This is a genomic window from Saccharothrix coeruleofusca, assembly GCF_017876325.1.
Classification (GTDB): domain Bacteria; phylum Actinomycetota; class Actinomycetes; order Mycobacteriales; family Pseudonocardiaceae; genus Actinosynnema; species Actinosynnema coeruleofuscum.
Genome location: NZ_JAGINV010000001.1, coordinates 4,432,501 through 4,545,151, shown reverse-complemented (window position 1 = coordinate 4,545,151; position 112,651 = coordinate 4,432,501). Strand labels below are relative to the sequence as shown.

The following is a 112,651-nucleotide window of genomic DNA, read 5'->3' as shown; positions in this document are numbered from 1 at the left end:
GGGCGCGCACGGCGTGATGCGCCAGGGCAGCGTCGTCCAGGTGGTCGTGGGCCCCGAGGCCGACACCATCGCCAGCGACATCGAGGACCTGCTGTGACGCTGAGCGTGGCCAGCCCGGTCAGCGGCCGCGTGGTGCCGCTGACCGAGGTGCCCGACCCGGTCTTCGCGCAGGCGATGGTCGGCCCCGGTGTGGCGGTGGAGCCCGACCGCACGGCGGCCGACGTGCTGTCCCCCGTGGACGGCACGGTCGTCACGCTGCACCCCCACGCGTTCGTGGTCGCCACGGCCGACGGCGCGGCCGTGCTGGTGCACCTGGGCATCGACACCGTCAAGCGCAAGGGCGAGGGCTTCACCCTGCACGTGGTGAAGGGCGAGGCGGTGCGGGCGGGCCAGCCGGTGGTGACCTGGGACCCGGCCGAGGTGGAGGCCGCCGGGTACGCGCCGATCTGCCCGGTGATCGCGCTGGACGCCTCCCCCGAGGCGCTCAGCGAGGCGGGCGCGGACTCGGTCGCGGCGGGCGAGGCCCTGTTCTCCTGGACCCGCTGAGCCCTCCGGGGCTGGTTTCTCCAAGACCCGCTGACCACTGGTTTCCCTCGACGGGGTGATCTTCCCCGCGTGGTCCCGGTTGAACGGACCGTTCAACCGGGACCACTGTTGTGCCGCTGCCGGTGATCGGACCACCGTGGACGCATGGTCATCGCACTCGCCCTCACCGGTTTCCTCGCGGGCGCGCTCGGCGCCCGCGTCCTGCGGCGGCTGCGCCGCGGCGCGGACGCGCACTGGCTGTGGTGCGCCCTGCCGACCGCGCTGCTGTGGTCGCTCGCCGGTGCCCTGGACCTGCCTCCCCGGTGGTTGCCGGTGCCCCTGGCGCTGGCCTGGGTGGGTGTGGCGCTGGCGGTGGTCGACCTGCGGCACCGCAGGCTGCCGGACGCGCTGACGCTGCCCGCCTACCCGGTGGCGGCGCTGCTGCTGGTCTGGTCCGGCGCCGACCTCGGCCGCGCGCTGGCCGGGTGCGCGCTGTTCGGGGGGTTCCACCTGCTCGTGCACCTGCTGCGGCCCTCGGCGCTGGGCGGCGGCGACGCCAAGCTGGCGGGCGTGCTCGGCGCGGTCCTCGGCGCGGTGTCCTGGACCGCCCTGCCGCTGGCCGCCCTGGGCGCGGCCGCGACCACCCTGGTCCTGGCCCGCTGCCGCCGCTCCCGCCACCCGCCCGCCGACCTCCCGCACGGCCCCGGCCTGCTCGCCTCCACCTGGCTCCTCACCGTCACCTGACACCCCCGAACCGAGCGTCCGGACACCGCGAACCGAGCGTCCGGACACCGCGAACCGAGCGTTCGAGCACTTGAGCGCCGTGAACCACCGCCCGAGCATCCGAGATCCGGGTGCCCGGACCGGTCCGCGGACCGCCCGCCGACCCCACCCGCGTCCACTGGGCGGGATCGCGGCCACCCCGACCGACCTGCGCGATCCGCACGTCGGCGCTGTGGAAGGATTCGCTGCGTGCTGCGCTGGATCACCGCTGGGGAGTCCCACGGCCCGGCCCTGGTCGCCGTGCTGGAAGGCATGGTCGCCGGGGTCGAGGTCACCACGTCGGACCTGACCGCCCAACTCGAACGACGCCGGTTGGGCTTCGGGCGGAGCCCCCGGATGGGCTTCGAGGCCGACGAGGTCGAGATCCTCGGCGGGGTGCGCCACGGGCTGACCCAGGGCGGTCCGATCGCCGTGCGCATCGGCAACACCGAGTGGCCCAAGTGGCAGAAGGTGATGTCGGCGGACCCGGTCGACCCGAGCGAGCTCAAGCCCACCGGCCGCAACGAGGCGTTGACCAGGCCCCGGCCGGGGCACGCCGACCTGCCCGGCATGCAGAAGTTCGGCTTCGACGAGGCCCGGCCGGTGCTGGAGCGCGCCAGCGCCCGCGAGACCGCGGCCCGCACGGCGCTGGGCACGGTGGCGCGGCGGTTCCTGCACCAGTTGCTGGGTGTCGAGGTGATCAGCCACGTCGTCTCCATCGGCAAGGCGGCCGTTCCGGCGGACGCGCCGCTGCCCGGTCCCGGCGACCTGGCCGCGATCGACGCCAGCCCGGTGCGCGCCTTCCACCCGGAGGGGACCGCGGCGATGGTGGCCGAGGTCGAGGCGGTCAAGGACGCGGGCGACACGGTCGGCGGCGTCATCGAGGTGATCGCCTACGGGCTGCCGCCGGGGCTCGGTTCGCACGTGCACTGGGACCGCAGGCTGGACGCGCGGCTGGCCGGGGCGCTGATGGGCGTCCAGGCGATGAAGGGCGTGGAGATCGGCGACGGCTTCACCACCGCGCAGCGGTGGGGCAGCCAGGCGCACGACGAGATCGACCGGGGCACCGGGCCCAAGGGCGTCACCCGGCGCTCCAACCGCGCGGGCGGGCTGGAGGGCGGCATCACCAACGGCGAGCCGCTGCGGGTGCGGGTCGCCATGAAGCCGATCTCGACCGTGCCGCGAGCGCTGTCCACGGTGGACGTCCGCACGGGCGAGCCCGCCGTGGCCATCCACCAGCGCTCCGACGTGTGCGCGGTGCCGCGCGCGGGGGTGGTGCTGGAGTCGGTGGTGGCGCTGGTGCTGGCCGAGGCGGCGCTGGAGAAGTTCGGCGGCGACTCGATCGCCGAGACCAAGCGCAACGCGGCCGCCTACCTGGAGGCGCTGGAAGCGCGCTGGGAGGGGCTGTGAGCCCGCGGTGGGTCGTGCTGGGCCCGCCCGGCGCGGGCAAGACGACCGTCGGCAGGTTGTTGGCCGAGCGGGTCGGCGTGGCGTTCCGGGACACCGACGACGACGTCGTGGCCGCGGCGGGCAAGCCGATCTCGGATATCTTCACCGACGACGGCGAGGCCGCCTTCCGGGCGATGGAGGAGGCGGCGGTCGCCGAGGCGCTGGAGTCGCACGACGGCGTGCTGGCGCTGGGCGGCGGTGCCGTGCTGTCGGCCACCACCCGGCGCAGGCTGGCCGGGCACACCGTGGTCTTCCTCGGCGTCGGCATGGCCGAGGGGGTGCGGCGCACCGGGCTGTCCAGCGCGCGCCCGCTGCTGGCCGGGGTGAACCCGAGGGCGACGTTCAAGGCGCTGCTGGACGCACGGCTGCCGCTGTACCGCGAGGTGGCGACCGTCGAGGTGGCCACCGACGACCTGACGCCCGAGCAGGTGGTCGACGCGGTGCTGGCCGCGACCGGCTGACCGCGGCGGGCTGACCGCGGGCTGACCGCGGCGGGCTGACCGCGGGCTGACCGCGGCGGGCTGGCCGGGTCCTCGACGCGCCCGTGTCCGGCGTGGTCGACCGTCCACACCGGTCGGGACGGCGCGTGACCCGCGCGCGTCCACCGCGCGTGGTCGAATGGGAAGTCGAGGAAGGGGAGTGGTGATGGGCGAGCCGGTGCGCATCCGCGTGGCCGCGGAGCGGCCGTACGAGGTGCTGGTGGGTCGCGGCCTGCTCGGCGACCTGGTGGAGGTCCTGCGGGGCACCGCCAAGGTGGCGATCGTGCACCAGCCCACGCTGGCCGAGACCGCCGAGGCGGTCCGCGAGGAGCTGGCCGCGGCGGGCTGCGACGCGCACCGCGTCGAGGTCCCCGACGCCGAGGACGGCAAGGACCTGCGGGTCGCGGGCTACTGCTGGGACGTGTTCGGCCGCATCGGCCTCGGCCGCACCGACGCCGTGGTGGGCCTGGGCGGGGGAGCGGTGACCGACCTGGCCGGTTTCGTCGCCTCCACCTGGATGCGCGGGGTGAAGCTGGTCAACGTGCCGACCACGCTGCTGGGCATGGTCGACGCCGCGATCGGCGGCAAGACCGGCATCAACACCGACGCGGGCAAGAACCTGGTCGGCACCTTCTACGAGCCCGCCGCGGTGCTGGTCGACCTGGCCACGCTGGAGACGCTGCCGCGCAACGAGCTGGTCGCGGGCATGGCCGAGGTGGTCAAGGGCGGTTTCATCGCCGACCCGGTGATCCTGGACCTGATCGAGGCCGACCCGGCCGCCGCGGTCGACCCCACCGGCGAGGTCATCGGCGAGCTGGTGCGCCGCAAGATCCAGGTCAAGGCGGACGTGGTGTCCAGCGACCTGCGCGAGTCGGACCTGCGGGAGATCCTCAACTACGGGCACACCCTGGGGCACGCCGTCGAGCGTCGCGAGCGCTACCGCTGGCGGCACGGCGCGGCGGTCAGCGTCGGCCTGGTCTTCGCCGCCGAACTGGCCCGCCTGGCGGGCAGGCTGGACGACGCGACCGCCGACCGGCACCGCGCCATCCTGACCTCCTTGGGCCTGCCGACCAGCTACGACGCCGACGCGCTCCCGCAGCTGCTGGAGGGGATGCGCTCGGACAAGAAGACCCGCTCGGGCGTGCTGCGCTTCGTGGTGCTCGACGGGCTGGCCAAGCCGGGCAGGCTGGAGGGGCCCGATCCGTCGCTGGTCGCCGCCGCCTACTCCGCCGTGGCCGCCGAGGCCAGGCCCGGCGGCAGCGTGCTGCTGTGAGGGTGCGCTTACCCGAGGGCACCGGATGACCCACGGGCAGCTGCACCACGTCGAGCTGTGGGTGCCCGACCTGCCGCGCGCCGAGGCCAGCATCGGCTGGCTGCTGGGGCGGCTGGGCTGGACCGAGTTCCAGCGCTGGCGCGACGGGGTGAGCTGGCGGCTGGGCGCCACCTACCTCGTGGTGGAGCACTCGCCCGCCCTCGACGCCCACCACCGGCGGCAGACCGGCCTCAACCACCTGGCCTTCCACGTCGGCGGCAGGCGGCGGGTGGACGAGCTGGTCGCCGCCGCGCCGCGGCACGGCTGGTCGCTGCTGTTCGCCGACCGGCACCCGCACGCGGGCGGGCCGGAGCACTACGCGGGCTACCTGGAGAACGCCGACGGTTTCGAAGTGGAACTCGTGGCGACACCGTCCGGTGGACCAAGTTCACCCGACCAGGAGTGGTGATCACTACACTGAACCGCGGACCGGGCGGCGAACGTACTCCGGTCGTGTGAGCACGTCACCTCGGAGGAGACCAGCCCGGCATGGCCACACCGAACCGGGGAGCGGCACGCCTGCTCGGCGGAGCGCTCGTCGCGGCCTCCCTCGCGGCGTGCGCGCCCAGCGCGGCCGATCCCAGGCCCGAACCCGCGCCGTCCAGCTCGGCGGAACAGCCCGCGAGCAGCACCAAGCGGGCCGCCGCCGCGCCCACCGAGCCGGTCGCCCTGGCCACCGACCGGCTCCGGCAGAGCCCCGGCGTGGTCGCGGCGGGCGACCAGGCGCCCTACAACTACGGCCCGACCCTGCTGGCCGAGGGCGGCGGGCTGCGCATGTGGTGGTGCAGCCAGCTCAGCCACGCCCAGCCGCCCGGTGACGACCTGCTGCACGCGCAGAGCCCTTCGCCGGACGGCCCGTTCGGCGCCCCGGACGGCAGCCCCGCCACGCCCGTGCTCAGCGGCAACCCCGGCAGCTTCGACGGCGTGCACACCTGCGACCCGTCCGTGCTGCACGTGGGCGACACGTACTACCTGTACTACACCGGTGCGGCGGGCGACCACGCGCACGGCAACGCCATCGGCGTCGCGACCAGCCCCGACGGCGTGTCGTGGACCCGCGCGGCGGGCGGCGCGCCGATCGTCAGCCCCTCCTACGACACGCCCAGGGACAACAACACCTACGGCGCGGGCCAGCCCGCCGCCCTGTACCTGGACGGCTGGTTCTACCTGATGTTCACCGACACCACCGGCAAGGCGGCCGGGTGGAACGGCGCGGGCCAGTTCGTGCTGCGCTCCAAGGACCCCACCTTCGCCTCGGGGGTGCAGTCGCTGGGCCTCAAGGGCTTCTTCCCGGTGGCGGACACCCGCGCCACGCGCACCCGCTCGGTGGTGGACGCCTTCAGCGCCGACTGGATGTGGATCGCCGCGCTGGACGCCTTCGCCATCGCCCACGAGACCGAGCACGGCACCTCCATCACGTTCTGGAACAGGGAGTTCAGCCGCAACCCGCACCCGCAGGTGCACATCCCCGGTCCGTGGCGGGAGGGCCCCGGCCTGGTCCGCACGGCCAGCGGGCACGCCCCGGTCTCGGCCGAGGACCCGTGCGGCCGGATCGCGCTGGACGTGGTCCGGGCGACCACGGACGGCGGCACGGGCGCGCCTTCGGACCTGGCCCACTTCGGCCTGGACCTGGTGGGCGCGCCGGGCTGTCGCACGGGCGCGTCGGCCAGGGTGCTCGACGGCTACGCGGTGCCCTCGCCGGAGAACACCGTCGACCTGGTCGTCGGCGGGGAGGTGGTGCGGGTGGAGCGCCGCTCGGTGGCCGACCGGCTGGCCGCCAAGGTGCTCGACCGCAGACCGGAGGGCGTGGACGAGCTGCCGGTGGCGGCCCGCGTGCCCGCCGGGGCGAAGGCGGTCCGCGCCCCGGACGGCCGGGTCGGCCTGCTGGCCGAGGACGAGGAGCTGTGGCTGGTCCCCCCGGAGGTGGTCGAGCTCAACTCCTCGGAGGTCACCCCGGTGTCCCAGAGCAAGTGGGACTCCTACGCCGATGGCGGCGACCTGCGCCGCTGACCCGCGCCGCTCACCAGCGCCGCTGACCTGCGCCGCTGACCTGGGCAACCGGCAGGCGTCACCGGTCGGCGCGCGGCTGCGGCAGGGCGCGGCCGAGAGCGGCGCCCAGGCCGCCGGTGCCCATCACCACCAGGGCGGTGAACGCCGCGCCGCCGGTCAGCGCCGGGCCGAGGGCCTCCACCCCGGTCTGGTCGACCAGCAGCGCCGCGCCGAGCACGCCCAGCACCCCGGCCAGCGGCCCCGCCACCAGGCCGGAGCGGAACCACACCAGTCCGGCCTCCGCCAGCCCGCGCCAGGCGTCCAGCCCGCCCCACAGCAGGCCGACGGCCACGACCAGGGCCAGCGCGATGTAGCGGACCGACGACGCCTCGGGGCTGTGCACGGCCACCGCCGCGGTGCCGGTCTGCACGCCGCCGTGCAACAACCCCGTCCAGCACCCTCGGACCAGCCACGTTCGCATGGCCCCAGCCTAAGTCGCTCCGGTCGCCCGCTCCGACCGTGAGTGACGCGGTCGGGTAGTGGTCAGCTGCCCCCACGGGGAGGTCGGGTGGTACTTGCTGACGCGCTTGGGTGGGGGCAGCGCGCGGACGGGCGTTCTAGGCTGCCCGTATGCCGTACTCCTCGCGCCGTGCCACGCTGCGTGCCACGCTCCGGGACCGGGAGCTGGACGCGCTGCTGGTGACCAACCTGCTCAACATCCGCTACCTGACCGGCTTCACCGGGTCCAACGCCGCGCTGCTGGTGCGCGCCGAGTCCGACGGGGCCTCGGTGTTCTGCACCGACGGCCGCTACCTCACCCAGGCCGCCGAGCAGGTACCGGACCTGGAGCGGGTGGTGGAGCGGCCGTGCGACGTGGCGATGGCGCAGCGGGCGGCCAAGGACGGGGCGCGCCGGATCGGCTTCGAGAGCGGCCACGTCACCGTGGACGCCCTGGACGCGCTGACCGAGGCCGCCGGGTCCGCCGAGCTGGTGCGCGCGCCCGGCCTGGTCGAGCAGCTGCGGCTGGTCAAGGACGAGGCCGAGGTCGACGCGCTGCGGATGGCGTGCGCGGCGGCGGACCGGGCGCTGGCGACGCTGGTCGAGCACGGCGGGCTGCGCGAGGGCCGCACCGAGCGGGAGATCGCCCGCGAGCTGGAGGCCCTGATGCTCGACCACGGCGCGAGCGGGCCCAGCTTCGAGACGATCGTGGCCACCGGGGCGAACTCGGCGGTGCCGCACCACCGGCCCACCGACGCGGTGGTGCGCGCGGGCGACTTCGTGAAGCTGGACTTCGGCGCGCTGGTCGACGGCTACCACTCGGACATGACCCGCACCCTGGTGGTGGGCAAGGCCGCGGACTGGCAGCGCGAGCTGTACGAGCTGGTGGCCGCCGCGCAGGCGGCGGGCCGGGCGGCGCTGGTGGTGGGCACGCCGGTGTCCGAGGTGGACGCCGCGGCCAGGTCGGTGATCGAGCGGGCGGGCTACGGCGAGCAGTTCCTGCACGGCCTCGGCCACGGCGTGGGCCTGCAGATCCACGAGGCTCCGGCGCTGTCCAAGGTCGGTGGCGGTACACTTCTGCCCGGTATGGCGGTCACCGTCGAGCCCGGCGTCTACCTGGCCGGGAAGGGTGGTGTTCGCATCGAGGACACGCTCGTGGTGCGCGCAGGCGCCCCGGAGCTCCTCACCCTGACCACGAAAGAGCTCGTGGTCGTCTGACGCAGGATGTCCGTCGGTCCCGCCGACGTCGCCCCCAACCACTCAACAGGAGAGTCCACCACCGTGGCCACCACCAACGACCTGAAGAACGGCCTGGTGCTGAACCTCGACGGCCAGCTCTGGACCGTCACCGCGTTCCAGCACGTCAAGCCGGGCAAGGGTGGCGCCTTCGTGCGCACCACGTTGAAGCACGTCCTGACCGGCAAGGTCGTGGACAAGACCTTCAACGCGGGTACCAAGGTCGACACGGCGACCGTGGACAAGCGCAGCATGACCTTCCTGTACAAGGACGGCGCCGACTTCATCTTCATGGACAGCGACACCTACGACCAGATCCCGGTGCCCGCGGAGACGGTCGGCGACGCCGCGAACTACATGCTGGAGAACCAGGAGGCCGTGGTCGCCACGCACGAGGGCGTCCCGCTGTACGTGGAGCTGCCGACCTCGGTCGAGCTGGTCATCCAGCACACCGACCCCGGCCTGCAGGGCGACCGCTCCACCGGCGGCACCAAGCCCGCCACCCTGGAGACCGGCGCGGAGATCCAGGTCCCGCTGTTCGTCACCACCGGCGAGAAGATCAAGGTCGACACCCGCGACGGCCGCTACCTCGGCCGCGTGAACGGCTGACATGGGCGCACGCAGCAAGGCCCGGAAACGCGCCGTGGACGTCCTGTACGAGGCGGACCTGCGGGGCGTGGACGCGGTGACCCTGCTCGCCGAGCGGGTGGGCTCCACCGACGTGCCGCCGGTCAACGACTACACCGTCGGGCTGGTCGAGGGCGTCACGGCGCACCGCGCCCGCATCGACGACCTGATCTCCGAGCACTCCGAGGGCTGGACCCTGCAGCGGATGCCCGCGGTGGACCGCGCGGTGCTGCGGGTCGGCCTGTACGAGCTGCTGTGGGCCGCCGACGTGCCCGACGCGGTGGCCATCGACGAGGCGGTGGAGCTGGCCAAGGGCCTGTCCACCGACGACTCGCCGAGGTTCGTCAACGGCGTGCTCGGCCGCATCGCGGTCATCGCCGACCAGCTCAGGGCCGTGCTGTAGGCCGATTCGCGGTACCGCTCCAGGGCCACTTCCCCTCGGGGAAGTGGCCCTGGTCGCGTCAGTCCTCCTTGGCGGGCCTGGCCTCGGGGGGCAGCACGCCCCAGTCGATGAGCTGCTCGGTCAGCTCGCCGGGGGTCATGTCGTAGATGATGGCCAGCGACCGCAGGTCCTCGGTGCGGATGGACAGCACCTTGCCGTTGTAGTCGCCGCGCTGGCTCTGGATGGTGGCCGCGTACCTGGCCAGCGGCCCCACCTTCTCGGCGGGCAGCTGTTGCAGCCGCTCCAGGTTGATCACGATCTTGGTGGCGGGCTCGGCGCCCGAGGGAACCCGGCCCTCGGGGAGCAGCTCGGCCACCGGGACGCCGTAGAAGTCGGCCAGCTCGGCGAGCTTCTGCACGGTCACGGCGCGGTCGCCGCGCTCGTACGAGCCGACCACCACGGCCTTCCAGCGGCCGCCGGACTTCTGCTCGACGCCGTGCAGTGAGAGGCCCTGCTGCTGGCGGATCGCGCGGAGCTTGGCCCCCAGCGCCTTGGCGTAGTCGCCCATGTGGCGGTTCTCCGTTCATTCGCCCCGTCGGCCGGTAGGGGACTGGCGCGGGGAGGCTTAGATCAATACGCAGAGTAATGATTGCTCTCCGTGGTCACCAGGTCAAGCTGATCTCGGTCCGACAGGTGGGCGAGACCACGCTCACCACCCGGAAGACTGACCGCCATCGCCTGATACCGTGCAGGTCAGCCCGGTCGCATCCGGGTGTCCGACGTCCTTTAAGGACCCGTCCAGCGAGGCGGGGAAGGAGGTCCAGCCGTGGCGCCACGTCAACGTGGCGCGACGGACCCGGCCGGTGAGCGCGAGCTCCTGTCGGCCGGCGACGTCGCGCGCACCGTCGCCCGAATGGCCCATCAGATCATCGAGAAGACCGCCCTTGATGCACCCAGCGCACCCGAAGTAGTCCTGATGGGGATTCCGAGTCGGGGTGCCCCGCTGGCCCGCAGGCTGGCCGCCCGGATCGCCGAGTTCAGCGGCGTCGAGGTGGCCGTCGGCACCCTGGACGTGACCCTCTACCGCGACGACCTGCGCCGCGGCCCGACCCGTCCGCTGGAGGCCACCTCGCTGCCCGAGGGCGGCGTGGACGACCGGCTGGTGGTGCTGGTCGACGACGTGCTGTTCTCCGGCCGCACGGTCCGGGCGGCGCTGGACGCCCTGCGCGACCACGGCCGCCCGCGCTCGGTGCAGCTGGCCGTGCTGGTCGACCGGGGCCACCGCGAGCTGCCCATCCGGGCCGACTACGTGGGCAAGAACGTGCCGACCGCGCGCTCGGAGGACGTGGCCGTGCTGCTGGAGGAGTTCGACGGGCGCGACGGGGTGGTGCTGCGGTGAGGCACCTGCTGTCCACCGAGGGCATCGACCCGGCTCAGGCGACCGCGATCCTGGACACCGCGGCCAACCTCAAGCGGGCGCTGCTGGGCCGGGAGGTCCGCAAGCTGCCGACGCTGCGGGGCCGGACCGTGATCACGATGTTCTACGAGAACTCCACCCGCACCCGCGTGTCGTTCGAGATCGCGGGCAAGTGGATGAGCGCGGACGTGGTGAACGTCTCAGCGGGCGGCTCCAGCGTCGGCAAGGGCGAGTCGCTGCGCGACACCGCGCTGACCCTGGCCGCGGCGGGCGCGGACTGCGTCATCGTGCGGCACCCGGCCTCGGGCGCGGCGCACCGGCTGGCGGGCTGGCTGCGCGAGGCGGGCACGTCGGTGGTCAACGCGGGCGACGGGATGCACGAGCACCCCACCCAGGCCCTGCTGGACGCGGCCACGCTGCGGGAGCGCCTCGGCGAGGACCTCACCGGCCGCCGGGTCGCGATCGTCGGCGACGTGCTGCACAGCCGCGTGGCCCGCTCCAACGTGCACCTGCTGACCGCGCTGGGCGCGGAGGTGACGCTGGTCGCCCCGCCGACCCTGCTGCCCGCGGGCGTGGCGGACTGGCCGGTGTCCGTCTCGCACGACCTGGACGCCGAGCTGCCCAGCCACGACGCCGTGATGCTGCTGCGGGTGCAGGCCGAGCGGATGCACGGTGGCTTCTTCCCGTCGTCCCGCGAGTACTCCATCGCCTACGGCCTCAACGAGCGGCGACTGGGCCTGCTGCCCGAGCACGCCGTGGTGCTGCACCCCGGCCCGATGCTGCGCGGCATGGAGATCGCCTCGGCGGTCGCCGACTCGCCGCGCGCCGCGATCACCGACCAGGTGCGCAACGGCGTGCACGTGCGCATGGCCGTGCTGTACCACCTGCTTGCCCACGAGGAGGAGAGTTCGTGAGCCCCTTGCTGATCAGGGGAGTCCGGCCCTACGGCGAGGGCGACCCGGTGGACGTGCTGGTCCGCGACGGCGTCATCGCCGCGATCGGCTCCCCCGAGGACGGCGGCGCGGAGGTGCTCGACGGCGGCGGCGCGGTGCTGCTGCCCGGTTTCGTCGACCTGCACACCCACCTGCGGGAACCGGGGCGCGAGGACACCGAGACCATCGCCACCGGCTCGGCCGCCGCGGCGCTGGGCGGCTACACGGCGGTCTTCGCGATGGCCAACACCGACCCGGTGGCAGACAACGCCGTGGTGGTCGAGCACGTGCGGCGGCGCGGCCAGGAGGTCGGCCTGGTCGACGTGCACCCGGTCGGCGCGGTGACCGTCGGCCTGGGCGGGAGCAAGCTCGCCGAGCTGGGCACCATGGCCAAGGCGGGCGTGCGGGTCTTCTCCGACGACGGCGTGTGCGTGCACGACCCGCTGCTCATGCGGCGCGCGCTGGAGTACAGCAAGGCCCTGGACGTGGTGATCGCCCAGCACGCCGAGGAGCCGAAGCTGACCGTCGGCGCGCAGGCGCACGAGGGGGAGCGGGCGTCCCGGCTGGGGCTGGCGGGCTGGCCCGCCGCCGCCGAGGAGTCGATCGTGGCGCGCGACTGCCTGCTGGCGCTGCACGCCGACGCGCGGCTGCACGTCTGCCACGTCTCCACCGCGGGCACCGCGGACGTGCTCAGGTGGGCCAAGGCGCGCGGCACGCGGGTCTCCGCCGAGGTCACCCCGCACCACCTGCTGCTGACCGACGAGCGGCTGGCCACCTACGACCCGGTGAACAAGGTCAACCCGCCGCTGCGCACCGAGGACGACGCCCTGGCGCTGCGCCGCGCGCTGGCCGAGGGCGTGATCGACTGCGTGGCCACCGACCACGCGCCGCACGCCGTGCAGGACAAGGACTGCGAGTGGTCGGCGGCCCGGCCGGGGATGCTGGGCCTGCAGACCGCGCTGTCGGTGGTGGTCGCGACCATGGTGGAGACCGGGCTGCTGGACTGGCGCGGGGTGGCCCGCGTGCTGTCCGAGCGGCCCGCCGAGATCGCGGGCCTGGCCGACCAGGGCCGCCCGATCGCGGTGGGCGAGCCCGCCAACCTGGTGCTGGTGGACCCGGACGCCCGGTGGACCGTGCGCGGCGCGGACTTCGCCAGCATCGCCGCGAACACGCCCTTCGAGGGCATGGAGCTGCCCGGCGCGGTGGTGGCGACGCTGCTGCGCGGGCGCGTGACCGCGCGGACGGGAAGGATTCCCGCATGACCCGCCTGCTGCTCACCCTCGCCGTGCTGGCGTTGTTCCTGCTCTGCCTGTACGGCATGTGGCGGGGCTGGCAGCGCCGCGCCCGCCGCCAGGCCGAGGCGCTGCCCGCGTTCCCGTCGCCACCCGCCGATCCCGGTGTGGCCACGATGGAGACCACGGGCGTATACGTCGGCACGACGATCGGCGACGACTGGCAGAACAGGGTGGCCGTCGGTGACATCGGCCACCGCGCCGAGGCGGTGCTGAGGCTGACCGAGCGCGGTGTGCTGGTGGACCGGACCGGGGCGAGCCCGCTGTGGATCCCCGCGGAGGACGTGCGCGGGGCGCGCACCGCGCGGGGGCTGGCGGGCAAGGTGATGGCCGCGGACGGCCTGCTGGTCGTCCGCTGGCAGCTCGGGGAGCAGGTGTTCGACACCGGCTTCCGGGGTGACGACAAGGACGTGTACGAGCAGTGGGTGAACGCGCTGAACGCGGGAGGACGGGCATGACGAACGCGGCACTGGTACTGGAGGACGGCCGCGTCTTCCGCGGCGAGGCTTACGGCGCGACCGGCGCCGCGCTGGGCGAGGTGGTGTTCTCCACCGGCATGACCGGCTACCAGGAGACCCTGACCGACCCCTCCTACCACCGCCAGATCGTGGTGCAGACCGCGCCGCAGATCGGCAACACCGGTTGGAACGACGAGGACGACGAGTCGGGCCGGATCTGGGTCGCCGGGTACGTGGTGCGCGACCCCGCGCGGGTGCCGTCGAACTGGCGCTCCCGGCGCGGCCTCGACGAGGAGCTGGTGCGCCAGGGCGTGGTGGGCATCTCCGGGCTGGACACCCGGATGCTGACCCGCCACCTGCGCGAGCGCGGCGCGATGCGCGCGGGCGTGTTCTCCGGCGACGAGCTGGGCACCGACGAGGAGATGCTGGCCCGCGTGCGGTCGGCGCCGGAGATGACCGGCGCGGACCTGGCGGGCGACGTGACCACCGCCGAGCCGTACGTGGTGCCCGCGATCGGCGAGCGCCGGTTCCGGGTGGCCGCGCTGGACCTGGGCATCAAGTCCAACACCCCGCGGATGATGGCCGCGCGCGGCATCGAGGTGCACGTGCTGCCGCTGTCGTCCTCGGTGGAGCAGGTGCTGGAGCTCGAACCGGACGGGGTGTTCCTGTCCAACGGGCCGGGCGACCCGGCCACCCAGGCGCACGCGGTCGAGCTGACCCGCGGCGTGCTGGACCGGCGGGTGCCGCTGTTCGGCATCTGCTTCGGCAACCAGATCCTGGGCCGGGCGCTGGGCCGGGAGACCTACAAGATGCGCTACGGCCACCGCGGCATCAACATCCCGGTGATCGACGTGGCCACCGGCAAGGTGGCGATCACCTCGCAGAACCACGGCTTCGCCCTGGAGGGCGAGCCGGGGGAGGAGTTCGTCTCCGACTTCGGCCGCGTGCAGCTGAGCCACTTCTGCCCCAACGACGGCACGGTGGAGGGCGTGCGGGCGCTGGACGTGCCCGCCTTCAGCGTGCAGTACCACCCGGAGGCGGCGGCCGGTCCGCACGACGCCGCGCCGCTGTTCGACGAGTTCGTGACGATGATGGACGAGGGTCGCTGATGCCGAAGAGGACTGATCTCAAGCACGTGCTGGTCATCGGCTCCGGCCCGATCGTCATCGGTCAGGCGTGCGAGTTCGACTACTCGGGCACCCAGGCGTGCCGGGTGCTGCGCGAGGAGGGCATCCGGGTCTCCCTGGTCAACTCCAACCCGGCCACGATCATGACCGACCCGGAGTTCGCCGACGCCACCTACGTCGAGCCGATCACCCCGGAGTTCGTGGAGAAGGTGATCGCCGCCGAGCGGCCCGACGCGGTGCTGGCCACCCTGGGCGGCCAGACCGCGCTGAACACCGCCATCGCGCTGCACGAGCGCGGGGTGCTGGAGAAGTACGACGTCGAGCTGATCGGCGCGGACGTCGACGCCATCCAGCGCGGCGAGGACCGGCAGATGTTCAAGGACATCGTGCGCAAGATCGGCGCGGAGGTGCCGCGCAGCGCGGTGTGCCGGTCGATGGCCGAGGTCCGCGAGACCGTGGCGGAGCTGGGCCTGCCGGTGGTGATCCGGCCCTCGTTCACCATGGGCGGGCTGGGCTCGGGCATGGCGCACACCGAGGAGGAGCTGGAGCGGCTGGCCGCCACCGGCCTGGCCGAGTCCCCGGTGACCGAGGTGCTGATCGAGGAGAGCGTGCTCGGCTGGAAGGAGTACGAGCTCGAACTCATGCGCGACCGCAACGACAACGTCGTGGTCGTGTGCTCGATCGAGAACATCGACCCGATGGGCGTGCACACCGGCGACTCGGTGACCGTGGCCCCGGCGATGACCCTGACCGACCGCGAGTACCAGCACATGCGCGACGTGGGCATCGCGGTCATCCGCGAGGTCGGCGTGGACACCGGCGGCTGCAACATCCAGTTCGCGATCAACCCGGACAACGGGCGCATGGTCGTGATCGAGATGAACCCGCGGGTGTCGCGCTCCTCGGCGCTGGCGTCGAAGGCGACCGGCTTCCCGATCGCCAAGATCGCCGCGAAGCTGGCCATCGGCTACACCCTGGACGAGATCCGCAACGACATCACCGGCGAGACCCCGGCCAGCTTCGAGCCGACGCTGGACTACGTCGTGGTCAAGGTGCCGCGGTTCGCCTTCGAGAAGTTCCCCGGCGCGGACCCGACGCTGACCACGACGATGAAGTCGGTGGGCGAGGCGATGGCCATCGGCCGCAGCTTCATCGAGGCGATGGGCAAGGCGCTGCGCTCGATGGAGACCAAGGCGGGCGGCTTCTGGACCCGTCCCGACCCCGACGTGACGCTGGAGTCCACGCTGGACGCGCTGGGCACCGGTCACGACGGCAGGCTGTACACGGTGGACCGCGCGCTGCGCCTGGGCGCGACGGTGGAGCAGGTGTCGCGGGCCTCCGGCATCGACCCGTGGTTCGTCGAGCAGCTGGCCTGGCTGGTGGAGCTGCGCGCCGAGCTGGAGTCCGCACCGGTGCTGGACGAGCGCCTGCTGCGCAAGGCCAAGCGGGCGGGCCTGTCCGACCGGCAGATCGCCGCGCTGCGGCCCGAACTGGCCGGTGAGGACGGCGTGCGGGCGCTGCGGCACCGGTTGGGCGTGCGGCCGGTGTTCAAGACCGTGGACACCTGCGCGGCCGAGTTCGCCGCCCGGACCCCCTACCACTACTCGGCCTACGAGCTGGACCCGAACGCGGAGTCCGAGGTCACCGAGCAGCGGGAGCGGCCCAAGGTGCTGATCCTGGGCTCGGGTCCGAACCGGATCGGCCAGGGCATCGAGTTCGACTACTCGTGCGTGCACGCGGCCATGGCGCTGCGCGCGGCCGGGTACGAGACGGTGATGGTCAACTGCAACCCGGAGACCGTCTCCACCGACTACGACACCTCCGACCGGCTCTACTTCGAGCCGCTGACCTTCGAGGACGTGCTGGAGGTCGTGCACTCCGAGCGGGCCTCCGGCGAGGTCGCGGGCGTGGTGGTGCAGCTGGGCGGGCAGACCCCGCTGGGCCTGGCGCAGCGGCTGGCCGACGCGGGCGTGCCCGTGGTGGGCACCCCGCCCGAGGCGATCAACCTGGCCGAGGACCGCGGCGCGTTCGGCGAGGTGCTCACCCGCGCCGGGCTGCCCGCGCCCCAGTACGGCACGGCCACCTCCTTCGACGCCGCCAAGGCCATCGCCGACCGGATCGGCTACCCGGTGCTGGTGCGCCCCTCCTACGTGCTGGGCGGGCGCGGCATGGAGATCGTCTACGACGAGGAGTCGCTGCGCGGCTACATCCAGCGCGCCACCGAGGTCAGCCCGGAGCACCCGGTGCTGGTCGACCGGTTCCTCGACGACGCCATCGAGATCGACGTGGACGCCCTGTTCGACGGCGAGGAGGTCTTCGTCGGCGGGGTGATGGAGCACATCGAGGAAGCGGGCGTGCACTCCGGCGACTCGGCCTGCGCGCTGCCGCCGATCACCCTGGGCGAGAGCGACATCGACAACGTCCGCCGCTCCACGCTGGCCATCGCCCGCGGCATCGGCGTGCGCGGCCTGCTCAACGTCCAGTACGCGCTCAAGGACGACGTGCTCTACGTGCTGGAGGCCAACCCGCGCGCCTCGCGCACCGTGCCGTTCGTGTCCAAGGCGACCGCGGTGCCGCTGGCCAAGGCCGCCGCGCGGATCATGCTCGGCGCGACCGTGGCCGACCTGCGCGCGGAGGGGATGCTGCCCGCCACCGGCGACGGCGCGAAGCTGCCCGCGCACGCCCCGGTGGCGGTCAAGGAGGCGGTGCTGCCCTTCCACCGCTTCCGCACCCCCGAGGGCAAGGGCGTGGACTCGCTGCTGGGCCCGGAGATGAAGTCCACCGGCGAGGTCATGGGCATCGACGTGTCCTTCGGCACCGCCTTCGCCAAGTCCCAGGCCGCCTCCTACGGCTCGCTGCCCACTTCGGGCAGGGTGTTCGTCTCGGTGGCCAACCGGGACAAGCGGGCGATGATCTTCCCCGTCAAGCGGCTGGCCGACCTCGGCTTCGAGGTGCTGGCCACCACCGGCACCGCCGAGGTGCTGCGCCGCAACGGCATCCCGTGCACCGTGGTGCGCAAGCACTTCGAGGGCGAGGGGAACATCGTCGACGCCATCCTGGCGGGCGACGTGGACATGATCATCAACACCCCGTACGGCAACAGCGGGCCGAGGGTGGACGGCTACGAGATCCGCACCGCGGCGGTGGCCAGGGACATCCCGTGCGTCACCACGATCCAGGGCGCGGCGGCGGCCGTGCACGGCATCGAGGCGGCCATCCGGGGCGACATCGGCGTGCGGCCGCTGCAGGCCCTCCAGGCCGCGCTGCGGGGTGACCGGTGAGGTTCGGCGAGCGGCTGGCCGCCGCGGTGGCCCGGCGCGGGCCGCTGTGCGTGGGCATCGACCCGCACCCCGGCCTGCTGGCGTCCTGGGGGCTGCCCCAGGACGCCTCCGGGCTGGAGCGGTTCGCGCTGACCTGCGTCGAGGCGTTCGGCGACGAGGTGGCGGTGGTCAAGCCCCAGTCGGCGTTCTTCGAGGCCCACGGGTCCAGGGGGGTGGCCGTGCTGGAGCGCGTGCTGGCCGGGCTGCGGGACGCGGGCGCGCTGGTGCTGCTGGACGCCAAGCGCGGCGACATCGGCTCCACCATGGCCGCCTACGCCGCCGCCTACCTGGCCGACGGCTCGCCGCTGGCGGCCGACGCGGTGACCCTGTCGCCCTACCTGGGCTTCGGCTCGCTGGCGCCCGCCCTGGAGGCCGCCGCGGCAGGCGGCCGGGGCGTGTTCGTGCTCGCCGCGACCTCCAACCCGGAGGGGGCGTCGGTGCAGCGCGCCGAGGGTGCGGACGGGCGCAGCGTGGCGCAGGCGGTGGTGGACGAGGCGGCCCGCGCCAACGCGGGCGCCCACCCGCAGGGCGATGTGGGCCTGGTGGTCGGCGCGACGCTGGCCGAGCTGGGCTTGGACCTGTCCGCGCTCAACGGCCCGGTGCTCGCGCCGGGCTTCGGCGCGCAGGGCGCCACGGTGGCCGACCTGCGCGCCCTGTTCGGTCCTGACCTGCGCGGAGTGCTCCCCACCTCGTCCCGCGACGTGCTCCGGCACGGCCCCGACACCGCCTCCCTGCGGTCCGCGGCGCGCCGGGTGCGCGACTCGCTGGCGCTGTGATCGCGGTCAAATCGCGACACGCTGCGCGTGGTCCGCTCACCTGCGCAAACGCTGCCTGGTACGGTCCTCCCCACCGACTGGTCCATGATCTGCCGAACGCATACCACACCGGTGGTGTGCACAGCGTTACCGGTGGCGGTGACGAACCGGTCGGTGGGTGTTGGTACTACTACCACCCGCCGCACCACCGAGACGCTGTGAAGATTTACCTGACTGGGTGACAACGGACCCGTGTTGTACTCAGGCAATTGCGCTCGGTACGGTCGCGGCACCGATCCAGAATTGAAATTCCCACACCACGGAGGAAATCGTGGCCCTTCCCCAGCTTACCGAGGAGCAGCGGGCCGCAGCGCTGGTGAAGGCTGCTGCCGCTCGTCGCGCTCGGGCTGAGCTCAAGGAGCGCCTCAAGCGTGGCGGCACGACTCTGACGGACGTGCTGAAGGCCGCCGAGAGCGACGAGGTCCTTGGCAAGATGAAGGTGTCCAACCTGCTCGAGGCGCTTCCCGGCGTCGGCAAGGTGCGTGCGCAGCAGATCATGGAGCGGCTGGAGATCGCTCCGAGCCGTCGGCTGCGCGGCCTGGGTGAGCGGCAGCGCAAGGCGCTGCTCACCGAGTTCAGCGCCGAGTGAGTGGTGGCACCGAGGCGGGGCCGGGCGCACGCGCCCGGTCCCGCCTCACCGTCCTGTCCGGTCCCTCCGGCGTCGGCAAGTCCAGCGTGCTGGCCGAGCTGCGCCGGATGGCACCGCGAGTGCACTTCAGCGTCTCGGTGACCACCCGGAAGCCGAGGCCGGGCGAGGTCGACGGGGTCCACTACCACTTCGTGGACGCGCCGACCTTCCACCGGATGGCCGCCGGCGGCGAGCTGCTGGAGCACGCCGAGTTCGCGGGCAACTGCTACGGCACCCCCAGGGCGCCGGTCGAGCGGGCGCTGGCCGCGGGCCTGCCGTCGCTGCTGGAGATCGAGTTGCAGGGGGCCCGCCAGGTCCGGGCCGCGATGCCCGAGGCCCAGCTGGTGATGCTGGCCCCGCCCTCCTGGGAGGACCTGGTGCGCAGGCTGACCGGCCGGGGCACCGAGGACCCGGAGGTGGTCGCCCGCAGGCTGGCCATCGCCAAGCAGGAGCTGGCCGCCGAGCCGGAGTTCGACGAGGTCGTGGTGAACGCCGACGTTCGGTCCGCCGCCACCCGATTGCTAGACTTGGTGGTCGGCCCGGTGCCCGGCGCGTGAGCAGCGCGCGCCGAGCGGCACGGGACGACCCCAGCCGACACACCAACCGCAGGAGCGTTGACGAGTGACCACGCACACCGAGCTGGGCCCGCTGGCGGGTTCCCCGGAGGGCATCACCAACCCGCCGATCGACGACCTCCTGGAGCAGGTCAGCTCGAAGTACGCGCTGGTGATCTACGCGGCCAAGCGGGCGCGCCAGATCAACGACTACTACGCCCAGCTGGGCGAGGGGCTGCTGGAGTACGTCGGCCCGCTGGTCGAGCCGGGCCCGCGCGAGAAGCCGCTGTCGATCGCGCTGCGGGAGATCCACGCGGGTCTGCTCGAGCACACCGAGGGCGAGTGACCGAGACCCCGGATGCCCCCGCGCGACCCCGCGTGATCCTCGGGGTGGGTGGGGGCATCGCCGCGTACAAGGCCTGTGAAGTGCTGCGCAGGCTCACCGAGTCGGGTCACGACGTGCGCGTGGTGCCGACGGCGGGCGCGCTGGAGTTCGTCGGCGCGGCCACGTTCGAGGCGCTGTCCGGGCAGCCGGTGCGCACCGGCGTGTTCGCCGACGTGCCCGAGGTGCCCCACGTCAAGCTCGGGCAGGGCGCGGACCTGGTGGTGGTGGCCCCGGCCACGGCGAACCTGCTGGCCAAGGCCGCCCACGGGCTGGCCGACGACCTGCTGACCAACACCCTGCTGACCGCGCGCTGCCCGGTACTGCTGGTGCCCGCGATGCACACCGAGATGTGGGAGCACCCGGCCACCCGTGACAACGTGGCGCTGCTGCGCTCCCGCGGCGTGGTCGTGGCCGAGCCCGCCAGCGGCAGGCTGACCGGCAAGGACACCGGCAAGGGCAGGCTGCCCGACCCGGCCGAGATCGTGGAGCTGTCCCGGTTGCTGCTGGAGCGCGCCGACGCGCTGCCGCGCGACCTGGAGGGCGTGCGCGTCGCGGTGTCGGCGGGCGGCACCCGCGAACCGCTGGACCCGGTGCGCTACCTGGGCAACCGCTCGTCGGGCAGGCAGGGCTTCGCGCTGGCGCGGGTGGCCGCCCAGCGCGGCGCGCGGGTGACGCTGGTCGCCGCGCACACCGCCGACCTGGGCACGCCCGCGGGCGTCGACCTGGTGCGCGTGGGCACCGCGGAGCAGTTGCGCGAGGCCATGCACGCGGCGGCCGCCGAGGCCGACGTGGTGGTGATGGCCGCCGCGGTGGCGGACTTCCGGCCGGTGGCACCGGCCGAGCACAAGATCAAGAAGAGCGACCGCGATCCCGACCCGGTCGCGCTGACCCGCAACCCCGACGTCCTGGCCGAGCTGGTCGCCGCGCGGCGCCCCGGCCAGGTGGTGGTGGGTTTCGCCGCGGAGACCGGCGACGCCGAGGCGGGCGTGCTGGAGCACGGGCGGGCCAAGCTCAAGCGCAAGGGCTGCGACTGGCTGGTGGTCAACGCCGTCGGCGACGGCCGCGCGTTCGAGGTGGAGGACAACGCGGGCTGGCTGCTGTCGGCCGGGGGTTCGGAAACGCCCATCCCGCACGGGTCGAAGGCCCACCTGGCGTCCGCATTGTGGGACGCAGTCGTCCGTACTAGTAATTTCTGAGGTGTCGCGCGCCGTAAGCTGGGTCTCCCAGCCCAGGTCGATGAGTCGAGGGAGTGCCGTGAGCCAGCACAGCAGCAGGCTGTTCACCAGTGAGTCGGTGACCGAGGGGCACCCGGACAAGATCTGCGACGCGATCAGCGACTCGATCCTGGACGCGCTGCTGGCCAAGGACCCCCGGTCGCGGGTGGCGGTGGAGACGCTGGTCACCACCGGCCAGGTGCACGTGGCGGGCGAGGTCACCACCGAGGCCTACGCCGACATCCCCTCGATCGTGCGGGACAAGATCCTGGAGATCGGCTACGACTCCTCGGCCAAGGGCTTCGACGGGCACTCGTGCGGCGTGAACGTGGCCATCGGCTCGCAGTCGCCGGACATCGCCCAGGGCGTGGACACCGCCTACGAGCAGCGGGTCGGCGACGCCGAGGACGAGATCGACAAGCAGGGCGCGGGCGACCAGGGTCTGATGTTCGGCTACGCGTGCACCGACACGCCCGAGCTGATGCCGCTGCCGATCGCGCTGGCGCACCGGCTGTCGCGGCGGCTGGCCGCGGTGCGCAAGGACGGCACCGTGCCCTACCTGCGCCCGGACGGCAAGACGCAGGTGACCATCGAGTACGCGGGCGACCAGCCGGTGCGGCTGGACACCGTGGTGGTGTCGACCCAGCACGCCGACGGCGTGGACCTGGAGCGGCTGCTCGGGGTGGACGTGCGCGAGCACGTGGTGGCCCCGGAGATCGCCGACCTGGGCCTGGACACCTCCGACGTGCGACTGCTGGTCAACCCGACCGGCCGGTTCGTCATCGGCGGCCCCATGGGCGACGCGGGCCTGACCGGCCGCAAGATCATCGTCGACACCTACGGCGGCATGGCGCGGCACGGCGGTGGCGCGTTCTCCGGCAAGGACCCGTCGAAGGTGGACCGCTCGGCGGCGTACGCCATGCGCTGGGTGGCCAAGAACGCCGTGGCGGCGGGCCTGGCCTCGCGCATCGAGGTCCAGGTGGCCTACGCCATCGGCAAGGCCGCGCCGGTGGGCCTGTTCGTGGAGACCTTCGGCACCGAGACGGTCGACCCGAGCAAGATCCAGCAGGCCATCACCGAGGTGTTCGACCTCCGGCCCGCCGCGATCATCCGCGATCTGGGCCTGCTGCGCCCGATCTACGCCCCGACCGCGGCCTACGGCCACTTCGGCCGCACCGACATCGCCCTGCCCTGGGAGAGCACCGACCGCGCCGACGCCCTCCGCGCCGCCGCGGGCGCCTAACCCCGCCACACGCCTCCACACGCCCGTCACCGGTGTCACCCGGTTGCGGGCGTGTTGGGCGTGTCGCCCCCGCGAGTCGAAGAGCGTTATTCATAGCTTCTGAGCTGGGCTGGTAGCGCAACAGCCCTGTCCGGGTAGGGTCGGTTTCCTTCCACAGAAACGATCCACCACGAGGCAGGGCTGTTGCGCTACCAGTCTACGACCGGGCTCGACCATGATCAGATCCGGGAGTTGGTCGCCCGTGTCCACCAGCTCGTCCACTCCCGCCAACCGCCGGTGGGGCGGCCGCCGTTGCTGGGCCTGTACCGGCAGGTGCAGTTGACCCTGGTGCTGCTGCGTCAGAACCTGTCCCAGACCGTGGCCGCGGACTGGTTCGGGGTCAGCCAGCCCACCGTCTCCCGCGTCTTCCGGCGCATCACACCCCTGATCGAGCAGGCGCTGTGCCTGCACACTCCACCCCTGCCCGCAGCGCTGACCGGGCGGGTGGTGCTGGTGGACGGCACGTTGATCCCGACCGGCAACCGGGCCGGGCACAAGCAGAACTACAACGGCAAGCGCCACAAGGCCGGTCTGGGCGTGCAGGTACTGGCCACCCTCGACGGCGTCCTGCTCGACGTGGCCGCCCCGGTGGCGGGACGCACCCACGACCGACTGGCTTTCACCGAAGCCGGCTACGACACCCTGCCGGCCGACACCCCGACCATCGGCGACCTGGGCTACCAGGGCACCCCGGCCATCCGACCCCGCCGCAAACGCCCCGGACACAAGACCCACACCCCCGAAGACGAGGTGTGGAACACCGGCATCAAACAGATCCGCTGGGCCGTCGAACAGGCCATATCCCACTTGAAGAACTGGAAGATCCTCGCCACCGGCTACCGGGCACGTCTGGCCGAACTACCCGACATCATCCGCATCGTCGCCACCCTGGAGTACTACCGCCTCGGCTGGCAACCCCTCTGAATAACGCTCGAACGCTCAGACACCCTGAATTCAACATTCGCGCACCCCAAGCCGCGCTTCTGCGCCCACGGACCGCGCTTCCGCGCCCTGACCGGCGCTTCCGCGCCCCTCGGGCAGTACTTACCGGCCCTCCCACACCCGCCGGGTAGTACTTGCCGACGCACCAGGGGCGCGCGCAGCGGGGTGCCCGCGAGCGTCGTCCTTGGCGACCTGCCGCGCGGCGAGTGCACCTTTGCTGGATAACTCAACCCGAACGACGAACTCAGGGGTCCTGAGCGTTCGACTCGCGGTACCTGGACGTTCGACTCGCGGGTGGTGCGAACGCGGGGGTGGGGGGTTGGGGGTGGGGGCGGGTGGGTACTCGAACGCACGTTCGAGTTGAAGGGAGACGCGCGTGAACCGCACACCGGAGAAGGACCCGGACGACTGGACCACCGGGGACGAGCCGATGACCGGACCGCAGGAGTCCTACCTGCACACCTTGGCGCAGGAGGCGGGCGAGCAGGTGCCCGAGGAGCTGACCAAGGGCGAGGCGTCCCGGCTGATCGACCAGTTGCAGCAGAAGACCGGCCGGGGGCAGTAGCGCTGTCGGGGGTCTCTGGTACACCTCAGCACGTGGCGGCCAAGACGACGACCAGGCGCGGGGAGCGGGTTCCCGCCGCGACGCTGCCCGTCGCGCGGGTGTGCGTGGACGTGCCGCTGCCGCACCTGGACCGGCCGTTCGACTACCAGGTCTCCACCGAGCAGGACGAGGCGGCGGTGCCCGGCTGCCGGGTGCGGGTGCGCTTCGCCGGGCAGCTGGTCGACGGGTACCTGCTGGAGCGGGTCGAGTCCAGCGACTACGGGCGCAAGCTGACCTTCCTGGACCGGGTGATCTCCCCGGAGCCGGTGCTCGCGCCGGAGGTCGCCGAGCTGGCCCGCGTGGTCGCCGACCGGTACGCCGGGGCGCTGGTGGACGTGCTGCGCATGGCCGTCCCACCGCGCCACGCGCGGGTCGAGGCGCAGCCGTCCCCCGAGCCCGCGCCGCCTCCGGCCGCCCCGGAGCGGACGGGCTGGACCCGCTACCCGTTCGGCGCGAACTTCCTGGACGCGCTCAAGGCCGGGCGGCCCGCGCGGGCGGTGTGGCAGGCGCTGCCCGCCGAGGACTGGCCCGCGCGGCTGGCCGAGGTCGTCGCGACGGTGGCCAGCACCGGCCGGGGCGCGCTGGTGGTCGTCCCCGACCACCGCGACGTGGCCCGGCTGCACGCCGCCTGCGCGGCGCTGGTCGGCCCGGACGCGGTGGTCGCGCTGTCGGCCGACCTGGGGCCCGCCGAGCGGTACCGGCGGTGGCTGGCCGTGCGGCGCGGGTCGGTGCGGGTGGTGCTGGGCACCCGTGGCGCGTCCTTCGCGCCGGTGCACGACCTGGGCCTGGTGGCGGTGTGGGACGACGGCGACGACCTGCACGCCGAGCCCCGGATGCCCTACCCCAACGTGCGTGACGTGCTGGTCCAGCGCGCCCACCTGAGCGGGGCGGCGCTGCTGGTCGGCGGGTTCGCCCGGACCGCCGAGGCGCAGCTGCTGGTGGACAGCGGGTGGGCGCACGAGATCGTGGCGGCGCGGGAGGTGCTGCGGGCGGCGGCTCCGCGCGTGGCGGCGGTGGGCGACAGCGACTGGCAGGAGGTCAAGGACCCGGCCGCGCGGTCGGCCCGGCTGCCGTCGATCGCCTTCGAGGCGGCGCGGGCGGCGCTGGCGGCGGATGCCCCGGTGCTGATCCAGGTGCCGCGCCGGGGCTACGTGCCCGCGCTGGCCTGCGGCGCGTGCCGGGCGCCCGCCCGGTGCCGCCGCTGCGCCGGGCCGCTGGCCCTGCCGGGTGGTTCGGACGACGGCGTGCCCCGGCCCGCCTACTGCCGCTGGTGCGGGGCCACCGAGGCGGCGTTCCGCTGCCCGGCGTGCGGTTCGCGGCGGCTGCGCGGCCAGGTCATCGGGGCCCGGCGCACCGCCGAGGAGCTGGGCCGGGCGTTCAGCGGGGTGCCGGTGCGCACCTCCGGTGCGGACGAGGTGCTGGCCTCGGTGCCCGGTGGGGCCGCGCTGGTGGTGTGCACACCGGGGGCGGAGCCGGTGGCCGAGGGCGGTTACGGCGCGGCGCTGCTGCTGGACGGGTGGGCGCTGCTCGGCCGGGCCGACCTGCGTGCCGCGGAGGAGGCGCTGCGCCGCTGGATGACCGCCGCCGCGCTGGTCCGGCCCGGTTCCGAGGGCGGGCGCGTGGTGGTCGTGGCCGAGTCCTCGCTGGCCCCGGTGCAGGCGCTGGTGCGGTGGGACCCGGTGTGGCACGCCAGGCAGGAGCTGGCCGCGCGCGGCGAGCTGGGGTTCCCGCCCGCGGTGCGGATGGCGACGGTGGACGGCTCGCCCGACGCGGTCGCCGGGCTGCTGGACGAGCTGCGGCTGCCGGAGTCGGGCGAGGTGCTGGGGCCGGTGCCGCTGGGCGAGGACCGCGAGCGGGCGCTGGTGCGGGTGCCCAGGGAGCGGGGCCGTGCGCTGGCGTCGGTGCTGGCGGAGGTGCTGGCCGTGCGCAGCGCGCGCAAGGAGCCCGATGTGGTGCGGGTCAAGCTCGACCCGCTCGAAGTCCTCTGACCGTTCGGTCAGGAGTGGTTCTCTTTCCGACCGGGGTGGGGTAGAAGGGGATGATGCTCCGGTCGACCGCGATCCTCGTCCTCGTCGCCGCCCTGCTCAGTCCCACCGGCACCGCCCACGCCTCCACCGCCGCGCCGCGCGTGCCCGAGGCGGTCGGGTTCGGCGGGGTGGTCTCCAGCATCGACCCCGACGCCTCCCAAATCGGGGTCGACGTGCTGCGGCGCGGCGGCAACGCCGTCGACGCGGCGGTGGCCGTGGCAGCGGCTCTGGGCGTCACCGACCCGTTCTCCGCGGGCGTGGGCGGTGGCGGCTTCTTCGTCCACTACGACGCCCGCACCCGCCGGGTGTCCACGCTGGACGGCAGGGAGACCGCGCCCGCCGGCGCCGACGAGGACCTGTTCGTGGAGGACGGGAAGGCCATCCCGTTCGCCGAGGCGGTGACCAGCGGGCTGTCCGTCGGCGTCCCCGGCACGCCGATGACGTGGCAGCGGGCGCTGCGCCAGTGGGGGACGCTGTCGCTGGACCAGGCGCTGCGGCCCGCCGAGCAGCTGGCCCGGCGGGGGTTCACCGTCGACGCGACCTTCCACCGGCAGGTCGGCGACAACGCCGCGCGGTTCGCCGACTTCACCTCCACCAGGCAGCTGTACCTGCCCGGTGGAGCGCCGCCAGCGGTCGGCAGCACCTTCCGCAACCCCGACCTGGCCGACACCTACCGCGAGCTGCGGGAGCGCGGCGTGTCCGCGCTCTACCGGGGGGACATCGGCCGCGACCTGGTGCGGACCGTGCGGCAGCCGCCGCTGGTCCCCGGCGCCACCCGCGTCGTCCGGCCGGGCGACCTGACCGCCGCCGACCTGGCCCGCTACGACGTGCCGCTGCGCGAGCCCACCCGGACCCGCTACCGCGACCTGGACGTCTACGGCATGGCCCCGCCGTCCTCCGGCGGCACCACGGTGGGCGAGGCGCTGAACATCCTGGAGACCACGCGGCTGTCCGCGGAGTCGCCCGAGCAGTACCTGCACCGCTTCCTGGAGGCCAGCAGGCTGTCCTTCGCCGACCGCAACCGGTGGGTCGGCGACCCGGCGTTCACCGACGTGCCTGCGCGGGAGCTGCTGTCCCAGCGCTTCGCCGACAGCCGCGCCTGCCTGATCTCGCCGACCAGGGCGATGACCGGCACCGTCGCGCCCGGCGACCCGCGCAGGCCCGCCGCGTGCGGCACCGCCGGGCAGCAGGCGCCGACGCCGTACGAGGGCACCGACACCACGCACCTCACCGTGGCCGACCGCTGGGGCAACGTGGTGGCGTACACGCTGACCATCGAGCAGGAGGGCGGCAGCGGGATCGTGGTGCCCGGTCGCGGGTTCCTGCTCAACAACGAGCTGACCGACTTCTCCTTCACCCCGGTCACCCCCGGCGTGCCCGACCCCAACCTGCCCGGCCCCGGCAAGCGCCCGCGCTCCTCGATGAGCCCGACGATCGTGCTCCGGCACGGCGAGCCGGTCCTCGCGCTCGGCTCGCCTGGCGGGGCCAGCATCATCACCACGGTGCTCCAGGTGCTGACCGAGCGCTTGGACCGGGGCCGCTCGCTGCTCGACGCGGTGGCCGCGCCGAGGGCGTCGCAGCGCAACGCCGCCACGACGCAGGCCGAGGCGGCGTTCCTGGCCACCCCGGAGGCGGCCCGGCTGGAGGCGCTGGGGCACCGGTTCACCTCCACCGCGGAGATCGGCGCGGCCACGGCCGTCGAGCGGCTGCCCGACGGCCGCTGGCGCGCGGTCGCCGAACCCACCCGCCGCGGCGGCGGTGCGGCCCGCGCCGTCATCCCCCGCTGACCCCGCGAGCCGACCCCGCGAGTTCAACGCTCGGGCACAAGGCCCGCTCACGACGGCCCGCTAAGGCATCAGCGGGCCGTCGTGCAGCACCGCGCCCGCCGCGTCCAAAGCCCGCACGTGCAGCTTGGTGACGTCGAGCTCGTAGCCGGGGCCACTGGTGCCCTCGGCGAAGTGCACCGCGAACGTGCCGTCCACCACCGACACAGCCCCCTGCTTGTCCCGGTAAGTGACCACCATCGACGCCACCCGGTCGTCGACCCGGCCGCCGACGTAGGCGTCGAGCGCGGACGGGCCGCCGTGGGCCGAGTCGAGCATGAGCACCACGCCCCTGGACGCGCCGCGCGTGGCGAGGTTGACCGTCTCGGGCATGCCGTTGGCCAACTGGCAGTAGAGCGTCTCGCCGATCCCGTCGCGCAGCACCAGCAACCCGGTGCCGGGGGCTGCGCTCGCCAGCGCCCCGGCCCGCCACGCCTCGGGGCGCTCGGCGCCCGGCAGGTTCTGCCGCATCGCGTGGTCCAGGCAGCGCGCGACCATCTTGTCCTGCTCGGTCGGGTCGGGTCGGGGGAACACCTCCCGCACGGTCGAGTCACCGGGGGTGGTGGCCGCGTCGATCCGCTCGGTCGTGCGGCGCAGGTCCTCGGAGGTGAAGGTCAGGTCGATGTGCTGCGGACCGGGGGCGAGCACGAACCGCCCCTGGTGCAGCAGGACCGAGACCCGCTCCCGCCACCACGTCACGGTGGCCTCCGCCTGGGCGGTGCCCTTCGGCGCCTGGCCGACGACCACCCCGGTGGGGGATCGCCACTGGACCGCCATGCCCTCCTGACCGGAGAGCGCGCCACTGGTCTTTGACTTGGCCACGGTGGTGTAGGTCAGCTCGCAGAAGCCCTCGTCGGCCCACACGAGCCGACGGCCGGGCATCGGCACGGTGAACCGCGCGTGGGTGAACTCGCACAGCCGCAAGTCCTCGGCTGAGGCCGGGACCGCCCGCAGGTCTGGCTCCAGCGGGCCGCGCGGCGCGCTGGAGGTGGTGCTCGGCGGCGCCAGCGCCGCGGTGTCGGCGCCCTGGGTGGACTGCGCGAGGATCGCCCCACCCGCCACCAGCACCGTCACCGCCACCGCGGCGGCCATCGGCGTGCGTGCGCCGCCGTGCCCGGCCATGATCTTCCTCCGCATCCGTTCCCGCACCGCAGGCGGCAACGGCTTGCGCGGGGGCAGCTGCTCGATCACTTCGTCTCCTCCAATTCGGCCCGCAGCCGAGCGCGTGCCCGTGAGATGCGGGAGCGGATGCTGGATTCGGCCACGCCCAGCACGGCGGCGGCCTCCGCGGTGGACAGCTCGCCCAGCAGGCACAGCTCCACCGCCTCACGCTCGGCCCTGGGCAGTCCGCGCACCACGGCCAGTACCCGCTTGAGCGCGCGGTCGTCGTCCACCGACGCCACCACCCGCTCGGCGTGGTCGGGTTCCAGTCCTTCGTCCGGAACCCGGTGCAGCGCCCGTCGGAACCGTCCCAACCTGCGGAACTCGGTGCGCGCCATGTTGCCCGCCACCGCGTACAGCCACGGCAGGGCGCTGTCGTGCACCAGCGCCACCTCGGCACGCCTGCGCCAGGCGGCCAGGAACACCGCCGAGGTCAGGTCCTCGGCCTGGGACCACGACGCGGTGAGCCGGTAGGCGTGGTTCCACACCGCCTCGGCGTGTCGGTCGAACAGTGCCGCGAAGGACGCCTTGTCCCCGCGCGCCCACAGCTGGGCGTCGGTGGCTGCCAACGGCGGCTCCCCCTGCCAGCTTGTCGTCGCAACGGTCATGCCGGTAGGTAGCCACAGCGCACCCCGGCGTTGCACGCCAGGGTGCCGCGCTCTCCTAGACTGGTCCCCTGCCCCAGTGCGAGGAGAGTGCGTGACCGTCCAACCCATCCGCTTCTTCGGCGACCCGGTGCTGCGGACCCCCGCCGTCGAGGTCACCGACTTCGACGCGGAGCTGCGCAAGCTGGTCAGGGACCTGTGGGACACCATGAGCGACGCCGGTGGGGCTGGGCTCGCGGCGCCGCAGGTGGGCGTCGGGCTGCGGGTGTTCACCTACCACTGCGACGGCTTCGCGGGCCACCTGGTCAACCCGACCTTCGACGTGGTCGGCGACGAGTTCCAGGACGGCCCCGAGGGCTGCCTGTCCATCCCCGGCCTGTCCTGGGACTGCCGCAGGCACCGCCAGGTGGTGGCCAGGGGCTGGAACATGCACGGCGAGCCGGTCGAGGTGGAGGGCACCGACCTGCTGGCCCGCTGCATCCAGCACGAGACCGACCACCTCGACGGCGTGCTGTTCGTCGACCGGCTGGACGAGGCCACCCGCAAGGCGGCGATGCGCGAGATCCGGCAGCAGTCCTGGTTCGACGGCGGCGTGCCCACCATCAAGCAGAGCCCCCACCCGCTGTTCGGAGGGGCCTGACCATGAGGCTGGTCTTCGCGGGCACGCCCGAGGTGGCGCTGCCCTCGCTGCGCGCGCTGCTGGACTCGCGCCACGAGGTGGTGGCCGTGGTCACCCGCCCGGACGCCCCGGCCGGGCGCGGGCGGCGGGTCGAGCGGTCCCCGGTGGCGGCGCTGGCCGACGAGCACGGCGTCGAGGTGCTGACCCCGGCCAAGGCGGGCGACCCGGAGTTCCTGGCGCGGCTGGCCGAGCTGGCCCCGGACCTGTGCCCGGTGGTCGCCTACGGCGCGCTGCTGCCCGAGTCCGCGCTGGCGATCCCCCGCCACGGCTGGGTCAACCTGCACTTCTCCGTGCTGCCCGCGTGGCGCGGCGCGGCCCCGGTGCAGGCGGCCGTGCGGCACGGCGACGACATCACCGGCGCGACCACGTTCCGCATCGTCAAGGAGCTGGACGCGGGCCCGGTGTTCGGCGTGGTGACCGAGCGGGTGCGCGAGCGCGACACCTCCGGCGAGCTGCTGGCGCGGCTGGCCGAGTCCGGTGCGAAGCTGCTGCTGTCCACCGTGGACGGCGTCGAGGACGGTTCGCTGCGGCCGGTGCCGCAGCCGGAGGAGGGCGTCAGCTACGCGCCCAAGGTGACCGTGGAGGACGCCCGGCTGGACTTCGCCACCCCGGCGGGCGCGCTGGACCGCGTGGCGCGGGCGGTGACCCCGGAGCCGGGGGCGTGGGCGCGGTTCCGCGGTGAGCGGCTCAAGCTGGGCCCGGTCACCCCGGTGGCGGGCGACCCGCTGCCGCCGGGGGAGATCCGGGTGGAGCGCAAGCGCGTGCTGGTCGGCACGGCGACCGACCCGGTGGCGCTGGGCGAGGTGCAGGCGCAGGGCAAGAAGCGGATGGCGGCCACCGACTGGGCGCGCGGCGTCCGGATCGAGCCGGGGGAGCGGATCTCATGAGCGCGCAGCGACCGTCCCGACCGTCACGGCCGCGCGGGCCGCACCCGCCGCGCAGGCGCGTCGGCCCGTCGCGCCCGCCGGTGGAGGACCCGGCGCGGCTGGCCGCGCTGGACACCCTGCGCGCGGTCCGCCAGCGCGACGCCTACGCCAACCTGGTGCTGCCGGGGCTGCTGCGGGAGCGCCGGATCACCGGCCGCGACGCCGCGCTGGCCACCGAGCTGGCCTACGGCACCTCCCGCGCCCAGGGGCTGCTGGACGCGGTGCTGGGCGCGTGCTCGGACCGGCCGCTGTCGGAGGTGGACGGCTCGGTGCTGGACGCCCTGCGGCTGGGCGCCTACCAGCTGCTGCGCACCCGCATCCCGCCGCACGCCGCGGTGGCCTCCACGGTCGACCTGGTGCGCGCCGAGCTGGGCTCGGGCGCGGCCGGGTTCGCCAACGCCGTGCTGCGCCGGGTCACCGAGCAGGACGAGGCGGGCTGGGTGGAGGAGCTGGCGCCGGACGAGGACGCCGACCCGATCGGCTACCTGGCCATGGCCAGCGCGCACCCGAGGTGGGTCGCGCAGGCCTTCGCCGAGGCGCTGGGCAGCCGGGGCGAGCCGCTGCGGGCGGCGCTGGCCGCCGACGACGCCCGGCCCGCCGTGCACCTGGCCGCGCGGCCGGGTGAGGTCAGCGCCGACGAGCTGGCCGCGATGACCGGCGGCGAGGTCGCGCCGTACTCGCCCTACGGGGTGCACCTGGAGCCGGGCGCGGGCGACCCCGGCGACCTGGAGCCGGTGCGCGAGCGGCTGGCGGCGGTGCAGGACGAGGGCAGCCAGCTGTGCGCGCTGGCGCTGACCCGCGCCCCGCTGGAGGGTCCCGACGAGCGGTGGCTGGACCTGTGCGCCGGGCCCGGCGGCAAGGCCGTGCTGCTGGGCGCGCTGGCGCACCTGTCCGGTGCGACCGTGGACGCGGTGGAGAAGGCCCCGCACCGCGCGGAGCTGGTCCGCAAGGCCGTGGGCGACCTGCCGGTCACCGTGCACGTGGGGGACGGCCGCGACCCGGACCTGCCCGAGGGCGGGTTCGACCGGGTTCTGGTGGACGCCCCGTGCACCGGCCTGGGCGCGCTGCGGCGCAGGCCCGAGGCGCGCTGGCGGCGGCAGCCCGCGGACGTGGCACCGCTGGCCCGGTTGCAGCGCGAGCTGCTGACCTCGGCGCTGCGGCTGGTGCGGCCCGGCGGCGTGGTGGCCTACGTGGTCTGCTCGCCGCACCTGGCCGAGACCGTCGGCGTGGTCGCGGACGTAGCCCGCCGCACCGGCGCGGAGCGGCTGGACACCAGGCAGTTCTTCCCCGGCGTGCCGAACCTGGGCCAAGGGCCGCAGGTGCAGCTGTGGCCGCACGAGCACGGCACGGACGCGATGTTCTGCGCGCTGCTGCGCAGGCCCGCGTGACCGCGGGCGGGCCGGTGCTGGGGCTGGTCGCCTCGGCCGCGGGCGGGGTGGAGTCGTGGTTGCGCGCCGGGCTGGCCGAGCCGCTGGCCCGGCGCGGCTGGCGGCTGGCGGTCACGCTCACCCCGACCGCCGCGCGGTGGCTGGAGGCGGCGGGCGAGCTGGCGCCGCTGGCCGCGCTGACCGACCTGCCGGTGCGGTGGACCTCGCGGCTGCCCGCCGAGCCCAAGCCGCACCCGGTGCCGGACGTGTTCGCCTTCGCGCCCGCCACGGTGAACTCCACCGCCAAGCTGGCCCTGGGCATCGCCGACAACCAGGCGCTGACCGCGCTGGGCGAGGCGCTGGGCCGCCGCGCGCCGCTGGTGGCGCTGGTCCAGGGCAACGAGGACCAGCGCGCGCACCCCGCGTTCGACGGCCACCTGGCGACCCTGCGCCGGTGCGGCGCGCGGGTGCTGCTGTCCGGCGGACCGGCGGCGGTGCTGGAGGAAGTGGACCGGGTCACCGACCAGCCCGCAGGGCATCGGTGAGCGGCGGAAAAGGGCCGGGGAACCGCGCGACCGGCGGCGACGTGAGGTGCGACTCCCCGGTCGGCCCGCGCGGTGGCGCGACCCTAGACTGACCAGTCGTGGCCCACCCGCCGATGATCGCCCCCAGCATCCTGTCCGCCGACTTCGCGCGGCTGGCCGACGAGGCCGCCGCGGTGGCGGGGGCGGACTGGCTGCACGTCGACGTCATGGACGCGCACTTCGTGCCGAACCTGACCCTCGGCCTGCCCGTGGTCAAGGCGCTGCGCAAGGCCACCGACCTGCCGCTGGACTGCCACCTGATGATCGAGGACCCGGACCGCTGGGCGATCGGCTACGCCGAGGCGGGCGTCCACAACGTCACCGTGCACGTCGAGGCCGCCGCCGATCCGGTGCGGCTGGCCAAGGACCTGCGCGCCGCCGGGGCCATGGCGGGCCTGTCGCTCAAGCCGGGCACCCCGCTGGAGCCGCACCTGGACGTGCTCAAGCACTACGACACGCTGCTGGTGATGTCGGTGGAGCCGGGCTTCGGCGGCCAGAAGTTCATGCCCGAGGTGCTGGACAAGGTGCGCACCGCGCGCAGGCTGGTCGACACCGGGCACCTCACCCTGGTCGTGGAGATCGACGGCGGCATCAACGCCGACACCATCGAGCAGGCCGCCGAGGCCGGGGTGGACTGCTTCGTCGCGGGCTCCGCCGTCTACGACGCGGCCGACCCCGCCGAGGCGATGGAGCGGCTGCGCGCGCAGGCGGCCCGCGCCCGGTGAACCTCGACGAGGCGATGGCGAGGGCCATCGCGGCCAGCGCGCGGGTCCGCGGCACCACCAGCCCCAACCCCCCGGTCGGCTGCGTCGTGCTGGACGCGGCGGGCGAGCTCGTCGGCGAGGGCGCGACCCGGCCGCCCGGCCAGGCGCACGCCGAGGTCGTGGCGCTGGCGCGAGCGGGGGAGCGGGCCCGCGGCGGCACCGCCGTGGTCACCCTCGAACCGTGCTCCCACCAGGGCCGCACCCCGCCCTGCACCGACGCGCTGCTGCGCGCGGGCGTCGCGCGCGTGGTGCACGCCGTGGCCGATCCGAACCCCAAGGCCGCAGGCGGCGCCCAGGTGCTGCGCGCGGCGGGCGTGGTGGTCGAGTCCGGTCTGCGCGCCGAGGAGGTCGCGCTGGGGCCGCTGCGCGCGTGGCTGCACTTCGCCCGCACCGGCCGCCCGCACGTGACCTGGAAGTACGCCGCCACCCTCGACGGCCGCACCGCCGCCGAGGACGGCACCAGCCGCTGGATCAGCTCGGCGGAGTCCCGCGCCGAGGTGCACGGCCTGCGCACCGCGATCGACGCCATCGTGGTCGGCACCGGCACCGTGCTGGCCGACAACCCGCGGCTGACCGCGCGCGGCGAGGGCGTCACCCGCCAGCCGCTGCGGGTGGTGGTCGGCGAGAGCGACCTGCCACCGGGCTCGCACGTGCTCGACGACGAGGCCGAGACCGTCCACGTGCGCACCCACGACCCCGACGAAGTGCTGGCCGAGCTGGCGCGGCGCGGAGCGGTGGACGTGCTGCTTGAGGGCGGGCCTACTCTGGCAGGGGCGTTCGTGCGCGCGGGCCGGGTGGACCGGGTGCTGGCGTACGTCGCGCCCAAGCTGCTCGGCGCGGGGCCCCCTGCGCTGCGGGACGCGGGCGTGTCGACCGTCACCGACGCCGTGGAGCTGGTGGTCGAGCAGGTGGGGATGTGCGGACCGGACGTGCGCGTCTCGGCCACGATCGCGGCCACCACGTCCGAGGGCTGACAGGAGGAACGTTGTTCACCGGGATCGTCGAGGAGCTGGGCGAGGTCGTCGCCGTGACCGACCTGCCGGACGCGGCCCGCGTCACCATCGCGGGCCCGCTGGTCACCAGCGACGCCAAGCACGGCGACTCCATCGCGGTGAACGGCGTGTGCCTCACCGTGGTGGAGGTCGCCGACGGCGCGTTCACCGCGGACGTGATGCGCGAGACGCTGGTCCGCAGCAGCCTGGCCAAGGTCGCCGAGGGCGACAAGGTCAACCTGGAGCGGGCCGCCGCGGTCGGCCAGCGGCTGGGCGGGCACATCGTGCAGGGCCACGTGGACGGCACCGGCACGGTGCTGGCGCGGGAGAAGGCCCAGCACTGGGAGCTGGTCCACATCGGACTGCCGCCGCAGCTGGCCCGCTACGTGGTGGAGAAGGGCTCGATCACCGTCGACGGCGTGTCGCTGACCGTGGTCTCGGTGGGCGTGGACGAGTTCACCGTCAGCCTCATCCCCACCACCCTGGAGCTGACCACGCTGGGTCGCCGCAAGCCCGGCGACCGGGTCAACCTGGAGGTGGACGTGCTGGCCAAGTACGTCGAGCGGCTGGCCACGCCGCACCTGCGCCGCGAGGAGGACCGGTGACCGACTTCACCGACGTCGAGCGGGCGATCGCCGACATCGCCAAGGGCAGGCCGGTCATCGTCGTGGACGACGAGGACCGCGAGAACGAGGGCGACCTGATCTTCGCCGCCGAGAAGGCCACGCCCGAGCTGCTGGCCTTCATGGTCCGCTACACCTCGGGCTACGTGTGCGTGTCGCTGACCGAGGCCGACTGCGACCGGCTGGACCTGCCGCCGATGTACCACACCAACCAGGACCAGCGGGGCACCGCCTACACCGTCACCGTGGACGCCCGCGAGGGCCTCGGCACCGGCATCTCCGCCGCCGACCGGGCCCGCACCATCCGGCTGCTGGCCGACCCGAACGCGGGCCCCAAGGACTTCACCCGGCCCGGCCACGTGGTGCCGCTGCGCGCCAAGGACGGCGGCGTGCTGCGCCGCCCCGGCCACACCGAGGCGGGCGTGGACCTGTCCCGGCTGGCCGGTCTGGCCCCGGCGGGCGTGCTCTGCGAGATCGTGTCGCAGAAGGACGAGGGCGACATGGCCCGCCGCGACGAGCTGGAGGTCTTCGCCCGCGAGCACGACCTGGCGCTGATCACCATCGCCGACCTGATCGCCTACCGCAGGCGGGTGGAGACCCAGGTCGAGCGGGTCGCCGAGGCGCGCATCCCGACCGCCCACGGCACGTTCCGCGCGGTCGGCTACGACAGCAAGATCGACGGCATCGAGCACGTGGCGCTGGTCTACGGCGAGATCGGCGACGGCGAGGACGTGCTGGTGCGCGTGCACTCCGAGTGCCTGACCGGCGACGTGTTCGGCTCGCTGCGCTGCGACTGCGGCCCGCAGCTGGACGCGGCGCTGGAGGCGGTGGCCGCGCAGGGCCGCGGCGTGGTGCTCTACATGCGCGGCCACGAGGGCCGCGGCATCGGCCTGATGCACAAGCTGCAGGCCTACCAGCTGCAGGACGCGGGCGCGGACACGGTGGACGCGAACCTGGGGCTGGGGCTGCCCGCCGACGCCCGCGACTACGGCACCGGTGCGCAGATCCTGTCCGAGCTGGGCATCAAGTCGATGCGACTGCTGACTAACAACCCGGCCAAGCGGGTCGGGCTGGAGGGCTACGGGCTGCGGGTGGTCGACCGGGTGCCGCTGCCCATCTCACCGAACCCGGAGAACCTGCGCTACCTGCGCACCAAGCGCGACCGGATGGGGCACGAGCTGCACCAGCTGGAGCAGTACGAGGCGCTGGGCCAGGGTGGCGCGATCGTCAGCACGGAGGGCGCGGAATGAGCGGCGAAGGCCGTCCCGACATCGATGTCCCGACCGCGGCGGGCCTGCGCCTGGCCGTGGTGGCGACCCGGTGGCACACCCGGATCACCGACAACCTGGTGGCCCGCGCGCTGGTGGCCGCCGAGAAGGCGGGCATCGCCGAGCCGACCGTGGCGCGCGTGGCGGGCGCGGTCGAGCTGCCCGTGGTGGCCCAGGAGCTGGCCCGCACGCACGACGCGGTGGTCGCGCTGGGCGTGGTCATCCGCGGCGGCACCCCGCACTTCGAGTACGTGTGCGACGCGGTGACGGCGGGCCTGACGCGGGTGGCGCTGGACGAGTCGACCCCGGTGGGCAACGGCGTGCTCACCTGCGACACCGAGGAGCAGGCGCTGGCGCGGGCCGGGTTCCCGGACTCGGTGGAGGACAAGGGCTTCGAGGCGTGCGCCGCCGCGCTGGACACGGCGCTGGTGCTGCGCGGACTCAGGGAGGGCCGGTGACCACCGCCGTGGCAGTCGAGTTCCGCCCCAAGAAGATCCGCCTGGTCGCCGCGGTCTGCGCGGTGTTCCTGGTGGTGGTGTTCACCATCGTCGGCCTGCTGCTGGGCGACACCCCCACGGGTGTCATCTTCCGCACCTCCGACCAGGTGGCGATGATCATCCTAGGGGTGCTGCTGGCCTGCGGCGTGCTGCTGCTGGCCCGGCCGAGGGTGCGCGCCGACGCCGAGGGCGTCGAGGTGCGCAACGTGATCACCTCGCACCGGTTCGCCTGGTCCGACGTGCTGCACGTGAGCTTTCCCGACGGCGCGTCGTGGGCGCGGCTGGAGCTGCCCGACGACGAGTACATCTCGGTCATGGCCGTGCAGGCGGTGGACCGCGAGCACGCGGTGGCCGCCGTCCGCGCGCTGCGGGAGCTGCACCGGGCCGCTCGCGGCTGAGGCCCCTACCGATGGCGTGGTGCTGTTGGCGGACAGGGTGTCCGCCAACAGCACCTTTCCGGACTGGTCGTGGCTGCCTAGGTTCGAGGTGATCGACAACCTCTGGGGGCAGCCATGCGCAGACGTCATCTCCTGGCAGGAACCGCGGCGGGCGTGGTGGCGCTCGGCCTGAACCCGGCGGCGGCGCACGCCCAGCGCCCCGGCGCCTCCGCCGCGCCGGACCTGCACCTGGGCGACCTGCCGGTGGTGGGGCGCGTGCGGGCGCGCAACGCGATGGAGCACCTCCACGTGCTCAGCGAGCGGATCGGCCAGCGCATCGGCGGCACCGAGTCCGAGCACCGCGCCCGCGACTACCTCGCCCGCGTGCTGCGCGACCTGCGCTACCGGGTCGAGCTGCAGCCGTTTCCCGCGCCGGACAAGTACCTCTCGCAGCTGGCGCTGCCCGACGGCACCCGCTGGCACGCGGGCGCGTCCCGCTCCGGCGCCCTCGGGGTGACCGCGCGCGGCCCCGTGGTGGACCTGGACGCGGGCGCGACGCTGCCCGACGACCTGACCGGCAAGATCGCCCTGCTGGTGAACCTCCCGACCGGCTCCACCGCCGCCGTCGAGGCGGCGCGGCGCGGCGCGGCGGCCGTGCTGATCGGCCGCGTCTCCACCCCGCCCGCGGGCAAGACCAGCGCGTTCTCGCCCGCGTTGGCCGAGAACGTGGCCCCGCCGGTGCTGGGCATCGCCCAGGTGCAGGTGGAGCGGCTGCGCGCGGCGGGTGCGGTCGAGCTGACCGTGTCCACCACCGCCCACACCAACCTGACCTCGTACAACGTCATCGCCGAACGCCCGGCGACGTTCCCCGGCTCGGACGGCGTGGTCATGGTGACCGCGCACTACGACAGCGTCCCCGGCTCGCCGGGTGCCAACGACGACGGCAGCGGCACCGTGCTGGCGCTGGAGCTGGCCCGCGTGCTGCGCCTGCTGCCCACCCGCAAGGCGCTGCGGTTCGCCCTGTGGGGTTCGGAGGAGCAGGGCCTGATCGGCTCGCGGTACTACGTCAACCAGCTGGCCGAGGCCGAGGCGGCGCGCATCACCGGGGTGTTCCAGAACGACATGGTGGCCACCAGCCACGGCCCCGCGACGGCGTACTGGCTGCTGTCCGTCGACGGCACCGCCAACGCCGCGACCAGCGAGGTCGCCGCCGCGGCCGCGCGCCTGGGCTACGGCGCGCGGGTGCACGGGCCCACGCCCCGCGGCAGCAGCGACCACGTGCCGTTCCACGAGCGCGGCATCGCGGCGGCCAACTTCAGCTGGCGCGGGGAAGGCGGACCGCACGAGCTGGAGCCGCTGTACCACACCCCCGAGGACACGATCGCGGCCAACGTCAGCCCGCAGCGCTTGCAGGTGTCCCTGGAGCTGATCGGCGCCGCCGCCTACCGCCTGGCCGCCTCCCGCTAACACCCCAACACGCCCACCACGCCCGTCCCCGGTGTCACCCACCTATGGGCGTGTTGGGCGTGTCGCCCCCGCGAGTCGAACCTCCAGGACCCCTGAATTCAACCTTCGCGCACCCTGACCCGCACTTTCGCGCCCTCGACCGCCCTTCTCGGACCCCGGCCCACGCACCCCCCGCTTCCGCGCCTCGGGTAGTAGTTACCGGCCTTCTCGGCCCCGTCGGGTAGTACTTGCCGACGCACCAGGGCGTGCGCGGAGTGCGCGCAGCGGGGTGCCCGCGAGCGCCGTCCTTGGCGACCTGCCACGCGGCGAGCGCACCGCCCTTGCCCCACCCCAACGACGAACTCGCGGTACCCGAGCGTTCGACTCGCGGGGGTGAGCGGTCACAGGACTCCGACCATGATCACCGCCAGTGCCGCGGCGAGCAGGCACAGCCCTAACCGCCTATGCATCGGAGGGGTCCTGCGCCGCCGCTTCGAGGCGTTCGATGCGGGCCAGCACCGGTTCCAGCTCCCGGCGCACCACGGCGGCGACCAGGGCCGCCGGGTCCGCTTGCTGGGTGTTGGCGCGCAGCTGGGCGTAGCCGCTGAGCGCCGCCACCACGGCCTGCCGGGTCGAGCGGGAGTCCACGCCCAACTCGCGCAGCACGGCCCCGGCGCTCCCGTCGGGCTCGGCGAGCAGCCCCAGCAGCAGGTGCTCGCAGCCGACGTAGTTGTGCCCCAGCGAGATCGCCTCGGTGACGCTGAGCTCCAGCGCGTTGGCGGCCGGACCGCTGAACCCGCTCGCCGAGCCCGGCGCGCTCGGGGCGGGCAGCGCCCGCGCGACCCGCTCGGGCGAGACCTCCAGGACGCGCAGCACGCGCAGGGCCAGGTTGTCGCCCTCGTCGAGCACCCCGCGCAGCAGGTGCTCGGTGCCGACCGCCGCGCCATCCGCGCGGGCGTGCTCGATCGCGAGCCGGAGGGCGGTGCGGGCGCGGTCGGTGAGCTGCGACAGCTGCGCGTTCGGGTCGGGGGTGGCCAGGTCGTCCAGGGTCATCGCGCGGATCGCGGCGACCCGGCGCACCGACTGCTCCAGCGCCCGCTGGCAGATCGCCGACACCGGCACGCCCGACTGCTTGACCTGCTCGGCGAGCTCGTCCGGCAGGTAGACGTTGATCTTCGGCATGACCGCTCCCCTCGGGATACCACTGTGTACCCCCAGGTGTACCCCCATGAGGGGTTACATGTCAACGCCAGTGGCGCGCAGGAAGCGCTCACCGAGTACGCGCAGGTGTTCCACCAGCTCCGGCGGCTCCTTCACGTCGAAATCGATGCCGATCATGCCGATCCACAGCCCGACCTCCTCCAACGACGGCGTGCCGACGGTGAGCAGGGTGCGCTCGTCGTCGATCCGGGTCAGGTGCACCGAGGTGGCCGACGTCCGCGCCGCCACCACCTCCAGCGGCGCGTGCACCACCAGCTCCACCTGGTAGGTGTACGGGGCCACGGAGATCTGCCGCGACACGTAGGACGCCAGGTCCTCGGCGGGCGGCTCACGCGGGGTGAACCGGGCCCCGAGCGCGGGCGGGCCCTCGATCCGGTCCACCCGGAACGTCCGCCAGTCCGCCCGGTCCACGTCCCAGGCCACGAAGTACCAGCGCCGCCCGGTGTGGGCCAGCCCCAGCGGCTCGACGTGCCGCTGGGACGCGCCGTCCCGCCCGGCGTAGCCGAACCGCAGCCGCTGGTGGTCCCGGCACGCCCCGGCGAGCACGGTCAGCACTTCCGGGTCGACCGTGGCCACGGTCGGGGTCAGCGCCACCACGTGCGCGTGCAGCGCGTTGACCCGCCTGCGCAGGCGGGAGGGCAGCACCTGCTCCAGCTTGGCCAGCGCGCGCACGGAGGTCTCCTCGATGCCCGCGATGGTGCCGCCCGCGGCGGTGCGCAGCCCCACGGCCACGGCCACCGCCTCGTCGTCGTCCAGCAGCAGCGGGGGCAGCTCCGCGCCCGCGCCCAGTTGGTAGCCGCCCGCCGCGCCGGGCACCGAGTTCACCGGGTAGCCCAGGGTGCGCAACTTGTCCACGTCGCGCCGCACGGTGCGCACGTCCACGCCCAGCCGCCGGGCCAGGTCCGCCCCGGTCCAGTCGCGGCGGACCTGGAGCAGGGACAGCAGGCGCAGCAAGCGGGCCGAGGTCTCCAGCACGCCGCCAGTCTGCCGGCGGTCGAGGACGACTACGGTCCTCGTTCGGCGCCCTCCGGCCACACCACGACCACCGGCACGCCGGACGCCCGCGCGTGCTCGACCACGTCGCCGGTGCCGCCGCGCCCGCCCGCGGGCTGCCCGTCCCACACCGCCACCAGCAGTTCGACGCTGGCCAGCATCCGCTCGTTGGCCATCACGTAGGCGTGCCGCCCGGACAGCTCGTTGGGCAGGATGCTCACCACGTGCGCCTGGGCCAGCAGCTCGTCGTACTCGGCGACCCGCTCCGGCTTGAGCCGGTCCCGGTAGTCCATCGCGGGCAGCACGACCTCGACCCGTCCGCCCAGCTCCAGCACCACCCGCGCGAACAGCTGGTCCGCGCCTGGCGCCAGGCAGGTCACCCCGACCAGGGGTGACCCGCCCGACGCCTCGGTTTCCAGCACTTCGCGGATCGCCGCCTTCACGACGTCCACGCAGTCGGGCACGAGGTTGCTGTGCCCGGTGATCCCCACTCGCATCAGGCCGTCCGCATCCCTCGGATCGCCTCACGGGTGTCGCGCACCAGCGGCAGGTCGCGGTGCCGCTCCGCCTCCTTGGCGAAGTCCTGCAACTTGCGCACCACCCGCCCGGACGCCAGGCCCGCCGCGGTCGGCAGCACCTCCTGGATCAGCGCGCACGCCTCCTCGGGCTGGCCCGCCACCATCTTGGTGCGGGCCAGGCTGATGACGTCGAAGGCCCGGTTGCGCACCCGCGCCGGGTCGCGCAGCCGCAGCGCCCGCCGGATGTGCACCTCGGCCTGCGGCGCCTGCGCCGGGTCGTGCACGGCGAGGTCGCGCATCCGCGCTCCGATCACCCCTTCCAGTTCCGCTTCGTCGAAGCTGTCCAGCCACCACGGCTCGCCGCCGGAGCGCCGCTGGGCGAAGCAGTCCTGCGCCTGCCCCACCGCCCGGTGGAACTCCCGCACCTTGCCCAGCTGCGCGTACGCCCACGCCTCGCGGGTCAGCAGCAGGGCCTGCAGCGTCGGGGTGGCGTTGCGCCGCGTCCCGTACTGCCCCAGCTGCACCAGTTCCAGGCCGTCCTCCGGGCGGCCCAGGTCGAACATCTGCCGCGCCATCGCCGCCAGGCACAGCGCGGCGAACGGGTCGTTGCGCCCGGCCTTGGCCATGCGCACGCCCAGCACGTAGTAGCGCTGCGCCGCGTCGTGCATCCCGGCGTCCCAGGACATGCTGGCCGCGACCTTGGACAGCTCCGCGCCGATGAAGAACGCCCGCTCAGTGGTCGGTCCCGCGGGCGCGCGGGACAGGCGCTCGGCCAGTTCCTCCAACTGCCCGAGCACCGCTTTGCGGGCCAGTCCGTACCCGCCCCGGCCGCCCCAGCCGCGCAGCCCGTCCGCGACGTGCTGCAACGCGGCCAGCTCCTCCTCGCTGATCGCCGCGTTGGACGACCAACGGGACAGGGGCTGCAGCGGGTGTAGCCACCGCTGCAGCGGTTCGACCAGTGCGGGACCCATAGCCACCGCGGCGGCTCCGGAGAGCGCCGCTCGTCTGCTGATCGCCAAGTCGTTCCTCGCCGTCTCTTCGACCGATCTGGCAATGCTCGACGCGTCCCACGCCGCGCCGAGCACATCGGGCGGGGCACCGCGCTCGGGGCCCGCCTGGCTTGGGATTCCGATCCGGTCGAACCACAGCCGGTCGCCGGGGACGCCCAGCGCGCGCGCGAAGTGGCGCAGGCGGTCGATCCGGTCGATCGGGTTCTCCCCGGTCTCGTACCGCGAAAGCTGTGCTTGGCTGATCCCCAGCCAGGACGCCATGCGGTCCTGGGTGATGCGGCTGACGTGCTGCGGGTGGTGCCGGTAGGCGGCGAGGAGCGCCCCCATGTCCCGCTGGGCGAACGCCGCGGCCATCACGGGGTGGTCCCAGAACTCGTCGGTGAGCAGCGGCGGGCCGTACAGCTCGGTGCGGGCGTTGCGCCTGCACCGGTGGCACAGCCGGTCGGTGTTGTCGGCGGCGATCAGCGCTCCGCACGACGGGCAGGCACGCCTGGTGCTGGATGCTCTACGACCGTTCGCTTCCATCGGCTCGCTCCCGTCACTGAGCGTGCGCACCAGCATAGAGAGATGTGCTCCCCAGTCCATGCATTTCATGCATAAGAGGCGGTGGGTCTCACCGCACGGAGGCGGTGACGCCTCGTGCTGGATGCCGGTGATCCGCGCGCTGCATGGATCGGACCCGGTTCGGGTGTGGTGACCCAGCGCGCTCACCAGCACGCTGCGTGGTGTGCGGGCGCAGGGAGGACCTCCTGCCCGCGGACCACAACGCCGCTCGTCCACCCGATCGGGAGGGACACCGCCAATGAGCATCACCGCAACGACCCACGCAGAGAGCTCCACACCGCGCCCTGGCCCCCGTGACCGCGCGCACCAGCAGGCGCTCGGCGAGGCCATCGCGGGCTACCGGTTGCTCGGCTGGAGGGTCTCCGTGACCGAGCAGGGCGTCTTCCTGCCGCTGGGCCCCGCCACGACCGCGCTGGCCATGCCCGCCCGGATCGGCTCGCGCGTGTTAGCCGACTTGAAGGCCCGGATGCTGGCCGGTCCGGTCACCGTCATCCCCGGCCCCCGCGAGCACTGGATCTTCCTGGCCGAGCTGGTGGCGCTGCTGCCGACGCACCTCAAGGCACCCCCGGAGGTGCAGTTCGTGCGCTCGCCGCAGCGCATCGCGCTGCCGCCGACGATGACCCGCTACGGCTCGCTGCGCTGGGCCAACCCGCCGTCGCACTCCAGGCACTGGTTCCCGCCGTTCACCGCGGTGCTCGCGCTGGCCCGCACGGCGGTGTCCCAGGACCGGTAGCCGCCGGCCGCCAGGCTCGGCCGGGGAGGACGGGCGGGTGGTGCGCCGAGACGCCGCCCGCCCGGTCCGCCCGTCGGGCGGGCGCGGGGAAGACCGGCGGGGCGGGCTGGTGGCGCCGCCCGTCCCGCCGCGCGCCGCGCGACCGGTGCGCGGCGGGTGGCGCGCCTCCCGCCACCCGCCGCGACACCGCCGCCCGACCCCGCCGCCCGACCCTGCCGCCCCGACCCGGCCGGAGGGCGGTGCCGCGGCTCGCCACCCGCCGGGGTGGAATGGGGGCGTGCACCGTCGAACACTCCTGTGCGGACTCCTCGCGCTCACCGCCTGCGGCACCCCCTCGCCCGGCCGCACCCCCGGACCCGGCTCCGCCCGGCCCGGCGACCGGATCGCGGGCCTGGCCGACCTGCCGGTCGGCTCCGGGGCGCTGGTGGACACCCCCGGCGGCGGGCAGCTGCTGCTGGTCCGGCCCGCCGACACCGAGGTCCGCGCGTTCAACCCGGCCTGCCCGCACCAGGGCACCGTCGTCAACCCGCCTGCGGGCGGCGCGATCGTCTGCCCGACCCACCGCAGCGAGTTCGACCCGGCCACCGGCGCGGTCACCAGGGGACCGGCGGTCAAGGGGCTGGCCGAGGTGGCCGTGCGGCTGGCGGGCCAGGACGTGCTGCTGGCCTGACCGGTTCGAAATCCGTCGAAGTGCTGAACCTCCCCGTCCCGTGGGGTCGTATTGGAGGTGTACTCCCGAACACCCCCACCACATCGCGGAGGATCGGTTGACCACCACCGAGAACGCAGCCCTGTCCCGGCGCAAGATGCTGTGCGGCGTCCTGGTCGCGCTGGCCGTCCCCGGCGGCCTGGCCGCGTGCGGCGACGCGGCCACCACCGGCGACTCGTCCGGGACGACGGGCGGCACCACGGGCGGCAGCACCGGCGGCAGCACCGGCGGGACCACGGGCGGCAGCACCGGCTCGGCGGGCGCCGCGGCCATCGTGGCGCTGGCCGACGTGCCCGACGGCGGCGGCGTCATCGCGGGCAACCCGGCCAACAGCAAGCCCCTGGTCCTGGTGCGCACCGGCGACACCGTCAAGGCCTTCGACGCGGCCTGCCCGCACGCGGGCACCACCGTCGCCGAGCCCGAGGGCGGCACCATCACCTGCCCCAACCACGGCAGCCAGTTCGACGCCGCCACCGGCGCGGTGCGCAAGGGGCCCGCCACGAAGGGGCTGCCCGAGGTCGAGGTCAAGGTCGAGGGCGGGCAGGTGGTGCTGGCCTGAGCGGGGCGACGGGTCGGCCGGGCGGGGCGCTGTCGGTGCCCGCACGTAGGCTTGTCGACGTGGCCGACCCGTCGACCTATCGCCCCGCTCCCGGCACCATCCCGGAGGCCCCCGGCGTCTACAAGTTCCGCGACGCGGGTGGCCGGGTGGTCTACGTCGGCAAGGCCAAGAGCCTGCGCTCCCGGCTGAACTCCTACTTCGCCGACATCGCCGGGCTGCACCCGCGCACCCGGCAGATGGTCACCACGGCCGCCGCCGTCGAGTGGACCGTGGTCAGCACCGAGGTCGAGGCGCTCCAGCTGGAGTACAACTGGATCAAGGAGTTCGACCCCCGGTTCAACGTCCGCTACCGCGACGACAAGACCTACCCGGTGCTGGCCGTGACGCTGAACGAGGAGTACCCCCGGCTGCACGTCTACCGCGGCCCCCGGCGCAAGGGGGTGCGCTACTTCGGCCCCTACGCGCACGCGTGGGCCATCCGCGAGACGCTGGACCTGCTGCTGCGGGTCTTCCCCGCGCGCACCTGCTCGGCCGGGGTGTTCAAGCGGCACAACCAGATCGGCCGCCCCTGCCTGCTGGGCTACATCGACAAGTGCTCGGCCCCCTGCGTGGGCAAGGTCAGCGCCGAGCAGCACCGCGGCATCGTCGAGGACTTCTGCGACTTCCTGGCGGGCCGCACCGACGCGATGGTGCGCAGGCTGGAGCGGGAGATGACCGCCGCGGCCGAGGAGCTGGAGTTCGAGAAGGCCGCCCGGCTGCGCGACGACCAGGCCGCGCTGCGCCGCGCCATGGAGAAGCAGGCCGTGGTGCTCGGCGACGGCACCGACGCCGACGTGGTCGCCTTCGCCGCCGACGAGCTGGAGGTCTCGGTCCAGGTCTTCCACGTGCGCGGGGGCCGGGTGCGCGGCCAGCGCGGCTGGGTGGTGGACCGGGTGGACGAGGCGGGCACGGCCGAGCTGGTCGACCAGTTCGTCACCCAGTTCTACGGCGCGCAGGCGGAGTCCGCCGAGGCGGGCGGGGTGGAGGCGGCCCCGGTGCCGCGCGAGGTGCTGGTGCCCGAGCTGCCCGACGACGCCCCCGCCGTGGAGCGCTGGCTGTCGGACCTGCGCGGCGGCCGGGTGGTGCTGCGGGTGCCGCAGCGCGGCGACAAGCGGGCGCTGATGGAGACCGTGGAGCGCAACGCCAAGGAGGCGTTCCAGCAGCACAAGATGCGCCGCGCGGGCGACCTGACGGCGCGCTCGGCGGCGTTGCAGGAGCTGCAGGAGGCGCTGGGGCTGGACACCGCGCCGCTGCGCATCGAGTGCACCGACATCAGCCACGTGCAGGGCACCGACGTGGTGGCCTCGCTGGTGGTGTTCGAGGACGGCCTGCCGCGCAAGTCCGAGTACCGCCGGTTCGCCATCCGCGAGGGCGCCGAGCAGGGCGACGTGGGCTCGATCGCCGAGGTGGTGCGCCGCCGGTTCCAGGCGTACTTGAAGGAGACCGCCTCGGGTGTGCAGGGCCCCAACCCCGGCATCGACCCGGAGACCGGCAAGCCGCGCAGGTTCGCCTACGCGCCGAACCTGCTGGTCGTCGACGGCGGCGCGCCCCAGGCGGCGGTGGCCTCGGACGTGCTGGCCGAGCTGGGCATCACCGACGTGGCCGTGGTCGGCCTGGCCAAGCGGCTGGAGGAGGTCTGGGTGCCCGGCGAGCCGGACCCGGTGATCCTGCCCCGCACCAGCGAGGCCCTCTACCTGTTGCAGCGCGTGCGCGACGAGGCGCACCGGTTCGCGGTGGCCTACCACCGGCAGAAGCGGTCCAAGCGGATGACCACCTCGGCGCTGGACGACGTGCCGGGGCTGGGCGCCACCCGCCGGGCCGCGCTGCTCAAGCACTTCGGCTCGTTGAAGAGACTGCGCGAGGCGAGCATCGAGGAGATCAGCGGGGTGCCCGGAGTGGGCAGGCGCACCGCCGAGGCCGTGCACGCGACGTTGAGCGCGGCCGGTACCGAAGGGGAGCAGACGTGAACGCACCGGCCGGTGAGAAGTCCGGCATCGAGGTCGCGGTGGTGACCGGCCTGTCCGGCGCGGGCCGCAGCACCGCCGCGAAGTGCCTGGAGGACCTGGGCTGGTTCGTGGTGGACAACCTGCCGCCCGAGCTGATCGCCACCATGGTGGAGCTCGGGGCGCAGGCCAGGGGCGCCATCACCAGGGTCGCGGTGGTCATGGACGTGCGCAGCCGCGCGTTCACCGAGGACCTGGCGGCGGTGATCAAGGACCTGGACGCGCGCGGCTACAAGCCCAGGGTGCTGTTCCTGGAGGCCACCGACGAGGTGCTGATCCGCCGGTTCGAGTCGGTGCGCCGGGGCCACCCGCTGCAGGCCGACGGGCGGCTGGCGGACGGCATCGAGGCCGAGCGCGTGCTGCTCACGCCGCTGCGCGAGGAGGCCGACCTGGTGCTGGACACCTCGGCGCTGTCGGTGCACCAGCTGCGCGCCAAGATCGAGGACACCTTCGGCACCGAGTCGGCCACCCGCACGCGGGTCACCGTGCTGTCCTTCGGCTACAAGTACGGCCTGCCGATGGACTCCGACCTGGTCATGGACGTGCGGTTCCTGCCGAACCCGTTCTGGATCCCGGAGCTGCGCGAGCAGACCGGCCTGGACGGCGACGTGCGCAACTACGTGCTCAGCCAGGAGGGCGCCGAGGAGTTCCTGGACCGCTACCACGAGCTGCTGCGGCTGATCGGCGCGGGCTACCGGCGCGAGGGCAAGCGGTACCTGACCCTGGCGGTGGGCTGCACCGGCGGCAAGCACCGCAGCGTGGCGATCTCCGAGGAGCTGGCGAGCAGGCTGGCCGCCGAGGACGGCGTGGCGGTCAAGGTCGTGCACCGGGACCTGGGTCGCGAGTGAGAGCGGTCGCGCTGGGCGGTGGTCACGGCCTGCACGCGACGCTCACGGCGCTGCGCGTGCTGACCGACGACGTCACGGCCGTGGTGACGGTCGCCGACGACGGCGGCTCGTCGGGGCGGTTGCGCCGCGAGCTGGGCCTGCTGCCACCCGGCGACCTGCGCAAGGCGATGGTCGCGCTGGCCGGGGCGGACGAGGCCAGCGGGCTGTGGGCGCGGCTGTTCCAGCACCGCTTCGGCGGCACCGGGGCGCTGGCCGGGCACGCGGTGGGCAACCTGGTGCTGGCGGGCCTGCTGGAGCAGCTGGGCGACCCGGTGGCGGTGCTGCGCGAGGCCGGACGGCTGCTGGGGGTGCGCGGGACGGTGCTGCCGATGTGCACCGAGCCGCTGGAGATCGAGGCCGACGTGACCGGCCTGGACGACGACGCCGACGTGGTGCGGCGCATCCGCGGCCAGGTCGCCATCGCCACCACGCCGGGACGGGTGCAGCGCATCCGGCTGCACGGCCCCGGCGGTCCCGGCGAGCCGCCGCGCGGCTGCCCGGAGGCGGTGCGCGCGGTGCTGGGCGCGGACGTGGTGCTGCTGGGGCCGGGGTCGTGGTTCACCAGCGTGCTGCCGCACCTGCTGGTGCCCGAGCTGCACGACGCGCTGATCCGCACGCGGGCGCGCCGGGTGGTGGTGCTCAACCTTGTCCCCCAACCGGGGGAAACAGAAGGTTTCTCGCCGGAGTCGCACCTGGACGTGCTGAGCGAACACGCCCCCGATCTCCGGGTCGACGCGGTGATCGCGGACGTGGACGCGGTGGCCGTGCCGGACCGGTTGCGGCGTGCCGCCGCAGCTCTGGGGGCTGCCGCGCACCTGTCGCCGATCGCGCTGCCCGGCGCCCCGGACCGCCACGACGCCGCGGCGCTGGCGTCGAGCATCCGGCTGGCGTTGGCCGGGCCGACCGAGGCGCTCGTGCGGCCGTCGAGTACAACGCTGCAGGAACGAAGCCGGACCGAGGGAGGCGAACAGCCGTGGCGATGACGTCAGCGGTGAAGGACGAGCTGAGCAGGCTGGCCGTCTCCAAGACCTGTTGCCGCCGGGCGGAGGTCGCCTCGCTGCTGCGCTTCGCGGGTGGCCTGCACATCGTCGGCGGTCGGGTGGTGGTCGAGGCCGAGCTGGACCTCGGGTCCACCGCGCGCAGGCTGCGCCGGGAGATCCACGAGCTGTACGGGCACCAGTCCGACGTGTTCACCATCACCTCCAGCGGGCTGCGCAAGGGCACCCGGTTCGTGGTGCGGGTGGTCAAGGACGGCGAGGGCCTGGCCAGGCAGACCGGCTTGCTGGACCCGCGCGGCCGACCGGTGCGCGGCCTGCCCGCGCCGGTGGTCTCCGGCGGGGTGTGCGACGCGGAGGCGGCGTGGCGCGGCGCGTTCCTGGCGCACGGCTCGCTCACCGAGCCCGGCCGCTCCTCGGCGCTGGAGGTCACCTGCCCCGGCCCGGAGGCGGCGCTGGCGCTGGTGGGCGCGGCGCGGCGGATGGGCATCGGCGCCAAGTCGCGCGAGGTGCGCGGCGCGGAGCGGGTGGTGATCCGCGACGGCGACGCCATCGGCGCGATGCTGACCCGGCTCGGCGCGCACGACAGCGTGCTGGCCTGGGAGGAGCGCCGGATGCGCCGCGAGGTGCGCGCCACGGCCAACCGGCTGGCCAACTTCGACGACGCGAACCTGCGCCGCTCGGCGCGCGCCGCGGTGGCCGCCGCCGCGCGGGTGCAGCGGGCGCTGGAAATCCTCGGCCCGGAGGCCCCCGAGCACCTGGCCGCCGCGGGTCACCTGCGGCTGGCACACCGCCAGGCGTCGCTGGAGGAGCTGGGCCAGCTGTCGGAGCCGCAGATGACCAAGGACGCGGTGGCGGGCCGCATCCGCCGCCTGCTGGCGATGGCCGACAAGCGCGCCAAGGACCTCGGCCTGCCCGACACCGAGTCGGCCGTCACCGCCGAGATGCTGGAAGCCGAGGTGTGAGTCGCGCGCGGTGAGGGCGCGGCGGCTCAGGGCTCGCGGCCCGCGGTGGTGATCTTCCAGCCGGTCCACCCGAGGTCGACCAGGAAGGCGATGGTCCAGAACCGGCCCGCGCCGTAGGCGAAGGCGGCCAGGCCCTCGTGCGGTGTGTCGCCGAACAGGACGCTCCGGGTGTCCTCGGTGAGCAGGTCCCGCAGCCAGGACAGGCCGAACAGGGCCAGCGCGACCTGGGCCGCGATGAAGACCGCGGCGTGCCCGACGAGGTTGCGGACCAGGACGCGCCGGGGGAGCGGCGCGGGCGGGGGACCGGCGTCCGCGGCGGGTTCCGGCGTGGGTTCCGCAGTGCGTTCCGCAGTGCGTTCCGCAGTGCGTTCCGCAGTGCGTTCCGGGGCGGGCTCGGGCTCCGCTGCCGGGGGCGGGGGTGGCACGTCGGGGACGCCGAGGCGGCGCACCGCGCGCGGGACGAGCACCGCGCCCGCGAGGATGACGCCCGCGGCGGTCAGGCAGGCCGCGGTCCAGTTCACGCCGTCGTAGAGCACGCCCGAGGCCAGGCTGCCCGCGAACGCCCCGACCAGGCTCGCCGACTCGTACACGCCCATCCCCCTGCCGACCTGGCCTGGGGTGGCCTCGGTGATCACGGCCTGGTGGACCGGGATCACCGCCGCCCACGCCAGCCCGCTGAGCACCCACAGCCCGGCGATGACGTACGGGTTGGGCGCCCAGGCCAGGCAGGCGGCGAACAGGCCGCTGGCCACCGAGGCCCACACCAGCACCCGTGACCGGCCGAAGCGCACCACGTACTCGTGCAGGTGCTCGCTCGCCACGCTCATCGCGATCGCGCCGGGCAGGAAGACCAGGGCGATCTGGACGACCTCCAGGTGGAAGCCGCGCTGCAGGTGCAGCAGGAGCAGCAGGGACACCGCCGTCTCCGCCGCCATGGTCAGCGCCACGGCCAGCAGCAGCGGGCGCAGCTTGCGGCCCACGGCCCCCAACCCGGCCGCCTCGACGCCCTCGGCGGCGTGCCCCCGCCCGCGCGGGGTCCGCAGCAGCACCCCGGCCGCGACGGCGCACGCCGCCGCGCACGCCCAGAACAGGCCGCTGTAGCCGATGAACCCGAGCAGCGAGAGCCCGGCCACGAACGCCACCCACGCCCCGGTCTCCTGCACCGCTTGGAGGCGGGGGAAGACCGCCGAGTCCTCCGCCAGGCGCTCGCCGATGATCGCCCGCACGCTCACCCACAGCAGCGCGCCGCCCACCCCGCCGACGGCCGCCGCCGCGTAGGCAGGCGCCGCGCCGCCCGCCAGCGCGTAGCCCGCGCAGCTCGCGGCGTACAGCGCCGCGCCCGCGGCGGCGACGTGCCTGCGCTCCCGGCGGTCGGCCAGCACACCCGCCAGCGGCCGGGCGACCACGGAGAAGGCCATCTCCACCGCCACCAGCAGGCCGACGCCGGTGGCGCCCAGCCCCGCCGCCGCCCCCGCCCACAGCGGCAGGACGAAGTCGATCAGCTCGGTCGGGCCGTTGGTGAGCGCCGCCGCCAGCAGCGTGCGCCGCTCCCGGCGGCGCGCCCGGTCGGCCCCCGCGACCGCTTCGGTCATCCCGGTCCCCCTCGGAACTCCGAATGCTGTTCGGTTAGCTCCGAACGGTATACTGAGTTTTGTCATGAGCGCAAAGGACGACCGCAGGCGAGCCCTGGAGCTGCTGTGGAACGGCGACCGGCGACCGGCGCGCGGACCGCAGCGCGGGCTGACCCTGGAGCGGATCGTCGAAGCCGCCCTGGAGGTCGTGCGGGCCGAGGGGCTCGACGCGCTGTCGATGCGGCGGGTGGCCACCCACCTCGGCGTGGGCACCGCGTCGCTCTACACCTACGTGCCCGGCAAGGCCGAGCTGGTGGCGCTGATGGTCGACGCGCTGGTGGGCGGCGACGTGCTGCCGCACGAGCGGCCCGGCGACTGGCGGGCGAAGCTGGAGCAGTGGGCCCGCTCGGACTGGGCCGAGTTCCGCGCCCACCCGTGGGCGCTGAGCCTGGCCGCCGCCACCCCCGCACCCGGCCCCAACACGCTGCGCTGGCTGGACTCGGCGCTGCTGGTGCTCGACGGCACCGGGCTGACCGAGCCGGAGAAGGTGGCCGTCGTCGAGTCGGTCGACGCCTACGTGCGCGGCCTGGCCCGGCTGCACCTGGAGGGCGAGCAGGGGGCCGAGCAGGTGCGGGAGCGCGACGAGGAGCTGGGCAGGCTGGTGGACTTCTCCCGCTACCCGGCCCTCGGCCGCGCGCTGGCGGGCGGGGCCGCGCCCTACACCACCGACCAGTTCGAGTTCGGCCTGCGGCTGCTGCTCGACGGCGTCGCGGCGCTGATCGCCGAGCGCCGCGGACCCGCGCCCGCCGGGTGAGGTCCACCGCCCGCGCCGGTCAGGGCAGCCGCACCACGCCGTCGAAGGTCTTGCCGGGGTACCAGGGGCGGTCGAGCAGGTCGGCGAAGCCGGGGATGGCCTCCATGTGCCGCACCATGCGCTGGCGGGTGCGCTGGTCCGGCAGCGGGCCGCGCATCGCGCCCAGGTTCTCGCTCATGTGGTCGGGGTCGGTGGTGGCGGGCAGCGCGCAGGTGACCGCCGGGTGCGCCAGCACGTACTTGAGGAAGAACTGCGCCCAGTTCCGCGCGCCGAACTCGGCGGCGAAGCCGGGCAGCGGGCGGTCGCGGACCAGGTCGTGCAGCCGCGCCTTCTCCAGCGGCGTGTTGACCAGCACCGCGGTGCCGTGGTCGACGGCGGCGGGCAGCAGGGAGGTCTCCGCCACGCGGTTGCGGATGGAGTAGCCGACCTGGACGAAGTCCATGTCGCCGTCGCGGACGAGCTGCTCGATGATCGGGAAGTACGCGGGCTCGTGGTGGCTGACGCCGAAGTAGCGGATGCGGCCCTCGCGCTTCCACGCCCGCAGCACGGGCAGCACCGTGCCGACGTTGGTCAGGCTGTGCACCTGCACCAGGTCGATCCGGTCCCGCCACAGCCGGTTCAGGGACTGCTCGAACTGCCTGCGGGCGTGGCTGTCGTCGCCCAGGTGCTCGCCGGTGACCCAGGTCTTGCCGGTGAGGAACAGCCCGCCCGCGATGCCGAGGTCGGCGGCCAGGTCGCCGACGGTCACCTCGGCCAGCCCGTACATCGGCGAGGTGTCCAGCACCCGGCCGCCGCCGCGCCAGAACCGGTCGAGCACCTCGCGCAGGTGCCCGCGCGCGGCGCCGGGGCGCTTGTCGAAGGTCATGAACGTGCCCATGCCGATGGCGGGCACCACTTCGCCGCCGCGCGGGACGCGCCGGGTGATCAGGTCCCCGGTGGGCTGGGCGGCTGCGGTGGCGGTGGCTCCGGTGGCGGCGGCGAGGGTGGTCGCCGCGCCTGCCTGGAGCACCGCGCGTCGGGACATCGCGGTCATGGGTCCTCCTCGTGGTCGTCTCCGGTGGGATCGTCACGGGGCGGGGTGGGTGGCGTCTTCCACGATCGCGGGCGGGTTGCGGGATCACGGCAGGCGGCGGTCCAGCCGGTAGGCGTGCGGGGTGTCGCCGAAGGCGCGGCGGAACAGCGTGGTCAGGTGGCTCTGACCGGACAGCCCGACCCGGTGGGCGATCTCGGCGATCGGCAGGTCGGTGCGGGCCAGCAGCTCGGCGGCCCGCTCCACCCGCCGCCGGGTGACGTACCGGTGCGGCGGGACGCCGGTGGCGGCCTTGAACGCCCGGCCGAAGCGGTCGACCCCCAGGTCCGCCTGCGCCGCCAGCGCGGCCAGCCGCAGGTCATCGGCGAGGTGCTCGTCGATGAACCCGATCACCCGGCCCAGCCGCGCCCCGGTCAGCGCGGTCGCCCGCCCGGCGCGCTCCGGCCGCCGCCGCAGCAGGTGCAGGCCCAGCGCGGTGGCCACGCTGTCCACGAACAGCGCGCCGCCCGCGCCCCCGCCGCGCGCCTCGTCCCGCAGCGCCAGGGCGAGCTGCCAGACCAGCGGGTCGGGCTGGTTGGTGAACCCGACCGGCTCACCGTCGAACCGGGGCGCCAGCCGGATCGCGCCGTACTCGATCCGACCGCCCGCGTGCCAGGCCCGCCGCCGCTGCCCGGCGGGCAGGAAGGTGACCGCGCCGGGGAAGTCCGCGCCCCGGTAGCGCGGGCCGTCCCCGATGGCGGCCTCGGTGCGCTCGGTGCGCCCGCTGAAGGTGACGAAGACCAGGTGGTCGGGCAGCTGGAGGAGGGCCTCCGGGTCGGACCCCGGCCGCCAGCGCGCCAGCTCCAGGCTGACGCCGTCCCACTGCCTGCGGCGCACCGCCAGCAGGTGGCCGCCGTTCCTGCGGACCTCCACCCGGCCAGTGTCGGGCGCGGCCGGTGTGCGGCGGGTGAACTCGTCGCGCACCGCCGTGCGCGGAGCGCGACCGCAGTGCGTTACCAGCTGGTAGCACTCCCGGAACGCTGGATTTCCTTGTTCGATCAAGAGATGCTGGAGGTCCACGTGACCAGGGACTCACCGCGGGGGATAGGCTGGCTGTCGGCCGCCCCGGCGGCCACTCCGCAACCCCCTGGCGCAAGCCAGTCGAGAATCGAGGAGACGCACCGTGACGGTTCGCGTAGGTGTCAACGGTTTCGGCCGCATCGGTCGCAACTTCTGGCGCGCCGTTCAGGCCAGCGGGCACGACATCGAGATCGTCGCCTTCAACGACCTCGGTGACGTCAACACGATGGCTCACCTGCTCAAGTACGACAGCGTGCTGGGTCGCCTGAACGCCGAGGTCTCGGTGTCCGACGAGGGCATCGTGGTCGACGGCAAGACCATCAAGGCCCTCGCCGAGCGCGACCCCGGCAAGCTGCCCTGGAAGGACCTGGGCGTCGACGTGGTCGTCGAGTCCACCGGCTTCTTCACCGACGCCGCCGCCGCGCGCAAGCACGTCGACGAGGGCGGCGCGAAGAAGGTCATCATCTCCGCCCCGGCCAAGGGCGAGGACCTGACCGTGGTGCTGGGCGCGAACGACGACCAGTACGACGGCTCGCAGACGGTCATCTCCAACGCCTCCTGCACCACCAACTGCCTGGCCCCGCTGGCCAAGGTGCTGCACGACGCGTTCACCATCGAGCGTGGCCTGATGACCACCATCCACGCCTACACGCAGGACCAGAACCTGCAGGACGCGCCGCACAAGGACCTGCGCCGCGCCCGCGCCGCCGCGCTGAACATCGTGCCCACCAGCACCGGCGCGGCCAAGGCCATCGGCCTGGTGCTGCCCGAGCTCAAGGGCAAGCTGGACGGCTACGCCCTGCGCGTGCCGGTGCCCACCGGCTCGGCCACCGACCTGACCGTGACCGTCGGCCGCGAGGTCACCGTCGACGAGGTCAACGCCGCCTACAAGGCCGCCGCCGACGGCGCGCTCAAGGGCTACCTGCGCTACAACACCGACCCGATCGTGTCGACCGACATCGTCACCGACCCGGCGTCGTGCATCTACGACGCGCCGCTGACCAAGGTCATCGGCAACCAGGTCAAGGTCGTCGGCTGGTACGACAACGAGTGGGGCTACTCCAACCGCCTCGCGGACCTGGTCAACCTCGTCGCCAGCAAGCTCTGAGGCGGACTGTGAAGACTCTCGACGACCTGCTCGCCGAGGGTGTGTCGGGTCGGCGCGTGCTGGTGCGCGCCGACCTGAACGTCCCCCTCGACGGCGACAAGATCACCGACGACGGCCGCGTGCGCGCGTCGGTGCCGACGATCAAGAAGCTGGTCGACGCGGGCGCCCGCGTCCTGGTGGCCGCGCACCTGGGCCGCCCCAAGGGCGGCCCCGACCCGAAGTTCTCCCTGGCCCCGGTCGCCCGGCGGCTGGGCGAGCTGCTCGGGCAGCCGGTGGAGCTGGGCACGGAGACCGCCGGTGACGGCTCCGTGGTGCTGCTGGAGAACATCCGCTTCGACCCGCGCGAGACCAGCAAGGACGAGGCCGAGCGCGGCGCGCTGGCCGACGAGCTGGCGGCCAAGGCCGACGCGTTCGTCTCCGACGGCTTCGGCGTCGTGCACCGCAAGCAGGCCTCGGTCTACGACGTGGCCCAGCGGCTGCCGCACTACGCGGGCGGCCTGGTGCTGGCCGAGGTCCAGGTGCTGCACAAGCTCACCGAAGACCTCCAGCGGCCCTACGTCGTGGTGCTGGGCGGGGCGAAGGTCTCCGACAAGCTCGGCGTCATCGCCAACCTGCTGACCAAGGTCGACCGGCTGCTCATCGGCGGCGGCATGGCCTACACCTTCCTCAAGGCCCAGGGCCACGAGGTCGGCCAGTCGCTGCTGCAGGAGGACCAGATCGAGCAGGTCCTCGGCTTCCTGGAGCAGGCGCGGGAGCGCGGCGTGGAGCTGGTGCTCCCGGTCGACTTCCTGGCCGCCACCGGCTTCTCGGCCGACGCCGAGTTCGACGTGGTGCCCTTCGACGCCATCCCGGCCGACCGCGAGTGCCTGGACATCGGCCCGAAGACCCGCGAGCTGTTCGCGGCCAAGCTGGCCGACGCCAGGACGGTCTTCTGGAACGGCCCGATGGGCGTGTTCGAGTTCGAGGCGTTCTCCGGCGGCACCCGCGCGGTCGCCGAGGCCCTGGTGGCCAGCGACGCGTTCACCGTGGTCGGCGGCGGCGACTCGGCCGCCGCGGTGCGGGCGCTGGGCCTGCCCGAGGACGGCTTCTCGCACATCTCCACCGGTGGTGGGGCCTCGTTGGAGTTCCTGGAGGGCAAGGAACTCCCCGGCGTGTCCGTCCTGGAGGGCTGATGGCCACCCGACAGCCGCTGATCGCGGGCAACTGGAAGATGAACCTCAACCACTTCGAGGCCATCGCCCTGGTGCAGAAGATCGCCTTCTCGCTGCCCGAGAAGTACTACGCCAAGGTCGAGGTGGCGGTGCTGCCGCCGTTCACCGACATCCGCAGCGTGCAGACCCTGGTCGACGGCGACAAGCTGCTGCTCAAGTACGGCGCGCAGGACCTGTCGCCGCACGACTCGGGCGCCTACACCGGTGACGTGTCCGGCCCGATGCTGGCCAAGCTCGGGTGCTCCTACGTCACCGTGGGCCACTCGGAGCGGCGCGAGTACCACCACGAGGACGACGCGGTGGTCAACAAGAAGGTCAAGGCCGCGCTCAAGCACGGCATCACCCCGATCTTCTGCCTCGGCGAGCGCGTCGAGGTCCGGGACGCGGGCGGGCACGTCGCGCACTGCACCGACCAGCTGGTGGCAGGTCTCAAGGGCCTGTCCGCCGAGCAGGTGCGCGGCGTGGTGATCGCCTACGAACCGGTGTGGGCCATCGGCACCGGCAAGGTCGCCAGCTCGGCCGACGCCCAGGAGGTGTGCGCGGCGCTGCGCGCCAAGCTCGCCGAGCTCCACGGCGAGGACGTCGCCTCGGCCGTTCGGGTGCTTTACGGCGGCTCGGTGAAGTCGGGCAACATCGGCGAGCTCATCGCGCAGAAGGACGTCGACGGCGCCCTGGTGGGCGGTGCGAGCCTGGACGCGGACGAGTTCACCAAGCTGTGCGCGCTGGCGGCGGGCGGCCCTCTACCCTGATGTCGGTGAACCAGACGTCCCCCCGCGGTGGTCCACGGTCGGCAGTTGACCGGGTACTCTGTGGCGTCACCTGCCTGACAGCGAGGAAGAAATGAACCTGTTCCTGCAGATCCTTCTGATCGTGTCCAGCCTGCTGCTGATCCTGCTGGTGCTGCTGCACCGCGGCCGTGGTGGCGGTCTGTCCTCGCTGTTCGGCGGCGGTATGCAGTCGAGCCTGTCCGGGTCCAGCGTGGTGGAGAAGAACCTGGACCGCCTGACGCTGTTCGTCGGCGCGATCTGGGTGATCGCCATCGTGGGCATCGGACTGCTCCAGAAGGTCAACTGACACCGGGTCAGTGGACTCAGGGAATCCACGTGGTGGGGGTGTGAGGGTCGATGGCTGGTGGTAACGCGATTCGCGGTACCCGCGTCGGCGCAGGCCCGATGGGTGAGTCGGAGCGCGGCGAGTCCGCGCCCCGGCGTCGGGTGTCGTACTGGTGCGCCAACGGGCACGAGTCGCGTCCGTCGTTCGCGGTCGAGGCGGAGATCCCGGAGATGTGGGATTGTCCGCGCTGCGGTCTTCCGGCCGGGCGGGATGAGCAGGCTCCCCCTGCTCCTCCGCGCAACGAGCCGTACAAGACGCACCTGGCCTACGTGAAGGAGCGCCGCTCCGACGCGGATGGCGAGGCGATCCTCGAAGAGGCGCTCACCAAGCTGCGCAAGCAGCGCGAAGAGCCCTAGCAGGCAAGCGACGAGGAAGGCCCCGCGGGAATCCCGCCGCGGGGCCTTCCGCGCGTTTTCAGGCCCTGCGGCGCAGCCCGGCGAACTGGCGGCGCAGCAGGGCCGCGCCGAGCAGCAGGACCAGCCCCACCACCACGAGCGTCGGGGTCGTCCCGCTGGTCGAGCTGGTCACCGCCACGTCCACGCTGCCGACCAGGACGATCCCGCAGTCCGCCCGGATCACGTGCCGCCCCGGCTGGACGGTGGTGAACTGCACCCCGGTGCTGAACCGGCCCGTGCCGTCGGCGGTGGTGGTGCCCAGGTCCTGGTCCTGCGACGACAGCGTCACGGTCGCACCGGGCTGACAGCCCGTGCCGGTCGCCGTCAGCGGGTCGCCCGGCTGCACGTGCTCCCTGTCCAGGGTCAGCACGCCGTCCCCGGACGTCGGCTCGCTCTGCGACGTCGGCGGGGTCGAACTGCTGCTGCCGGTGGTCGTCGTCGTGGTCGTGGTGGGGGCAGTGGTGGTCGTGGTCGGGCGCGTCGTGGTGGTGGGCGCAGGGGCGGTGGTGGTGGCCTGCGGCGCGGTCGTGGGAGCGGGCGGTGGCGCGGTCGTCGTGGGCTGCGGCACCGTCACGGTGAAGGTGGCGCCGGGGTTGCCCGACGAGCCGCACAGGGGCCTGGCCGTCACCTGGTGCCCGCCGGGGGTCGCCCCGGACGGCACGACCGCCGAGCCGGAGCCGCTGCCGCGCCACCCCAGCGGCCCACCCCCGATCGCGGTCCGGCCGTCCCACAGGATCTGCACCGTGTAGTCGCGGCAGTCGCGGCCGGGGTACAGGCCGGTCCAGCTGGCCGTGAAGCGCGTCCCGGCCGGGCCGCTGGCGACGGACAGGGTGAGCGAGGGGGCTTGCGGCTGGGCCGACGCGGGAGCGGCGACGAGCGCGGTAGCGCCGTAGGCGACGACACCCAGTAGAGCTAGTGTTCCAGCCGTTCGCATGTCCGTCCCCTGAACTTCGAGGTGCCCTTGTGAGACGCATTATGGGCAGGGTCGGATCGCTGCTCCTGTGCGGGATCGTCCTCTCGGGGCTCGTCGCGGGCACGGGGCGCGCGGCCGACGGCGCCGTCACCATGAACGCCACTGTGGACGGTGCGCCCGTGGGGGCCGATGTGCTGGTGCTGGCCCCCGGCGGGTCCAGCCGCATCTCGGTGACCGTCCACAACGGGACCGCCGCGACCCGCTACGTGAAGACGATCCGGTTGTCCGGCACCGCGCTGGCGCTGCCCTTCTTCTCCTACGACACCACCATCCCGTTCGAGGTCCCCGCCGGGCGCAGCGTCACCCGCGGCTTCGTGCTCGACCTCGCCCAGCTCGGCGGCCAGGCCACCGGCCTGCTGCCCGCCCGCCTGCAGGTGCTCGACGCCAACCGGGACGTGATCGCCGCCGTCTCCGCCACCGCGGACGTGCGCGGGTCGACGTGGTCGGTCTACGGGCTGTTCGGCCTCGCGCTCGCGGTGCTGGCCGCGCTGGCCTGGGCGGCGGCGCTGCTCGCGCTGGCCAGGCAGCGCCTGCCCGCGAGCCGGTGGCGGCGCGCCCTGCGGTTCCTGCCCGCCGGGGTGGGCAGCGGGCTGGCGGCGGTGGTGCTGCTGTCCGCGCTGCGGGTCGTCACGCCCACACCGGTCGCCGAGGCGGTGCTGGTGCTGGGCTGCGCCGCGGTGGCGCTGGTCCTGGGCGCGCTCACGCCTCCCCCGGAGACCGTCGAGGCCCCGCTCGCCGACCCGGAGGCCACCCAGCGCCTGCGGCCGGTGGCGGGCCGCGGCGCCTGAGTCACCGGGCCAGCGGCAGCGCGACGCGGACCAGGAAGCCCCCGTCATCGGTCGGGCCCGCGTGGAACTCGCCGTCGAGCAGCACCGCCCGCTCGCGCAGGCCGACCAGGCCGTGGCCGCCACCGGGCAGGGCGGGCTCGGGCCGCTGGGACGGGCACGGGTCCGGGCGCTCGTTGCGGACCTCCACCCGCACCCGGTCGCCCTCGGCGTCGACCAGCACGGCGGCCGCGGCACCGTGGGCGTGCTTGCGCACGTTGGTCAGCGCTTCCTGCACGGTCCGGTAGACCGCGCCGGACACCGGCGCGGGCGCCCGGCCCACCGGTCCCCGCACGGTCAGCGACGCGGGCACCGCCGAGGTGGCGACCAGCTGCGGCAGGTCCTCGATGCGCGGCTGCGGCGCGTCGTCACCGCTGGTCGTGCGCAGCACGCTGACCAGCTGGCGCAGTTCGTCCAGGGTCCGGGTGCTCAGCGCGCGGATGGTGCCCGCGACCTGCTTCGCGTTCGGGTCGGCCGCCACCACGCGCAGCGCGCCCGCCTGCATCGCGATCAGGCTGACCTGGTGGGACACCACGTCGTGCATCTCCCGCGCCAGGCGGGCCCGCTCGTCGGCGCGCACCGCGTGGGCGTGCAGCACCCGCTCGCGCTCGCGGCTGGCGGCCAGCTCGGCGATCCGGGCGGACAGCTGCTCCCGCGCGTGCGCCAGCAGCGCGATGGCGATGGGCATCCCCGCCACGATGCAGCCGTAGATGGCGTTGTGGACGTGCGACTTCCACTCCTGCGCCAGGAACTCCTCGACCGGCCAGACGAAGAACCGGCTCAGCCACACCAGCACCGCGCCCACGACGGTGGGCAGCGCCAGCAGCCTGCGCCGCGCCAGCGTGCCCAGCGCGATCATCGCGGCCAGCTGCGCCCACCCGGCCAGGAAGCCGGGGACGGTGACCAGGACCACCAGGAACGGGAACTTCCGCCGCAGCGCCACCGCGATCACCGCGATGACGGACAGGACGTAGTTGTACGGCTCGGCCTCCGGGATCACGCGCAGCCACACGTCCAGCGCGGCGACGGCGACCGCCGCCACGTCGAACGCGAGCTGCCGGTAGCCGACCAGCACCGCCTTCAGCCCGCGAGCGGCCCGTTCGGCCGCGGCCCCGTCAGCCCGGCTGCTCGGCAGCGCACCCGTCCCGCCGTCCGCCCCGGTGTCCGTCGCGCTGTCCACCGCCGCCCGTCTGCCCGCGTCCATCACCCATCGGTTGTCACCCTGCTGCGCCGCTGTCGCACTTGGCATGACCAGCCCCCTCCACCCCCGACGTGACCGTCACCCCTCGAGACGCCGCGGTTACCCGAAAGGGACGCGGACCCCACGATAAAGTTGCGAGCGCGAACGCTCACCAGTGGCTGACCAGATCCTGCACGTCGGGGAAGTCGGGCCGCTGGTCGAAGACCTCCAGCGGGAACGTGCCGTGCGGCCACTGCCGGAACGGCTCCGCCCACAGCCGGGACAGCGAGGGCGGGAAGCGCACCAGCTCGGCCGGACGCTGTGGGAGTCCAGCTCCCCCGTGGCGACCAGCTCCAGGATGCGCGGCAGGAAGTGGCGGAAGTCCTGGTCGGAGCCGCCGACCGTTCGACGCCCTGTCCGGCAGTGGGCTCACCTTCGGCTTCACCATGTTGAAAGTTCCGTTCGGCGACGTTCCGCCACCGGAATTCGTCTACCTGGAGATGTACGACGACGCCCGCTACTTGGACGACAACCAGTCGGTGCACGTCTACGACCGGCTGTGGGCCCACGTCACCTCGGCCGCGCTCGGTGAGGAAGAGTCGAGGAGGTTCATCCTGCGCGTGGCGCACGAGTTCGAGTAGAGGGAGGAAGAAGATGGCCACCAGGTTCGCGCCTTCGCGGTGGATCAAGTCGAGCTACAGCGATGGCAGCGGGCAGTGCGTCGAAGTCGGGTTCGGCGGGCGCCGGGTCGGCGCTCGGGACTCCAAGAACACCGGTCCCGAACTGGCGTTCCCAGGGCGTCGTGGGCGGCGTTCCTCGTCGCTGTGAAGGCCAGCTGACCCGCGCCTGAGCAGGCACATCACAGATTGGTCTTTATTCCTCCGCGCATGGCACCGGAACCGCCGCCACCGCGTTCCAGGGGGCATGGTCAGGGGAAACGAGGACGAGCCGCAGCCGCCCCGGTGGGCGGTGTGGGTCGCGCGCGTCATCGCCGTGGTGGTCGTGGTGCCGGTGAAGCTGGCCTGGGAGGCGCTGAAGACCGCTGCGCGAGCCGTGAGCGAGGCGGTGCGCGTCTTCGGCGGGTTCCTGCGGCGCAGGATGCTCTCGCCCCTTGGCAGGGCGATCGGCGGGTTCCTGCGGCTGCTGGGGCTCGGGTTCGACGCGGTCGGCCGGGTGCTGCGGTGGGTGTTCGGCGCGTTGGGCGAGTACGTGCTCCGGCCCGTGGGGCGTGGACTGCGCGGGTTGGCCGATCTCCTCGGACGTGGGCTGCGCGGCCTGGGCCGCGCGCTCGGGGCTGTTCTGGAGGCGGTGCGCCGTCACCTGGCCGCGATCTTCGGCGGTGGCCGCCTCAGGCGGGCGCTGGCGCTGGTCGGCAGGCCGCTGCTCCGGTGCTGGCAGGTGCTGGTGGCGGCCCCGCTGCGGTGGTTGTGGCGGAACGTGGCCGTGCGGGCGGGCACCGCGCTGCAGAAGGCGCTGGAGAAGGCGCTGGAGTTCGTCGGCACCGTCCTGGGGCGGGTGCTGCGCGGCATCGGCCGAGGGCTGGCGAGGGTGGCCGCCCTGGTGTGGGACGGGCTGAAGTGGGCGGGCCGGGAGGTGGTCGCGCCGCTGTGGCGGGCGGTGCGGGCGGTCGGCCGCGCGGTCGCGGACCTGCTCGGCTGGGTGGCGCGCGGGGTGCGGCGGGCGCTCGCGGCGCTGGGCGGGGCGGTGCGCGAGTGGGTGCTGTCGCCGCTGTGGCGGGCGGTGCGCGCGGTCGGCCGCGTGATCGGGGAGGCGTTCGCCTGGGCGGGTCGCGTGGTGTCGCGGGGGCTCAGGGCGCTGGGACGGGCGGTGCGCAGGTGGGTGCTGTCGCCGCTGTGGCGGATGGCGCGCGGAGTCGGCCGCGCGGTCGCGAGCGCCTTCGGCTGGGCGGTGCGCGGAGCGCGGCGGGTGTTCCGCGCGGTGGTCGTCACCCCGGCGCGCTGGGTGCGCGGCGCGGTGCTCGCGCCGATCGGCCGGGCCGTCCGGCGGGGCTGGGAGGCGGCGGTGGTGGCCCCGGCGCGCTGGGTGCGCGGCTCGCTGCTGGACCCGGTGCGCCTGGCGGGCCGCAAGGTGCGCGGGCAGTTGCGCGCCGCGCTGGGACGCCGCTGAAGCGGTGCCGCTGAAGAGGTGCTGTTGAAGCGGTGCGGGACGGTCGCCGCCGTCCCGCACCGCGGTCCTCACGCCAGCGGGGGCGTGAACAGCTCCGGCACCTTGGCCGCCGCCGCCGAGTCCAGCAGCCACAGCGTCCGCCGCTGGCCGGTGGCACCCGCCGCGGGCAGCTGCACCTCGCCCGCGCCGGTCAGCGCCATGGACACCGCCGCCGCCTTGGCCGCGCCCGTGGTCATCAGCCACACCTCGCGGGAGCGGCGGATCGCGGGCAGGGTCAGGCTGACCCTGGTGGGCGGCGGCTTGGGGCAGTTGCGCACCGCCACGACGCTGCGCTCGGCCTCGTAGACGGCGGGCGAGGACGGGAAGACCGACGCCACGTGGCCCTCCTCGCCCACCCCCAGCAGGCACACGTCGAAGGTCGGCACCGAGCCGTGGTCCTCCGGGCGCGCCGCGGCGGCCAGCTCGTCGGCGTAGGCGTCCGCCGCGGCCTCCGGGTCGTCGCCGAAGGGGCCGTCGGAGGGGGCCATCACGTGCACCCGCGCCGGGTCGACCGGCACGTGGTCGAGCAGGGCTCGCCGCGCCTGGGTCTCGTTGCGCTCGGCGTGCCCGGAGGGCAGGAAGCGCTCGTCGCCCCAGTACAGGTCCACCCGGCCCCAGTCGACCGCGTCCCGCGCGGGCGTGGCGCGCAGGTGCTCCAGCACGGCGATGCCGGTGCGCCCGCCGGTCAGCACCAGCGACGCCGAGCCGCGCGCGGCCTGCGCGTCCACCAGCCTGGTCACCAGCCGGGCCGCCGCGGCGGCGGCCAGCAGGTCGCCGTCGCGGTGCACCACCACTTCCGGACGGCTCACGAACCCGCCTTCGCCCTGGCCGCCTGCTTGGCCGCCTTCACCGGCTTGGCCGAAGCCTTCACCGCGGCTTTCGCCGGGGCCTTGTCAGCGGTCTTCTCCGCGGCCTTGTCCGCCGCCTTCTCCGGCTCGGCGGCCTCGGCGGGCGCGGTGCCGTTGGTGGCGGGCTTGGCGGGCTTGGCCGCGACCTTCGTGGAAGTCCGGCCGCGCGAGACCTTGCCGAGCGCCTTCAGCGAGGTCTCGTACACCTCGTCCGGGTCCAGCCTGCGCAGCTCCTCGGCCAGGCAGTCGCGGACCTCGCGGCGCTGCAGCGCCACCCGCCGCTCCGGCTGGCCGGGCTGGGTCAGGGTGCCCACCCTGCCGTCGGGCCGCACCAGCTCCACCGCGCCGGAGCGCCGCTCCAGCTTCACGTCCACGATGCCCTCGCCGTGGGTGGCCTTGAGCCGCTTCACCGGCGCCCGCAGGTACGCGGCCAGCCACGCCGCCAGCAGGTCGGTCGACGGCGAGTCCGCCTCGCCGCTGACCTCCGCCTCGGTGACCTTCTCGTACGGCGGCAGGTCCAGCGCCGAGGCCAGCATGGCCCGCCACAGCGTCAACCGGGTCCACGCCAGGTCCGTGTCGCCCGGCGTGTAGCCCGCCCGGCGCTGCTCCAGCGCCTTGATCGGGTTCTTCTCCGCCGCCGCGTCGGTGATCCGGCGCTGCGCGAGCATCCCGATCGGGTCCTTCGCGGGCACCGCGGGCGCGTCGTTGGGCCACCACGCCACCACCGGGGTGTCCGGCAGCAGCAGCGGCACCACGCAGCTGGCGCCTTCGTTGGCCAGCTCCCCGTACAGCCGCAGCACGATGACCTCGGAGGCGCCCGCGTCGCCGCCGACGCGGATCTGCGCGTCGAGCCGGGCCGCCGCCTTGCGCGCGCCGCGCGCCACCACGATCACCCGGCACGGGTGCTCGCGGCTGGCGTCGTTGGCCGCGTCCACGGCCTCCTCGGTCTTGGCGCCGTCGTCGGTCACGATGACCAGCGTCAGCACCCGGCCCAGGGTGACCGCGCCACCCTCCTCGCGCAGCTGCACGAGCTTGCTGTTGACCTGCGACGTGGTGGTCGAGGGCAGGTCGATGATCACGGACGCCTCCAGTGCCTGCCGGTCCTGGCCATCATCGCCTCGGCCGAGGCCGGTCCCCAGGTTCCTGCCTTGTACTTCTCCGGCGCGCCGTGGCTCGCCCAGTGCTTGATGACGGGGTCGAGGATCTCCCAGGACAGCTCGACCTCGTCGTTCTTCGGGAACAGCGACGGCTCGCCCAGCAGCACGTCCAGCAGCAGCCGCTCGTAGGCCTCGGGGGAGGACTCGGTGAACGCGTGGCCGTAGCCGAAGTCCATCGTGACGTCCCGGACCTCCATGGAGTTGCCCGGCACCTTCGAGCCGAACCGCATGGTCACGCCCTCGTCCGGCTGTACCCGCACCACCAGGGCGTTCTGCCCCAGCTCCTCGGTGGCGGTGTCGTCGAAGGGCAGGTGCGGCGCGCGCTTGAACACCACGGCCACCTCGGTGACGCGGCGGCCCAGGCGCTTGCCGGTGCGCAGGTAGAACGGCACGCCCGCCCAGCGCCGGGTGTTGACCTCGGCGGTGATCGCCGCGTAGGTCTCGGTGGTGGAGTCCTTGGCGAAGCCGCCCTCCTCCAGCAGACCGGGCACCTTCTGCCCGCCCTGCCAGCCACCGGTGTACTGGCCGCGCGAGGTGGTCTCATCGAACGGCCCGATCAGCCGGGTCGCCGAGAGCACCTTGACCTTCTCCGCCCGCAGGTCGCTGGGGCGGAAGGAGACCGGCTCCTCCATCGCGGTCAGCGCCAGCAGCTGCAGCAGGTGGTTCTGGATCACGTCGCGGGCCGCGCCGATGCCGTCGTAGTAGCCCGCGCGCCCGCCGAGGCCGATGTCCTCGGCCATGGTGATCTGCACGTGGTCGACGTAGTTGGCGTTCCAGATGGGCTCGTAGAGCTGGTTGGCGAAGCGCAGCGCCAGGATGTTCTGCACCGTCTCCTTGCCGAGGTAGTGGTCGATGCGGAACACCGACTCCTCGGGGAAGACGTCGTTGACGATCTTGTTCAGCTGCTTGGCGCTGGTCAGGTCGTGGCCGAACGGCTTCTCGATGACCACCCGCCGCCACTGGCCGGGGTGCGTGCCCGGCGCCTTGGCCAGGCCCGAGCGGCTGAGCTGGTTGACCACCGTGGTGAACGCGCTGGGCGGCACCGACAGGTAGAACGCGTGGTTGCCGCCGGTGCCGCGCTCCTCGTCCAGCTGCCGCACCGTCTCGGCCAGCGAGTCGAACGCGGCGTCGTCGTCGAAGGTGCCCTGCACGAAGCGGATGCCCTCGGCCAGCTGCTCCCAGACCGCCTGCCGGAACGGGGTGCGCGCGTGCTGCTTGACCGCGTCGTGCACGACCTCCATGAAGTCCTGGTCGGCCCAGTCCCGCCGGGCGAACCCGACCAGGCCGAAGCCCGGCGGCAGCAGGCCGCGGTTGGCCAGGTCGTAGATGGCGGGCATGAGCTTCTTGCGCGACAGGTCACCGGTCACGCCGAAGATCACCAGGCCGCAGGGCCCCGCGATGCGGGGCAGCCGCTTGTCCCTGGCGTCGCGCAGGGGATTGCGCTTGGTGGGCGCGGTCACGAACCGTCCTCCTGAATGGCTTCGACGAGCTGGGCGAGCCCGGCGACGCGGTCGGTGAGGTGCAGCCGCAGCACCGGGCGCCCGCGCTCGGCGAGCACCTGGCCGTCGCCCAGCGCCTGGGCCAGCTGCAGGGTGGCGAGGTCGTAGGGCCGTCCCGGCACCTCCAGCCGCGTCGGCGACGCGCCGGTGATCTGCAGGAACACCCCGTTCTGGTGACCGCCCTTGTGGTACTGGCCGGTCGAGTGCAGGAACCGGGGGCCCCAGCCGAACGTGGTCTGCCGGTGCGCGCGACGGGCCACCTCGGCGCGCAGCAGCGCGAACGAGGCGTCGTCGAGCCGGTCGAGGTAGGCCTGCACGGACACGTAGCCGTGCTCCGGCGCCGCCGCGAACAGCGCCTGGAGCGCCTCGGCCGCGGTGCGCACGCCGCCGGGCAGCCAGTCGCCGCCCACGTGGACCTCGATCGTGCCGTCGGTGAACGCGGGCTCGACCGGCTCGGCCGCGGGCGCGTCCAGCAGCGAGCGCGCCGCCTTCTTGGCCGCCTCGACGTCGGGCTGGTCGAACGGGTTGATGCCAAGGCCGCGGCCCGCCAGCGCGGTCGCGGTCTCCCAGAGCAGGAACTGCGCGCCCAGCGAGCCCTCGACGGCGATCGAGGACGAGCCGGTCGCCGGGCCGATGGCCACGGTCGTGGCGTCCGAGCCCGCGTCGACGAAGCCCGCCGCGCCCGGCCCCTCCACCACCACCGGCAGCAGGCCGGTGCCGTCCTTGCCGGTGGACTCGGCGATCAGCTGCTCGGCCCAGTCGCCGAGCCCCTTGATGCCCGAGCCGGTGTCGGCGAGGACGACCTTCTCCGCGCCGTGCGCGTGCGCGACGACGAGGTTGGCCGCCAGCAGCACCGCCGGGTTGTCCACCGAGTCGGCGGCCAGCAGCGGCGCCGCCTGCGCGGCCTCGTCCAGCAGCTTCGCGACGTCCGCGCCCGCCAGGCCCGAGGGCACCAGCCCGAACGCGGTCAGCGCGGAGTAGCGGCCGCCCACGTGCGGGTCGGCCAGGAACACCTTGCGGTACCCGGCCTCCTTGGCCGCCGCCTCCAGCGGCGAGCCGGGGTCGGTCACCACGACGATCCGCGAAGCGGCGTCCACGCCCGCGTCGGCGAACGCCTTCTCGAAGATGCGCCGGTGGCTGTCGGTCTCGACGGTCCCGCCGGACTTCGACGACACCACCAGCACGGTCCGCGCCAGGTCGCCCGCCAGCGCCTCGGCCACCTGGCCGGGGTCGGTGGTGTCCAGCACCACCAGCGGCACGCCCGCGGTGGCGGTGATCACCTCGGGCGCGAGCGAGGAACCGCCCATGCCCGCGAGCACCACCCGGTCGACGCCCTCGGCGAGCAGCTCGGCGCGCAGCGCCGCGATTTCCTCCACCAGCGGGCGCGACGACTCGTGCAGCGTCGTCCAGGACAGCCGGATGGCCGCCTCGGACTCGGCGGCCGGACCCCACAGCGTGGGGTCCTGGGCCGCGAGCCTGCTGGGCACCGACTCCTGGAGCAGCTCGGCCACCACGGTGTCGAGCTGCTCCTGGTTCGGCGTGCGGACGATCTCCGCGGAGATCACCTCGGTCATGTCAGCCCTTCGCCTGGTCCAGCTGGCCGGTCACGGTCTCCAGCAGCTCCGCCCACGACTTCTCGAACTTCTCCACGCCCTCGGTCTCCAGCGTGACGAAGACGTCGTCGACGTCGATGCCCAGCGCGGCGAGCCGGTCGAAGACCTCCTGCGCCTGCGCGGCCCGGCCGGTCACCGTGTCACCGGTGATCGCACCGTGGTCGGCGACGGCGTGCAAGGTCTTCTCGGGCATCGTGTTGACCACGCCCGCCACGACCAGCTGGTCCACGTACTGGGTGTCGGAGTAGTTCGGGTCCTTCACGCCGGTGGAGGCCCACAGCGGCCGCTGCGCGCGGGCGCCGTCGGCGGCCAGCGCCTCCCAGCGCGGACCGGCGAAGGTCTCCTCGTAGGCGGCGTAGGCCAGCAGGGCGTTGGCGATGGCGGCCTTGCCGCGCAGCTCGGCGGCGGCCGGGTCGTCGATCTTGTCCAGCCGCTTGTCGACCTCGGTGTCCACCCTGGACACGAAGAACGACGCCACCGAGTGGATGCCGCGCAGGTCGTGGCCGTTGGCCTTGGCCTGCTCCAGGCCGGTGATGAACGCCTCCATCACGTCGCGGTAGCGCTCGACGGAGAAGATCAGCGTCACGTTGACGCTGACGCCCTCGGCCAGCGTGCGGGTGATCGCGGGCAGGCCCTCGACGGTGGCCGGGATCTTCACCATCAGGTTCGGCCGGTCCACCGCCTTCCACAGGTCCAGCGCCTCGGCCGCGGTGCGCTCGGTGTCGTTGGCCAGCCGCGGGTCCACCTCGATGGACACCCGGCCGTCCACGCCGTCGGTGGACTCGTAGATGTCGCGGAACAGGTCGCAGGCGTTGCGCACGTCCGTGGTGGTGATCTCGCGGACCGCCGCCTCGGTGTCGGCGCCGCGCGCGGCCAGCGCGCGCACCTGCTCGTCGTAGGACTCGCCGTTCGACAGCGCCGAGGCGAAGATGGTCGGGTTGGTGGTCACGCCGACGACGTGCTTGGTGGCGATGAGCTCGCCCAGGTTGCCCGAGGTGAGCCGCTCGCGCGACAGGTCGTCCAGCCAGATCGACACACCGGCTTCGCTCAGCGCGGCCAGCGGGTTCGCAGTCATGTCTTCTCTCCTGCAGCTGTAGGGGTCAGCGGGTCCTGGCCAGCGACCGTCGGGCGGCGGCGACGACGTTCTCGGTGGTGAAGCCGAACTCCCGGAACAGCGTCTGGTAGTCGGCGGACGCGCCGAAGTGCTCGATGGAGACGATCTCGCCCGCGTCGCCCGCGAAGCGGTACCACGGCTGGGCGATGCCCGCCTCGACCACCACGCGCGCCTTCACCGACGAGGGCAGGACCCGCTCGCGGTAGTCCTCGTCCTGGGCGTCGAAGAACTCGACGCAGGGCATGGACACCACACGCGTGGCAACGCCGTCGGCCTCCAGAACCTTCCGCGCCTCGACCGCCATCTGCAGCTCCGAGCCGGTGGCGACGATGATCAGCTCCGGCTCGCCGTTGGCGGCGTCGTGCAGCACGTAGCCGCCCTTGGCCACGCCCTCGGCGGCCTTCTCCCTGGTGCCCTCCAGCACGGGCAGGTTCTGCCTGGTCAGCGCCAGGCCGGAGGGGGCCGTCGGGTCCTCGATCACGGCCCGCCAGGCGGCCGCGGTCTCGTTGGCGTCACCGGGGCGCAGCACGCGCAGGCCGGGGATGGCGCGCAGCGCGGCCAGGTGCTCGATCGGCTGGTGGGTCGGGCCGTCCTCGCCAAGGCCGATGGAGTCGTGCGTCCACACGTAGGTGACCGCGGACTTCATCAGCGCGGCCAGCCGGACCGCCGGGCGCATGTAGTCGCTGAACACCAGGAAGGTGCCGCCGTAGGGGCGGGTCGGGCCGTGCAGCGCGATGCCGTTGAGGATCGAGCCCATCGCGTGCTCGCGGACGCCGAAGTGCAGCGTGCGGCCGTACGGGTTGGCGTTCCACTCCTTGGTGGAGGTCTCCGCCGGGCCGAACGAGTCCGCGCCCTTCATCGTGGTGTTGTTGGACTCGGCCAGGTCGGCCGAGCCGCCCCACAGCTCCGGCAGCACCGGCGCCAGCGCGTTGAGCACCTCGCCGCTGGCCTTGCGGGTGGCCACGCCCTTGGCGTCGGGCTCCCACGACGGCAGCGCGTCCGCCCAGCCCTCGGGCAGGTCGCGGCCGATCAGCCGGTCCAGCAGCGCCTTGCGCTCCGGGTTGGCCTGCGCCCAGGCGTCGAAGGACTTCTGCCACTCGGCCTTGGCCTGCTCGCCGCGCTTGACCACCGCGCGGGTGTGCTCCAGCACCTCGTCGGAGACCTCGAAGGTCTGCTCCGGGTCGAACCCGAGGAGCTTCTTGACCTCGCGGATCTCGTCCTCGCCCAGCGCGGCGCCGTGCGCCTTGCCGGTGTTCATCTTGTTCGGCGCCGGGTAGCCGATGATCGTGCGCAGCAGGATGAACGAGGGGCGCTCGGTCTCGGCCTTGGCGGCCTCCAGCGCGGCCAGGATGCCCGAGACGTTCTCGCCGCTCTCGACGACCTGCACGTGCCAGCCGTAGGACTCGTAGCGCTTGGCCGTGTCCTCGGTCAGCGCGATGGTGGTGTCGTCCTCGATGGAGATCTTGTTGTCGTCGTAGATGACGGTGAGGTTGCCCAGCTTCTGGTGGCCCGCCAGGGACGAGGCCTCCGAGGTCACGCCCTCCTCGATGTCGCCGTCCGAGGCGATGACGAAGATGTGGTGGTCGAACGGGCTCTGGCCGACCGGGGTGTCCGGGTCGAACAGGCCGCGCTCGCGGCGCGCGCCCATCGCCATGCCGACCGCGGAGGCCAGGCCCTGGCCCAGCGGGCCGGTGGTGATCTCCACGCCGGGGGTGTGCCGGTGCTCGGGGTGGCCGGGGGTCTTGGAGCCCCAGGTGCGCAGCGCCTTGAGGTCGTCCAGCTCCAGCCCGTAGCCCGCCAGGAACAGCTGGATGTACAGCGTCAGGCTGGAGTGGCCCGCGGACAGCACGAACCGGTCGCGGCCGATCCAGTCGGGGTCGGCGGGGTCGTGCCGCATGACGCGCTGGAACAGGGTGTAGGCCAGCGGGGCCAGGCTCATGGCGGTGCCGGGGTGGCCGTTGCCCACCTTCTGCACCGCGTCCGCGGCCAGCACGCGGACGGTGTCGACCGCGCGCTTGTCGAGCTCGGTCCAGTCGTCTGGCAGGGTGGCCTCGGTCAGCCGGGTGATGTCATCGGTGACGGACACGGACTTCCAGCTCCAGTCTCAGCGTAGGCGGCGGACGCCCTCGGGTGCTTCTCAATCGATCCCGTCAGGCCCGATCCGCGATTTCCCTCATCCGCCGGCCAGCCTAGTCCGCTGATCCGGCGCTCGTGCCCCGAGCACGCCGGAAGATCTCTGTGGGTGTACGCACAAGGTGCGCGACCGCCCTTCCCGGCTCTTCAGGGCGTACCCGTGCGAGCCGGGTTCCCAACACGCGGTTACGATTTGCCCATCCCCGACCTGCTGAGGAGCGCGACGCCATGAGTGCTGCCCCCGAGGCTCCGGCGCGGTCGCCCCGACAGGTCGTCGGCGCGTACGTGGCGCTGACCAAGCCGAGGGTGATCGAGCTGCTGCTGATCACCACCATCCCGGCGATGCTGCTGGCCGCCCGCGGCCTGCCGCCGCTGTGGCTGATCGCCTGCACCCTGGCGGGCGGCACGCTGGCCGCGGGCAGCGCCAACGCGCTGAACTGCTACGTCGACGCCGACATCGACGCGGTGATGAAGCGCACGGGGGCCCGGCCGCTGGCGCAGAACGCCATCCCGCCGCGCAACGCGCTGATCTTCGGCGTGGTGCTGGGGGTGGTGTCGTTCGGGTTCCTGTGGATCACCACGAACCTGATGTCCGCGGTGTTCGCGGTGCTCACCATCCTGTTCTACATCTTCGTCTACACCCTGGTGCTCAAGCGCCGGACGTCGCAGAACATCATCTGGGGCGGCATGGCGGGCTGCATGCCGGTGATCATCGGCTGGTCCGCGGTGACCGGCACGGTGGGCTGGCCCGCGCTGGCGATGTTCGGGGTGATCTTCTTCTGGACCCCGCCGCACACCTGGGCGCTGGCGATGAAGTTCAAGGAGGACTACGCCCGCGCGGGCGTGCCGATGCTGCCCGTGGTGGCCACGGCGCAGCAGGTGACCAGGCAGATCGTCATCTACTCGTGGATCACGGTGCTGTGCACGCTGCTGCTGGCGCCCGTGGCGGGCTGGATCTACCTGGCGGTCGCGGTGGCGTCGGGGGTGTGGTTCGCGGTGTTCGCGCACCGGCTGCACGGGGTCGTGCGGCGCGGCGGCTCGACGAACACGATGAAGTTCTTCCACATGTCGAACCTGTACCTGATGCTGGTGTTCTGCGGCCTCGCGGTGGACGCCGTCATCGGCCTGCCCGCACTCGGCTGGCCCTTCTGAGGTCCGGCACCCCGGCCCGGCGCGGGATCACCGCGCGCGGTGGGCGCCCGGCGTGTGGCCGAAAGCGCGGCGGAAGACGTCGATGAACGCGCTGGTGGACGACCAGCCGCAGGCGTGCGCCACGGTGGTCACCGGCGCGTCCTCCGCCAGCAGGACCAGGGCGTGGTGGAGTCGCAGCTGGGTGCGCCACTGCGGGAAGGTCATGCCGAGGTCGGCCTTGAAGAGCCGGGTCAGGGTGCGCTCGCTCGCGCCGACCCGCGCGCCGAGGGCGGCCAGGGTGCGGTTGTCGGCGGGGTCGGCGCGCAGCAGCGCGCACAGCGCCCGCAGCCGGGGGTCGGTGGGGCTGGGCAGGTGCACGGGTTGCTGCGGTGAGGCGCGGAGCTGGTCGAGCAGGACGGCGCGCAGCCTGCGCCGCTCCGGAACGTCTTCGCGCGGCGGACGGGTGTAGGCGAGGATCAGCTCGCGCAGCAGCGGTCCGACGGCCAGCACGCCCGGCTCGGCCCACCCCAGCGGGTTGTCGGTCGCGGGCAGGCCCACCAGGTGGAGTTCGAGCTCCCCGTGCGCCCGGTGGGCGTGCGCGGTCCCGGCGGGCACCCAGATGGCGCGGGTGGCCGGGGCGACCCAGGTTCCCCGGTCGGTCGTGATGGCCAGCACGCCCCTGGCCGCGTACGCGATCTGGTGGTCGTCGTGGCGGTGCGCGTCGATGCCCGCCCCGGAGGCCAGCGGCTGGACCCGCGTCGGCGCGGTCGACACGTGGCGGACTTGCGGCATCGAATGGCACTTTATCGGAAGCGCGACAGCCCGTCCGGTGGCGAGCATGGCGGGGTGTCGCGGAAGAAGTCGATCATCCTGCTGTCCGTCGGGCATGCCTGCGTGGACGTCTACCAGGGCTCGGTGGCCGCGCTGGTGCCGTTCTTCGTCGCCGAGCGCGCTTACGGCTACGCCGCGGCGTCGGGCGTCGTGCTCGCGGCGTCGCTGCTGTCCTCGGTGGCGCAGCCGCTGTTCGGCGCGCTGACCGACCGGTGGGCCATGCCGTGGCTGCTGCCCGTGAGCACGGTCCTCGGCGGCCTCGGCGTCGCACTCAGCGGCGTCAGCGGCTCCTACCCGCTGACGCTGCTCTTCGTGGCGGTGTCCGGGCTCGGCGTCGCCGCCTACCACCCGGAGGCCGCCCGCGCCGCCCGGATCGCGGCAGGCGGCAGTCACACCGCGATGGGCTGGTTCTCCCTCGGGGGCAACATCGGGTTCGCCGCCGCGCCCGTCGTGGTCGCCGCCGTCGTGACCGCGGGCGGGCTGCGGCTGTCCCCGCTGCTCATCGTCCCGGCCCTGGTCGGCAGCGTGCTGTGCCTGCCGGTCCTGCGAGCGCTCACCGGACGGGCCCGCACCGGCGCCACCACCGCGAGCCCGCCTGGCGCCGACGACCGGGCCTCCTTCGGCAAGCTGTCCCTGGTCGTGGTGTTCCGGTCGATCGCGTTCACCGGCCTGAGCACCTTCATCGCGCTGCACGCCCAGCAGCGAACCGGCGGCGGCCCCGCGACGGGCGCCGCCGCGCTGCTCCTGCTCTACCTCGGCGGGGCCGCGGGCACCGTGCTGGGCAGCAGGCTGGCCGACCGGTGGGACCGCGTCACCGTGGTCCGCTGGTCCTACCTGGCCGCCACCGGCGGGGTCGCGGGGGTGGTGTTCGTCCCGGGACCTGCCCTCCACCTGTTCGTCGCGCTGACCTCCGCCTGCCTCTACCTCCCGTTCGCCCTGCAGATCACGCTCGCCCAGGACTACCTGCCCACCCGCGTGGGCACCGCGAGCGGCGTCACCCTCGGCCTGACCGTCAGCGTCGGCGGCCTGGCCAGCCCGCTGATCGGTGCCCTGGCCGACCGCACGTCCCTGCAGGCGGCCCTCGCCCCGCTGGTCGTCCTGCCCGTCATGGGCTGGCTCGCGGCCCGCACGCTGCCCGAACCACTCGCCCCGGTCCGCTCGGAACCCGCCGGGGAGCGCTCCTGAGGCGGCCTACAGGTCCGCGGCCGCGCGGGAGTCCAGTTCCCGGCGCAGCCTGCTGAGGGCGCGGTGCTGCGCCACCCGCACCGCGCCCGGTGTCGAGCCCACCGCGGCGGCGGCCTCCTCGGCGGACAGCCCGACCACCACCCGCAGCACCAGCACCTCGCGCTGCTTGTCCGGCAGCACCTTGAGCAGCTGCGCCATCCGCTCGGACAGCTCGCCCCGCACCGCCAGCGCCTCCGGGCCCGCCTCCACCGACGGCGAGTCCGGCACGTCCTCCACCGGCTCGGCGCGGTTGCGGGCCGCGGCGCGGTGGGCGTCGGCCACCTTGTGCGCGGCGATGCCGTAGACGAACGCCAGGAACGGCCTGCCCTGGTCGCGGTAACCGGGCAGCGCCTTGAGCACGGCCAGGCAGACCTCCTGGGCCACGTCGTCCGCGGTCGTCGAGGACCAGCCCACGCGGGCGCGGCAGTACCGCACGACCGCCGGGCGCACGGTGGTCAGCAGTCGATCCACCGCACGGCGGTCACCCGCCACGGCGCCTTCGACGTCGGTCTTCGACACACGGGGAACCGCCCGCCCCGCTGCCGGGGTTAACGATCCCTCGCCGTGCAGTTCCATCGCGGAACACCCCCACGCGTCACGCCGCCCGAGCGCGGCATCACCCTCTTGTGGGAGGGGGACGGCCGGGCGAGTTAGCTCTTACGGAGGTTCCGGAGAAATTTTTCCCGCTCCACCACGACCACGCGGACGGGCTACGAGACGGCCGAGAGCAGCTCCGCCACGCTCGGGTCGTCCAGCGACTCGACGATGCACTGCCACAGCTCCAGGTTCGCCGTGGCCCACCGCGAGTACAGCGCCGCCGCCTCCGGGTCGTAGAAGTAGTAGCCCTCGTCGTGCTTGTCCCGCTGCTCGCCGACGATCTTGTGCGCCAGCTCGCGCAGGGTGATGCCGTTCTCCTCCAGGTACTTGGGCGCGAGCACGACCGGTGTCACCGGCAGCGCCTTGAACAGGGTGTCCGCGTCGGACAGCGCCTGCGCCGCCGGGGAGATGTCGCGGTGGCGCGTGCGCATCTCCGCCTCCTCCACCACCGCGTCCACGCGGGCGGCGTCCTCCGGGCGCACGCCGGAGCGCGCCAGGACGGACAGCCGCAGCTCGCGCCCGTCCACGGGCAGCGAGTTGCGGCGGACCATGTAGTTGACGTCGTGGACCAGGGCGGCCACCTCGACCAGCGCCGGGTCCGCGCCGTTGCGGCGGGCGAAGTGCACCGCCTTGTCGCGCACGAAGCTGACGTGGTGCCAGCCGTGGAACTGCAGCCGCGCCGCCAGGTCGCGGCACAGCGCGCGCACCTCCCGCTCCACCCGCTCGATCGACGCGGCGCCGATCCCGGCGCCGCCTGCCTGCACAACGTTGAACGTCCCCATCGGACCCCTCCCGTGCCGGGTGGGCCGATGGTAGGCGGGGGCGGGGACCGTCAGAGCTGCTTCGCGAGCTCCCCGAGCCGGGACTCCACCGGCACGTGCCGGTGGCTGACGCGGGTGTCCGGGTCGTAGGACAGGCTCCACGGGCTGACCGCGCGCGACTTGACCAGGAAGGTCATCGTGCCGTCCGCCGCGTGCGGGATGCGGTGGAACTGGTGGGCCAGCATGGTGCCCCACTCGCCCGCGCGGCACCGGCCGCCGCGCAGCAGGGACGTCGACAGCACGGCCGTGCCGTCCGGGGCCAGCCGCGCGGTGAACCGCTCGTGCACGTAGCCGCCGGACAGGATGACCGTGCAGAAGTGGTAGCGGTGGTTGTGCACGGAGTCCGCGTAACCCCGCCGCCAGTCGCGCTGCGGCTTGTACTCGTGCAACCAGAACGTGAAGGGTTCGGCGGGTTCGTCGCGCAGGCACCACGCGAAGTGGGTGGTCGTCTCCCGCGACCGCGCGGCCACGCGCGCCTCCTCCCGCGGTGACAGCGAGCGCAGGTGCGCGCGCAGCCGTTCCCGCAGACCGGGCCTGCACGCCCAGTCGCGGAAACCGTCCTCCACGTGGTTCCACCGGTCGACGGCAGGGGGGTCGGCCACGGAGATGAGCGTGGCGAGCTCCGCGAGGGCGGAGCACCCGGTGATCTCGGTCAGCACTGCTTATCAGCTCCCCAACTGGGCGGTGGCGGAGAATTCTCGGCGAAACTGGTGGAACTTCTCCTCGAGTGACCGGAATCCGCGCTCCGACAGGGGGGAGCCGGTGATCTTCTCGAAGAGGGCGAGGAAGTCGGTTCTCGTGGTGGCAGGCGTCACGGTGATGTGCAAACCTGCCTTGGAATTGCTGATGCGGAGGAACTCCGCGCGTTCCATCCCGTAGAGGAACGAGCCTTCGGAGAACCTCAGCGTGCGCGGGTAGGGCCGCACCACGCCCGCGCTGACGTTGCTGTAGAGGGTCAGCCAGGCGCTGTCGTCGAACAGTTCGAGCCGGTCCAGCGGCGGGTCGGACACGATCGTCACGTCGATGCGCGAGCAGCGGCCGCGGGCCAGGAACAGCCCCACCAACCCGATCGAGATCTGCTCGCGCAGCCGGGCGCAGATCGAGTCGTAGTCGCCCTCGGCGCCCTCGTGGCGCAGCAGGTAGCGGGCCCGGCCGGTGATGGCGTTGTCGTCCCTGGGGTCGGCCAGCACCGCGCGCAGCTCGCACTCCGACCGGGCCAGCAGCAGCCTGGACGCGGCGTAGCGGCCGGAGAACCCCCGGAAGCAGTACAGCCGGGTGCGGTCGAGGTCCTGCATCATGAGGTGGTTGAACGCCGGGTCGGGTTTCGCCGTCGGCTCGAACACGTGGCTGGGGAAGAACTCGCGGTCCAGCGCGCGGTACTCCTCGGTGAGCTCGCGCAGCGCCTTGCGGCTCTCCTGCACCACCGGGGTGATCAGCGCCCGCTGCGCCGCCGAGCTGGTGACCAGGGTCTGCGTGAACCCCACGACCGCGGAGACCAGCGTGCCGGTGCCGAGGGAGACCAGGAAGTTGCGGCCGGGGCCAGCGTCCATTGTGCTCGAAATGGTCGTGCTGATCCCCGATGCCACCACCAGGATCAGCAGGAGCAGACCGGTTCTGGTCCAGAACAATTCCTGTATCAAGTTGCTGCGGATGCCCCTGGGCTCCGCTGACACGACATCACCTCCACGGGTCGCTGATACCCGAATGGACGAGCGCCCTTCGGGGGCGATCACGTGCGGAGTTACTGTACGCGCGGCCGCAGATTGGCGGAAGCGGTAATTCGAGGCACATTTACAACCCATTTCGGAGATCGACAGCAGCGCACCGTGATCGGTGTTGCGCTGCCCGGTGGGCCTGGTGGCGAGTCGGCGGGGGCTGCCCCATAAGCTCGGCAACCATGCGTACTGTCGGCCGCACGGCCCTGGTTCTCGTGTCCCTGCTGTCCGCCGGCCTGTCGTTGACCGGGTGCACCCCGAGCGACCGGCCGTCCACCCAATCCGACGTCGCCTCCGAGGTGCCCAACCCGGAGGCCTCCGCACCCACCACCGCGGCATCGGTGACCAGGCCCAGCGGCCCGCCCTGCCAGCCCGACCAGTTCGAGGTCTCCGGCGCGGCTGGCGAGCGGCCGAGGATCACCGTGCCCACCGACTGCGCGCCGCAGGACGGCCTGGTCGTCAAGGACCTGACCCCCGGCACCGGCGCCGAGGTCAAGGCGGGCTCGACCGCGACCGTGCAGTACGAGCTGGTGACCTTCAGCAACGGCGAGGTGCGCGACTCGTCCTGGGAGCGCGGCCAGCCCTACGCGGTCAAGGACGTCGGCAACGCCTCGGTCATCGAGGGCTGGAACCAGGGCCTGATCGGCCTGAAGGAGGGCGGCAGGCGGCTGCTGGTCGTGCCGTCGGAGCTGGGCTACGGCAGCGGCGGCAACGGCATCGCCGCGGGCGAGACCCTGGTGTTCGTGATCGACGCGGTCAAGGTCGAGGGCTGACCGGACGGGTGGGCCCCCGGCGCGCGCCGGGGGCCCACCCGCGTCACGGCACGAGCAGCAGCTTGCCGGTGGTGCGGCGACCCTCCAGGTCCTCGTGCGCCCGGCGCGCCTCGGCCAGCGGGTAGCGCCCGCCGATCCGCACCCGCAGCGCGCCCGAGCGCACCGCCTCGAACAGCTCGCCCGCCCGCCACTCCAGCTCCTCGCGGGTGGCGGTGTACCAGGTCAGGCTGGGCCTGGTCAGGTACACCGCGCCCGCCTGGTTGAGCCGCTGCGGGTCCACCGGCGGCACCGGGCCGCTGGCCGCGCCGTAGAGCGCCAGCACGCCGCGCGGCTTGAGGCTGGCCAGGCTGCCGTCGAAGGTGGTCCGGCCCACGCCGTCGTACACCGCCGCCACGCCCGCGCCGTCGGTGAGCTGCCGGGTCCGCGCGGCGAAGTCCTCCCGGTCGTACCGGATCACCTCGTCCGCGCCCGCCTCGCGCGCCAGCGCCTCCTTGGCCTCGGTGGACACCGTGCCGATCACCCGCGCGCCCCTGGCCTTGGCCAGCTGCACCAGCAGCAGGCCCATGCCGCCCGCCGCGGCGTGCACCAGCACGGTGTCGCCGTCCCGCACCGGGTAGGTGGACGCGACCAGGTAGTGCGCGGTCATGCCCTGGAGCAGCAGCGCCGCCGCGGTCTCGTCCGCCACCCCCTCGGGCACCGGCACGGCCACCGCGGCGGGCACCACCGCCTGCTCGGCGTAGCTGCCCGGCGCCGAGGCCCAGGCCACCCGGTCGCCCTCGGCGAAGCCGGTCACCTCCGGGCCGACACCCACCACCCGGCCCGCGCCCTCCAGGCCCAGCCCGAAGGGCAGCGGCATCGGGTAGAGCCCGGACCGGTGGTAGGTGTCGATGTAGTTGACGCCCGCCGCGGCCACCTCGACCAGCAACTGGCCCGCTCCCGGAGACTTGGCCTCGACCTCGGTGTGCTCCAGCGCCTCCGGGCCGCCGGTCGCGCGCACCACCACTGCCTTGGGCATCTGCTGTCCTCCCGCTGGGTGAAGATCGGTCGTCAACGGCAACCTTCCCGCACCCGGTCCTGTTCCGGTGCTCAGCCCCCGAGAGCGACCCGGCGGGCCAGCCCCAGCGGCAGCGCCCCGGACCCGGCGATGGTGTCGTGGAACTCCCGCAGCGATCCGCGACCCGCGGCCTGGTGCTCGGCGCGGATGCGCTCGATCTCCAGCGCGCCGGTCAGGTACGACGGGGCCTGGGTGGGCCACGCGCAGTACCGGGTGACCTCGCCCGCGGCCGTGCCGGGGGTCAGCGAGGTCCTGGTGCTCATGAACTCCTCCGCCTCGGCCACCTCCATGTCGCCGCAGTGCAGCGCGGTGTCCACGACCATCCGGGCGGCCCGGAACAGCCGCGCCTCCACGTGCGCCAGCTCCTGCGCCCGGTCGGTGAAGTAGCCGTGCTCGCGCAGCAGCTTCTCCGCGTACAGCGCCCAGCCCTCGGAGAAGTACGGGGTGCGGAACACCTTGCGCACCGGCCGGTCCTGCGCGGCCAGCCAGGACAGGTGCCAGTGGTGGCCGGGGTAGGCCTCGTGCACCGCGATGGTGGCCAGCTGCGAGCGGGCGTTGGTGCGCAACCGCTGGGTGACCTGCTCGTCGGTGAACCCCTCCGGCGGGAAGGGCACGAAGAAGTGCCCCAGCCGGGCGTCGGTCAGCGGCGGCGGGGACATGTAGGAGGCCACCGACAGCACCGGGCGCTGGAAGGTCGGGGAGGGCACCACCCGGCACTGCTCGCCCTCGGCCAGCGTCACCAGCCCGTGCTCCACCAGGAACGCCCGTGCCCTGAGCGTCTCCGCCTCGTACTCCGCGCGCATCGCCTCGGGCGTGGGCGGGTGGTCGTCCTGCAGGCCGGCCATCACCGCGTGCCAGTCGTCGGCGCCCGCCAGGGCGCGCATCTCCGCCTCCAGCTCGGCGTAGGCCGCCTTGCCCCGCTCGTGCAGCTCGGCGGCCCCGTAGCCGAGCAGCTCCTGCTCGCGCAGCAGGGTCGAGTACAGCGCCTCGCCCATCCGCCAGTCGCCGCGCGCCCGCCCGGCGAACTCCTCCAGGAACGCGGCCAGCTCGTCGAACGCCCGCGCGGCGGGCTCGGCGGCCTCGGCCACCCTGGCCCGCAGGGCGGGGTCGGCCACCTCGGCGGGCAGCGTGGCGGTCAGGAACGCGCGGCCGGTCCTGGCCTGCGCGGCGGCCCGCTCGACGATCTTGGGCGCGGCCAGCTCCGGGTCGAGGTTGGCCCGGCAGGCGGCCAGCACCGACGGCACCTCGGCCAGCCGGGCCAGCACGGTGTCGACCAGTTCGGGCTCCGGGCGCAGCCGGTGCAGGAAGGCGGTGAACAGCGGGTACAGCACGGCCGAGGTGTAGGTCGACGGGTCGCGGCGCCACGCGGGCCAGCTCGCCTTGGCGCGCGTCCCGCGCAGCACCGCGATGACGAGGTCGCGGTCCACGGCCTCCTCGGGGTCGTCGGTCTCGACCGCGGTGAAGCGGTCCAGCCACGCGCCCGCCTCCCGCTCCTGGGCGGTGAGGGCGGCGGCGCTGAAATCGCCGAGGGTGCGGTCGTGCGCCAGCGAGCCGAGCATGGCGGCGGTACCGGGGTTGCTGTCGAAGTGCCAGGTGAGGAACTCGCCGACCAGGGCGTTCGAGGTGGTGGGTGTCGTCACGGCACGGAAGTTACTCGCAGGTTCTAGGCTGGGCGCGTGGCAGAGGACAAGAAGGTGGCGCGCGCGGCCAGGACGGCGTCGGAGTTCGTGGCGGCGCACGGCAAGCCGTCGCGCGCCGTGGTGGAGAACCTGGGGCGCGCGGGCGCGCGGGTGGTGCTGGTCGGCGACGACGGGGCGATGGGCGACGTGGTGCTGCCCGACGTGGCCTCGGCGCAGGCCGTGGTGGCCGCGGTGACCGACCTCGAAGCGCACGAGTGGGACCGCGAGACCACCGCCGCGGTGCGCATCGGCCCCGCGCACCGGCGCAAGATGGCGGGCAAGTGAAGGTCCTGCTGGCCACCTGCGCGACCCTGCCCGACGGCGACGCCGACGACGCGGCGCTGGTCGACGCGCTCGGCGAGGTCGGCGTGCACGCCTCCTACGCGGTGTGGGACGCCGAGCCCGCGCAGGCCGACCGCGTGGTGCTGCGCTCGACGTGGGACTACACCGACCGGCTGGCGGAGTTCCTGGCCTGGGCCGACCGCACGCCCGGCCTGCTGAACCCGGCCGGGGTGGTGCGCTGGAACACCGACAAGACCTACCTGGTCGAGCTGGCCGCGACGGGCCTGCCGGTGGTGCCCACGACCGTGGCCGGTCCGGGGTTCGCGGACTGGCCGTCGGGCGAGTTCGTGGTCAAGCCGACCGTGGGCGCGGGCTCGCGCGGGGCGCTGCGGGTCGCGGCGGGCGACGTGGACGCCGCCGCGGCGCACCTGGCCGCGCTGGACGGGCCCGCGCTGGTGCAGCCGTACCAGGCGGCGGTGGACGAGGTCGGCGAGACCGCGCTGGTGTTCTTCGGCGGGCAGTACTCGCACGCGTTCGCCAAGGGGGCGATGCTCACCCCCGACGCCACCTACGACGAGACCGGGCTCTACATCGTGGAGCGGCTGGGCGGCGCCCAGCCCTCGGCGGCGTACCGGCGGGTGGCCGAGGACGTGCTGGACGCCGCCACCGGGGTGCTGGGCCTGTCGCGCGCGGAGCTGCTCTACGCGCGCGTGGACCTGGTCCCCGGCGCCGACGGGACGCCGCTGCTGCTGGAGCTGGAGCTGGTCGAGCCCTCGCTGGGCTTCCGCCAAGCCGACGCGGGCGCGCCCCTGCGCTTCGCCTCGTCCGTGCGAGCCGCCCTGTCCCGCTGACCCCACCCCCCACAACGTCGGCAAGTACTACCCGACGGCTGTGGTGGGGCCGGTAACTACTACCCGAGGTGCGCGAATGCGCGGTTCGGGGTGCGTGAACGCTCGGTTCGGGGTGTCGGAACGCGCGACTCGCGGGGGAGACACGCCCACACGCCCACGGCCGGGGACACCGGGCTGGGCGTGTGGGCGTTCGGGGTCAGCGCAGGCCGGAGCCGATGCCGGTCAGCGACCGCACTTCCATCTCCGCCTGCTTCACCGGGTCCGCCTGCTCCTTGGACAGCAGCGTGCCCAGCCACCCGCACAGGAACGAGAACGGGATCGACACCAGACCGGGGTTGCCCAGCGGAAACCACTGGAAGTCGACGTCGGGCAGGATCGACGAGGGCGAGCCCGACACCGCGGGGGAGAACGCGATCAGCACGATGCACGAGGCCATCCCGCCGTAGAGCGACCACAGGGTGCCGTTGGTGTTGAACCGCTTCCAGAACATCGAGTAGATGATGGTGGGCAGGTTCGCCGAGGCCGCCAGCGCGAACGCCAGCGCCACCAGGAACGCCACGTTCTGGCCGTTGGCCGCGATGCCGCCGAGGATCGACAGCAGGCCCACCACCACGGCGGTCAGCCGCGCCACCCGGACCTCCGAGCGCGGGTCGGCCTTGCCGTGCTTGATCACGTTGGCGTACACGTCGTGCGCGAACGACGCCGACGCGGTCAGCGTCAGGCCCGCCACCACCGCCAGGATGGTCGCGAACGCCACCGCGGACACCACGCCCAGCAGCACCGCGCCGCCCACCTCGAACGCCAGCAGCGGGGCGGCGGAGTTCTCGCCGCCGGGCGCCTGCGCGATCGCGTCCGAGCCCACCAGCGCCAGCGCGCCGAAGCCGATGACCAGCGTGCACAGGTAGAAGGTGGCCATCAGGCCGGTCGCCCACACCACCGAGCGCCGCGCCTCGCGCGCGTTGGGCACGGTGTAGAAGCGCATCAGCACGTGCGGCAGGCTCGCCGTGCCCAGCAGCAGGGCCAGCGCCAGCGAGATGAAGTCCAGCCGCGCCAGCGGGCTGCCGCCGTAGCGCACGCCCGGCTCCAGCACCCGCTCGCCCAGCGGGGTCTGCCTGGTCGCGGTCTCCAGGATCGCCGACAGGCTGAACCCGAACTTGCCCAGCAGGAACACCGTGATCAGGCTGACGCACATCAGGAGCAGGACGCCCTTGATGATCTGCACCCAGGTGGTGCCCTTCATGCCGCCCAGCAGCACGTAGAGCACCATGACCACGCCCACCACCGCGATGACCACGGCTTGGGCGCCCTTGGTGTGCACGTCCAGCAGCAGCGCCATCAGCGCGCCCGCGCCCGCCATCTGGGCGACCATGTAGAACAGCGAGATCACCAGGGTCACGTTCGCCGCGGCGGCGCGCACCGGGCGCTGCCGCATCCGGTAGGCCAGCACGTCGCCCAGGGTGAACCGGCCGGTGTTGCGCAGCCGCTCGGAGATGATCATCAGGCCGAGCAGCCAGGACACCACCCAGCCGATGGAGTACAGGAAGCCGTCGTAGCCGTTGACCGCGATGCTGCCGGAGATGCCCAGGAACGAGGCGGCGGACAGGAAGTCACCCGACAGGGCGATGCCGTTCTGCCTGCCGGTGAAGCTGGAGCCCGCGGCGTAGTAGTCCGACGCGGTGGCGTTGCGGCTGCCAGCCCGGTAGACCACGAACAGCGTGAGCAGCACGAAGACGCCGAAGACGACCAGGTTGACCGTGGTGTTGCCGCCCATCAGCCCCGCTCCTCGTCTTCGGCGGTGAGCGCGCGCACCGCGGTGACCTGCGGGTCCAGCCTGCGGCGGGCGTAACGGGCGTAGCCCAGCGTCAGCGCGATCGTGCTGGCGAACTGCAGCAGCCCGAGCAGCAGGCCGGTGTTGAGCACGCCCAGCACCGGGGTGGCCATGAACTCCGGGGCGTAGGCGGACAGCGCCACGTAGCCCAGGTACCAGGCCAGGAAGGCGGTGGTGGCGGGCAAAACGAAGATCGCAATGCGCTTGCGCAGCTCCCGGAAATCGTCGCTGCGCTGGATGGCGGCGAAGTCGGGATTGCCCTGCGCGTCGGTCAGCAGCGCATCCGCGGGGTCGTCGAAAGTTGCGAAGCCACGACCACCCGCGCGGGCACGCCGGGAATCAGTCGGCGGCGGCAACGCCTTCGTCATCAATCCTCCAGGGGGATTTGCGACGGGAACCGGCGGGTGCCCGGCTATCGCGGGCGACAGCGTAACCGGGCGGCGGCCGGAGTCAACGTTAGCTCCGAGGAGTGATCACCCGATCGCTGTCAGCGCAGCTCAACGTAACGAGCCGGCTGGCTAGAGGGCAGACCTGAAAATTCTTCACCGATGCAGTGGCTCGATCCGGGCCCACCCGGCGGTTCGGTCGTTGTCGTCCGACGATCCACCACCTACTATCTCGCAGCAGCATCCGCCGCCTGCCGACCAATCGTGCCGGCGTCGATTCTGGCAGCGATTCGTCACTCCGACTTCGGGGACTTGTCTGGTGACTGAGGACAACAACGTGCGCGGCCAATGGTGGCGGGTCGTCGCCGACTGGCGGAATTGGCGCCTCCCGGTGAAGCTGGCCGCCGTGCTGGCCGTGCCCGTGCTGGTCGCCGTCGGCGCCGGCGTGGTGCAGATCCGCGGCTACATCGAGGGCGCCGACTCCTACGCCGCGATGCAGCGCCTGGTGACGCTGCGCGCGGGCCTGGGCCCGCTCATCTCCGGGGTGCAGGCCGAGCGCGCCATGTCCGCGCGACGCGCCGAGGGCGCGGGCCCGGACGCGACCAGGTTCCGCGACCTGGCCGCGGACACCGACGCCGCGGCGGCCGCGGTGCGCGCGCTGGTGGAGCGCACCACCACGCTCGGCGAGGTCACCGCGGTCCGCTACCGCGACGTCACCGTGCAGCTGGACGGCCTGCCCCAGCTGCGCGAGCGGGTGCTCAGCGGCTCGGTCGACCTGGCGGGCGGCATCGGCGGCTACAGCGTCGTGCTGCGCTCCCTGCTCGACCTCGACCAGGCGATGGTCGGCGACTTCGGCGACGCCTCGCTGGCGGGCACCGCGGCCGCGCAGCACAGCCTGTCCATGGCCGCCGAGCAGGTGTCCTGGCAGCACGCGACGGTGCTCGCGGGCATCAGCAGGCGCAGCCTGCTCGACGGCGAGCAGACCGCGCTGGAGCAGTCCTGGACCCGGTTCCAGGACAAGGTCGCCGACTTCAGCGCGGTGGCCACGCCCGGCCAGCAGGAGGAGTACCGCAGCACCGTCACCGGTCCCGAGGTCGACCTGCGCAACCGGTTGGTGCAGGACCTGCGCGGCGACCCCGGCGCGGTGCGCGGCAAGGTCCCGGTCGACCAGTGGAACGCCGCCTCGGCCAGCACCGCCGCGGGCATCGCCGAGGTGCTGGACGCGCTGGGCGAGGAGCTGGCCGCCTCCGCCGCGCGGCTGCAGGACCAGACCAGCGACCGCGCGGGCGCGGCTTCGGTGGTCCTGCTGGCCTCGCTGTTCGCCGCCGCGGCGGTGGGCTACGTGGTGGGCAGCGACCTGCTGCGGTCGCTGCGCGCGCTGCGGCTGGCCGCGCTGGACGTGGCCGAGCGCAGGCTGCCCGAGCTGGTGGCCCAGCTGCGCGAGCAGAGCCCGCAGGAGGTCGTGGTCGAGCCGGTCCCGGTGCACACCAAGGAGGAGCTGGGCCAGCTGGCGCGCGCGTTCGACGCGGTGCACCGGCAGGCGGTCAACTCCGCCGCCGAGCAGGCCGACCTGCGCGCCGGGATGCGCAACGCCTTCACCAACCTCTCCCGCCGCAGCCAGAGCCTGGTGGAGCGGCAGCTCAAGCTCATGGAGGAGCTGGAGCGGCAGGAGGAGAACCCCGAGCAGCTGGCCAACCTGTTCAAGCTGGACAACCTGGCCACCCGGATGCGGCGCAACAACGAGAACCTGATGGTCCTGTCCGGCAGCGACGTGGCCCGCCGGTTCACCCGCCCGGTGCCGCTGGGCGACGTGCTGCGCGCCGCGGCGTCGGAGATCGAGCAGTACCACCGGGTCGTCGTGCAGGCCACGCCGCCGGTGGAGGTCGTCGGCTACGCGGCGGGCGACCTGGTCCGGCTGGTCGCCGAGCTGCTGGACAACGCCACCTCCTTCTCCCCGCCGCGCACCCAGGTGATCATCGGCGGCAGGCCCCGTGCGGGCGGCGGCGTCCTGGTCGACGTGGTGGACCAGGGCGTGGGCATGTCCGAGGCGGACCTCGCCGAGGCCAACGGCAAGATCGCCCGCGCGGCGGGCGGCGACACCGCCGAGCTGTCGGTCTCCCGCCAGCTGGGGCTGCACGTGGTCGGCACGCTGGCGGGCAGGCACGGCATCGACGTGGTGCTGCGCGAGCAGGGGGCCGAGCGCGAAGGCGTGCGCGCCACCGTCGCGGTGCCCGCGGAACTGGTGCGCGCGCAGGTCGCCGCGCCCGTGCAGGTCCGCCCCGCGACGCCGCGCACCCCGGCGCCCGCCCCCATCCCGACCCAGGCCCCGATGCCCACCGCGATCCCGACCACCGCGATCCCGGCGATCCCGGCGGTGCCGACGCCGACCCCCGGCCAGGACGACGGCTGGGCCCCGTTCCGCGGCAGCGCGGTGGACGGCCGAACCGCGGACACCCGAATTGCGGACACTCGATCGGGTGAGAGTCGTACTCTGGAGAGCCGGGCCGCGCAGGAGCCCCCGGCCGGGACGGGGGGAGGGGGGACCTGGTTCGGCAGCGCCGCACCGACGCCGCCCGCGCCCGCCAAGCACCGATCGGCACAGCCGCAGCCGGGCGCGCCGGTCGCCGGGACCGGGGGAGAGCTGCCCAAACGGCGTCCGCGCAGCAACCTCGTATCTGAGCGACCCGGCGGCGCGGAGGGCGGAGTGGCACCCGTACGGAGGGATCCGAACGCGACACGCGGGTTCTTGGCCAGTTACCAGACCGGCGTCCGGCAAGGTATACGGCATTCCGGGGAGAGCACGACAGGGCGGGAGAGGGAATGAGCACGCAGAAGTCGCGGCAGATTGACCAGTTCGGGTGGTTGGTGAGCAACTTCGCCGATCGCGTGCCGGGGGTCGCCCACGCCGTGGTGATCTCCGTGGACGGCCTGCTGCTCACCGCCTCCAGCGAGCTGCCCGAGGACCGGGCCGACCAGCTGTCCGCCATCGCGGCCGGGGTGGCCAGCCTGACCGAGACGGCTTCGCGCTGCTTCGACGGCGGCGGCGTGCTGCGCTCGGTGGTGGAGATGGAGCACGGCGTCATGCTGCTGATGTCGATCCGCGACGGCTCGTGCCTGGCGGTGCTGGCCGCGCCGGACGCCGACGTCGGCCAGGTCGCGTACGAGATGACGGTGGTGGTCGACCAGGTCGGTCAGCTGCTCACACCCGAGCTGCGCGCCGAGCTGCACGGTGCGCAACGGATGATGGCCCGCCCGTCGGTGTGAGGTGGTCATGAGACAGGACCCGGAGCCCTCCTCGGAGGAGTCGTTCGCCGCCCTGCTCAACGGGTTCAGCCTCGACTCCTCCCGCAGGCGCGGCAAGCCCGCCGAGCCGGAGCCGCCCGAACCCGAACCCCGTCCCCCCGAGCCGCCCGCCGCCCGGCCCGTCCGTGAGGTGCGCGCTCAGGAGCCCGAGGAGGACTTCGAGTACCCGCGCGAGGAGGCCGCCTCGATCGTGCGGGCCTACTCCTGGACCGGCGGGCGCACCACGTCGTCGTTCCAGCTGCAGATCGAGACGCTGGTCTCGGCGGTCGACTGGGAGTACCCGCCGATGAAGGCCGAGTACCAGGAGGTCGTCGCGCTGTGCGGGCGGCCCCGGTCGGTGGCCGAGGTGGCCGCGCTGCTGCGGCTGCCGCTGGGCGTGGCCAAGGTGCTGCTGGGGGACATGGCCGAACGCGGTCTGATCGAGGTGCACCAGACCGCGCTGTCCGACGGGGACACCCCCGACCTCGGGCTGATGGAACGGGTGCTGGCGGGCCTGCGCAAGCTCTAGGGTCCGTCGGGGAGCACCGCCCGCCCCGTTGCGCCTTGATCGACACCCGGCCTACTATGGCTTCAGTGTTGACCGAAGCCAAGGGGGTCGGATGAGCGTCGGACGGGAAGGCCGCCTGTCGGCGTGGATCGAGCGGTTCGCCGCGCACTTCGCCGAGGAGGGCATCCCGCTCATCGGCGGGCGCATCCTGGGCTACCTGCTGGTCTGCCAGCCCACCGAGCGCACCGCCGCCGAGCTGTCCCAGGAGCTGGAGGCCAGCAGCGGCTCGATCAGCACGAACCTGAAGTTCCTGGTCAACGCGGGTCTGGTGACCAAGCGGACGCGGCGGGGGCGGCAGGCGGCGCAGTACCGGATCGACGAGAAGCGCTGGGCCGACCTGGTGCAGCGCAAGCTCGACGCGCTGGTGAGCGTGCGGGAGCTGACCGAGTCCGGGATGCGCCTGATGAGCGGTGATCCCGAGCGCGCGCTGCGGCTGCGCGCGGTGAACGAGCTCTACACGTGGCTGGCGACCGAGCTGCCGCCGCTGTGGGAGCGCAGGCCCTCGCCCTCGACGAGGTAGTCGCCCCTGACCCTGGTCGAGACCCACAGCGCGGCGGTGGCCACGACCACCGCGCCCGCGCCCAGCACGTGCAGCGAGACCAGCACCTCGGGCACCCCCGTCCAGTACTGGACCAGGCCCAGCGCGCCCTGCGCCACGACGACCGCGACCAGCACGGCGTAGGGCCTGCGGGGCACCGGGTGGCCCTTGAGCGCGAAGCCCAGGGCGATCAGCATGCCCAGGAACAGGAACAGCAGGTCGGCGTGCACCTGCGACACCGTCTCCACCGGGGCGTCCAGCCGCGGCGTGGCCGCGTCGCCCGCGTGCGGCCCGGCGGCGGTGACGAACGTGCCCGCCAGCAGCAGCAGGCCGAGCACGACCGCCTGCACCACCTGGAGGGTCATCAGGGGCTTGGGCACCAGCGGGGTGGCCGGGCCGTCGCCCTCGCCGAGCGCGGCGACCAGCAGCACGGCGAACCAGACCAGCAGCATGGACACCAGGAAGTGCACGCTCACCGTCCACCACAGCAGGCCGGTCAGCACGGTGATGCCGCCGATGACCGCCTGCGCCGCCACGCCGCCGAGCTGGACCAGCGCCAGCACCAGGACGCGCTTGCGGCGCGGCCGGTTGAACCAGGCCGCCAGCACGCACAGCGCCGCGATGAAGCCCACCAGGCCGGTCAGCGTGCGGTTGCCGAACTCCACCCACTGGTGCAGCGAGGCGACCTCGGGGTGCTCCACCGGCGTCAGGCTGCCCTCGAAGCACTGGGGCCAGGTGGGGCAGCCCAGGCCCGAACCCGTCACGCGCACGATGGAACCGGTGACGGCGATACCGCCCTGGGCGATCACGACCGCTATCGCGAAGGCGCGTTGGAAGGTGCGCAGGAAGGTGGTGAGCCAGGTGGGAGCGGACACCCCCCGATGGTAGGCAGCACGGTCGGAGACCCGCCGCTCACCCCCTGTGCCCCGCCTCACCCGTGAGCCGGACGCTCAAGACCGGAGTGTGCGGCGTCCGGGTCAGGTCAGCTTGGTCGTCCTGACCGCCAGCGCCGCCGCCACCGCACCCCACGCCAGCAGCACGGCCACCGGCCCGAGCCCCGGAGCCGCGCCGTCGACCAGCGCCGTGTGCAGCCCCTCCGCCAGCGCCGCCGAGGGCAGCAGGTCCACCACCGCCGCCACGCCGGGGGGCAGCGACTCCACGCCCAGCGCCACGCCGCCGACCAGCAGCAGCGCGAACCACACGATGTTCGCCAGCGCCAGCACCACCTCGGCCCGCAGCGATCCGCCCAGCAGCACGCCCAGCGCGCCGAACGCCAGCGCGCCCAGCACCACCAGGGCGACCGCCCACAGCAGCCCGGACAGCGGTGGTCGCCAACCCAGCAGCAGCGCCGTCACCGACAGGATCACCAGCTGCACCGCCACGACCGCCAGGCCCGCCACGACCCGGCCCGCCACCAGCAGCCAGCGGGGCAGCGCGGTGGCGGCCAGCCGCTTGAGCACGCCGTAGCGGCGGTCGAAGCCCAGCGCGATGGCCTGGCCGGTGAACGCCGAGGAGATCACCGCCAGCGCGAAGGTCCGGGCCGCCGCCGAGCCGACCCGCGGCTCGGGCACCGGGATGACCTCCATCACCGCCAGCGCCACCAGCAGCGCCACCGGGATCAGCACGGTCAGCAGGACCTGCTCGCCGTTGCGCAGCGTCAGCACGGCCTCGGTCCTGGCCTGCGCCAGCAGCATCCGGCCCAGCCCGCCCCGGCCGGGCGCGGGGGTGAAGGTGCCCGGTTCGAACTTCACGACCGCAGCTCCCTGCCGGTCAGCTCCAGGAACACGTCCTCGAGGCTCCGCTTGGCCACGGTCAGCTCCTCGGCGAGCACGCCCTGCTGGGCGCACCACGACGTCACGGTCGACACCACCTGCGGGTCGATCCTGCCCCGCACCACGTAGGCGCCCCGGCTCGCCTCGTGGACGTCCATGCCCTCCGGCAGCGCCTCGCGCAGCAGGTCGGTGTCCAGGCCGGGCCGGGCGCGGAAGCGCAGCTGCTGGTCGTCGGCGGGGTGGGCGGTCAGCTCGCTGGGCGTGCCCCGCGCGACGACCCGGCCCGCGTCGACGATCACCACCTGGTCGGCCAGCGCTTCGGCCTCGTCCATCAGGTGGGTGGTCAGCAGCACGCTCACGCCGTCCGCGCGCAGCGCGCCGACCAGGTCCCACACCAGGCGGCGCGCCTGGGGGTCCATGCCCGCGGTGGGCTCGTCGAGGAACACCAGCTCGGGCCTGCCGACCAGGGCGCAGGCCAGGGACAGGCGCTGCTGCTGCCCACCGGAGAGCCGCTTGTACGGGGTGCGCACCGCGCTGGTCAGCCCCAGCACCTCCAGCAGCCACGCCGGGTCCAGCGGGTCGGCCGCGCACGCCGCCACCAGGCGGAGCATCTCGTCCGGGCGCACGCCGGGGTAGCCGCCGCCGCCCTGGGGCATCACGCCGATGCGGGGGCGCAGCTGCTCGCCCTGCCGCCGGGGGTCGAGGCCCAGCACGCGCACCGTGCCGCCGTCGGCGGTGCGGAAGCCCTCGCACACCTCGACGGTCGTGGTCTTGCCCGCGCCGTTGGGGCCGAGCAGGGCGAGCACGGTGCCGTGGTCGAGGACGAGGTCGAGGCCGTCCACCGCGGTCTTCGAGCCGTACCGCTTGACCAGCCCCGACACTTCCACGGCGGGGCGGTGGGGATGCGGGCTCACGACGGGAGAGCGTAGGGCGTGCCGCGCCCCTGGGCGTGCCGGGGTCGACCCGGTGGCGTTCTCCGGGTGGCTTCAGGGTGTTCTCGGGGGGAATCCGGATATCTTCCGTCCCTCTTTCGGACCCATGATCGCCTGGTGACCGAGATCAGGGGGAAAAACGCGACGGCGGTGGCGCCGTGGGCGGTTCTTGGTGTGCTCGGGTCGCTGTTCCCGATTGTTTACCTGCACTTCACCTCCGCCGACGTGATGAACCCGATCCGGCACACGGTCAGCGACTACACCGCCGTCCCCGACGGCACGGCGCTGCTCGCGGTGGCCGCGCTGTCGCTGGCGGTCGGCTCGCTGGTGCTGCGGACCCGCCTGGTCGCCGCTGGTTTGCCCAGGTGGGGCGCGGCGGCGGTGCTCATCGACCTGTGGGCGGCGGCGCTGGTGGTGGCCGCGGTGTTCCCCACCGACCCGATCGGCACGCCCACCTCCCCGTCCGGGCTGGTGCACCGGTACGCGGGCGCGGTGATGTTCGCCAGCCTGCCGCTGGCCGGTTGGCTGATTTCCCGCCGATTCCTGCCGAGCCCCGTCGTCCGGCGCTTTTCGGTGGCCGCGGTGGGCACTTCCGGCGCATTTCTGCTCAGCCACCTCGCGCTGGTCGCCCCCGGAAATGACGCGGTGCTGCTCGGCCTTTTCGAGCGGGTGCTGTTCGCCGTGCTCTACGGCCTGCTGTTCGCGCTGGCGCGGGAGGTGTCGGCATGACCTGGCTCGCCGTCCTGCTCGCCGTGCTCGGCGCGGTCTTCTTCGCACTGGCCGCCCGGCTCCAGCACGACGCGGTCCAGGCGTTCGGCGGCGCTCTGCGGGTCTCCGCCCTGCTGCGCAGGCCGCGCTGGCTGCTGGGGCTGCTGCTGCTGGTGGTCGGCTCCGGCGTGCACGCCGTCGCGCTGGGCATGGCGCCGTTGAGCGTGGTGCAGCCGGTGGGCGTGCTGGCCATCGGCATCACCGCACTGCTGGACGGGCGTCGCCGGGAGCTGCCGGTGATCGCGCTGACCACCTTGAGCGTCGGCGCGTTCGTGCTGCTGGCCGCGGGCAGCGCCACCGCCACCGCGGTCGCCCCGGAGGCCGAGCTGCGGGCGGGCCTGATCGTGCTCGGCCTGATCGCCGCGCCGGGCCTGCTCGGCGTGCTCGCCGAGCGCCCCGCCGTGCGCGCGCTGGGGTTCGGCGCGGCGGGCGGTGTCGCCTACGGCTACGTGTCCGTGCTCATGCGCGCGGTCTCCCAGGACGTCCAGCGGGGCGCGGTGGACTGGGCGACCGCGCTCTCGGCGGCGGGCATCGCCGTCACCCTGCTGGTCGGCGGCTGGTTCATCCAGCACGCCTATGCCGGCGGACCGCCGCACCTGGCGGTCGCCTGCCTCACCGTCGTGGACCCGCTCGTCGCCGTCGGCATCGGCGCGGGGCTGCTCGGGGAGGCCACCCGCACGACCGGTCCGGTCGTGGCGGCCCAGCTGGCGTGCGCCGCGCTCGCCACGGCCGGGGTCGTCGTGCTGGCCCGCAAACCCGACCACATCGCACCCACCAGATCGGAGAACACCGTGAACGACGGACGCGCCACGCGGATCGTGATCGCCGCCGACACGTTCCCCCCCAACGTCAACGGCGCGGCCCGCTTCGCCCACCGCCTGGCCACCGGCCTGGCCGGTCGGGGCCACGACGTGCACGTGCTGTGCCCGGACCCGGTGGGCGGGGCGCGCACCGAGCACGTCGACGGCATCACCGTCCACCGGCTGCGCTCGCACCGCACGCCGTTCGACCGCTCCTTCCGGATCAGCCTGCCCTGGCAGGTCAGCACCGACGTGCGGGCGCTGCTGACCGAGCTGCGCCCGGACGTGGTGCACGTCCAGTCGCACTTCGTGGTGGGCCGCTACGCGCTGCGGCAGGCGAAGGCGCTGGGCATCCCGGTGGCGGCCACCAACCACTTCATGCCGGAGAACCTGTTCGGCCACGCGCGGGTTCCCCAGTGGCTGCAGGGCGCGGCGGCCCGGTGGGCGTGGGCGGACCTGTGCCGGGTGTACGGCGAGGCGGACGTGGTCACCGCCCCCACGCCGCGCGCGGTGCAACTGCTGCACGACAAGGGCTTCCCGGCGCGTGCGGTCGCGGTGTCGTGCGGCATCGACGTCGACCGCTACCGGTCGCGGCGGGTCGAGCGCACCTCCGACACGTCCACGGTGCTGTTCGTGGGCAGGCTGGACGAGGAGAAGCGGGTCGACGAGCTGCTGCGCGCGCTGGCCATGGTGCCGAGGCTGCGCGCGGAGCTGGTGGGCGACGGGTCGTGCCGGGCGGAGTGGGAGCTGCTGGCCAGGCACCTGGGCATCACCGACCGGGTGCGGTTCCGCGGTTTCATCGGCGAGGAGGAGCTGCTCGACGCCTACGCGCGCGCCGACCTGTTCTGCATGCCGGGGATCGCCGAGCTGCAGAGCCTGGCCACGATGGAGGCGATGGCCGCGCGCAAGCCGGTGGTGGCCGCCGACGCGATGGCCCTGCCGCACCTGTGCAGGCCCGGCCGCAACGGCTGGCTGTTCCAGCCCGGCGACGTCAAGGGCCTGGCCGACCGGCTGCACGCGCTGGCGGCAGACCCGGCGCTGCGGGCCCGGATGGGCGCGGCCAGCGGCGAGCTGATCGCCGAGCACGCCATGGCCACCACCCTGGAGACCTTCGAGGGGCTGTACGAGCGGGCCGCGGGCCTGCCCCTGTTCGCCCCCGCCGCCCTGGCCGCCTGATCGCGTGACCGCGGCCCAGCCCTGGTGCGTGGGCAAGTACTACCGGGCGGGTGTGTGGGGGCCGGTAGCTACTACCCGGCATGGGGGAAGCGCGGGCCAAGGCGCGAAAGTGCGGGCCGGGGTGCGTGAACGCTCGGTTCGTGGTGTCTGGACGCGCGACTCGCGGGGGCGACACGCCCAACACGCCCATAGGTGGGTGACACCGGGGGCGGGCGGGTTCGGGGTGGAGGGGAAGGGGGTCAGGGGCGGTGAGGGCGAGAGGATTCGATGCGCTGTGCCAAGTGCCTGCCCGCAGTGGTGAGCACCAGCTCGTCGCCGACGACCTTGACCAGGAAGCGGAACAGCATCCCGTGCCCCTCCAGCCGCTCCAGCAGTGCGGCGGGCACGTCGCCGGCGGCGCGCAGGACCCCGGCCTGCTCCTCCAGCGACCGCACCACCGCCCGCCTGCCCCGCCACGGCACCCACCAGGAGGTGACCAGCAGCAGCACCAGCCCGAACCCCCACGCCGTGCCCAGCACGGCGGGCCATCCGGGGAAGCGCACCCGCTGGACCTGCACCAGCACCGCCACGACCAGGTAGCAGGCGCCGTAGACCACCGCCCAGCCCGCGGTGACCGCGGCGGGCACGTCGGCGTGGCCGGTGGTCCAGCCGGTGGTGCCGTCGCCGAGCTTGCCCCGCCGCCACCGCTGCAGCGACCGGCCCAGCCAGAACGAGGCCACCGCGCCGAACAGCACGGCCGTGACGGCGATGGGCACCACGACCTGCCACGGCAGCTCGTGCAGCCGGTACCGCAGCACCGCCCACACGCCCGCGGCCAGCGCCGCCGCGACCAGCGCCCGGACCACCGCGCTCCAGGACAGCCGGAGCCTGCGCAGCGCGGCCAGCGGCGTGCCCACCGGGGCGGGCAGGCTGCCCAGCACCAGCAGCGCGGCCACGATCAGCGCCACCCCGCCCAGGGTGACCGTGCCGGTCACCGCCTGGTCCTTGCCTCCGGGGGAGAGCGCGAGCCGGGTGCGGTCCACGGCCAGCGCCACCAGCGGCACCACCGGGGACAGCAGCACCAACCCGTGCAGCAGGGTTCCGGTGCGCAGCGCGGCGTAGCCGAACGCGGCCAGCACCGTGCCGCTGCCCAGCGCCGCCGCCGGACCCACCGCCCACGCGGGCAGCAGGTTGAACAGCGCCAGCACCAGCAGCGCGCCGCCCAGCGCCAGTCCCAGCAGACCCAGGAAGCGGGCCGTCCGCCCGCCCCTGGTCAGCCCGGTGACCATCCAGTACGGCAGCAGCGTCGCGCCGCGCAGCGCCCTGGTCAGCGGTTTGGCGGGACCGAACCCGGAGTTCTCGCTGTCGACCACGGTGACCGCCACCGCCGCGGCCGTGGCCGCGGTGCGGATGACCTGGTCGCTGCCCGCTTCCTGGGTCATCGGCTCGCGGCCGATGCCCGCCCGGTCGAACGCCTCCAGCGCCTCCACGCCCAGCCGCACGGTGTCGGCGGTGGTCGTGGGCGGGGTGGCCAGCTCGGCCAGCAGCCGCTCGTGCTCGTCGAGGAACAGCTGGCCGCGCGAGCGGGGGTCCGCGCCGTCGCGCTGGTCGGCCAGGACGGCCTGGCGCAGCGCGGGCAGCTCCTCGCAGATGATCCGCACGTGCAGCCCCCACGCGGCCAGCTCGGCCAGCGCGACGCACGGCGGGGGCACGTCCTCGTCGCCGGAGTCGTAGACCGCGGCCAGCTGGGCCACCGCCTCGTCGCGCAGTCCGGCCAGCCGGGCGGGCAGCTGTGCGCCGAACAGCTGCGCGGTCATCTCCGCGACCACGGCCGCCGCGCGCTGCGCCGAGGAGGACCCGTCGGCGTGGAAGCGGTCCATCCGGCGCAGCCGCAGCGGGTCGAACAGCACCCGGCACAGCATGGTGGCGCCGTCGAGCCTGCCCCAGATCCAGTCGTTGACCCGCCATGACCGCTTGAGGAACCCGGAGAACCGGCCCAGCGCCGCGCCGCCCGCCTTGTCGTCGGCGGTCACGCTGTGCCTGGCGAAGCCGTTGCGGGTCTGCAGGCTGATCTGCACCAGCTCCACGGCTTGGTCGAGCCCGCCGCGGGTGTCGTCGGCCAGGCAGGTGGTGGCCACCTCCAGCGCCAGCACCCGGCACAGCAGCAGCGGCTCGCCCGCCAGCCCCGCCGCCGTCTCCTGCTCGGTGGCCGCCTCGGTGAGCAGCCGGTACCACGGGCCCAGCCCGCCCATGCCGCGGCGCTCGGGGCTGAGCCCGGTGACGATCCGGTGCGCCACGCCCAGCACCCCGGCGATCACGTCCACCTGCGCGCGCACCCGCTCGCCGATCGAGTTCGGGTCGTCGGCCAGCATCCGCGCGGTGTAGTGCTGCAGCCGCACCCGCCAGTAGACCTGGCTCAGCTCGACCGGGTCGTCCTCGTCCATGCCCAGCTCGCGGCGCACCTCCCGCTCCACCAGGGTGCGGGCCCTCGGCGAGTCCAGCTCCTCGCGCAGCCTGCGCAGGGTGGCGCGGACCTCGTGCAGGGTGGTGCGGGCCTCGGCGATGCGCTCGCAGGTGAGCCGGGCCTGCTCGCCCTCGGCGGCCGTGGGCACCACCCACACCAGCCGCTTGACCAGGTCCATGGTGGCCGAGGCCAGCCGGTCGGCCATGGAGATGCCCCACGGCCAGCCGGGCACCGGCGTGGTGGCGGGCAGGTGGCCGGGCGGCACGTAGGGCAGGCCGTCGTGGTTCTTCAGCCACATGCGCTGGGCCAGCTCGGCCGCCGCGCGCACCCGCTCGAAGGTCCAGCCCGCCGGGTTGGCCTTGGGCGCGTCCAGCTCGCGGGTGGTCACGTCACGGGCCGCCTGCCGGATGCGCACGTCCTGGTAGTGCCCGCGCAGCGCCCTGGTCAGCGCGTAGAGGCTGCCGGTGAGGCTCTCGCCCTCCTCGCCCAGCCGGGTCAGCAGCGCGCTGCGCCCGCCCCGGCGGGACGCGGCGGCGCGGTTGTGCTCCTCGATGTGCTCCACGTAGGTGCGGCTGCTCTGGCTGGTCAGCGCGCCCAGCAGCTGCCCGCCGGTGCTCAGCGTGGTGGGCAGCTCGCCGTCCACGCGCGTGCTCGCGCCCGCCTGCGGCGCGTGCGGGAACACCAGCAGCATCACCCGCCGCACCGGTCCCTCGGCGGGCATCCGGTCGATGGCCTCCAGCGCCTCCCTGGTAGGGGTGTTGACCAGCACGCCGCCGTCCACCGCGAACCGGGACAGGTCGTCGTCGCCGTCGGCCCACGACGCCGCGGGCGCCATGTCGGGGCGGTCCTCGCCGCCGCGGTTGACCGGCACGAACGAGGGCTCGAAGGCGAACGGGAACGACGCCGAGGAGCGGGCGGCCAGCGCCATCCTCGGGATCAGCTCGTCCAGCTGGTCCAGGGTGAAGTCGTCGCGGGTGCTCTCGTCGACCGACTCGTCCGCGGGCCGAGCCCAGCTGTAGGGGTCGCGGCGGAACGAGAAGCTGCCCTGGTGGGTGGACTGCACCAACTCCTGGCCGAGGTCGTCGTGGGTGACCGAGGGCACCCCGGCCAGCAGCGTGGTGGTGATCCGCAGGTCCACCGGCCGGTCGTGCGCGGGGTAGGGCTTGAAGTCGGTGGTCAGCCGCTCCAGCGCCTCGCGCAGCCTGGGCAGGAAGAACTCGTCGCCGCGCAGCAGCGACACCGGCGAGCCCTGGAAGGGGGTGCGCAGCAGCTGCTCCATGCGCCCCTGCTCGGCCCACAGGTCGCGCAGCAGGTCCAGCTGGGCGTTGCGGTTGACCTGGGCCAGCGCCAGCGCCGCGCCGTTGATGCCGCCCGCGGAGGTGCCGGTGATGACGTCGGCGCGGGCCACCCCGCCGACCATCCGCAGCAGGTGCCCGTACGGACCGCCCGCCTCGGGATCGGCCCTGGTCAGGCGGTCCAGTTCGAGCACGACCCCGCCCATCCACACCGCCAGGCTCACCCCGCCGTTGAGCACCACGGCGAACCGGATCTGCTCCTGCGGCACCTCGGCCATGTCCTCGCCCCCCTGATCTTCGCGTCCGTACGGTACGTCGTCCGGCCGTCGCAGCGGGTTACGTCGAGCCGGGCGCGGTGTCGCGGCGCAGCAGCGGGCCGATCTGCTTGCGCGCCGCGAACAGGCACAGCGCGAACGCCAGCGCCGCGCCGATGACCGCCTGCGGAACGATGTAGGCGCGGCCGTCGAAGGCCGATCCGGTGGGCGGCAGGATCACCGCGATGAACGCGCTGGTGCCGCAGGCGAACAGCCGGAACCGCTTGGCCAGCACGCCGGTGGCCAGCGGCAGCGCCGCCCACAGCACGTACCAGGGCTGCAGCACCGGCCCCAGCACCAGCACCGCGCCCAAGCCCGCGCCCAGGCCGTTGACCGCCTTGATCCGGCCGCGGAAGGCCTTCCACAGCAGGGTGGTGACGATCACCACGTAGGTGACCTGCCCCAGCAGCCTGGTCAGCTCGATCATCGCCTCGGTGTGGTTGCCCAGCCCCAGCACCAGGCCCAGGCCGCCGCCCAGGAAGCCCAGCGCGGTGGGCGGGGACATCCAGCTCTTGACCGTGCCCGCCACGTCGAGGGTCTGCACCCAGCCGAAGCCCAGCCCGGTGCCCAGGCAGGTGCACACCATGACCACCACCGACACGGCCAGCAGCAGCAGCGCGGACTTCAGCAGGTCGACGAACCGGCCGCCCAGCCTGCGCGCGATCATCACGCCGAGGAAGCCCAGCGCCAGCGCGGCGGGGATCTTCACCGCCGCGGCCATGGTGATGGTGGTGGCGCCCACCACGATCCAGGCCAGCTCCTCGCGGGTCATCGGGGTGCCCGGCCGCAGCGGCATCCGGCGCAGCGCCAGCTCCAGGCCCACCAGCATCAGGCCGATCGCCAGTCCCTCGTTGTGCACGCCCACCACCAGGTGGAACAGCACCAGCGGGTTGGCCGCGCCCAGCCACAGCGCGCTCACCGGCGGCACCCCGAACCGCCGCGCCAGCCGGGGCAGCGCCCACACGATCATGGCCAGGCCGAGCAGCACCAGCAGCCGGTGCAGGAACACGCCGGGCAGCACGTGGTCGCCGGTGATGCCCGCGATGACCCGGCCCATGGCCAGGAACAGCGGTCCGTAGGGGGCGGGCGTCTCGCGCCAGATGTTGGGCACGTTCTTGGTCAGGATGTTGTCCACGCCCAGCGCCGAGGCGGGCCCCAGCTCGTAGGGGTCCTGGCCGGTGGCGGCGATCTGGCTCTGCGCCAGGTAGCTGTAGACGTCCCGGCTGAACATGGGCAGCACGAAGACCAGCGGGGTGATCCACATCATCAGCGTGCGGTCCATCTGGCTGCGCGAGACCAGCCGCTGCCTGCCCGGCCGGGCGAACCTGCCCAGCCACAGCCACGCCGAGACGATCAGGAAGATGCCGGTCCACACCAGGCCCATGGCCACGCTGGGCATCCGGCCGAACAGGCCGAGCACCGGTGTGCCCGGCAGCGGGCTGAACACCGGGGCGGCGCCCGCGCCGAGCGAGCCCACGGCCATCAGCAGCGCGCCGACGGTGCCCCACCGGCGGATGACGTCCAGCTGGCGCCGCTCCGGTCCGTCCAGCGGCGCCGCCCGGCCGGTCCCGTCGCGGTCCGCCATCACCAGGCCGCCATCCGTGCCCACTTCGCCCGCCGCCACGTCCGAAGGGTAGCGATCGGCCACGGCGGGTGAGTCGGGTCACCGGGCGGCCACCGATCTTTGCCACCACGGACTAAATACGCAACACTGGTGTTGTGAAAAACGCCGAGGTCCACTCCGCCGACGCGCCCGCCGGGCACGACGGCCGGACCCGGCGCGGCGTCGCCCGGCTGCTGCTGGAGCAGGGTCCGGTCACCGCGGCCGCGGTCGCGGAGGCGCTGGGCCTGAGCCCGGCGGCGGTGCGCAGGCACATCGACGCGCTGGTGGCCGACGGCGAGGCGACCAGCAGGGAGGCGCCGCAGCGCGGCAGGCGCGGCCGGGGACGACCGGCCAAGCTCTTCCTGCTGACCGAGCGGGGGCGGGCCCGCTTCGGGCACGCCTACGACGACCTCGCCGTGGCGGCGCTGCGGTTCCTCGCCGAGCAGGGCGGGGAGGAGGCGGTACGGGCCTTCGCCGAACGCCGGGTGTCCGCACTCGTCGACCGGCACCGCTCCACCATCGCGGCGCAGCGCGACCCCGCCGATCGGGCCAAGGCCCTGGCGACCGCCCTGACCAGGGAGGGCTACGCTGCCTCGGCGCGCCACGTGGGCGCGGGCGAGCAGCTGTGCCAGCACCTGTGCCCGGTCGCGCACGTCGCGGCCGAGTTCCCGCAGCTGTGCGAGACCGAGACGGCGGCCTTCGCCGACCTGCTCGGCACGCACGTGCAGCGGCTGGCCACGATCGCCCGCGGCGACGCAGTGTGCACCACGCACATCCCGCACACACCCCCGAACACACCCCGGAACCCACTTGGAGGGGAGCCCGCATGACTGCCGCTGCCGAGCAGCGCACCACCACAGCCCCGCTCACCCAGGAAGAGACCCTGGCGAGCATCGGCAACTACGAGTTCGGCTGGGCCGACTCGGACGTGGCAGGCGCGAGCGCTCGTCGAGGCCTGGACGAGAACGTCGTCCGGGACATCTCGGCGAAGAAGAACGAGCCCGAGTGGATGCTGGAGTACCGGCTCAAGGCGCTGCGCCTGTTCGAGCGCAAGCCGATGCCGACCTGGGGGTCGGACCTGTCGGGCATCGACTTCGACACCATCAAGTACTTCGTGCGCTCCACCGAGAAGCAGGCCGCCAGCTGGGAGGACCTGCCCGAGGACATCAAGAACACCTACGACCGGCTGGGCATCCCCGAGGCGGAGAAGCAGCGGCTGGTCGCCGGTGTCGCGGCGCAGTACGAGTCCGAGGTCGTCTACCACAAGATCCGCGAGGACCTGGAAGAGCAGGGCGTCATCTTCCTGGACACCGACACGGGCCTGAAGGAGCACCCGGAGCTGTTCAAGGAGTACTTCGGCTCGGTCATCCCGGCCGGTGACAACAAGTTCTCCGCGCTGAACTCCGCGGTCTGGTCCGGCGGCTCGTTCATCTACGTGCCCAAGGGCGTCCACGTGGAGATCCCGCTGCAGGCCTACTTCCGGATCAACACCGAGAACATGGGCCAGTTCGAGCGGACCCTGATCATCGTCGACGAGGGCGCCTACGTGCACTACGTCGAGGGCTGCACCGCGCCGATCTACTCCAGCGACTCGCTGCACTCCGCGGTCGTGGAGATCATCGTCAAGAAGGGCGGCCGCTGCCGCTACACGACCATCCAGAACTGGTCGAACAACGTCTACAACCTGGTCACCAAGCGCGCCAAGGCCGAAGAGGGCGCGACCATGGAGTGGATCGACGGCAACATCGGCTCCAAGGTCACCATGAAGTACCCGGCCGTGTTCCTGATGGGCGAGCACGCCAAGGGCGAGGTGCTCTCCATCGCCTTCGCGGGCGAGGGCCAGCACCAGGACGCGGGCGCGAAGATGGTGCACATGGCCCCGCACACCTCCTCGACCATCGTGTCGAAGTCGGTGGCGCGCGGCGGCGGGCGCACCTCCTACCGCGGCCTGGTCCAGGTCAACAAGCGGGCGCACCACTCGAAGTCCACGGTCAAGTGCGACGCGCTGCTGGTCGACACGATCAGCCGCTCGGACACCTACCCCTACGTCGACGTCCGCGAGGACGACGTGTCGATGGGCCACGAGGCGACCGTGTCCAAGGTCTCCGAGGACCAGCTGTTCTACCTGATGTCCCGCGGTCTCAACGAGGACGAGGCCATGGCGATGATCGTGCGCGGGTTCGTCGAGCCCATCGCGCGGGAGCTGCCCATGGAGTACGCCCTGGAGCTGAACCGCCTGATCGAGCTGCAGATGGAAGGGGCCGTCGGCTGACATGGCCGTCAAGACCGAAGACCAGCAACACGGGCTGACGGCCCACTCGCACGGTGCGGGCGCCCCCGTCTCCTCGCGCGCGGACCACTTCACGTCCTTCGACGTGGACGCGTTCGAGGTGCCGGGGGGCCGCGAGGAGATCTGGCGCTTCACCCCGATGAAGCGGCTGGCGGGCCTGCACGCGGGCGCCGCGGCCACCGGCGCGGCCACCGTCGAGGTCACCGCCGCCGAGGGCGTGTCGGTGCAGACCGCGGCGCGCGGCGACCAGCGGCTGGGCGTGGCGGGCACCCCCGGTGACCGCGTCGCCGCCCAGGCGTGGAGCTCGTTCACCGAGGCCACCGTGGTCACCCTGCCCAAGGACACCAAGGTCGGCCCGACCACGGTCACCGTCACCGGCCCCGGCGAGGGCAAGGTGGCCTACGGGCACCTGCAGATCCGCGCCGAGCAGTTCGCCGAGGCCGTCGTGGTCGTCGACCACCGCGGCTCCGGCGCGTACGCCGACAACGTGGAGTTCGTCGTCGCCGACGGCGCGCACCTGACCGTGGTGGCGATCCAGGACTGGGCCGACGACGCGGTGCACGTCTCCGCGCACCACGCCAAGCTGGGCCGCGACGCGACCTTCCGGCACACCGTGGTCACCCTGGGCGGCGACCTGGTCCGGATCACCCCCGTGGTGACCTACGCGGGCCGCGGCGGCGACGCCGAGCTGCTCGGCCTGTACTTCGCCGACGCGGGCCAGCACCTGGAGCACCGCCCGTTCATCGACCACGCGGTGTCCAACTGCCGCAGCAACGTGGTCTACAAGGGCGCGCTGCAGGGCGAGGACGCGCACACGGTGTGGATCGGCGACGTGCTGATCCGCGCGGCGGCCGAGGGCACCGAGACCTTCGAGCTCAACCGCAACCTGGTGCTGACCGACGGCGCGCGCGCCGACTCGGTGCCCAACCTGGAGATCGAGACCGGTGAGATCGAGGGCGCGGGCCACGCCAGCGCCACCGGCCGGTTCGACGACGAGCAGCTGTTCTACCTGCAGGCCAGGGGCATCCCGGAGGAGCAGGCGCGCAGGCTGGTCGTGCGCGGCTTCTTCCACGAGATCCTGCTCAAGATCAGCGTCCCCGAGGTGCGCGAGCGCCTGGAGGCCGCGATCGAGGCCGAGCTGGAAGCGGTGGGCGCGTGATCCGGGTGTGCTCGTTGACCGACCTCGACGACCGCAAGCCCGCCGCCTTCGAGGTCGGCGACGAGCACACCCCCGTCCTGCTCGTCCGCGACGGCGACCGGGTGCACGCGCTGCGCGACCTGTGCTCGCACGCCGAGGTCTCGCTCAGCGAGGGCGAGGTGACACGCCGGGGCGTGGAGTGCTGGCTGCACGGGTCGTGCTTCGACCTGAGCACCGGCCGCCCGTCCTCCCCGCCCGCCACGGAGCCGGTCGACGTGTTCGCCGTCGAACTCCGCGGTGGTGACGTCTACGTGGACGTCACCACCACCACGAACTGACTTCACGCTTGCCACACCAGGAGAACGAACCACCCATGGCCACTCTGGAGATCAAGGACCTGCACGTCTCGGTCGTCAGCGAGGAGGCGCCCAAGGAGATCCTCAAGGGTGTCGACCTGACGATCAGGGCGGGTGAGACGCACGCCATCATGGGCCCCAACGGCTCGGGCAAGTCCACCCTGTCCTACGCCATCGCCGGGCACCCCAAGTACCAGGTCACCTCGGGCAGCGTGCTGCTCGACGGCGAGGACGTGCTGGAGATGAGCGTGGACGAGCGCGCCCGCGCGGGCCTGTTCCTCGCCATGCAGTACCCGGTCGAGGTGCCCGGCGTCTCGATGTCGAACTTCCTGCGCACCGCCGCCACCGCCGTGCGCGGCGAGGCCCCCAACCTGCGGCACTGGGTCAAGGAGGTCAAGGGCGCGATGGCCGACCTGGACATCGACCCCGCCTTCGCCGAGCGCAGCGTCAACGAGGGCTTCTCCGGCGGCGAGAAGAAGCGCCACGAGATCCTGCAGCTGGGCCTGCTCAAGCCGAAGATCGCCATCCTGGACGAGACCGACTCCGGCCTGGACGTGGACGCGCTGCGCGTGGTGTCCGAGGGCGTGAACCGGTACAAGGCCTCCGGCGAGGCGGGCGTGATGCTGATCACCCACTACACCCGCATCCTCAAGTACATCTCCCCGGACTTCGTGCACGTCTTCGCGAACGGGCGGATCGTCGAGTCGGGCGGCCCCGAGCTGGCCGACCAGCTGGAGGAGCAGGGTTACGTGAAGTACACCGGGAAGCAGGAAGCAGCCAACATCGGCTGACGTTGCACCCGTTGTGAACCCACCCCGAGAGGAGGCGTCGGAGCAGTGACCACCACCGCTACTCCACTGGACGTCGAGACCGTGCGCGCGGACTTCCCGATCCTGGGACGCACCGTGCGCGAAGGCAAGCGGCTGGTCTACCTCGACTCCGGCGCCACCTCGCAACGCCCGAGGCAGGTCCTCGACGCGGAGCGCGCCTTCCTGGAGACCGCCAACGCCGCGGTGCACCGCGGCGCGCACCAGCTCGCCGAGGAGGCCACCGACGCCTACGAGGCCGCGCGGCAGAAGGTCGCCGACTTCGTGGGGGTGGACTACGGCGAGATCGTGTTCACCAAGAACGCCACCGAGGGCGTCAACCTGGTCGCGTACGCGATGGGCAACGCGGCCGCCGCGGGCCCGGAGGCCGAGCGGTTCCGCCTCGGCCCCGGCGACGAGATCGTGGTGACCGAGATGGAGCACCACGCCAACCTCGTGCCGTGGCAGCAGCTGGCCCAGCGCACCGGTGCCACGCTGCGCTGGTTCGGCGTCACCGACGAGGGCAGGCTCGATCTGTCCGATGTGGACGAGCTGGTCAACGAGCGCACCAAGGTGGTCGCGTTCACCCACCAGTCCAACGTGCTGGGCACCGTCAACCCCGTGCGCGCGCTGGTGGACGCCGCCGCCCGCGTCGGCGCGCTGACCGTGCTGGACGCCTGCCAGTCGGTGCCGCACGGCCCGGTCGACTTCCGCGCGCTCGGCGTGGACTTCGCGGTCTTCAGCGGCCACAAGATGCTGGGCCCGTCGGGTGTCGGGGTGCTGTACGGGCGACGCGCGCTGCTGGAGGCGCTGCCGCCGTTCCTGACCGGCGGCTCGATGATCGAGATGGTCCAGATGGCGAGCTCCACGTTCGCCCCGCCGCCGCAGCGGTTCGAGGCGGGCGTGCCGATGACCTCGCAGGCCGTCGCGCTGGGTGCGGCGGTGGACTACCTCAACGCCGTCGGGATGGACCGCGTCGCCGAGCACGAGCACCTGCTCACCGAGGTGGCGCTGCGCGGCCTGGCCGAGATCCCCGGCGTGCGGGTGGTCGGTCCGACCGAGGCGGTCGACCGCGGTGGCGCGGTGTCGTTCGTGGTGGAGGGCATCCACGCGCACGACGTCGGCCAGGTGCTGGACAGCCTGGGCATCGCGGTCCGCGTCGGCCACCACTGCGCGTGGCCGCTGCACCGCCGGATGAACGCGGCGGCGACCGTGCGCGCCAGCTTCTACCTGTACAACACGCTCGACGAGGTCGCCGCGCTCGTCGAGGGCGTGCGCGAGGCGCAGCGGTTCTTCGGGGTGGCCTGATGCAGCTCCAGCAGATGTACCAGGAGATCATCCTGGACCACTACAAGAACCCGCACGGCCGCGGCCTGCGCGACCCGTTCGACGCGGAGTCCCACCAGATCAACCCCACCTGCGGCGACGAGGTCACGCTGCGGGTGAAGCTGGACGGCGGCACCGTGGCCGACGTGTCCTACGACGGCCAGGGCTGCTCGATCAGCCAGGCGTCCACCTCGGTGCTGACCGACCTGGTGGTCGGCAAGCCGGTGGACGAGGCGTTCCGGAAGATGGACGCGTTCGTCGAGCTGATGCAGGGCCGCGGGCAGGTCGAGCCGGACGAGGACGTGCTGGAGGACGGCATCGCCTTCGCGGGCGTGGCGAAGTACCCGGCGCGCGTGAAGTGCGCGCTGCTGGGCTGGATGGCTTTCAAGGACGCGGTTGCGCGCAGTGAGGGGGCGAGGGCATGACTTCTTCCGAGGACGTGGTGCGGGGCGTGCAGGGGATGCCGGAACCCCCCGCGCCCAAGGCGGACGTGGCGGCGCTGGACGACATCGAGGAGGCCATGCGCGACGTGGTCGACCCCGAGTTGGGCATCAACGTGGTCGACCTGGGCCTGGTCTACGACATCCGGGTGGACGAGGAGAACGTCGCCCTGATCGACATGACGCTGACCTCGGCGGCCTGCCCGCTGACCGACGTCATCGAGGACCAGACCCGCGCGGCGCTGGTGGGCGGCCCCGGTGGCGGCATCGTCAACGACTTCCGCATCAACTGGGTGTGGATGCCGCCGTGGGGCCCGGAGAAGATCACCGACGACGGCCGCGAACAGCTGCGCGCCCTCGGCTTCACCGTCTGACCACTCACCCCTGACGGCACCGTCACCCGCCAGGTGACCACCACGCGAGGCCGCGTCGGCCTGTCGAGTCGCCTTTCGGGAAAAATCACGCTCTTCGATTTTCCCGAAACGCGGCTCGATGGGCCGACTTCCAGGCGGCCTCGCCGCCGCGCCGGAGGCGCGGCAGTTCAACACAGCCGACTTCCGGGCGGCCTCGCCGCCGTCTGCGGAGCAGCGGCCATCAGCACAGCCCGGCGTTGCCGCGCGGCACCGGTGCCGTCGAGCAGCAGCTTGCGCACGCCGTCGTCGACCAGCGCTTCGTCACCGGCCTCCCGCAGGGCGGGCCGGGTGAGGTCGACCAGGGCGCGCACCGCGTCGACCGCGGGGACCGGTTGTCCGGTGCGGACGTCCAGCGCCGCGCCTTCCAGGCCGTCGCGCGCCGAGCGCCACAGCGCCGCGCGCAGCACCCGGTCCGGCACCCGGTGGGCGGGCACGCCCGCCACGGCCACCGCGGCGAGCCCCCGCACGAGCGCGGCCAGCAGCACGGCCTCCTCGGCGGTCGCCATCACGTCGCACACCCGCAGTTCGACGGTGGGGTGCCGGGCGGAGAGCCGGACGTCCCAGTAGACCATCGCCTCGTCCAGTGCCGCGCCGGACGCGAGCAGGGCGCGGGTGGCCTGCCGGTAGTCCTCCACCGAGTCGAGCCAGGGCGGTGGTCCGGCCGAGGGCCACAGGCTCCACGCCAGGTACCGCCAGCTGGCGTAGCCGGTGTCGCGGCCTTCGAAGAACGGGGAGTTGGCGCTCAGCGCCAGCAGCACCGGCAGCCACTGGCGCAGGTGGTTGCTGATCAGCACGCCCGCCTGCTCGTCGGGCAGGCCGACGTGCACGTGGCAGCCGCAGATGGTCAGCCCGTCCACCAGCGCCCCGAACTCGGTTTCGATGCGGTGGTAGCGGGGTTCGTCGGTCAGCGGCGGCGGGCGCCGTCCGCCCCGCACCGGTGCCCCGGTGGCCACGATCCGCGCGCCGTGCCGCGCGGCCAGTCCGGTCAGCGCGCGCCGCCCGGCCAGCAGTTGGTCGCGGACCTCGTCGGTGGTGCGGCACACCGCTGTCGCGCTCTCCACCTGGTAGCGGGTCATCTCCGCCTGCAGGTCCAGCCCGTACGCCTCGGAGCCGTCGAGCACCGCGTGGGCGATCGGGACCAGTTCGCCGCTGGTCGCGTCGACCAGCAGGAACTCCTCCTCCACCCCGATGGTGAGTCCGGTCCGCGGTGGTGTCCTGGGCTGGGGCAGCGCGGTGTCAGCTTCACTCACCGATGACCTCCCAATGCGGTGGGTAGTCATAGCGATGCTATGAGTGATGGGAGGAGGCGCACATGCGTCGTTGGGCTGAACTTCAGCCCACCGCCAAACGGGGAGCGCCGCGCAGCACCTCCACCCCGGCCGATCCCGGACGGCCCTGCACCCAACTGGCTCCCTCCAGCGCCTTCGCCCGCTCTTTCAACGGCGCGAGCAGGCGCGACACCTCCCGGTAGGAGGCGACCGACCCGGCCGCGCACACCAGGGTCGCCAGCGACAGCGTCACCGGCATCCCCTCGGCGTCGAAGGGGGTGTCGAGCAGCCGCGTGGCCAGCGGCGCCAGCTCGTCCACCCCGGTCACCACCAGGAAGTCGTCCCCGCCCACGTGCCCGACCTGGGTGCCCGGCCACGTGGAGGCCGCCTCGGTCAGCGCCCGCCCGATCGCCCGGATCAGCTCGTCGCCCGCGGCGAACCCGGCGGTGTCGTTGACCCGCTTGAAGGCGTCCACGTCCAGCCAGCCCACGGCGAAGATTTCCCCGCCCAGCACCCGCCGGTCGACCTCGCGGGCGATCGCGTCGCTGCCGGGCAGCCGGGTCAGCGGGTTGAGCGCGGCGGCCTGCTCGACCTTCAGCTCCGCGATCCCGCGCACCACATCGGCCACCCGCACCACGCCCAGGCACCGCTCATCGGCGTCGACCACCACCAGGTCGTCGTTGGTGCGCTCGCGGTCGGCGCGGGCGACCACGTCCAGCAGCTCCAGGGCGCTCGCCTCGGCACCGACCACCCGCGGCCGGTCGGCCAGCCGGGAGGCTTCCCGCTTGGCGTGCAGCGCGTGGCCGAACGGGCCGGTGACCGCGAGCAGGAACCGGTTGCGGTCCACCGCCCAGGTCGGCCTGCCCGCCGCGTCCACCAGCACCACGCCGGTGACCGACGGCTGGTCGACCAGCACCTCGCGGACGTCCTCGGCGATCGCCGTGTCCGGCAGCGTGGTGGCCGGGTGGAGGAAGTCGGTGACCCTGGGACCCGTGGGCCGAGGGATCGGCAGGGTCGTGCTCACCGCCTCGGGGTCACCGACCTCGCCGAGCACCGCGGTGATGGTCGCGTTGACCTTGGGCCGCCGCTGCGCCGCGGCCAGCAGGTTGCCCTGCGCCAGCCGCACCCCCAGCCCGCGCAGCGCGGCCAGCTGCGGCCCGGTCTCCACGCCCTCGGCCACCAACTGCGCCCCGGTCTGCTCGCACAGCTGCTGCAGCGCCCGCACCAGCGCCAGCCGCGCCGGGTCGTCCGGCAGCGCGGCCACCACCTGGCGGTCCAGCTTCACCGCGTCCGGCCGGGCGTCGGCCAGCAGCGCCAGCGGCGCGTCACCCTCGCCGATGCCGTCCAGCGCGATCCGGAACCCCTCCCGGCGCAGCCCGTGCAGTGCGCGGACCAGCAGCGGGCGCGGAACCCGCGAGTACGGCACACCCACCTCGACCACCAGTTGGGCGGGCTCCCGGCCCACCTCGCGCAGCGCGCCGTGCAGCGGGGCCAGCAGGGCGGAGTCGTCGGCGAGGGTCATCGCCAGCAGGTTGACGTGCAGCGGCAGCCGGAAGTCGTGCTCGGCGGCGTGGCGCACCGCCCGGCAGGCCAGCGCCACGTCGGTGTTGGCCAGGTACCCGGCGCGGAACGCCATCTGGAGCAGGTCGTGCACGGTGCCGTCGTGCGGGCGCGCCAGCGCCTCAACCGCCACCACGCCCCCGGTGCGGAGGTTGAACAGCGGCTGGAAGGCGAAGCGCACGTCGTCCAGCAAGGCGGGCACGGTCCGAATCCTGCCCGGCTGGCACCGTTCCCAGGGACGAGTTCACCAGGTGTTCAACAACCTTTGCGCGGACGGGTCGAAAATGCCATGTGACCGCGCATGGACCACGGCGCCGCACGGAACAACGCCGTCATCGCGCGCATCGCTCCGCGCAGGTCATCGTGCTGCGAGAGGTAGTTCCGCTGATCTTCCCCGGAAAGATCGAAGAACACCCGGAAGAATTCCGGCACGCGGTTCGGCGGCAACCCCAGCAGCACCGCCAGGCCACGCCTGCGCAAAGCGTGGACGGTTTTCGCCGAAGGCGACCACAGCACGTCCCCCCGCGCGCCGGTGGCGATCGCCTCGGCCACCGCCGGGGCCCACCGCAGCGAGGTCGCGACGCTGTAGCCGGTGGCGGGGTGCACCAGCCCGGCGGCCGCGCCGAACGCGGGGGAGTGGGCGCGCGGGGCGTCCATCGGGATGCGCACCCGCTCCTCCTCCGCGGGCGGCCGGATGCCGTGCGCGGCCAGGCGCGCGTGCAGCCGCAGCCGGAGTTCGGCCAGCGGCAGACCCGGCGCCCTGGCCAGCGAGGTCTCCTCCAGCAGCACCCGGTCGGGCCCCAGCGGCACCGCGTAGAGGAACGTCGGGTCCGGGGTGCGCGCGTCCGGCGGTCTGCGCCAGTCCATGACGACCGCCTCGCCGCGGGCCACGAACGGTTCGGCGTCGGCCTCGGACACGACCACGCCCACCGCGGTCTGCTCGACCGCACCGCCCCTGGCGCCCGAGGCGTCCACCACCACCCGCGCGCCGAGAAACCGGCCATCCGCCAACCGCGCTCCGGTCGCCGTCCGCTCGACCACCTTCCCCCGCACCACGACGACTTCGGGCGGCAGCAGGCGCAACCGGTGGTTGTCCAGCACCGCGTAGTCCCGTTCGAGCACGTGCTCGGCGGTGGTGAACGCGCGAGCCTTCGCGGTCACCGCGACCGGCGCGCCCTCGGGCAACTCGTCCGCCCACGCCGCGTAGGTCGCCCGCCACGGCCGGTCCGGCCGGAGGTCGACAAGCGCGGTGTCCAACCCCCGGCGCGCGCACGCCGCCGCCAGCGCCCGACCGGCCGGACCACCTCCGACCACCACGACCCCGGTCACCGGTCACCGCGCTGTTCCGGCAGCAGCTCACCCAGCGGCGGCGGGTACTTCGCCACCACCTCGGCCAGTTGGGCGCAGGTCCGCTCGATCGCCCGACGCCCGGCGTTGCGCTCGGCGATCACCGCCGACAGCACCAGTCCACTCAGCACCACAGTCCCGTTGTATGCCTGCAGCGTCACCATGTCGACCGCGAGGTCGGAGCCGGAGAACGGGCCCGCCCCCACCGACGCGCCTCGCGCGGCCACGACGCAGGCGATCAGCGCGCACGGGGCCGTGCCCAGGTGCTGGAACCGCAGGGCGCCCCAGATGAGGAAGGGGAACACCAGGTACAGCAGCCGCGCCAGGTCCGTCGTGGCCACCAGCATCACGGCGGTCGTGGTGGCGAACAGCACCGCCGCCTCCGCCCACCGGTGCGCCGCGCCCCGGCCGGTCCCCCTCTTCAAGGTCTGCTCCACGGCCAGACCGAGCGGGACCACCACCAGGGCCCCCATCGCGTCGCCGGTCCACCACACCAGCCAGCTCGACCAGAACCGCTCCTCGCCGACGGCCCCGGACAGCACCAGGGAGCCGCTGCCGACCGTGGCGCTGACGAGCATCCCGGCCAAGCCGAGGGAGACCAGCGCGATGGCGTCGCGCGGCCGGTCCAGTTCTCGGCGCAACCCGACCCGCCGCAGCAGCAGGTACGTGGCG

Annotated in this window: 112 protein-coding genes (2 of these 112 running past the window's edge); 74 read left to right on the top strand and 38 right to left on the bottom strand. The window is 73.6% G+C overall.

From position 1 onward, the window contains the following. The 8 genes from JOF41_RS20050 to JOF41_RS20015 form a co-directional block, all read left to right on the top strand. A protein-coding gene (locus JOF41_RS20050) for a PTS sugar transporter subunit IIB (protein WP_189224704.1) crosses the window boundary here: on the top strand, positions 1 to 97 show its end. It extends 140 nt beyond the left edge of the window; the window shows 97 of its 237 coding nt (coding positions 141–237); its start codon lies off the left edge, out of view; its stop codon occupies positions 95 to 97. After that, positions 94 to 546 carry a PTS sugar transporter subunit IIA gene (locus JOF41_RS20045; protein WP_189224703.1) on the top strand — a complete coding sequence of 151 codons (453 nt, stop codon included), beginning with the start codon at positions 94 to 96 and terminating at the stop codon, positions 544 to 546. The genes JOF41_RS20050 and JOF41_RS20045 overlap by 4 nt, the downstream gene beginning before the upstream one ends. Positions 547 to 690: 144 nt before the next feature. Further along, entirely contained in the window at positions 691 to 1,269 is a 579-nt protein-coding gene (locus tag JOF41_RS20040; protein WP_209621105.1) for a prepilin peptidase, read from the top strand. A gap of 228 nt (positions 1,270 to 1,497) precedes the next feature. Then, positions 1,498 to 2,697 carry a chorismate synthase gene (gene aroC / locus JOF41_RS20035; RefSeq protein WP_189224701.1) on the top strand — a complete coding sequence of 400 codons (1,200 nt, stop codon included), beginning with the start codon at positions 1,498 to 1,500 and terminating at the stop codon, positions 2,695 to 2,697. After that, the gene (locus JOF41_RS20030; protein WP_189224700.1) at positions 2,694 to 3,197 is read left to right on the top strand and encodes a shikimate kinase; all 504 of its coding nucleotides are present in this window, start codon (positions 2,694 to 2,696) and stop codon (positions 3,195 to 3,197) included. The genes aroC and JOF41_RS20030 overlap by 4 nt, the downstream gene beginning before the upstream one ends. 184 nt (positions 3,198 to 3,381) lie before the next feature. Next, positions 3,382 to 4,488, top strand: coding sequence for a 3-dehydroquinate synthase (aroB, locus tag JOF41_RS20025; protein ID WP_189224699.1), 1,107 nt, complete (start codon positions 3,382 to 3,384; stop codon positions 4,486 to 4,488). 25 nt (positions 4,489 to 4,513) lie between these two features. Continuing rightward, the gene (locus JOF41_RS20020) at positions 4,514 to 4,936 is read left to right on the top strand and encodes a VOC family protein (protein ID WP_189224698.1); all 423 of its coding nucleotides are present in this window, start codon (positions 4,514 to 4,516) and stop codon (positions 4,934 to 4,936) included. 80 nt (positions 4,937 to 5,016) lie between these two features. Beyond that, positions 5,017 to 6,537 carry a glycoside hydrolase family protein gene (locus tag JOF41_RS20015; protein ID WP_189224697.1) on the top strand — a complete coding sequence of 507 codons (1,521 nt, stop codon included), beginning with the start codon at positions 5,017 to 5,019 and terminating at the stop codon, positions 6,535 to 6,537. A 58-nt stretch (positions 6,538 to 6,595) separates the two neighbouring features. Here JOF41_RS20015 and JOF41_RS20010 read toward each other — a convergent pair whose 3' ends face one another. After that, complete coding sequence (locus JOF41_RS20010; RefSeq protein ID WP_209621103.1) at positions 6,596 to 6,997, bottom strand: hypothetical protein; 402 nt, start codon at positions 6,995 to 6,997, stop codon at positions 6,596 to 6,598. 149 nt (positions 6,998 to 7,146) lie between these two features. Here JOF41_RS20010 and JOF41_RS20005 point away from each other — a divergent pair, with 149 nt between their 5' ends. From JOF41_RS20005 to nusB, 3 genes are all read left to right on the top strand, one after another. After that, complete coding sequence (locus tag JOF41_RS20005) at positions 7,147 to 8,232, top strand: M24 family metallopeptidase (RefSeq protein WP_189224695.1); 1,086 nt, start codon at positions 7,147 to 7,149, stop codon at positions 8,230 to 8,232. Positions 8,233 to 8,295: 63 nt separating this feature from the next. Further along, entirely contained in the window at positions 8,296 to 8,859 is a 564-nt protein-coding gene (gene efp / locus JOF41_RS20000; protein ID WP_189224694.1) for an elongation factor P, read from the top strand. 1 nt (position 8,860) lies between these two features. Next, the gene (gene nusB, locus JOF41_RS19995) at positions 8,861 to 9,280 is read left to right on the top strand and encodes a transcription antitermination factor NusB (RefSeq protein ID WP_189224693.1); all 420 of its coding nucleotides are present in this window, start codon (positions 8,861 to 8,863) and stop codon (positions 9,278 to 9,280) included. 58 nt (positions 9,281 to 9,338) lie between these two features. Here the strand turns inward: nusB and bldD are convergent, their stop codons facing one another. Beyond that, the gene (bldD, locus tag JOF41_RS19990) at positions 9,339 to 9,827 is read right to left on the bottom strand and encodes a transcriptional regulator BldD (protein ID WP_015103676.1); all 489 of its coding nucleotides are present in this window, start codon (positions 9,825 to 9,827) and stop codon (positions 9,339 to 9,341) included. Between the two features lie 258 nt (positions 9,828 to 10,085). Between bldD and pyrR the strand changes: the two genes are divergently transcribed. From pyrR to ggt, 16 genes are all read left to right on the top strand, one after another. After that, a complete protein-coding gene (gene pyrR, locus JOF41_RS19985; RefSeq protein WP_189224692.1) occupies positions 10,086 to 10,658 on the top strand; it encodes a bifunctional pyr operon transcriptional regulator/uracil phosphoribosyltransferase PyrR in 573 nt (190 codons plus the stop codon). Then, the gene (locus JOF41_RS19980; RefSeq protein WP_189224691.1) at positions 10,655 to 11,590 is read left to right on the top strand and encodes an aspartate carbamoyltransferase catalytic subunit; all 936 of its coding nucleotides are present in this window, start codon (positions 10,655 to 10,657) and stop codon (positions 11,588 to 11,590) included. Before pyrR ends, JOF41_RS19980 begins: the two co-directional genes overlap by 4 nt. After that, positions 11,587 to 12,870 (top strand): dihydroorotase, encoded by a 1,284-nt coding sequence (locus tag JOF41_RS19975; RefSeq protein ID WP_209621099.1) that lies wholly within the window; start codon positions 11,587 to 11,589, stop codon positions 12,868 to 12,870. The genes JOF41_RS19980 and JOF41_RS19975 overlap by 4 nt, the downstream gene beginning before the upstream one ends. Further along, positions 12,867 to 13,358 carry a PH-like domain-containing protein gene (locus JOF41_RS19970; RefSeq protein WP_209621096.1) on the top strand — a complete coding sequence of 164 codons (492 nt, stop codon included), beginning with the start codon at positions 12,867 to 12,869 and terminating at the stop codon, positions 13,356 to 13,358. The genes JOF41_RS19975 and JOF41_RS19970 overlap by 4 nt, the downstream gene beginning before the upstream one ends. After that, a complete protein-coding gene (gene carA, locus JOF41_RS19965) occupies positions 13,355 to 14,467 on the top strand; it encodes a glutamine-hydrolyzing carbamoyl-phosphate synthase small subunit (RefSeq protein WP_189224688.1) in 1,113 nt (370 codons plus the stop codon). The genes JOF41_RS19970 and carA overlap by 4 nt, the downstream gene beginning before the upstream one ends. After that, positions 14,467 to 17,766: a carbamoyl-phosphate synthase large subunit gene (carB, locus tag JOF41_RS19960; protein WP_189224687.1), complete on the top strand. Its 3,300-nt coding sequence runs from the start codon at positions 14,467 to 14,469 to the stop codon at positions 17,764 to 17,766. The genes carA and carB overlap by 1 nt, the downstream gene beginning before the upstream one ends. Continuing rightward, a complete protein-coding gene (gene pyrF / locus JOF41_RS19955) occupies positions 17,763 to 18,581 on the top strand; it encodes an orotidine-5'-phosphate decarboxylase (RefSeq protein ID WP_189224686.1) in 819 nt (272 codons plus the stop codon). Before carB ends, pyrF begins: the two co-directional genes overlap by 4 nt. Positions 18,582 to 18,891: 310 nt before the next feature. Beyond that, the gene (mihF, locus tag JOF41_RS19950; RefSeq protein WP_189224685.1) at positions 18,892 to 19,209 is read left to right on the top strand and encodes an integration host factor, actinobacterial type; all 318 of its coding nucleotides are present in this window, start codon (positions 18,892 to 18,894) and stop codon (positions 19,207 to 19,209) included. Beyond that, positions 19,206 to 19,805 carry a guanylate kinase gene (gene gmk, locus JOF41_RS19945; protein WP_189224684.1) on the top strand — a complete coding sequence of 200 codons (600 nt, stop codon included), beginning with the start codon at positions 19,206 to 19,208 and terminating at the stop codon, positions 19,803 to 19,805. The genes mihF and gmk overlap by 4 nt, the downstream gene beginning before the upstream one ends. 64 nt (positions 19,806 to 19,869) lie before the next feature. After that, a complete protein-coding gene (gene rpoZ, locus JOF41_RS19940; protein ID WP_189224683.1) occupies positions 19,870 to 20,148 on the top strand; it encodes a DNA-directed RNA polymerase subunit omega in 279 nt (92 codons plus the stop codon). Next, a complete protein-coding gene (gene coaBC, locus JOF41_RS19935) occupies positions 20,145 to 21,383 on the top strand; it encodes a bifunctional phosphopantothenoylcysteine decarboxylase/phosphopantothenate--cysteine ligase CoaBC (RefSeq protein WP_209621093.1) in 1,239 nt (412 codons plus the stop codon). Before rpoZ ends, coaBC begins: the two co-directional genes overlap by 4 nt. A 58-nt stretch (positions 21,384 to 21,441) precedes the next feature. Beyond that, positions 21,442 to 22,644 carry a methionine adenosyltransferase gene (metK, locus tag JOF41_RS19930; RefSeq protein WP_209621090.1) on the top strand — a complete coding sequence of 401 codons (1,203 nt, stop codon included), beginning with the start codon at positions 21,442 to 21,444 and terminating at the stop codon, positions 22,642 to 22,644. A gap of 183 nt (positions 22,645 to 22,827) precedes the next feature. After that, positions 22,828 to 23,607, top strand: a complete 780-nt coding sequence (locus JOF41_RS19925; protein ID WP_209621087.1) for a transposase family protein — start codon at positions 22,828 to 22,830, stop codon at positions 23,605 to 23,607. Positions 23,608 to 24,055: 448 nt separating this feature from the next. Continuing rightward, the gene (locus tag JOF41_RS19920) at positions 24,056 to 24,190 is read left to right on the top strand and encodes a DUF3072 domain-containing protein (protein ID WP_229795933.1); all 135 of its coding nucleotides are present in this window, start codon (positions 24,056 to 24,058) and stop codon (positions 24,188 to 24,190) included. A 32-nt stretch (positions 24,191 to 24,222) separates the two neighbouring features. Next, complete coding sequence (locus JOF41_RS19915) at positions 24,223 to 26,217, top strand: primosomal protein N' (protein WP_189224679.1); 1,995 nt, start codon at positions 24,223 to 24,225, stop codon at positions 26,215 to 26,217. A gap of 53 nt (positions 26,218 to 26,270) precedes the next feature. Then, complete coding sequence (ggt, locus tag JOF41_RS19910; protein ID WP_189224678.1) at positions 26,271 to 28,043, top strand: gamma-glutamyltransferase; 1,773 nt, start codon at positions 26,271 to 26,273, stop codon at positions 28,041 to 28,043. A gap of 60 nt (positions 28,044 to 28,103) precedes the next feature. Here ggt and JOF41_RS19905 read toward each other — a convergent pair whose 3' ends face one another. Beyond that, positions 28,104 to 29,270, bottom strand: coding sequence for a hypothetical protein (locus JOF41_RS19905; protein ID WP_189224677.1), 1,167 nt, complete (start codon positions 29,268 to 29,270; stop codon positions 28,104 to 28,106). Continuing rightward, on the bottom strand, positions 29,267 to 29,848 hold the full coding sequence (locus tag JOF41_RS19900; RefSeq protein ID WP_189224676.1) for an RNA polymerase sigma factor: 582 nt from the start codon (positions 29,846 to 29,848) through the stop codon (positions 29,267 to 29,269). The genes JOF41_RS19905 and JOF41_RS19900 overlap by 4 nt, the downstream gene beginning before the upstream one ends. A gap of 91 nt (positions 29,849 to 29,939) precedes the next feature. Between JOF41_RS19900 and def the strand changes: the two genes are divergently transcribed. From def to JOF41_RS19845, 11 genes are all read left to right on the top strand, one after another. Then, positions 29,940 to 30,485, top strand: coding sequence for a peptide deformylase (gene def / locus JOF41_RS19895; RefSeq protein ID WP_189224675.1), 546 nt, complete (start codon positions 29,940 to 29,942; stop codon positions 30,483 to 30,485). 2 nt (positions 30,486 to 30,487) lie between these two features. Beyond that, positions 30,488 to 31,411: a methionyl-tRNA formyltransferase gene (gene fmt, locus JOF41_RS19890; RefSeq protein WP_209621084.1), complete on the top strand. Its 924-nt coding sequence runs from the start codon at positions 30,488 to 30,490 to the stop codon at positions 31,409 to 31,411. Continuing rightward, a complete protein-coding gene (locus tag JOF41_RS19885; protein ID WP_189224673.1) occupies positions 31,408 to 32,838 on the top strand; it encodes an RsmB/NOP family class I SAM-dependent RNA methyltransferase in 1,431 nt (476 codons plus the stop codon). The genes fmt and JOF41_RS19885 overlap by 4 nt, the downstream gene beginning before the upstream one ends. Then, the gene (locus JOF41_RS19880) at positions 32,835 to 33,362 is read left to right on the top strand and encodes a flavoprotein (protein WP_189224672.1); all 528 of its coding nucleotides are present in this window, start codon (positions 32,835 to 32,837) and stop codon (positions 33,360 to 33,362) included. Before JOF41_RS19885 ends, JOF41_RS19880 begins: the two co-directional genes overlap by 4 nt. Before the next feature lie 113 nt (positions 33,363 to 33,475). Then, on the top strand, positions 33,476 to 34,126 hold the full coding sequence (gene rpe, locus JOF41_RS19875; protein WP_209624329.1) for a ribulose-phosphate 3-epimerase: 651 nt from the start codon (positions 33,476 to 33,478) through the stop codon (positions 34,124 to 34,126). Between the two features lie 14 nt (positions 34,127 to 34,140). Continuing rightward, entirely contained in the window at positions 34,141 to 35,139 is a 999-nt protein-coding gene (gene ribD, locus JOF41_RS19870) for a bifunctional diaminohydroxyphosphoribosylaminopyrimidine deaminase/5-amino-6-(5-phosphoribosylamino)uracil reductase RibD (protein ID WP_189224671.1), read from the top strand. An 11-nt stretch (positions 35,140 to 35,150) separates the two neighbouring features. After that, positions 35,151 to 35,762, top strand: coding sequence for a riboflavin synthase (locus tag JOF41_RS19865; protein WP_189224670.1), 612 nt, complete (start codon positions 35,151 to 35,153; stop codon positions 35,760 to 35,762). Next, positions 35,759 to 37,030, top strand: a complete 1,272-nt coding sequence (locus tag JOF41_RS19860) for a bifunctional 3,4-dihydroxy-2-butanone-4-phosphate synthase/GTP cyclohydrolase II (RefSeq protein ID WP_209621081.1) — start codon at positions 35,759 to 35,761, stop codon at positions 37,028 to 37,030. Before JOF41_RS19865 ends, JOF41_RS19860 begins: the two co-directional genes overlap by 4 nt. Beyond that, positions 37,027 to 37,506 (top strand): 6,7-dimethyl-8-ribityllumazine synthase, encoded by a 480-nt coding sequence (ribH, locus tag JOF41_RS19855; RefSeq protein WP_189224668.1) that lies wholly within the window; start codon positions 37,027 to 37,029, stop codon positions 37,504 to 37,506. The genes JOF41_RS19860 and ribH overlap by 4 nt, the downstream gene beginning before the upstream one ends. Further along, positions 37,503 to 37,943, top strand: a complete 441-nt coding sequence (locus tag JOF41_RS19850) for a PH domain-containing protein (protein ID WP_307867472.1) — start codon at positions 37,503 to 37,505, stop codon at positions 37,941 to 37,943. Before ribH ends, JOF41_RS19850 begins: the two co-directional genes overlap by 4 nt. A 114-nt stretch (positions 37,944 to 38,057) precedes the next feature. Continuing rightward, entirely contained in the window at positions 38,058 to 39,389 is a 1,332-nt protein-coding gene (locus JOF41_RS19845; protein ID WP_209621078.1) for a M28 family peptidase, read from the top strand. A 441-nt stretch (positions 39,390 to 39,830) separates the two neighbouring features. Here JOF41_RS19845 and JOF41_RS19840 read toward each other — a convergent pair whose 3' ends face one another. From JOF41_RS19840 to JOF41_RS19825, 4 genes are read right to left on the bottom strand one after another with little or no spacing between them, the layout of a single operon-like run. Then, entirely contained in the window at positions 39,831 to 40,550 is a 720-nt protein-coding gene (locus JOF41_RS19840; RefSeq protein ID WP_189224666.1) for a Clp protease N-terminal domain-containing protein, read from the bottom strand. Between the two features lie 54 nt (positions 40,551 to 40,604). Further along, the gene (locus JOF41_RS19835) at positions 40,605 to 41,564 is read right to left on the bottom strand and encodes a helix-turn-helix transcriptional regulator (RefSeq protein ID WP_189224665.1); all 960 of its coding nucleotides are present in this window, start codon (positions 41,562 to 41,564) and stop codon (positions 40,605 to 40,607) included. 29 nt (positions 41,565 to 41,593) lie between these two features. Next, positions 41,594 to 42,079, bottom strand: coding sequence for a hypothetical protein (locus JOF41_RS19830; RefSeq protein WP_189224664.1), 486 nt, complete (start codon positions 42,077 to 42,079; stop codon positions 41,594 to 41,596). After that, positions 42,079 to 43,635 carry a helix-turn-helix domain-containing protein gene (locus tag JOF41_RS19825; protein WP_229795891.1) on the bottom strand — a complete coding sequence of 519 codons (1,557 nt, stop codon included), beginning with the start codon at positions 43,633 to 43,635 and terminating at the stop codon, positions 42,079 to 42,081. Before JOF41_RS19825 ends, JOF41_RS19830 begins: the two co-directional genes overlap by 1 nt. 277 nt (positions 43,636 to 43,912) lie before the next feature. Between JOF41_RS19825 and JOF41_RS19820 the strand changes: the two genes are divergently transcribed. The 7 genes from JOF41_RS19820 to whiA all read left to right on the top strand — a co-directional run bounded on the left by JOF41_RS19820 (position 43,913) and on the right by whiA (position 50,564). Further along, a complete protein-coding gene (locus tag JOF41_RS19820) occupies positions 43,913 to 44,407 on the top strand; it encodes a hypothetical protein (RefSeq protein WP_189224662.1) in 495 nt (164 codons plus the stop codon). Positions 44,408 to 44,684: 277 nt separating this feature from the next. After that, positions 44,685 to 45,077, top strand: coding sequence for a Rieske (2Fe-2S) protein (locus tag JOF41_RS19815; RefSeq protein ID WP_189224661.1), 393 nt, complete (start codon positions 44,685 to 44,687; stop codon positions 45,075 to 45,077). 97 nt (positions 45,078 to 45,174) lie between these two features. Beyond that, a complete protein-coding gene (locus JOF41_RS19810) occupies positions 45,175 to 45,675 on the top strand; it encodes a Rieske (2Fe-2S) protein (RefSeq protein WP_209621075.1) in 501 nt (166 codons plus the stop codon). Between the two features lie 59 nt (positions 45,676 to 45,734). Next, positions 45,735 to 47,681, top strand: a complete 1,947-nt coding sequence (gene uvrC, locus JOF41_RS19805) for an excinuclease ABC subunit UvrC (RefSeq protein WP_189224659.1) — start codon at positions 45,735 to 45,737, stop codon at positions 47,679 to 47,681. A gap of 26 nt (positions 47,682 to 47,707) precedes the next feature. Continuing rightward, positions 47,708 to 48,565, top strand: a complete 858-nt coding sequence (gene rapZ / locus JOF41_RS19800; protein ID WP_372448530.1) for an RNase adapter RapZ — start codon at positions 47,708 to 47,710, stop codon at positions 48,563 to 48,565. After that, complete coding sequence (locus tag JOF41_RS19795) at positions 48,562 to 49,587, top strand: gluconeogenesis factor YvcK family protein (RefSeq protein WP_209621072.1); 1,026 nt, start codon at positions 48,562 to 48,564, stop codon at positions 49,585 to 49,587. Before rapZ ends, JOF41_RS19795 begins: the two co-directional genes overlap by 4 nt. After that, positions 49,578 to 50,564 carry a DNA-binding protein WhiA gene (gene whiA / locus JOF41_RS19790; RefSeq protein WP_189224656.1) on the top strand — a complete coding sequence of 329 codons (987 nt, stop codon included), beginning with the start codon at positions 49,578 to 49,580 and terminating at the stop codon, positions 50,562 to 50,564. The genes JOF41_RS19795 and whiA overlap by 10 nt, the downstream gene beginning before the upstream one ends. 26 nt (positions 50,565 to 50,590) lie before the next feature. On the opposite strand, the gene JOF41_RS19785 is transcribed toward whiA, so the two are convergent. Next, positions 50,591 to 52,156 (bottom strand): MFS transporter, encoded by a 1,566-nt coding sequence (locus JOF41_RS19785; protein ID WP_209621069.1) that lies wholly within the window; start codon positions 52,154 to 52,156, stop codon positions 50,591 to 50,593. A gap of 64 nt (positions 52,157 to 52,220) precedes the next feature. Between JOF41_RS19785 and JOF41_RS19780 the strand changes: the two genes are divergently transcribed. Then, complete coding sequence (locus JOF41_RS19780; protein ID WP_189224654.1) at positions 52,221 to 52,949, top strand: TetR/AcrR family transcriptional regulator; 729 nt, start codon at positions 52,221 to 52,223, stop codon at positions 52,947 to 52,949. A 19-nt stretch (positions 52,950 to 52,968) separates the two neighbouring features. Here the strand turns inward: JOF41_RS19780 and JOF41_RS19775 are convergent, their stop codons facing one another. Further along, a complete protein-coding gene (locus JOF41_RS19775) occupies positions 52,969 to 53,982 on the bottom strand; it encodes an aldo/keto reductase (protein ID WP_209621066.1) in 1,014 nt (337 codons plus the stop codon). 84 nt (positions 53,983 to 54,066) lie between these two features. Further along, positions 54,067 to 54,891, bottom strand: coding sequence for a helix-turn-helix transcriptional regulator (locus JOF41_RS19770; protein ID WP_209621063.1), 825 nt, complete (start codon positions 54,889 to 54,891; stop codon positions 54,067 to 54,069). Between the two features lie 250 nt (positions 54,892 to 55,141). Between JOF41_RS19770 and gap the strand changes: the two genes are divergently transcribed. From gap to JOF41_RS19745, 5 genes are all read left to right on the top strand, one after another. Beyond that, complete coding sequence (gap, locus tag JOF41_RS19765) at positions 55,142 to 56,146, top strand: type I glyceraldehyde-3-phosphate dehydrogenase (protein WP_189224651.1); 1,005 nt, start codon at positions 55,142 to 55,144, stop codon at positions 56,144 to 56,146. 8 nt (positions 56,147 to 56,154) lie between these two features. Further along, a complete protein-coding gene (locus tag JOF41_RS19760) occupies positions 56,155 to 57,318 on the top strand; it encodes a phosphoglycerate kinase (RefSeq protein ID WP_209621060.1) in 1,164 nt (387 codons plus the stop codon). After that, the gene (gene tpiA, locus JOF41_RS19755; protein ID WP_209621058.1) at positions 57,318 to 58,106 is read left to right on the top strand and encodes a triose-phosphate isomerase; all 789 of its coding nucleotides are present in this window, start codon (positions 57,318 to 57,320) and stop codon (positions 58,104 to 58,106) included. Before JOF41_RS19760 ends, tpiA begins: the two co-directional genes overlap by 1 nt. Positions 58,107 to 58,197: 91 nt before the next feature. Beyond that, positions 58,198 to 58,431 carry a preprotein translocase subunit SecG gene (gene secG / locus JOF41_RS19750; RefSeq protein ID WP_189224648.1) on the top strand — a complete coding sequence of 78 codons (234 nt, stop codon included), beginning with the start codon at positions 58,198 to 58,200 and terminating at the stop codon, positions 58,429 to 58,431. A 50-nt stretch (positions 58,432 to 58,481) separates the two neighbouring features. Beyond that, positions 58,482 to 58,826, top strand: a complete 345-nt coding sequence (locus JOF41_RS19745; protein WP_189224647.1) for an RNA polymerase-binding protein RbpA — start codon at positions 58,482 to 58,484, stop codon at positions 58,824 to 58,826. 58 nt (positions 58,827 to 58,884) lie between these two features. On the opposite strand, the gene JOF41_RS19740 is transcribed toward JOF41_RS19745, so the two are convergent. Then, positions 58,885 to 59,799 (bottom strand): hypothetical protein, encoded by a 915-nt coding sequence (locus JOF41_RS19740; protein ID WP_209621054.1) that lies wholly within the window; start codon positions 59,797 to 59,799, stop codon positions 58,885 to 58,887. Positions 59,800 to 59,828: 29 nt separating this feature from the next. Between JOF41_RS19740 and JOF41_RS19735 the strand changes: the two genes are divergently transcribed. Beyond that, positions 59,829 to 60,626, top strand: coding sequence for a hypothetical protein (locus tag JOF41_RS19735; RefSeq protein WP_229795889.1), 798 nt, complete (start codon positions 59,829 to 59,831; stop codon positions 60,624 to 60,626). A 1-nt stretch (position 60,627) separates the two neighbouring features. On the opposite strand, the gene JOF41_RS19730 is transcribed toward JOF41_RS19735, so the two are convergent. Both JOF41_RS19730 and JOF41_RS37880 read right to left on the bottom strand, forming a co-directional pair. Beyond that, positions 60,628 to 61,911 (bottom strand): sensor histidine kinase, encoded by a 1,284-nt coding sequence (locus JOF41_RS19730; protein ID WP_209621052.1) that lies wholly within the window; start codon positions 61,909 to 61,911, stop codon positions 60,628 to 60,630. Between the two features lie 100 nt (positions 61,912 to 62,011). Beyond that, positions 62,012 to 62,146: a hypothetical protein gene (locus JOF41_RS37880; RefSeq protein ID WP_276516028.1), complete on the bottom strand. Its 135-nt coding sequence runs from the start codon at positions 62,144 to 62,146 to the stop codon at positions 62,012 to 62,014. On the opposite strand from JOF41_RS37880, the gene JOF41_RS38350 reads away from it, so the two are divergent. The 3 genes from JOF41_RS38350 (at position 62,082) to JOF41_RS19715 (ending at position 63,969) form a co-directional block, all read left to right on the top strand. Next, on the top strand, positions 62,082 to 62,483 hold the full coding sequence (locus JOF41_RS38350; RefSeq protein WP_307867471.1) for a Scr1 family TA system antitoxin-like transcriptional regulator: 402 nt from the start codon (positions 62,082 to 62,084) through the stop codon (positions 62,481 to 62,483). The genes JOF41_RS37880 and JOF41_RS38350 overlap by 65 nt on opposite strands. A 13-nt stretch (positions 62,484 to 62,496) precedes the next feature. Beyond that, on the top strand, positions 62,497 to 62,670 hold the full coding sequence (locus tag JOF41_RS19720) for a DUF397 domain-containing protein (RefSeq protein ID WP_209621047.1): 174 nt from the start codon (positions 62,497 to 62,499) through the stop codon (positions 62,668 to 62,670). 96 nt (positions 62,671 to 62,766) lie between these two features. Beyond that, the gene (locus tag JOF41_RS19715) at positions 62,767 to 63,969 is read left to right on the top strand and encodes a hypothetical protein (RefSeq protein ID WP_209621044.1); all 1,203 of its coding nucleotides are present in this window, start codon (positions 62,767 to 62,769) and stop codon (positions 63,967 to 63,969) included. Positions 63,970 to 64,037: 68 nt separating this feature from the next. Here the strand turns inward: JOF41_RS19715 and pgl are convergent, their stop codons facing one another. Genes pgl through tkt form a run of 6 tightly spaced genes read right to left on the bottom strand, consistent with a single transcriptional unit; the run spans position 64,038 to position 72,325 of the window. After that, positions 64,038 to 64,817, bottom strand: coding sequence for a 6-phosphogluconolactonase (gene pgl, locus JOF41_RS19710; protein ID WP_209621040.1), 780 nt, complete (start codon positions 64,815 to 64,817; stop codon positions 64,038 to 64,040). Continuing rightward, a complete protein-coding gene (opcA, locus tag JOF41_RS19705; RefSeq protein ID WP_189224640.1) occupies positions 64,814 to 65,935 on the bottom strand; it encodes a glucose-6-phosphate dehydrogenase assembly protein OpcA in 1,122 nt (373 codons plus the stop codon). The genes pgl and opcA overlap by 4 nt, the downstream gene beginning before the upstream one ends. Beyond that, positions 65,932 to 67,473, bottom strand: coding sequence for a glucose-6-phosphate dehydrogenase (gene zwf, locus JOF41_RS19700; protein ID WP_189224639.1), 1,542 nt, complete (start codon positions 67,471 to 67,473; stop codon positions 65,932 to 65,934). The genes opcA and zwf overlap by 4 nt, the downstream gene beginning before the upstream one ends. Beyond that, the gene (locus JOF41_RS19695) at positions 67,470 to 69,086 is read right to left on the bottom strand and encodes a phosphoglucose isomerase-related protein (RefSeq protein WP_189224638.1); all 1,617 of its coding nucleotides are present in this window, start codon (positions 69,084 to 69,086) and stop codon (positions 67,470 to 67,472) included. The genes zwf and JOF41_RS19695 overlap by 4 nt, the downstream gene beginning before the upstream one ends. A 1-nt stretch (position 69,087) precedes the next feature. Beyond that, positions 69,088 to 70,200, bottom strand: a complete 1,113-nt coding sequence (gene tal, locus JOF41_RS19690; protein ID WP_209621037.1) for a transaldolase — start codon at positions 70,198 to 70,200, stop codon at positions 69,088 to 69,090. Positions 70,201 to 70,225: 25 nt separating this feature from the next. Next, positions 70,226 to 72,325 carry a transketolase gene (gene tkt, locus JOF41_RS19685; protein WP_209621034.1) on the bottom strand — a complete coding sequence of 700 codons (2,100 nt, stop codon included), beginning with the start codon at positions 72,323 to 72,325 and terminating at the stop codon, positions 70,226 to 70,228. A 275-nt stretch (positions 72,326 to 72,600) separates the two neighbouring features. Between tkt and JOF41_RS19680 the strand changes: the two genes are divergently transcribed. Then, entirely contained in the window at positions 72,601 to 73,524 is a 924-nt protein-coding gene (locus JOF41_RS19680) for a heme o synthase (RefSeq protein WP_189224635.1), read from the top strand. Positions 73,525 to 73,551: 27 nt separating this feature from the next. Here the strand turns inward: JOF41_RS19680 and JOF41_RS19675 are convergent, their stop codons facing one another. Beyond that, complete coding sequence (locus tag JOF41_RS19675) at positions 73,552 to 74,295, bottom strand: helix-turn-helix transcriptional regulator (RefSeq protein WP_189224634.1); 744 nt, start codon at positions 74,293 to 74,295, stop codon at positions 73,552 to 73,554. 54 nt (positions 74,296 to 74,349) lie between these two features. On the opposite strand from JOF41_RS19675, the gene JOF41_RS19670 reads away from it, so the two are divergent. Then, positions 74,350 to 75,519, top strand: a complete 1,170-nt coding sequence (locus JOF41_RS19670; RefSeq protein WP_209621031.1) for an MFS transporter — start codon at positions 74,350 to 74,352, stop codon at positions 75,517 to 75,519. Positions 75,520 to 75,525: 6 nt separating this feature from the next. Here the strand turns inward: JOF41_RS19670 and shbA are convergent, their stop codons facing one another. From shbA to JOF41_RS19650, 4 genes are all read right to left on the bottom strand, one after another. Further along, positions 75,526 to 76,077 (bottom strand): RNA polymerase sigma factor ShbA, encoded by a 552-nt coding sequence (gene shbA, locus JOF41_RS19665; protein ID WP_276530107.1) that lies wholly within the window; start codon positions 76,075 to 76,077, stop codon positions 75,526 to 75,528. A gap of 191 nt (positions 76,078 to 76,268) precedes the next feature. Beyond that, on the bottom strand, positions 76,269 to 76,937 hold the full coding sequence (locus tag JOF41_RS19660; protein ID WP_244989634.1) for an HD domain-containing protein: 669 nt from the start codon (positions 76,935 to 76,937) through the stop codon (positions 76,269 to 76,271). A 50-nt stretch (positions 76,938 to 76,987) separates the two neighbouring features. Next, complete coding sequence (locus JOF41_RS19655) at positions 76,988 to 77,635, bottom strand: hypothetical protein (RefSeq protein WP_209621029.1); 648 nt, start codon at positions 77,633 to 77,635, stop codon at positions 76,988 to 76,990. Positions 77,636 to 77,641: 6 nt separating this feature from the next. Further along, on the bottom strand, positions 77,642 to 78,649 hold the full coding sequence (locus JOF41_RS19650) for a hypothetical protein (RefSeq protein ID WP_189224630.1): 1,008 nt from the start codon (positions 78,647 to 78,649) through the stop codon (positions 77,642 to 77,644). A gap of 224 nt (positions 78,650 to 78,873) precedes the next feature. On the opposite strand from JOF41_RS19650, the gene JOF41_RS19645 reads away from it, so the two are divergent. After that, the gene (locus tag JOF41_RS19645) at positions 78,874 to 79,464 is read left to right on the top strand and encodes an FKBP-type peptidyl-prolyl cis-trans isomerase (protein ID WP_189224629.1); all 591 of its coding nucleotides are present in this window, start codon (positions 78,874 to 78,876) and stop codon (positions 79,462 to 79,464) included. Positions 79,465 to 79,507: 43 nt separating this feature from the next. On the opposite strand, the gene JOF41_RS19640 is transcribed toward JOF41_RS19645, so the two are convergent. Both JOF41_RS19640 and JOF41_RS19635 read right to left on the bottom strand, forming a co-directional pair. After that, complete coding sequence (locus JOF41_RS19640; protein ID WP_189224628.1) at positions 79,508 to 80,479, bottom strand: quinone oxidoreductase family protein; 972 nt, start codon at positions 80,477 to 80,479, stop codon at positions 79,508 to 79,510. 71 nt (positions 80,480 to 80,550) lie between these two features. After that, positions 80,551 to 82,158, bottom strand: coding sequence for a DUF885 domain-containing protein (locus JOF41_RS19635; protein WP_307867470.1), 1,608 nt, complete (start codon positions 82,156 to 82,158; stop codon positions 80,551 to 80,553). A gap of 36 nt (positions 82,159 to 82,194) precedes the next feature. Here JOF41_RS19635 and JOF41_RS19630 point away from each other — a divergent pair, with 36 nt between their 5' ends. Then, the gene (locus JOF41_RS19630) at positions 82,195 to 82,482 is read left to right on the top strand and encodes a hypothetical protein (protein WP_189224627.1); all 288 of its coding nucleotides are present in this window, start codon (positions 82,195 to 82,197) and stop codon (positions 82,480 to 82,482) included. Next, positions 82,479 to 83,330 carry a DcsG N-terminal domain-containing protein gene (locus JOF41_RS19625; protein ID WP_189224626.1) on the top strand — a complete coding sequence of 284 codons (852 nt, stop codon included), beginning with the start codon at positions 82,479 to 82,481 and terminating at the stop codon, positions 83,328 to 83,330. Before JOF41_RS19630 ends, JOF41_RS19625 begins: the two co-directional genes overlap by 4 nt. 196 nt (positions 83,331 to 83,526) lie before the next feature. Here JOF41_RS19625 and JOF41_RS19620 read toward each other — a convergent pair whose 3' ends face one another. Next, positions 83,527 to 85,101 carry a monocarboxylic acid transporter gene (locus JOF41_RS19620; RefSeq protein ID WP_189224625.1) on the bottom strand — a complete coding sequence of 525 codons (1,575 nt, stop codon included), beginning with the start codon at positions 85,099 to 85,101 and terminating at the stop codon, positions 83,527 to 83,529. Then, positions 85,101 to 85,526, bottom strand: a complete 426-nt coding sequence (locus JOF41_RS19615; RefSeq protein WP_189224624.1) for a DUF485 domain-containing protein — start codon at positions 85,524 to 85,526, stop codon at positions 85,101 to 85,103. Before JOF41_RS19615 ends, JOF41_RS19620 begins: the two co-directional genes overlap by 1 nt. A gap of 337 nt (positions 85,527 to 85,863) precedes the next feature. On the opposite strand from JOF41_RS19615, the gene JOF41_RS19610 reads away from it, so the two are divergent. The 4 genes from JOF41_RS19610 (at position 85,864) to JOF41_RS19595 (ending at position 89,914) form a co-directional block, all read left to right on the top strand. Beyond that, positions 85,864 to 88,368, top strand: a complete 2,505-nt coding sequence (locus JOF41_RS19610) for a sensor histidine kinase (protein ID WP_209621026.1) — start codon at positions 85,864 to 85,866, stop codon at positions 88,366 to 88,368. After that, positions 88,365 to 88,808, top strand: a complete 444-nt coding sequence (locus JOF41_RS19605) for a roadblock/LC7 domain-containing protein (RefSeq protein ID WP_189224622.1) — start codon at positions 88,365 to 88,367, stop codon at positions 88,806 to 88,808. Before JOF41_RS19610 ends, JOF41_RS19605 begins: the two co-directional genes overlap by 4 nt. 7 nt (positions 88,809 to 88,815) lie before the next feature. Next, positions 88,816 to 89,355: a DUF742 domain-containing protein gene (locus JOF41_RS19600; protein ID WP_189224621.1), complete on the top strand. Its 540-nt coding sequence runs from the start codon at positions 88,816 to 88,818 to the stop codon at positions 89,353 to 89,355. Positions 89,356 to 89,446: 91 nt separating this feature from the next. Continuing rightward, a complete protein-coding gene (locus tag JOF41_RS19595) occupies positions 89,447 to 89,914 on the top strand; it encodes a GbsR/MarR family transcriptional regulator (protein ID WP_189224620.1) in 468 nt (155 codons plus the stop codon). On the opposite strand, the gene JOF41_RS19590 is transcribed toward JOF41_RS19595, so the two are convergent. From JOF41_RS19590 to JOF41_RS19580, 3 genes are all read right to left on the bottom strand, one after another. Further along, positions 89,848 to 90,807 carry a COX15/CtaA family protein gene (locus JOF41_RS19590; RefSeq protein ID WP_189224619.1) on the bottom strand — a complete coding sequence of 320 codons (960 nt, stop codon included), beginning with the start codon at positions 90,805 to 90,807 and terminating at the stop codon, positions 89,848 to 89,850. The two genes, JOF41_RS19595 and JOF41_RS19590, sit on opposite strands and share 67 nt — an antisense overlap. 102 nt (positions 90,808 to 90,909) lie before the next feature. After that, complete coding sequence (locus tag JOF41_RS19585; protein WP_189224866.1) at positions 90,910 to 91,626, bottom strand: ABC transporter permease; 717 nt, start codon at positions 91,624 to 91,626, stop codon at positions 90,910 to 90,912. A gap of 53 nt (positions 91,627 to 91,679) precedes the next feature. Beyond that, complete coding sequence (locus tag JOF41_RS19580; RefSeq protein ID WP_307867469.1) at positions 91,680 to 92,618, bottom strand: ABC transporter ATP-binding protein; 939 nt, start codon at positions 92,616 to 92,618, stop codon at positions 91,680 to 91,682. 135 nt (positions 92,619 to 92,753) lie between these two features. Here JOF41_RS19580 and JOF41_RS19575 point away from each other — a divergent pair, with 135 nt between their 5' ends. Beyond that, positions 92,754 to 93,365: a DUF998 domain-containing protein gene (locus JOF41_RS19575; protein WP_189224618.1), complete on the top strand. Its 612-nt coding sequence runs from the start codon at positions 92,754 to 92,756 to the stop codon at positions 93,363 to 93,365. After that, positions 93,362 to 95,380, top strand: coding sequence for a glycosyltransferase (locus JOF41_RS19570; protein ID WP_209621024.1), 2,019 nt, complete (start codon positions 93,362 to 93,364; stop codon positions 95,378 to 95,380). Before JOF41_RS19575 ends, JOF41_RS19570 begins: the two co-directional genes overlap by 4 nt. 239 nt (positions 95,381 to 95,619) lie before the next feature. Here JOF41_RS19570 and JOF41_RS19565 read toward each other — a convergent pair whose 3' ends face one another. Together JOF41_RS19565 and mptB are read right to left on the bottom strand one after the other, a co-directional pair. Next, a complete protein-coding gene (locus JOF41_RS19565; protein WP_209621022.1) occupies positions 95,620 to 99,396 on the bottom strand; it encodes a patatin-like protein in 3,777 nt (1,258 codons plus the stop codon). A gap of 58 nt (positions 99,397 to 99,454) precedes the next feature. Then, complete coding sequence (gene mptB / locus JOF41_RS19560; RefSeq protein WP_209624319.1) at positions 99,455 to 101,017, bottom strand: polyprenol phosphomannose-dependent alpha 1,6 mannosyltransferase MptB; 1,563 nt, start codon at positions 101,015 to 101,017, stop codon at positions 99,455 to 99,457. A 134-nt stretch (positions 101,018 to 101,151) separates the two neighbouring features. Here mptB and JOF41_RS19555 point away from each other — a divergent pair, with 134 nt between their 5' ends. The 8 genes from JOF41_RS19555 to JOF41_RS19520 are packed head-to-tail and all read left to right on the top strand — an operon-like array spanning position 101,152 to position 107,765. Beyond that, the gene (locus tag JOF41_RS19555) at positions 101,152 to 101,865 is read left to right on the top strand and encodes a helix-turn-helix transcriptional regulator (protein WP_209621020.1); all 714 of its coding nucleotides are present in this window, start codon (positions 101,152 to 101,154) and stop codon (positions 101,863 to 101,865) included. Next, entirely contained in the window at positions 101,862 to 103,307 is a 1,446-nt protein-coding gene (gene sufB / locus JOF41_RS19550; RefSeq protein WP_189224616.1) for a Fe-S cluster assembly protein SufB, read from the top strand. Before JOF41_RS19555 ends, sufB begins: the two co-directional genes overlap by 4 nt. A gap of 1 nt (position 103,308) precedes the next feature. Further along, positions 103,309 to 104,484, top strand: a complete 1,176-nt coding sequence (sufD, locus tag JOF41_RS19545) for a Fe-S cluster assembly protein SufD (protein WP_229795884.1) — start codon at positions 103,309 to 103,311, stop codon at positions 104,482 to 104,484. Continuing rightward, positions 104,481 to 104,801: a non-heme iron oxygenase ferredoxin subunit gene (locus JOF41_RS19540; protein ID WP_189224615.1), complete on the top strand. Its 321-nt coding sequence runs from the start codon at positions 104,481 to 104,483 to the stop codon at positions 104,799 to 104,801. Before sufD ends, JOF41_RS19540 begins: the two co-directional genes overlap by 4 nt. Before the next feature lie 35 nt (positions 104,802 to 104,836). Next, a complete protein-coding gene (gene sufC, locus JOF41_RS19535; protein WP_189224614.1) occupies positions 104,837 to 105,610 on the top strand; it encodes a Fe-S cluster assembly ATPase SufC in 774 nt (257 codons plus the stop codon). Positions 105,611 to 105,655: 45 nt separating this feature from the next. Next, the gene (locus JOF41_RS19530; RefSeq protein WP_189224613.1) at positions 105,656 to 106,933 is read left to right on the top strand and encodes a cysteine desulfurase; all 1,278 of its coding nucleotides are present in this window, start codon (positions 105,656 to 105,658) and stop codon (positions 106,931 to 106,933) included. Next, the gene (gene sufU, locus JOF41_RS19525) at positions 106,933 to 107,376 is read left to right on the top strand and encodes a Fe-S cluster assembly sulfur transfer protein SufU (RefSeq protein ID WP_189224612.1); all 444 of its coding nucleotides are present in this window, start codon (positions 106,933 to 106,935) and stop codon (positions 107,374 to 107,376) included. Before JOF41_RS19530 ends, sufU begins: the two co-directional genes overlap by 1 nt. Beyond that, complete coding sequence (locus tag JOF41_RS19520; RefSeq protein WP_189224611.1) at positions 107,373 to 107,765, top strand: metal-sulfur cluster assembly factor; 393 nt, start codon at positions 107,373 to 107,375, stop codon at positions 107,763 to 107,765. The genes sufU and JOF41_RS19520 overlap by 4 nt, the downstream gene beginning before the upstream one ends. Before the next feature lie 167 nt (positions 107,766 to 107,932). Here the strand turns inward: JOF41_RS19520 and JOF41_RS19515 are convergent, their stop codons facing one another. The 4 genes from JOF41_RS19515 to JOF41_RS19500 form a co-directional block, all read right to left on the bottom strand. Further along, a complete protein-coding gene (locus JOF41_RS19515; protein WP_189224610.1) occupies positions 107,933 to 109,054 on the bottom strand; it encodes a carboxylate-amine ligase in 1,122 nt (373 codons plus the stop codon). A gap of 82 nt (positions 109,055 to 109,136) precedes the next feature. Continuing rightward, entirely contained in the window at positions 109,137 to 110,834 is a 1,698-nt protein-coding gene (locus JOF41_RS19510; protein ID WP_209621018.1) for a GGDEF domain-containing protein, read from the bottom strand. 53 nt (positions 110,835 to 110,887) lie between these two features. Beyond that, entirely contained in the window at positions 110,888 to 111,961 is a 1,074-nt protein-coding gene (locus tag JOF41_RS19505; RefSeq protein ID WP_209621016.1) for a lycopene cyclase family protein, read from the bottom strand. After that, positions 111,958 to 112,651: the 3' portion of an MASE1 domain-containing protein gene (locus tag JOF41_RS19500; protein WP_209621015.1), read on the bottom strand. 281 nt of this gene lie beyond the right edge of the window; only the last 694 of its 975 coding nucleotides appear in the window; its start codon lies beyond the right edge, outside the window; the stop codon is at positions 111,958 to 111,960. The genes JOF41_RS19505 and JOF41_RS19500 overlap by 4 nt, the downstream gene beginning before the upstream one ends.

What these genes read in the sequence shown, in the direction of transcription:
- JOF41_RS19730 (WP_209621052.1), bottom strand. Translation starts at nt 61,911, where the DNA reads ATGCCAAGTGCGACAGCGGCGCAGCAGGGTGACAACCGATGGGTGATG.
- fmt (WP_209621084.1), top strand. Translation starts at nt 30,488, where the DNA reads ATGAGGCTGGTCTTCGCGGGCACGCCCGAGGTGGCGCTGCCCTCGCTG.
- bldD (WP_015103676.1), bottom strand. Translation starts at nt 9,827, where the DNA reads ATGGGCGACTACGCCAAGGCGCTGGGGGCCAAGCTCCGCGCGATCCGC.
- rpe (WP_209624329.1), top strand. Translation starts at nt 33,476, where the DNA reads ATGATCGCCCCCAGCATCCTGTCCGCCGACTTCGCGCGGCTGGCCGAC.
- tal (WP_209621037.1), bottom strand. Translation starts at nt 70,200, where the DNA reads ATGACTGCGAACCCGCTGGCCGCGCTGAGCGAAGCCGGTGTGTCGATC.
- sufD (WP_229795884.1), top strand. Translation starts at nt 103,309, where the DNA reads ATGGCCGTCAAGACCGAAGACCAGCAACACGGGCTGACGGCCCACTCG.
- JOF41_RS19660 (WP_244989634.1), bottom strand. Translation starts at nt 76,937, where the DNA reads ATGGGGACGTTCAACGTTGTGCAGGCAGGCGGCGCCGGGATCGGCGCC.
- JOF41_RS19615 (WP_189224624.1), bottom strand. Translation starts at nt 85,526, where the DNA reads ATGACGAAGGCGTTGCCGCCGCCGACTGATTCCCGGCGTGCCCGCGCG.
- carB (WP_189224687.1), top strand. Translation starts at nt 14,467, where the DNA reads ATGCCGAAGAGGACTGATCTCAAGCACGTGCTGGTCATCGGCTCCGGC.
- JOF41_RS19830 (WP_189224664.1), bottom strand. Translation starts at nt 42,079, where the DNA reads ATGCGAGTGGGGATCACCGGGCACAGCAACCTCGTGCCCGACTGCGTG.
- JOF41_RS19775 (WP_209621066.1), bottom strand. Translation starts at nt 53,982, where the DNA reads ATGACCGCGATGTCCCGACGCGCGGTGCTCCAGGCAGGCGCGGCGACC.
- JOF41_RS19785 (WP_209621069.1), bottom strand. Translation starts at nt 52,156, where the DNA reads ATGACCGAAGCGGTCGCGGGGGCCGACCGGGCGCGCCGCCGGGAGCGG.
- JOF41_RS19780 (WP_189224654.1), top strand. Translation starts at nt 52,221, where the DNA reads ATGAGCGCAAAGGACGACCGCAGGCGAGCCCTGGAGCTGCTGTGGAAC.
- JOF41_RS19620 (WP_189224625.1), bottom strand. Translation starts at nt 85,101, where the DNA reads ATGGGCGGCAACACCACGGTCAACCTGGTCGTCTTCGGCGTCTTCGTG.
- JOF41_RS19595 (WP_189224620.1), top strand. Translation starts at nt 89,447, where the DNA reads ATGAGCGTCGGACGGGAAGGCCGCCTGTCGGCGTGGATCGAGCGGTTC.
- JOF41_RS20040 (WP_209621105.1), top strand. Translation starts at nt 691, where the DNA reads ATGGTCATCGCACTCGCCCTCACCGGTTTCCTCGCGGGCGCGCTCGGC.
- JOF41_RS19840 (WP_189224666.1), bottom strand. Translation starts at nt 40,550, where the DNA reads ATGCCGAAGATCAACGTCTACCTGCCGGACGAGCTCGCCGAGCAGGTC.
- JOF41_RS19900 (WP_189224676.1), bottom strand. Translation starts at nt 29,848, where the DNA reads ATGACCGTTGCGACGACAAGCTGGCAGGGGGAGCCGCCGTTGGCAGCC.
- JOF41_RS19565 (WP_209621022.1), bottom strand. Translation starts at nt 99,396, where the DNA reads ATGGCCGAGGTGCCGCAGGAGCAGATCCGGTTCGCCGTGGTGCTCAAC.
- JOF41_RS20020 (WP_189224698.1), top strand. Translation starts at nt 4,514, where the DNA reads ATGACCCACGGGCAGCTGCACCACGTCGAGCTGTGGGTGCCCGACCTG.
- JOF41_RS19520 (WP_189224611.1), top strand. Translation starts at nt 107,373, where the DNA reads ATGACTTCTTCCGAGGACGTGGTGCGGGGCGTGCAGGGGATGCCGGAA.
- JOF41_RS19970 (WP_209621096.1), top strand. Translation starts at nt 12,867, where the DNA reads ATGACCCGCCTGCTGCTCACCCTCGCCGTGCTGGCGTTGTTCCTGCTC.
- JOF41_RS19885 (WP_189224673.1), top strand. Translation starts at nt 31,408, where the DNA reads ATGAGCGCGCAGCGACCGTCCCGACCGTCACGGCCGCGCGGGCCGCAC.
- JOF41_RS20010 (WP_209621103.1), bottom strand. Translation starts at nt 6,997, where the DNA reads ATGCGAACGTGGCTGGTCCGAGGGTGCTGGACGGGGTTGTTGCACGGC.
- JOF41_RS19585 (WP_189224866.1), bottom strand. Translation starts at nt 91,626, where the DNA reads ATGCTGCTGGCGCAGGCCAGGACCGAGGCCGTGCTGACGCTGCGCAAC.
- JOF41_RS19740 (WP_209621054.1), bottom strand. Translation starts at nt 59,799, where the DNA reads ATGCGAACGGCTGGAACACTAGCTCTACTGGGTGTCGTCGCCTACGGC.
- JOF41_RS19825 (WP_229795891.1), bottom strand. Translation starts at nt 43,635, where the DNA reads ATGGAAGCGAACGGTCGTAGAGCATCCAGCACCAGGCGTGCCTGCCCG.
- carA (WP_189224688.1), top strand. Translation starts at nt 13,355, where the DNA reads ATGACGAACGCGGCACTGGTACTGGAGGACGGCCGCGTCTTCCGCGGC.
- tpiA (WP_209621058.1), top strand. Translation starts at nt 57,318, where the DNA reads ATGGCCACCCGACAGCCGCTGATCGCGGGCAACTGGAAGATGAACCTC.
- JOF41_RS19745 (WP_189224647.1), top strand. Translation starts at nt 58,482, where the DNA reads ATGGCTGGTGGTAACGCGATTCGCGGTACCCGCGTCGGCGCAGGCCCG.
- JOF41_RS19640 (WP_189224628.1), bottom strand. Translation starts at nt 80,479, where the DNA reads ATGCCCAAGGCAGTGGTGGTGCGCGCGACCGGCGGCCCGGAGGCGCTG.
- JOF41_RS20015 (WP_189224697.1), top strand. Translation starts at nt 5,017, where the DNA reads ATGGCCACACCGAACCGGGGAGCGGCACGCCTGCTCGGCGGAGCGCTC.
- sufC (WP_189224614.1), top strand. Translation starts at nt 104,837, where the DNA reads ATGGCCACTCTGGAGATCAAGGACCTGCACGTCTCGGTCGTCAGCGAG.
- JOF41_RS19720 (WP_209621047.1), top strand. Translation starts at nt 62,497, where the DNA reads ATGGCCACCAGGTTCGCGCCTTCGCGGTGGATCAAGTCGAGCTACAGC.
- JOF41_RS19845 (WP_209621078.1), top strand. Translation starts at nt 38,058, where the DNA reads ATGCGCAGACGTCATCTCCTGGCAGGAACCGCGGCGGGCGTGGTGGCG.
- JOF41_RS19920 (WP_229795933.1), top strand. Translation starts at nt 24,056, where the DNA reads ATGACCGGACCGCAGGAGTCCTACCTGCACACCTTGGCGCAGGAGGCG.
- nusB (WP_189224693.1), top strand. Translation starts at nt 8,861, where the DNA reads ATGGGCGCACGCAGCAAGGCCCGGAAACGCGCCGTGGACGTCCTGTAC.
- JOF41_RS19570 (WP_209621024.1), top strand. Translation starts at nt 93,362, where the DNA reads ATGACCTGGCTCGCCGTCCTGCTCGCCGTGCTCGGCGCGGTCTTCTTC.
- ribH (WP_189224668.1), top strand. Translation starts at nt 37,027, where the DNA reads ATGAGCGGCGAAGGCCGTCCCGACATCGATGTCCCGACCGCGGCGGGC.
- JOF41_RS19820 (WP_189224662.1), top strand. Translation starts at nt 43,913, where the DNA reads ATGAGCATCACCGCAACGACCCACGCAGAGAGCTCCACACCGCGCCCT.
- aroB (WP_189224699.1), top strand. Translation starts at nt 3,382, where the DNA reads ATGGGCGAGCCGGTGCGCATCCGCGTGGCCGCGGAGCGGCCGTACGAG.
- JOF41_RS19645 (WP_189224629.1), top strand. Translation starts at nt 78,874, where the DNA reads ATGCGTACTGTCGGCCGCACGGCCCTGGTTCTCGTGTCCCTGCTGTCC.
- JOF41_RS19675 (WP_189224634.1), bottom strand. Translation starts at nt 74,295, where the DNA reads ATGCCGCAAGTCCGCCACGTGTCGACCGCGCCGACGCGGGTCCAGCCG.
- secG (WP_189224648.1), top strand. Translation starts at nt 58,198, where the DNA reads ATGAACCTGTTCCTGCAGATCCTTCTGATCGTGTCCAGCCTGCTGCTG.
- JOF41_RS19695 (WP_189224638.1), bottom strand. Translation starts at nt 69,086, where the DNA reads ATGACCGAGGTGATCTCCGCGGAGATCGTCCGCACGCCGAACCAGGAG.
- mptB (WP_209624319.1), bottom strand. Translation starts at nt 101,017, where the DNA reads ATGGCGGACCGCGACGGGACCGGCCGGGCGGCGCCGCTGGACGGACCG.
- JOF41_RS19715 (WP_209621044.1), top strand. Translation starts at nt 62,767, where the DNA reads ATGGTCAGGGGAAACGAGGACGAGCCGCAGCCGCCCCGGTGGGCGGTG.
- ribD (WP_189224671.1), top strand. Translation starts at nt 34,141, where the DNA reads ATGGCGAGGGCCATCGCGGCCAGCGCGCGGGTCCGCGGCACCACCAGC.
- JOF41_RS19605 (WP_189224622.1), top strand. Translation starts at nt 88,365, where the DNA reads ATGAGCACGCAGAAGTCGCGGCAGATTGACCAGTTCGGGTGGTTGGTG.
- JOF41_RS19680 (WP_189224635.1), top strand. Translation starts at nt 72,601, where the DNA reads ATGAGTGCTGCCCCCGAGGCTCCGGCGCGGTCGCCCCGACAGGTCGTC.
- JOF41_RS19600 (WP_189224621.1), top strand. Translation starts at nt 88,816, where the DNA reads ATGAGACAGGACCCGGAGCCCTCCTCGGAGGAGTCGTTCGCCGCCCTG.
- ggt (WP_189224678.1), top strand. Translation starts at nt 26,271, where the DNA reads ATGCTCCGGTCGACCGCGATCCTCGTCCTCGTCGCCGCCCTGCTCAGT.
- sufB (WP_189224616.1), top strand. Translation starts at nt 101,862, where the DNA reads ATGACTGCCGCTGCCGAGCAGCGCACCACCACAGCCCCGCTCACCCAG.
- JOF41_RS20005 (WP_189224695.1), top strand. Translation starts at nt 7,147, where the DNA reads ATGCCGTACTCCTCGCGCCGTGCCACGCTGCGTGCCACGCTCCGGGAC.
- sufU (WP_189224612.1), top strand. Translation starts at nt 106,933, where the DNA reads ATGCAGCTCCAGCAGATGTACCAGGAGATCATCCTGGACCACTACAAG.